The sequence below is a fragment of the Aureispira sp. CCB-E genome, assembly GCF_031326345.1.
Lineage (GTDB): Bacteria > Bacteroidota > Bacteroidia > Chitinophagales > Saprospiraceae > Aureispira.
This window is the reverse complement of record NZ_CP133671.1, coordinates 6,607,501-6,722,843: the sequence shown is the minus strand read 5'-3', so window position 1 is coordinate 6,722,843 and position 115,343 is coordinate 6,607,501. Positions and strand designations below refer to the sequence as shown.

The following is a 115,343-nucleotide window of genomic DNA, read 5'->3' as shown; positions in this document are numbered from 1 at the left end:
TGCTTATGAACTATTATTAAATCCTTGGGCTAGATCAGCAGGACTAAACGGTCTCGTAGTATCTAGTGTAACAGGCGTAGAAGCGATGCGCTTTAATCCAGCTGGAATTGGTCGTCAATACAGCAATACAGAGGTAATTGTTTCGCACACTCAATATATGGTAGGTACTGGTTTGAGTATGACTGCTGGGGGATTGGGACAGAAAATTGGGAAGAATGGTGCTGTTGGTCTTACATTAATGTCCATGAATTTTGGTGATATTCCTCTAACAACAACGAGTCAACCTCAAGGAATTACTACTTTTAGTCCTTCTTTTTTCAATATTGGTGTTGGTTATAGCCATATTTTTAGAGATAAGGAAGGGAATGAAAAAATATCTGTAGGTTTAGCAGTTCGTGTTGTATCTGAATCATTGACAAATGCTTCTGCAATGGGAGTTGCATTTGATGCAGGAGTTCAATATGTAACTGGTAAAAATAAGCAAATCAAATTCGGTTTAGCACTACGCAATATTGGTACTAAAATGAAGTTTCAAGGAGATGGACTTGCTTTTGTTGGTGTTGCGCCAAATGGTTCTACTCCATTGACAGTAGAAGAACGTGTGGCAGCATTTGAATTACCTTCTTTGTTACACATTGGAGCATCTTATGATTTTTGGTTTCCTGGAGAAACAGACTCAAGACAAGGAAAAACGAATCGTTTATCTGTTAATGCAATGTTCACAGCCAACTCATTTGCTCGTGACCAGTATGGTCTAGGTTTGGAATATGCATTCCGTGAGATGTTGATGCTTAGAGCTGCCTTTAGATACGAAGGATTGATGTTTGATACAGGTAATGCAGGAACTATTAGTAATGGTTTTACAGCAGGACTTTCTGTTCAAATTCCTTTCAAAAAAGGATCTTCAAGAAAAATCGCTTTTGATTATGGCTTTGAGTTAACAAAAGAATTTGCTGGTTCACATGCTGTTAGTGTAAGAATTGGAATCTAAATAAGAAGAGCTTTAGCTCTGGTTATGAAATATATAAAACGCTCTTCCCAAAGTCTAGGGAAAGAGCGTTTTGTGCTTTTATACTGCTATGTTCGCATGTTCTGTATCTAAAAAATTTCCCCTCAATTATTTTATTCTCTCATTACATAAGAATATAACAATGAAAAAAAATATTTTCTGGACTGCTTTTAGCAGCGTTTATATATTGACTTTGAGTACACTCTGTGCACAAAAAGGACCTCATACCAATAGAACGGAACCGAATACCCCTGCTTATCGATCCAGTTGTACGGAGTCTCGTGCCCAAACTGATTTAGCTATTAATAATGTTCGTGCTCGACTAAGAGCGGGAGGAGATATGTGGTGGGATGGAACGCAACCTCAATATGTAGTTCCCAATGTAGATCCTACATCAGGAGAACCTGAAATTGTATCGCTCTATTCTGGAGCAATTTGGTTAGGAGCTTATGATGATGGTGGCAACTTAATTTTGGCAGCTCAAACCTATCGAGGTAGTGGAAATGACTATTGGACAGGACCTTTGAACCCTGATTTGGGAACCATCGAAAAAATAGACTGTGAGCGCTGGGATTTGCATTTTACGGTGTTGGGCGACGATATTACTGCTTTAAGGGCGGATAACTTAGATCCATTAAATCCAGGTGTACAAAACACCCCTTCAAGAGGACTATTAGGATGGCCTGCAAAAGGGAACCCACATTTCTTGACAATACATGGGTTTGATATTCGTGATTACAATCAAGAATTGGCGCCATTTGTGGATTATGATGGTGATGGTATCTATGATCCTTATCAAGGAGACCATCCCATTATTGAAGTGTCAGGTTGTGAAAGTGCTGACTACAACAATCCAGTTTATGCGGATCAAATGACTTGGTGGGTGTATAATGATAATGGTAACTTGCATACACAGACAAGTGGACAAGCCATGAAAATGGAAATTCAAGCAATGGCTTTTGCCTATCGGACAACAGATGCAATCAACAACCAAACTTTTTATCGTTATAAGCTACTAAATAGAAACAAACTGTCTTTGAATGATACGTACTTCTCTCTATGGACTGACCCTGACTTGGGTTGTCGATCAGATGATTATATTGGTTGTGATACTTTAACAGGAATGGGCTATGTTTATAATGCAGATGCCAATGATGATAATCCTTGTGCAGGTTTGGCTGGGTATGGTACCGATATTCCTGCGTTGGGAGTAGATTATTTTAGAGGACCTTTAGATTCTGCTGGAAATCAACTTGGGTTGTCTTCTTTTCAGTATCATATCATTAGTACAACAGATCCCAAAGGAATTCCATCTAGTGCTGTAGGGTACTATCGTTTGATTTCAGGCTACTGGCCCAATGGAACTCCAATTACAGCAGGAGGGGATGGGTACAACCCCAATAATATAGGAGCAGCGCCAACACGTTATGTGTTTCCATCATTTCCAAATGAAAGCGGTGCTGGAGTATGGTCGATGTGTAGCGAAAGCTTATCAGGGTTAGATCAAGCTTTTTTACATACCTCAGGACCATTTGTCTTGAAACCAGGAGCTACCAATGAAATGATTTCAGGAGTAGTATGGGTGCCAAGTATCCCAGATTATCCCTGTCCTGCCTTAGAATCTTTAGTGAGCGCAGATGTATTGGCACAGAACTTATTTGACAACTGTTTTAAAATTACAGATGGTCCTGATGCTCCACATATTGATGTCATCGAAATGAACGAAGAGTTGGTCTTGAATTTATACTACTCAGCAGAGCAAAATAACTATAAGTTGGGCTACGAAGAGTCTCCTGCAGAACTTAGACCTTTTGCACCATTGGATACAACGTATACTTTCCAAGGATATAAAGTATACCAAGTAAATGATCCGAACCTTTCTGTAACAGAGTTGGACGATGAGACAAAAGCACGTTTAATTTTCCAAACGGATGTAAATGATAATGTTTCTAAAATCGCGAATTGGGAAGAATTTACCGATAATGATTTAGGCTTAGTAGTCCAAGTGCCTAGAATAATGGTGGAGGGTACGAACCAAGGTATCAAACATACATTTAAAGTAGTAGAAGACCAATTTGCAGAGGGAGAAAAAGATTTGATCAATCACAAGCCCTATTATTTCTGTGTGGTTGCTTATGCTCATAACGAGTATCAAAAGTACAATTCTGTTACCAATACAGGACAGGCAACACCTTACTTACAAGGTCGTAGAAACTTTAAAATATACACAGGAATACCAAGAATCAACGATTCAGAATATTCAGGAATTAGCCTACAGTCAGCTTATGGTGACCGTCCAGGGATTACAAGAATAGATGGTTCCGGAACAGGGTCCAAGCAGTTTTTGGAGATTACGAACCTAAGCAGTATAGAAAATGCGATTGTAAATGGAGAAAATGTAGGAAGAATAGATTATGCATCAGGACGAGCGCCAGTAGATGTAAAAGTAGTGGATCCCTTGCGCGTGCCTCAAGGTACTTACCAGTTGTATGTTTGTGATGAAAACTATACTTGGACACGAGATAGTGCTACTCAAGTATATGTAGCGAACAAAGATACATTCCCTGTGTTGGGTGATTCAATTTATTGGGTGTTAAAAGATGTGAATGATCCTACAGTATTGTGGTCTTCATTCCAAACAATGGATTGGGATTACGAGCAATATGTACCAGATTTGGGAATATCTGTAAGTTTACAACAAGTAGTGGGACCAAGTGGACAAGGGGAGCAAAATATAGCGAACAACACAGGTTGGGTAGGTTCAGAAATTATTTACTCTGATAGTGTGACCTATGGTAAATGGTATACAGGAGTAGAGGATAATGAAGGCGTCTTTAACATGATCAAGAATGGACCAGGGGAAGACGATGAGTTGTTTGATCCGAACAAAGAATATTCAACTAGTGTAGGAGGATGGTATCCCTTTATGTTGTGTGATGGAGAATTACGAACAACAGATTACTACTTTTCTTTGATGAACATCGGCTCATCAGGAGCACGATTTAGAAACAAGAATTCGAACATAGCATCAAAAGTACGAGATACGATGTTGGTAGCCTTGAATAATGTAAATGTAGTATTGACTCCCGATCAAAGCAAGTGGAGTAGGTGTATTGTAACCGAGACCTTTAACCGTTATCATGGTAGTGGATATTTGGGACAAACAGCCCCCTCAGGACGTCGTCAGATGGAATGGAAAGGAAGTACTCCAAGTGGAACGAAGCCGACGTATTATTCAAGAAACAAGGATATGTCGATTGACTTGACGAGTACCGGAATGTCATGGTTCCCCGGTTATGCTTATGATGTAGAAACAGGAGAGCGTTTGAATGTCTTCTTTGGAGAGAATTCATTGTACAATGGAGTGATCTTGGAGGAGAATATTGCCGAAGGAGTAAGTACAGGAGATGATATGATCTTTAACCCAACAGCAACGGCATTTGCAGGACCGAACTCTATCGATGAGGATGTTCAGTTCTTACGTTCGGTATTGGGAGGTCAGCACATCATTTATGTAACGAGAACGAAGTATGATTCTTGTAAGAGTATTATCGATCAATACAATGGTATCTTACCTATCTTCACTCCAGATAACAATCTCGTTAGAAACATGGATATAACATGGGCATCAATGGCATTGTTAACACCCGGAGTAGAAATGGGGGGTACATATGGCGAGATCCCACCAACGGATATGACAGTAAAATTACGAGTCAATCGTCCTCATGAAATAGAGCGAGGTACGTATGAGAACTTGGGTTATCCATTGTATGAATTTAGCTTGGATGGTTTGCAACCAACGAAAGAGGATACAGAAAAAGCCACCAGTGCTTTAGATTTGATGCGAGTAGTACCGAATCCATACTATGCTTATTCAGATTACGAGGTAAAAGAGACGGATAATGTAGTTAAGATAACCAACATTCCTGCAAAATGTGACATCCGTATTTACTCATTGGATGGACGATTTGTAAAAGAGTTTAAAATAGCTCAAGAGTATAAAAATACATTAGGCTCAGGAGGTGCAAGAAATGGAATTGCAAGAGTAGGATTGGGAACCAATGGACCAGAATCAGATGAACAAATCACAACATCTATCAATTGGGATTTGAAAAATTATGCAGGAGTTCCTGTAGCTGGAGGTGTTTACTTGATCCATGTCAAAGTGGAAGGAGTAGGATCTAAAGTATTAAAAAGCTTTATCATCAATCGAGCATTTGATGCTCAACGTTTGTAAAAAAATTAAGGCTCAGAGAATTTTCTTTGAGCCTTATTTTTTCTATAAAAATGTAAAATTGTGTGAATTTATTGATCAAATAGCAAGTGCTTTTCTTAGAATACCCTAACTTAGTAAGTAAGAGGTCAGAAAAAGTAATAACAAAAAATAAGGCTGTTTTAGCTGCGCTGCTACTGCGTGGTACTTGTTATTTTTTGAACGATTATTTATATCCCTAATAATAAATGGAAATGTAGATGTCTTGGTTAAACGACGACTGCTAAATACATATTAATCAAATCGATTCTTTCTATAAAGAAATAAAAGCATTGGTGTGTATAGTGGTCATTGTTAAAGATATAGAATCATTCATTTTGATGATTGCCTTGTTTGGGCGAATTGTTTATCAATCTTGTAACTAATTATTACCTCCTGCCTAAAAACAGTAAAAAATGACAAAAATTAACAATTGGCTTAGTATAATCATTTACTTAGCATGGTTTCCTTTTGCTTATGCTCAAGAGTTAGGGCACACCGAAAATAGCCCGCTACCTGCGAATACAAATACAACCAAAACATTTCGTTCATCTTGTATTGGTTCTAGAGCGCAAACCGATTTAAATATCAATAATGTACGGGCAAGATTACGAGCAGGAGGGGATATATGGTGGGATGGCGTAGAATCTCATTATGTTGTTCCTAATATAGATCCAGCTTCTGGCGAACCTGAGGTATCGGCATTGTTTGCAGGAGCGATTTGGTTAGGGGCTTATGATGATGGTGGAAATCTAATTCTTGCCGCTCAAACTTATCGAAGTAGAGGGAATGACTATTGGACAGGACCACTAGATCCTGACTTGGGAACTATTGAAAAAATAGATTGTGAGCGTTGGGACTTACATTTTACGGTATTAGGGAGTGATATTGATGCTTTAAGGGCTGACCATTTAGATCCACTGAACCCTGGTGTACAAAATACTCCTTCGAAAGGATTATTGGGATGGCCTGCAAAAGGGAATCCACATTTCCTAACAATACATGGATTTGATATTCGTGATTACAATCAAGAATTGGCACCGTTTATAGATTATGATGGTAATGGTATCTACGATCCTTATCAAGGAGATCATCCAATTATAGAAGTGTCAGGTTGTGAAAGTTCAAATTATAACAATCCAGTTTATGCGGATCAAATGACTTGGTGGGTGTATAATGATAATGGTAATTTACATGGACATTCGTCAGGACAAGCTATGAAAATGGAGATTCAGGCAATGGCTTTTGGGTATACAACTACGAATTCTATTAACGATATGTCTTTCTATCGGTACAAGTTATTAAATAGAAATAAATTGGCATTAAACAGCACCTATTTCTCCCTGTGGACGGATCCCGCTTTAGGTTGCCCAACAGATGATTATATTGGTTGCGATACAGTGACAGGAATGGGCTATGTTTACAATCAAGATGTTTTGGATGAAAGTAACTGTTTGGGAGGTGCTTTTCCAGGGTACGGAACGGAAGTACCAGCTTTGGGAGTAGATTACTTTAGAGGGCCATTGGATTCTTCGGGTAAACAAATTGGATTATCTTCTTTCCAATACCATATCAATAGCAACTCTGATCCGAAGGGAGATCCTACGAGTACATTAGGCTTCTATCGGCTGATTTCAGGCTACTGGCCCAATGGAACTCCAATTACAGCAGGAGGGGATGGATACGACCCCGGTAATCAAACAGCAACCCCGACTCCTTATGTGTTCCCATCATTTCCAAATGAAAGCGGTGCTGGAACATGGTCGATGTGTAGCGAAGGTTTATCAGGGCTAGATCAGCGTTTCTTACATACCTCAGGGCCATTTGTCTTGAAACCAGGAGCTACCAATGAAATGATTTCAGGAGTAGTATGGGTGCCAAGTATCCCAGATTATCCATGCCCATCGTTGCGTCCATTGGTAGAGGCAGATGTATTAGCACAGAACTTATTTGATAACTGTTTTAAAATAATAGATGGTCCCGATGCTCCATATATCGATGTCATCGAAATGAACGAAGAGCTGGTCTTGAATTTAACATATAATGAGAATCAAAATAATTTTGGATTAAGTTATTCTGAAACTCCAGGTGAGTTGAAGCCTTTTGCACCATTGGATACAACCTATACTTTTCAGGGATATAAAGTATACCAAGTACAAAATGCTAATATCTCTGTAACAGAGTTGGAGGACGAGACAAAAGCACGTTTAATTTTCCAAACAGATGTAAATGATAATGTTTCTAAGATTGCGAATTGGGAAAAATTTTATGACGAGGATTTAGGAATTGATGTTTCTGTTCCAACGATTCAAGTAGAAGGTACGAACCAAGGTATCAAACATACATTTAGAGTAGTAGAAGACCAATTTGCAGAGGGAGAAAAAGATTTGATCAATCACAAGCCTTATTATTTCTGTGTGGTTGCTTATGCTCATAACGAGTATGAAAAATTCAATCCTGTTACCAATACAGGACAGGCAACACCTTACTTACAAGGTCGAAAAAATTTCAGAATATACACAGGAATACCAAGAATCAACGATTCAGAATATTCAGGAATTAGCCTACAGTCAGCTTATGGTGACCGTCCAGGGATTACAAGAATAGATGGTTCCGGAACAGGGTCCAAGCAGTTTTTGGAGATTACGAACCTAAGCAGTATAGAAAATGCGATTGTAAATGGAGAAAATGTAGGAAGAATAGATTATGCATCAGGACGAGCGCCAGTAGATGTAAAAGTAGTAGACCCCTTGCGCGTGCCTCAAGGTACTTACCAGTTGTATGTTTGTGATGAAAATTATACTTGGACACGAGATAGTGCTACTCAAGTATATGTAGCGAACAAAGATACATTCCCTGTGTTGGGTGATTCAATTTATTGGGTGTTAAAAGATGTGAATGATCCTACGGTATTGTGGTCTTCATTCCAAACAATGGATTGGGATTACGAACAATATGTACCAGATTTGGGAATATCTGTAAGTTTACAACAAGTAGTGGGACCAAGTGGACAAGGGGAGCAAAATATAGCGAACAACACCGGTTGGGTAGGTTCAGAGATTGTTTACTCTGATAGTGTGACCTATGGTAAATGGTATACAGGAGTAGAGGATAATGAAGGCGTCTTTAACATGATCAAGAATGGACCAGGAGAAGACGATGAGTTGTTTGATCCAAACAAAGAATATTCAACTAGTGTAGGAGGATGGTATCCCTTTATGTTGTGTGATGGAGAATTACGAACAACAGATTACTACTTTTCTTTGATGAACATCGGCTCATCAGGAGCACGATTTAGAAACAAGAATTCGAACATAGCAGCGAAAGTACGAGATACGATGTTGGTTGCCTTGAATAATGTAAATGTAGTATTGACTCCCGATCAAAGTAAGTGGAGTAGATGTATTGTAACCGAGACCTTTAACCGTTATCATGGTAGTGGATATTTGGGACAAACAGCCCCCTCAGGACGTCGTCAGATGGAATGGAAGGGAAGTACTCCAAGTGGAACGAAGCCTACTTACTATTCAAGAAACAAGGATATGTCGATTGACTTGACGAGTACAGGAATGTCATGGTTCCCCGGTTATGCTTATGATGTAGAAACAGGAGAGCGTTTGAATGTCTTCTTTGGAGAGAATTCATTGTACAATGGAGTGATCTTGGAGGAGAATATTGCCGAAGGAGTAAGTACAGGAGATGATATGATCTTTAACCCAACAGCAACGGCATTTGCAGGACCGAACTCTATCGATGAGGATGTTCAGTTCTTACGTTCGGTATTGGGAGGTCAGCACATCATTTATGTAACGAGAACGAAGTATGATTCTTGTAAGAGTATTATCGATCAATACAATGGTATCTTACCTATCTTCACTCCAGATAACAATCTCGTTAGAAACATGGATATAACATGGGCATCAATGGCATTGTTAACACCCGGAGTAGAAATGGGGGGTACATATGGCGAGATCCCACCAACGGATATGACAGTAAAATTACGAGTCAATCGTCCTCATGAAATAGAGCGAGGTACGTATGAGAACTTGGGTTATCCATTGTATGAATTTAGCTTGGATGGTTTGCAACCAACGAAAGAGGATACAGAAAAAGCCACCAGTGCTTTAGATTTGATGCGAGTAGTACCAAATCCATACTATGCTTATTCAGATTATGAGGTAATCGAGACAGATAATGTAGTGAAAGTCATCAACATTCCTGCAAAATGTGACATCCGTATTTACTCATTGGATGGACGATTGGTAAGAGAGTTTAAAGTAGGACAAATTTATGGAGATGTCGTTAGAAATGGAAAAGCTCGTTTGGGGCAATTTGGAAACCCTGATATTGAAAATCAAATCACAACATCCGTGAAATGGGATTTGAAGAACTATTCAGGAGTTCCTGTAGCTGGGGGCGTTTATTTGATCCATGTCAAAGTCGATGGAGTAGGAGCTAAAGTATTGAAAAGCTTTATCATTAATCGTGCTTTGGATGCTCAAAAACTCTAGGGAGTATATTAGTTGACTTATTGGTAATAAAATTATATTTAATGCGCTTGTTTCTTATGAGATTGAGCGCATTTTTTATTAACGATGGTTTGAGGTAACAAAGTAAATAACTGGCTCTATTAGCTTTGAATTGATAGTTTTTTATTGGGAAAATAGTGCTGAATAGTTTGTTAGAAAAGATAAGTAGGAATTTAAAATGTTGAGGAATATTGAAATCTGTTATTTACTTTACATAAATAACCAACGATATTTATAATGTGCAAAAAGAGTCAAATGGGCAAAAATACCTCTTTTGTATGATAATGGCAATTATTAGAAATAGGTAGCTCCTCAAGCCATTATCCTTATTTACTACATTAGGACATAGATGATTGCTGAACTTCAGAAAAGACATTTTCTGGAGGTAGGACTTCCTATGCCTTTATTAAAATTCTCAATCAAAATTATTACTATGAACAAACTATCTTTTATAACCATTCTCATAGTCTATTTTTGGACTATACCGATAGAAGGAGAAGCACGGGATTTTGTAGGCGATAAAAACAAACCTTCCACACCGAAGAATATAGGATTCAGAAGCAATTGTACAGAATCTAGAGCAGAAACAGATTTGAATATCAATAATGTTCGGGCAAGACTGCGTGGAGGAGGTGATATGTGGTGGGATGGACAACAAGCTAGATATATTGTTCCCAATGTTGACCCAGCATCAGGAGAACCCGAAATTTCTTCTTTGTATGCAGGAGGGATTTGGATAGGTGCTTATGATGGCGGCGGAAATTTGATTCTTGCTGCTCAAACTTATAGAAATAGAGGAAACGACTATTGGCCAGGACCTCTCAATACCCAAACGGCTACAATTGATAAAAACGAATGTGCTCGTTGGGACAAGCATTTTACAGTATATGGTAGAGATATAGATGCATTGAGGGCAGATTTTTTAGATCCACTATCGCCAGGGATAGACGATACCCCATCAAAAGCGTTATTGGGGTGGCCAGCACGAGGCAACGTACATTTTGCAGCCATTCATGGTTTTGATATTTTAGGTTATGATCAAGATTTAGCCCCTTTTGTAGATAAGAATGGGGATAATCGGTATAATCCTTATGATGGAGATCATCCAATTGTAGAAGTTGTGGGTTGCGATAGAACAGATTATTCCAATCCCGTTTATGCAGATCAGATGACATGGTGGGTCTATAATGACAAAGGAAACCTGCATACTCAGACACAAGGGAAATCAATGGATATGGAGGTACAAGCTTTGGCTTTTGGATATTCTACGACAGATGCTGTCAACAATATGACCTTTTACCGTTATAAGTTATTAAATAGAAACCAACTCCGATACAATGATACGTATTTTTCTTTGTGGACGGATCCTGATTTAGGATGTTCAGAGGATGATTATATTGGTTGTGATACTTCGACAGGAATGGGGTATGTCTATAATGCTTATCCTTATGATGATAATCCTTGTGGACAAGCAGGAACACCTGGGTATGGGGCACAAGTTCCTGCCTTGGGAGTCGATTATTTTAAAGGCCCTTTGGATTCTACTAAAAAAGAAATTGGTTTATCTGGTTTTCAATACTACAGAAGAGGTGGTGGTGGTATTGGTGACCCGCAAACAGCAATTCAACATTATCGGTTGATGTCTGGTCTTTGGATAGATGCTACTCCTGTTACTCAAGGAGGAAATGGCTATGATCCCAATAATCCTAATGCTGTTCCAACAAGATATGTATTTCCTAGTTTTCCGACTGACGACAGCCCCGGTGCTTGGTCTATGTGCCAAGAGAACTTAAATGGCTTGGATCAACGCTTTTTGCACACCTCAGGACCCTTTACTTTATTGCCTGGGGCTACCAATGAAATGATATCGGGGGTTGTATGGGTTCCTGAAGTGCCTTATTCTGGTTGTGCTTCTTTGGAATCTCTGGTTACTGCTGATGAATTAGCACAAAATCTATTTGATGGCTGTTTTAAAATAACAAATGGTCCAGATGCTCCTAATATGGATGTTATTGAAATGGATAAGGAATTAGTATTGAATTTAAGTTATGGTGCCAATAGTCCTTTTGATTATGAAGAGTCTCCAGCTATATTGGCACAGCATGCACCTTTGGATACGAGCTACAATTTTCAGGGGTATAAAATTTACCAAGTAGTAGGACCAAATGTTTCTGTTACAGAATTAGATGATGAAAGCAAAGCAAGTTTAATCTACCAGTGTGATGTGGAGGATGATGTAACTACCATTGCCAATTGGGAGGAATTTAGAAATGATGCGGCTCAAATTGATTTACTGACACCTGTGATTAAGGTAGAAGGAGCAAATAGTGGCTTGAAGCATACTTTTAAGGTCGTTGAAGATCAATTCGCAACAGGAGAAAAAAACTTAATCAATCATAAACCCTATTATTTCTGTGTGGTTGCTTATGCACATAATGAGTATCAAAAGTATGATCCTGTAACGAGAAAAGGGCAAGATAAAGCTTATTTGCAAGGGCGTCGCAATTTTAGAATTTATACAGGTATTCCAAGAATTAATGCGCCCGAATATTCTGGTATTCAATTAAAATCAGAATATGGTGATCAACCACAGATAACTCGATTAGATGGTCAAGGTGTAGGATCAGGAGAGTTTTTAAATATTGCGAATATAGAAGAAGTAGAGTCTGCTATTTTAGCCGGTAATAATGTTGGAAGAATCACTTATAAGGAGGGGCAAGCGCCTATCAAAGTAAAAATTGTAGATCCCTTGCGTGTTCCTGCGGGAACGTTCCAAGTTCGTGTATGTGATCAATTGTATGGTTGGCTTTATGATGCTAATTTAGATGCTTATATTCCACAACCAGCCAATGTGACAACCTTGTCTGATTCTGTTTATTGGATGTTGTCTGACCCACAAGATCCGAGCATCGTATGGTCGTCTTATCAAACTATGGACTGGAACTACGAGCAGTATATTCCAGATTTAGGAATCTCTCTTGAATTGGAGCAGAAAGATAAGCCAAGTCATAATGGAAATGTAGGATTTATCGGTTCTCAAATTGCATATGAAGATACTACTTATGGTGAATGGTATCATGGACTAAACGATGGGGACGGCATTCTAAATATGTTAAAAACAGGAAATAATGAGGCTGATCAAAGGTTTGATCCAGAGCAGTTGTATTCTGAATCAGAAGGAGGTTGGTACCCATTTATGTTGTGTGATGCACAACGAGATTTTGATGGCCCTTATTTGTCACTAGGGAATATTGCCTCGGATGGCTCCAAATTAAGAAATGATACAGTGCCAGGAGCACCAATAATACCTAATAAAGTACGGGATACATTATTATCTAACTTAAATAACGTCAATATAGTAATGTCTCCTAATCAAGATGAGTGGAGTCGCTGTATTGTTGTTGAAACGGCTAATTTTTATCATGGTAACTCTTTCTTAGGAAGTGTAAGCTCCAATTGGCAAATACCTTCTAAGCGAGATCAAATGGAATGGAGAGGAAGTGTTGGACCAAGTTTTGGAGTTCCCAAACCAGTGTATCCTTCTCGAAACAAAGATATGTCTATTGATAACAGTACTGTTGGTATGTCTTGGTTTCCTGGATATGCTTATAATGTGGAAACAGGAGAACGATTGAATATTTTCTTTGGAGAAAATTCTTTATACAATGGTAGTGTTTTAGAGGAGGGTTTGAACCCTGGTAGTAGTACTGGAAACGATATGATTTTTAACCCAACTAATGTACAAACGACAGGTCCTTTTTCAACGGATGAAAAAGTACAATTACTAAGAAATGTACAAGGCGGACAGCATATTATTTATGTAACCAATCAGCCTTATGACTCTTGCAAAAGCGTTATTGCAGAGTTTGATAAAGTGAATCCTAACATTCCTCTTGATAAGGATATTCATATTTACAAAAATCTAGTTGTGACGTGGGCATCAATGGCAGTACCGACAACTATGCAGGGAACGTATGGTGAAGTTCCTCCAACCAAAGCGAGAATTAAGTTAAGAGTTGATCGCCCGTTTGAAATAGAAGAAGGAACGAATGAGAATTTAGGATATCCATTGTATGAATTTTCATTAGACAAATTTGTTCCTACAAAAGAAGAACAAGAGACGGCTGTTTCTGCTTTAGATTTAATGCGTGTGGTTCCAAACCCTTACTATGCTTATTCTGATTATGAGATACTAGAAACGGATAATGTTGTCAAAATTACAAATATTCCTGCTAAATGTCATATTAGGATTTACTCGTTGGATGGTCGATTTATAAAAGAATTTAAAATAGCACAAGAGTACAAGAATTCAGCTAAAAATGGTATTGCGAGAATTGGACAAGGATATGAAGGACCTCTGGCTGATGCACAAATCAAAACATCAGTTGAATGGGATGTGAAAAACTATGCTGATGTACCTGTTGCTTCAGGAGTTTATCTAATTCACGTCAAAGTAGAAGGAGTAGGAACCAAGGTGTTAAAAAGTTTTGTTATTAATCGAGCTTTTGATGCGCAGCGCTTGTAAGAAGCTCTCAATTGCTATTGAATATCCTTATAAACTGTATCAAAAGGTATAGGGATGGAATCCTACTTGACTGATAATCAGAGTGCTAATGTTTTTGATTTTCCTTTTAAAACTTTGATAATCAGTTTTGTGTGTCGCTGCTGAGTTTTTTTAAGAATTTTAAACTAAAAAAATAGCAGACTATTAGGCTAATAACTGGCATTTATCTTAATAATTTTATATATTTGCCTTTATACGGAATAAAGAACGTTCCTCCCAAAAACTGGGAGGAACGTTCTTTTTATTGCTTTTATGCGATAGAATTGCTAATCGGGCATCAGTTTTTTTCTTCAAGATAGCCTATCCATTACCAAATAAGTAAGTGTAAATAGAAAGGATTATTTTTAAGAATATGGGAACTTTTGAGCAACCTCTTCGTTAGGAATGGAGTTTTATAAATGAATTGAATTTTCTAGCAAATTCAAATTTTAAAAAGAAATATTTAATTGCAGGTTACGAATAGCACGAAACGTAACCGTTTTACAGCAAATTTATAAGGTAAGTAAGTTTTGATAGTAGATGATGGGTAAAATTATTAGAAATTTTGATGAGAAACAAGGTGAAAAAAAGTAGTGATAGCAGCGTTATCACGAGACTTTTTAATGAAGTTGATCTCAAAATTGCTTCTTAAGTTTATGATCATTAATTATGAATGACTACTTAATTATAATTAAAAAGAAATTATTATGTCTAAATACTCATATATGACCCAAGATGGGTTTGATAAATTGAAAAGTGAATTAGAAGTTTTGAAAACTCAAGGTCGTCAAGACGCAGCAAAAGCAATCGCAGAAGCTCGTGAAAAAGGTGATTTGTCAGAAAATGCAGAATACGATGCTGCTAAAGAAGCGCAGGGATTATTGGAGTTGAAAATTTCTGAAATGGAAAAAACGTTGTCGACAGCAAGAGTAATTAAGCAAGAAGACCTAGATGCTTCTTCAGTGGTTATTCTAAGCACCATTAAAATTAAACAGGTGAAGACCAAAAAGGAATTTGAATATACCTTAGTTTCTCAATCGGAAGCAAATTTGCGTGCAGGTAAAATTTCTGTTGATTCACCAATTGGAAAAGGGTTGCTAGGCAAAAAAGTAGGAGAAATTGCAGAGGTACAGACTCCTGGAGGAATTATGGAGTTTGAAATTTTAGATATTGCTATTAATCTTTAAAATACGCTCATTATGCCAAGTATATTCACACGTATCGTAAATGGAGAAATCCCTTGTCACAAAATTGCAGAAGATGAACAATTTTTGGCTTTTCTAGATATTGCTCCTGTTGTCAAAGGACATACACTGGTTATTCCTAAGAAAGAAGTAGATTATATTTTTGATTTGGAGGAGTCTTTGTTTTTGGGATTGCATCTGTTCTCTAAACGAGTAGCAGCAGCTATAGAAAAAACAGTCCATTGTGAGCGAATAGGGCAGACCGTTTTGGGGTTAGAAGTACCTCATGCGCACATTCACTTGGTGCCGCTCTTAAACATCCAGTTTATTGATTTTAACAAACGACAATCAATGGAACAGGAAGAATTTGTCGCTTTGGCAGAAAAAATTCGAGCTAATTTTGTTTAGATAAGAAAAAAGTATTTTTGCTTTTTGATAAAACACCTAATTCGTAGAGCGAATTAGGTGTTTTTTTATATAAAAAAAAGGTCGTTCTGAAAATATCAGAACGACCTTTTTGTAAGACTTTTTACTGCTGTTATTTGATTCCATGCATCCATTTTGTAATAACAACCGATGCCAATATCAAAAAGCCACCAGCACAAACGGCAATTAGACCTAGATTGTTAAATACGGATAAACATAAGCTTAGAGATTCTTCAGCAGGTGTTCCTTCTGGAACTACAGTAAACTGGGCAATTGTTTTACCAGCTTGATGGGCAAACGAAGAAGCCATTAACCAGAATCCCATTACAAAACCTACAACCTGTGCAGGGGCTAATTTGGTAACCATTGATAACCCTACTGGAGACAATGTTAATTCACCTAGTGTGTGCAATAAGTATAAAAACACCATAAACATAGGTGCAATTAGACCATCAACAGCACCACCTTTGGAAAAGTTTAAAATTAAAAAACCGGAACCTAACAAGATTAAACCGATTCCAAATTTTACAGGCGCAGCAGGTTCCATGTTAGCATTTGATAGCTTCACCCACAACCAAGAAAAAATAGGAGCAAATAGCATGATGAAAAACGGATTTAATGAATTGAACATTGCCGCGTTCAAATAATCGTTTGGACGCACGTTGTTCATTGTAAATACTGTCAATGCACTACCTGCTAGTTCGAAGAAGGTCCAGAAAATAATAGTAAAGAAGAAGAGCGTTACAATAACCCATATACGTTGACGTTGTACTTTTTCATACTGAAAAGAACTGTATAATAAATAAGTTACCATTATAATTCCAATACCTCCAATACCATAATCTAAAATGTCATTGTGTTGGATTAGTAATAAAAAGAACGGAATAGCAATAATAGAACCTATATAAATCAATAAATTAAGTGGAAGACCAAATAACTTAGGTTCAACGGGATTTTCTACTAATGTAAATCGTTCAACTTGATCATCGCTAGCTTCTGATTGATCTGTAGGAGTCTTTGTTGTATTATCAAGAGTAGGATCATTGTTTAAAATTTCTCCCCCATTGTTTTGGTCTAACATAATACCTGGTCCACCTGCTGTAACTTGATATGGAGCATAACCTTTGTCTTCAAGTATTCCATTGCGTTCTGCATACCAAAATATCAATAAACCTAATAACATTCCTACTCCAGCAAGTCCAAAACCAAAGTGCCAACCTAAGTTAGGATCTAAACCAACGGCACCACAAGTTAAACCAGAAAGAAACGCACCAATATTGATTCCCATATAAAAAATCGTGAAGGCTCCGTCACGTCTAGGGTCCGTTTTTGCATAAAATTTACCAATCATAGAGGATATATTAGGTTTGAAGAAACCATTACCCATGATTAATAATGCTAAAGCAGTAAGGAAGATAAGTTCGTTTTCTATAGCCATTAAGAAATGACCACACATCATTAGAAATGCTCCCCACATGATTGCTTTTCGGTATCCCATAAACTTTTCAGCCAATAAACCACCAATAAGAGGTGTTGCATATACTAATGCTCCATAGGCTCCATAAATACCATAAGCGTCACTAGTACTATAATTCATTACTTCACTAGTCATATATAATACTAATAAAGCTCGCATACCATAGTAAGAGAAACGTTCCCACATTTCTACAAAAAATAAGAAGAAGAGTACTTTAGGATGTACCTTTCTGTTTGTCGAGATAACAAAGACAATCCAAATGGCACAGAAGACCCATGCAAGAGCCATCGTAGTATATGTTCCCATAATATCCGAAGATTTTTTTTTGAGGATTAATTAATTATTAGCAAAATTTGAACTTGAAGGTAACAAATTACTAACGAAATGCGAATTAAGGGCAAAGGAAATAGATTGTTGTAGGCAAAAAATAGACTAAAACATATAAAAAAGTACAAAAAGAAGGAACTAAGAACTACTATTTTGTTGTTGTTAACTGTTCTTTTCTTTTATAGGGGTTAATTTTTTTTTTGCCGTACTTCTTGTGCTTCTATAACCAATATCTTTTTGGCATTTTCTTTTTTTATATGACGGTATTTTCCTGCCCCCATTTCACTAAGATTTTCGAGCAATTCTTTGTGATGGGTATACTCCTTTTTGGAGAAATAAAAAATGCTCAAACGGATAGGATCTTTTTCTTTAGTTCCTCGTTTGATAATTTTTTTGACCCTAGAATTAATGTTAAAGGCACCGTCTGTTGCCATGATAACCCGATTGTTACCGTTTTTAATAATACTCTCTTCGATGGTCTTGTAAGCCAATCGAATTCCTTTGTTTGCATCACTACTACCATCAGACGATAGTTGACTAATGATATCAATCACCCGTTTTTTGTTGGCCTCTGAAGTCATAGAAGTAGGTGGCAGGACGACTTCAGCTTTGCCAGAATATGTAATTAGAGTAATATTATCTTCTTCTCGCATCAAATCAAGTAATTGAACAAGAGCCTCCTTGAGCAGCGGCAGCTTATTGGTATCTTTCATTGAGGCAGAAATATCTAACAAAAACACGAGGTTATTTGTCGCAAATCCATTGAGATTCATGTCCCCAACTTGAGGATTATTTTTTCTATATTCTATGCTATCCAAAATTTGTTGGGCATAAATAGCGCTGTCTTTTTTAGCTTGAGCAATACTATCCGATTTAATTTGAGCTATGCTATCTGCTACATATTTTTCGCGCAATTTTTTGCGAATGAGTTCTTCTATATCAATGTCAGGAGCCTTGTATTGCTCGTATTCTGGAATGTCAGGGTAAAGGACTTCAAATAAGTGTGGCATTTCGTGTTCGTACAACCAATAAACGTCATTATCATTAATAAATTTGTTGAACAAGGTAGCAGCACCATCTCCCGAGCGATTGTAACTATTTAGCAAATCTATGTTATAGTAATAATAACTGGTCTTAAAGTTTAAATTTTGATACTTAGGATTACGCTGATATTCTTTTGCTATTTTTAATATATTTTGAGTCCTGTTAAGAATTTCTGCAAATCTTTTTTCAGGTGAACGCAGGGAATTGGGAATTTTTTTTAATCCTTTTAGAATGCTTTCTTGGCGACCTTCTAAACTGATCAGAAACTCATTTAATTTTAAAAAATTGTATTCTAATGAACTACTTGTGTCTCCTGCTCGAACGGCTTTTATTACTAGCTTACTTTGTTTGAGGAGTGGTTGAAGCTCTTGTGTTGCCCTTAATGCATTGCTGTCTATTTGAGGTGAGTTGTAAGTTTGGATAATTGCTGTAAGGTTCCAATGTAGTTTTTCTTGTAGGGTAAACATGTCATAGTAAAGTACTTCTACTCTACGGAGCCATTTAAACCCCTGAACGAGGTTGGTGTCTTTTTTGTAATCTCCTGTTTCGACATATTGAGCCAATAAAGAACGAGTGTCTTCTATTTCTTTAAGAACATTAACAACCTTACCAATTAACTGAAGTGGAGCACCTCGTTTATCATAAGGGATATAAATATTATCATTAAGAATTGCAGGATAAAGATCACGTGGATAAATGGGAAAGTAATCGGGGTTGGTAAGGATATTATCTTTTTCGTAAACAACTTGATCGATGCTATCTTCTACAAATTGATAAAACTGATCATTGATATGCAAGAAATCAAAATACATTAAGTTTAGTGCATGCGATACTTCATTAGAATAAACAATATAGTTATTTAATGCTTGATAGGTTGATTTCGATAAGCGTTGATTTTGAGCCTGTAAGTTAGTCAAACAGAAACAAAATACCAGAAAATGAAATGTTATTTTTTTATATAAAAATTTTCCCGTCATAGTTAATAGCTACCGACTCATCCTTACAATCAGTAGAAACAGCAATCTCTATTAGGTCTTAAGACTATAGTTTGTTAAATAATCATTGGTTTCCTTTGTTGCTCAAATTTTATCATTGGCGAATGATTTGATTTTCAATAGAAAAGCAGTTAAGATTATAGTTTGCAAAATTGTTGCCAAGCTTTTTCTGCCAATGCAACTGTTAAATTTTCGATGTAATAAGCACCAGAAGCAGGATCAACGACTCTATTCAGGTAACTTTCAGACTGCAATAAGTGTTGTACATTTCGTGCAATTCTACGAGTAAAAGCATCTGCCTTATCTAGACTGTTGCAAGGACGAACATATATAGAATCTACACCACCTATAGCAGCAGCCATCGCTTGCGTTGTGGCCGTAATCATGTTCCAATATTGATTGTCATGCTGATCACTTAGTGTTGTTGCATGCAAAAAGGGGAAAATAGCTGTAGGAGCTTCGTAGGCTTCTAACAAACCCAACCAAAGTCTTTTGAAAGCTCTAATTGATGCTAGTTCTACAAAGTAACGTTCTCCTATATTAAAATCAAAACGCAAAAAGTTTGTAATTTGTTCGATATTTTTCTCTTCTTCTTTTAAAATAGCAATCCATTGATTGGCTGTAAAAATTGCATTACTAAGACTTTGGGTAGAAGCGTCTTCTATTAAAATATTTAAAAATCTGAGTTGAGGTAAATGAACGGCACAAAAGTCAAAGCAATCACAAATTAAATCTTTGTTAAGAGATCCTAAGTTGCAACTACTACTTAATGTCTGAATATTAGGAATATGGGAGAGGGTTTCCAAAAAAGTTTTGGGAGCATCAGGAAGAGCAACCCCTTGAAAATGGATGTGAATCAACTCTAATAAAACACCTTTTAATAAACGTTGCAAATCGTCTACAGAAGGGGTGAATGAGAAATCAAATATCAAAGCATTTGCCCCTTTGTTTAAGGCTTCTAAGACTTGTAGGTTGATGGTTGTACAATCAGCAGGGTGTTTTACTAAAAAAGCTTCACAAATACGCCAGTGATTGTTAGGGCTTAAGTTAGCGCTACCAAGGTACTGAGAAGTTGTTGTCTCTTTTCGGTGCAAAGGAGATACAATAAGCCCCTCTTCAATTTCCCAATTTAAACTATCAACGGGTTTCCCTTTTAAGAATTTCTCAATGGCATCAACCCATTCTTTGGTAGTTACTTTGTCAAACTCTTGGAATAAATTCTGTGTCTGCTCCATACTTATGATTTCCTTGTCGTAATATATTGGAATACTTTATTGTCAAACAACATTGAAAAGCTCCAAAAGATCTTTTTTATATCTTTATTTTTATTTTTTAGATTTGGTTAGCACAATCACATGGTATTAGCTTTTGTCAATTGCTAAATCACAAATAAAAGTTCTGTGCATTGTCAAATATCTAGTATTCTAAAGTTGAGTAATTGGGCAGCAAAAAAACTAAAAAATATAGAGTGATTGTTAGTGCTAATTGAACAAAAATAAAACCTTAGCGAACTAATCAACAAACTACTATAGTTAAAGCATACTATCTAAAAGAACTTCTATGGGATAGATCATTTTTACCGAACCATTACTTCGTTGGTCTTTTTAGTTTGACGGATTTTTTTCACTTGGATGTTTGTTAAGAATGCAACCATAAAAAAACTCAATAGAGAGTAGTAAATATGCATTACTTCTTTATGTAAAAAAAAATGATTTAATGAATCATTACCAAGCGATTTTCATCTATTAAAACTAAGAAACAAAAATACAAATTCTTATGAAATCATGAAAGTTTTTGGGATTAGTTTGCAATCGTTTTATGGTTTTTGTTTTAAGTAGTTATAGAATAACAAATTGAAAACTTTTTTGTCAAAGTTGAAAAATATGATAGCTTGTTGAAGCAATTAAAGGGCTTTCGTTTGAAAAGAGAGCGATCAATTCTACTAGAAAAAAAATAGTTAGATTCTTTTGTCCATGACAAAAGCGGTAACTTTGTTTTCGATGGTGTTAAAGTAAGAGCTCACATACTAGTGATGAATACTTCGTCGATTATGATTTATTATGCTTATGGGATCGCAGGGCTAGTTCTCTACGGTCAATGACCTTTGGTTTTTGTACGACTAACACCAGCCTACTCAGCAATTAAAAAAATGCGACTACAAAGTAGTAATGTAGTTAAGTATTAACACTAAATAGTTGTACATTTAATCAGAAGTTGATAGAGTAGTAGTCCGTTAATAACTTCCTTTGGTTATGAAGGGAGAACTTAGTTGTTTAGAGGACTAAAATCTTAAAAATAAATTTGTCTTGTATTGGCTCTTCTGTTATATAAAAAAAGGACTTAAAAGAACAAAAAGAAACTACCTTACCTTGTTTGATAGCCATATAGTCCATCTTTCTGAGACAGTACTTGCCGATTACAAAGACTTGTTTGAGTATCTGAATGAAAAAATCAAAATAAATAATGAAAGCAGTCATTCCAGTTGCAGGAGTAGGAACTCGTTTAAGACCACACACATATACGCAGCCCAAACCACTAATTCCAGTGGCAGGAAAACCTTTAATTGCTTCAATTATAGATCAGTTAGTTGCCGATGGAGGCATTACAGAATTTATACTGGTCATTGGGTATTTAGGGGATAAGATGAGGAACTATATCGAAAACCGGTATCCTCATTTAGACATAACTTTTGTATATCAAGAAGCCAGATTGGGTTTAGGACATGCTATGTATATGGCAATCAATGCTTTTGAGGACTCCGAAGAAATTTTGATCGTATTGGGAGATACCATTTTTGAGGGAGATTTAAAAGTTTTGTTGAAGCAGCCGAATTCTTGCTTGGGAGTGAAAAAAGTAGATGACCCCAGAGAATTTGGAGTAGTAGAAATCGGAGACAACGGTTATATCAACAAGGTGGTAGAAAAACCTAGAATTCCAAAGTCAAACATGGCTTTGGTAGGACTGTACAAAATATCAGATGTCAAGAGTTTGGTTGAGGCACTGCAATATATTGTAACCAATAATGTTCTAACAATTGATGAGTATCAATTGAGTGATGCTTTGATGAGAATGGTTGAAATGGGGGTGCAGTTTACGGTATTTGAAGTAGATAATTGGTACGATTGCGGAAAGAAAGATATTTTGCTAGATACCAATGCCATGTTGTTGAGGCGGCAAGGAAATGCTTCAGAAGACATTCCTGCCTTCGAAAATACCATTATTGTTCATCCCGTGAGCATTGGCGAAAATTGTCAAATTAAAAATTCAATCATAGGTCCTAATGTGTGTATTGGGGATAATTCTATCTTGAATTATGCTATTGTAAGCAATTCTATCATTGGTAGTTATGCTATGATTGAAGAGGCTGTACTACAAAAATCAATTATAGGTAGTGATGCAGCTATCAAGGGATTGAGTTTGAGTTTAAATATAGGAGATAATACAGAAATTGATTTTTCATAATAGCCTTTGTTTATAAGTAATAGCTTGTTGAAGCCACGTAGTATAGGAAATAACTAAGTGTTCGCAATGGTTGGATAAAGGAATCAACGACCACGAAGTGGCAGCGTAGTGCTAACTATTATTATTAGATTAAGGCAATAAAAAAACATCAAGAAAAAAATGGAACAGTTGAAAAGTTACCAAGAAGCGAATAAAGAACGTTACTTGGAGGAGTTAATGGATTTGTTGCGCATTCCTTCTGTGAGCGCAGATTCGAGCTATGAAGCGGATGTTTTGAGAACAGCAAATTTTATTAAAGATAAGTTGATAGAAGCAGGTGCCGACAATGTTGAGGTTTGCGAAACGGATGGTTTTCCAATTGTTTATGCAGACAAAATTATAGATCCCAAATTGCCAACAGTGTGTGTGTATGGGCATTATGATGTTCAACCTGCCGATCCTATCGAATTGTGGAACTCTGGTCCCTTTGATCCTGTCATCAAAAAAACTGCCATCCATCCTGATGGAGCAATTTTTGCCCGTGGAGCTTGTGACGATAAAGGACAAATGTATATGCATGTTAAGGCATTTGAGAATATGATGAAAAATGATGCCTTGCCTTGTAATGTGAAGTTTATGATAGAAGGAGAAGAAGAAATTGGCTCTCCAAGCTTGGGACCTTTTATTCGTAAAAATGCAGAAAAATTTGCTTGTGATGTCATCCTAGTTTCGGATACAGGTATGATAGCCAATGATGTCCCTTCCATTTGTACAGGATTGAGAGGATTGAGTTATGTAGAAGTTGAGGTGGTTGGTCCCAACCGAGACTTACATTCGGGAATTTATGGAGGTGCCGTTGCGAACCCTGCCAATGTGTTGGCAAAAATGATTGCTTCTTTGCACGATGAAAATGGGCATATTACGGTAGATGGTTTTTATGATGATGTAGCAACGGTTTCAGACGAAGAGCGTGCGGCTATGAATAAGGCTCCTTTTTCTTTGGAAGAGTACAAAAAACATTTGGATATAGATGCTGTTCAAGGAGAAGCAGGATATACAACTTTAGAGCGTGGTTCGATTCGCCCAACCTTGGATGTGAATGGAATTTGGAGTGGCTACATCGGAGAAGGTGCTAAAACCGTTTTGCCTTCGAAGGCTAATGCTAAAATTTCGATGCGTTTGGTTCCCAACCAAGACTCGGAAACGATTACTAAATTATTTAAAGCACATTTTGAAAAAATAGCTCCTCCTTCTGTGAAAGTAACGGTAACGCCACATCATGGCGGTGAGCCAGTGGTAACGCCAACAACAGGAATTGCTTATCAAGCAGCAGACAAAGCGTATCAAAAAACATTTGGTAAATCGGCTATTCCTCAACGTTCGGGAGGATCTATTCCAATTGTGGCTATGTTTGAGGAGGTGTTGGGTGTAAAAACTATCTTGATGGGATTTGGCTTGAACTCAGATGCAATTCATTCTCCGAACGAGCATTATGGCTTATTCAATTATTATAAAGGAATTGAAACCATCCCATATTTTTATCAATACTTCACAGAATTATCTACCCAATAATTCTTTATCAATACAATCAATAGTCCGCTAAAACGACTGCTGAACCTTGTGATAATAATAATTTAGAGTAGGTTAGGCGGACTATTGGTTGTTTGAAGATAAATCAAAACTTCCCCTTTTAGCACCAAAACTCATTGTACAATGAAAAATCTTGTCCTATCCTTCCTATTTACTATACTTACGTTTCAACTACATGCTCAACAAGAAAAAATTTTGCACGACGGGCATGAACAGTATCGATCAGCTATAGATGAAGGTCGCTATGAAGAGGCTTACCAACATGCTTACGTTTGTTGGAAAACTCTAAAAGGAATGTCACCTCAGAGAGATAGTTTGTTAGGCTTAGCAGCCTATTATTTATCCTATACTTTGTATTTGAATGATAATCCAGAAGAAGCCTTGACGTATGCGTTGGAGGCTAAAAAAATGATAGAAAGAAGTTATGGAGAAGAGAGTGTTAATTATGCGTTGGTTGTCAATACAACCTCTATGATTTACTCTGATTTGGATGAGTATGATCTTGCAGAAACGTATTCTTTAGAGGCGATTAGAGTCTACGAGATGCATTTGCCAAGAAAAGAATATGATTATTTTGCTGCAAAATCAAATTTGGCAAGCTTGTACGATATATTAGGACAGCCTCAAGAAGCAAAAGTATTGTATCGATCGATCTTAGATCAATATACATTGGACAAGAGTGCAGAATTGTATACCGCTGTATTGATGAATTGGGCTTTGCTGCACGAAAGTTTAGGAGAGTATGCTGTGGCAGAAGCGGCTTATTTAGAAGCGCAACAGATTTTTAAAGAGAATAACCAAGTAACGCACCCTAATTATGCAATTTTGTTAACAAACATGGGAATTCTCTACCATTCATTAGAGCAGTTTGAGCAAACCGAAAACTTATTCTTGCAAGCGATAGAAATTTTTTCTAATGAATCCTTAGGTAATTTTTATGACATCTCTAGCGCTTACTCTGGTTTGGCGATTCTTTATAGTGACATGGAGCAGTACAAAAAGGCAGAAGAATACTATCTTAAGACAGTTGCTTTGACCAAAGAATTTATGGGGAGTAATAGCTATGATTATGCTTGGTCAATTAGCAATTTAGGGGTTTATTATGAAGAGATAGGAAATTTTGAAAAAGCCAAAGAGAAATATTTAGAAGCACAGCAAATATTTCTAAAAATATTTGATGATCAGCATATTAGCTATGCTACAAATTTGTCGCACTTATCTTCTGTTTATTTGGGGATCGAAGACTGGGATCAATCGTTGTTGCTTGCCAATCAATCCCTTATTTTATTAGAAAATATTCGAGGAAAACAACATGTTGGTTATCTAATTTTGATGAATCGGATTGCTGAGATTTATTGTAATAAGGGGAATTATTCTAAGGCATTGGATTATGCTTTTCAAACGCTAGAAATCAATGGAGATTTTCTGTTTTCAAACGACAAAATTGATAAGGCGTGGTGTGCTACAATTCTAAAACATTCTTTCTTATCGTTTGTAGATTTAAACACTTCTTTAGAAATCATTTGGCGTATTTTAGATGAACAATCAACCGAAGATGCACTTCAAAAGCAGCTCATGCTAGTAGAAATGGTCATGACTATTTTTGAACGGCACCGAAATGAATACAGTACAGAAGAAGATAAATTGTATACCTTGACTCAAAGTACAGCTTGGGCTGAGCAAGGAATTATGACTATTGGAAAACATCGAGCACATCCAAATTGGAATCAATACAAAAAACAAGCATTTGATTTTGCAGAAAAAAACAAATCGGTTTTGTTAACTGGAGACTTGCAAGCCGAAAAGGCGTATAGTTTTGGCGATTTGCCCGATTCTCTAGCTCAAAAAGAACAATTATTACAAAAAGAATACGATGATTACAAGGCTTACTTGTCGGATGATATTACCGAAGAGGAGCGACAAGAAATTTATACTTATTTGAGCGACTTATTTCTCGAGAAAAATGCTTTTAAAGAATATATAGAAGCCAATTATCCCAAATATAACCAACTTAAATATGCAGCTACCACTGTTTCAATTGAGGAGGTGCAGGCAAATTTAGATGCAACAACTGCCTTGTTAGAATACAGTGTTTCGGATTCAATGATCACGGTATTTTATATCGATCAACAACAATTTGAACTGTATACACTTCCTGTATCTTATAAAACGTTATCTTCTAAAATCGGATTATTGCACCATACTTTGAGTGATTACCAAATTTTATTAAAAGCCCCAGAACGAGCTTTCCGAAGATATACCGATGTAGCGTATTGGTTTTATGAAAACTTGTTGAAAGCAGTATTAAGTGGAAAGGATAAGATTGACCAATTGGTATTGGTTACAGATAGAGAATTAGGACACCTCCCTTTTGAAACTTTTTTGGTAGAAAATAGTGCAAACCAACAAGGTTATAAATCATTGCATTATTTAATGAACGATTATGCAATTAGCTACGACTATTCCGCAACGTTGTGGAAAGAAAACTTGAGTAAATCAGAGCGCTCCAACAACGATAAATTATTGGCAATGGCTGCTGTTTATAAGCAGTCCTTGACATCGAAAGGACATCGATCGCCTTTTTATCAACAGCAAAGAAGCATGCTTAGTCCTTTGCCCGCTGCAATCAATGAAGTGAATACCTTGGCGAAGATTTTTGAAAGTGATGTCGTGACAGGGGTAGACGCAAATGAGCGTTTTTTCAAAGAAAAAGCTTCCGAATATGGTATTATTCACTTAGCTATGCATGGTGTGCTGAATCGAAAAGCACCTATTTTGTCTAGTCTAGTTTTAACCGAAAACAACGATACCTTAGAGAATAATTTTTTGCAGGCTTATGAAATTTCTAAGATGAACTTGAATGCCAATCTTGTTGTTTTATCAGCTTGTGAAACGGGATATGGTAAGTTTGAGCGTGGCAATGGTATTGCTTCTTTGGCTAGATCGTTTATGTATGCAGGAGTACCCGCAATGGTTGTTTCATTATGGCAAGTTAATGATCAGTCAACGGCAATTGTGATGCACTATTTTTATGAAAACTTAAAACAAGGCAGCAGCAAATCAATCGCACTTCGAGCCGCAAAACAACGTTATCTGTCGGAAGTAGAAGGTATTTATGCTCATCCCGCTTTTTGGTCTTCTTTTATACAGTTAGGAAACAATCAAGCCATCGAATTAAGCAAAAAAAATACTGTTACGAAATATTGGTGGATATTGATAACAGTATTTTTGATAATGATTGTTGGAATAGGTTTTAAAGTATGGAAAAAAGAATGATTTATTGAAGTAGTAGTACAACTGGCTATTGTTAAGGCTTAATGAACAGCCAAATCAATCAGTTGGATTTGAGTCTTGTTCTACAGAAATAGCGTCTATGAAAAATTGATTCCAAGCTTTACCTGCTTCATAGTGTTTTAAGACCCAATCCATCAAATCTTCTTGGAGTAAAATACTTTCATCATCTTCGTATTGAGCCATAAAATAGAATTGCTTGTTCGCAATTAATGGCTCTTTTGTTAGAGCTTCTTTAAATTCTTTAGGAATACGCTTGTTTTGCTCTCCTTGAATGGCACCATAAATTTCCTTGAATCTTTTATCTTCTTTGAGTTGGCGCACCTTTTCTGGATGTCGAGCAATATGCTCTCGGATTAATTGCAAGTTTTCCTTATCTGGACGATACATCCCACCACCAAGCCAAAGTTCTCCTACGCTAAACTGGAGGTACATACCTGGGATTTGCATATTTTTGCGTCCGCCATTAGAGATGATAGCACTGACATGTAGCTTATAGGGTGTTTTGTCTTTTGAAAAACGAATGTCTCTGTTGATTCTAAAAGTAGCATTTTTAACCTCTAGGTCTAATTCAGGGTCATATCGTTCCTTAATTGTTTGAATTAGATCGGTTAAAAATTTAGCAAAGGCTTTTTTTACTTCTTTCTCGTACGTTTTTTTATTCTCATGAAACCAATCTTTATTATTATTAGGGGCTAACCCCTTAAAGAAATTGTTGAATCCTTCGGTAAAGTATTGCATATATGGTTTGTTTATGGTGTGGTAATATCTAGTGTAAATATTAGTAATTATCTAATGATTTTTAAGCGCTCCTTTGATCTGTTCTGCTCGTTTTGTTCTCGTTTGGATAGAGCTATTATCTAATGCGAACGACCTCCACAACAAATAAAACCCTCTTTAAAACGAAAGCAATGTAAGGAACACAGTCCTAGGTAGTCGATAGAATATTTCATTTGGCAGATTATACTAAGGGGTAGCGCATTAAAATGTTATTTTTAAATAGCAATAGTTCGTTGAAAAACTTTATTAGTTTACTTCGTGAGTGCTGCGCAGTTGATAATTAATAAGTTGTAAGTTTACTGTGTTTTGTGTTAAAGCTTTGATTATTAAACTAATATAAATGTGTTTTTTTATCTTTTTGGTAAAAAAGTAAAAAATCAACGAACTACTAAAATAGTAGACATGATTACGAATGAAATGGTATGCCTACAAAAATATCTTTTTCTGATTGACTTCGTCAAATGCTCTACTTCAGTCTAGTAAAAATTATTGCTATAAATATAATATAACGAATGGATTTTCTATGAAAGATAATACTTTACCAGCTCCATTAATCATTTTTTTGCCGCTTTTAGTGCTTTTAAGCAGTATCTTGATTGCGAAGTACTTTCCTTTAGACTCATCTTTATCAATAGGAATCACTGCTGATTTGGTTCTTACATTTCCTTTGCTTTATTTGGTGTTAATCTGGAATCGAAAAATTCCTAAAACAACGGCTATACCTATATTGTTTATTGGTGTCGTAGTCGGAAATTACATCTTGCCCGATGATCAACAGGTTTACTTGAATGCTATTAAATGGTATGTTTTACCTATTGTAGAATTAGCCGTTTTAATTTATATTCTATACGGAATCTATAAGGTGTCGCAAGCCTATAAGGCAAGCGATGCGGCTGATTTTTATACCAAGTTACTGTATGTCAGTCAACAGCTATTTCCTAAAAAAGTGAGCTATTTCATCGCTAGTGAATTGAGTATTCCTTACTATTGTTTTTTTTGTTGGCAAGCCCCAATATTAAAACAAAATCAATTTTTTTATCATAAAAAAAGTGGTAGCATAGCCTTGTTGTGGGCGTTGATAATGATTTTAATCGTGGAAACGATTGCCTTACATTTTATAGTAGGCTTATGGAGCACAACAGCAGCTTGGGTCTTAACGATATTGAGTATTTACACTTGCTTTCAGGTGTTAAGTTTGATTAAAAGTATGCCTCAACGTCCTTTTGAGGTAAAAGAAACCGTACTTTGGTTAGCTTATGGAACCTTGTGTGAGGCTAAAATACCTTTGGAGCAAATCGAACAGGTTCTGGATTATGATAGAACAAAAGATACAACCAATGCTGTTCGTTTTTCGCCTCTAGGAGAATTAGAAACTCCCAATTTATGGCTCAAATTTAAGCATCCAATCAAAATAACTACTACATTTGGAAAACAAAAAGAATGCAGTGATTTACTGTTGTTTGTAGACGACAAAGAAGGGTTTCAACAATATCTTGCGAACAGCTTAATATGAAACAACAAACTATTATTTTAATCCATATCATTTTATGGTTGCTATTTGTCTTGCCAATAAGTTGCACGTCTATTGTCCTATTTAAGTTATATCCAGAATTAATATGGTCATTTTATCCTGAAGCAACGATGCATTACGTATTGACAGATGCGTTGTATAATACCCTTTCTTTTGGCATTTCTTTTTACCTTTTTTATTTTTTTGTGTTTAAATGGCTGTTTCGTTCCTCTAATTTATTACAAGGAATTGCAAAAACACTCGTATTATTTGTGATGCTATTTCTAAGCGAACTATTGATCATTCAGCTTTTTTATCCGACTAGTTTTACAGAAAAAGATTTTTTGTTAGGAGCAGAAATTACATTGTTCATATGGTTGTTGTTTCGATTAGGTTTGTCAATGGGAGCAAAAGGATTTGTGGAATATATTCAGGAAAGAACGAAAAGAAAGGAATTGGAACATTTTAATTTTCAAAGTGAGTTATCGTTATTTAGAGCGCAGATCAATCCTCATTTTTTATTCAATACCTTGAATAATATTGATGCTTTGATTTATACTAACCCCGACAAAGCTTCTGAAACTCTAATTCAGTTGTCCAAGCAAATGCGCTATTTGTTGCACGATTCCAATGTTGAAAAAATTGCTCTGACAGAAGAAATTCAATTTATTAGAAATTATATAGATTTGGAAACCATCCGAATTAAAAATAAACACTTTGTCCATTTTGCAGTAGTAGGAAAACCTCAAGGCATTCGAATCGCACCAATGCTATTCATTGCTTTTGTTGAGAATGCATTTAAACATAGCAGTGACCGATCTTGTGATGCTGGTTTGCAAGTATCTTTTTCGATAACAGAAGATGCCTTATTATTTCAGTGTAAGAACAGATATAAGAAACGCCCTACAGTAGAAAAAATGGAATACAGTGGCATTGGTTTGGATTTGGTCAAAAAACGATTGAACTTGATTTATAATTCGAATTACAATTTGAGCATTCATTCAACTGATGATTGGTATGTGGTGCAATTGGAGTTCCCTTTAACTTGTTTACGTTAATTTAAGACAAGATGAATTGTATTATTATAGAAGATGAACCTTTGGCAACCGAAAAGCTGAGTGCTTTTGTTAATCGAATGCCTGGGTTAAATTTGTTAAAAACATTTGACAATGCCTTATTGGCAATGGATTATATTGCTAGAAATAGCATTGATCTGATCTTTTTAGACATTCAGATGGAGGCATTAACAGGCATTGAATTTTTAGAAAGTACCCAAACGAATGCGCAGGTGATTATCACGACAGCTTACAGTGATTATGCCTTAAAAGGATATGAATTGAATGTTGCCGATTATTTATTAAAGCCATATGCGTTTCGTCGTTTTGTTCAAGCCATAGACAAAGTAAAGACTCAGTATCAATTGATGCAACAATCGAATAGTACAAAAGACTTTATCTTTGTTAAAACAGAGTACCGTGTTGAGAAGGTAAATTTAGCAGACATTCTCTATATTGAAGGAATGAAAGATTATTTGCGCTTGGTAACTCAACTAGGCAACATAATGACATTACAACGTTTCAAAACCTATGAGGATTACTTGCCTGCACAGCAATTTGTTCGTGTACACAAATCCTATATCGTTGCTTTGGATAAGATAGAAAGCATTGAGCGAAATCGAATTAAGATAGGGGAGAAGAGAATTCCCATTAGTGAAACTTACAAGGATGCTTTTAATCAATTGTTAGATGGAAGACGTTTTTGATAGATGGTAGACATATCAATGTGGTCGTTTCGTGCTTGCAATAGTTGCTAGAAAATTGTATCTTGTAAGGAGTTTTGAGTCGCTATTAAATTCATCACCAATAATACTAAATGGATATGCAACAACGGTTTATTCCCTTATTTAAACAAATTGAAGGAGTGTTTTTCTTCTTAATAATGATAGGATTTAGTGCCTGTGAAAAAACAACCGTAGCAGAGTGTTCCGAAGCTTGTGCCAATGATAATCTTCAGCATATCAAAAGGGTTTTGGTAATAGGAATAGATGGTTGTCGTTCGGATGCCTTGCAAGCAGCTAATACCCCAAATTTAGATCAACTAATTGCTGCTAGCCGATATAGCTGGACCCTAAATAGAGGTGTAGATTACCCTTCAAGTGGTTCAGGGTGGTCTAGTTTGTTAACAGGAGTTTGGCCTGCGAAACATGGCGTGTTGGATAATTTTTATCAAGGAAAGAAATATGGACAGTATCCTTCCTTTTTATGCCGAATCAAAGAGGCGAATACTTGCTTTAAAACGGCTTCAATTGTTCATTATGCTGCTATTAATGATGAAATTATTAGTCCATGTAATGCTGTATTAAGAGATTATGACGAAGATCAACAGGTAAGAGATGCGGTGACCAACTATCTTAATGATTGTAATATGGATGTTGTTTTTACGCATTTTGATGGTGTAGACCATGCTGGTCATAGCCGAGGATTTCATCCTAGTATTCCTCAATACATAGAGGCAATAGAGCAAGTGGATGCGCATCTAAAACCTATCTTAGAAGCTATTTACCAACGAGAGCGAGATAATAACGAAGATTGGTTGGTTGTAGTCAGCACCGACCACGGAGGAACTATAGAGGGAACTCACGATGATAATGCGACAGAGGTAACACAAGTCTTTGGTATTTTTAGAACTAAAAATACTGCAAATCCTGGCGTTTTGCCAACTTCACCAGAACTAGTTGATATTGCCCCTACTATTTACAGTCACCTGGGAATTCCCATTGATGCAGCATGGAATTTAGATGGGAGTGCTATTGCATTGTGATTGTAAGAAGTTCGTAACCATTCAGAAAAAAATATTGTTACAATTAGAAATGCAAAACTAGTGGAGGCTAGTTTTGCATTTGTTGTTCAGCGGCATACATTCCTAGAAAAATTTGGAAAAGAAAGATATTAGGGAAAGAATAGTAGTACAACTAAACTATTTTGGGTTGAAATGAAATAGGACTATCAAATATTTAATTGTTTGAATGTTTAGTTATTTAAAGCAAAGCTCATGCCAAAATAAGAAAATTGACCTCCCTTTATTCGACCCAATAACAAATAGAAAAACTCTTACCCCTTTTTGATAAGGAATAAGAGTTATCTATATTAAAGATAATCAGATAGCCACATTGGTTCCCACTAAGGTGGCGAAGCTACCTAATACTAATCTTCTACTTCTACGTCGTCGATTGTGTTTTCAACGTCCTCTACAACAGGTTCTGTTTTGTTAAGGATTGTACGACCACGGTAAGAACCGCAAGCTTCACAGATACGGTGTCTCAATGTAGGAGCACCACAGTTACTACAACTAACAACATGAGGAGCTGTAATCTTGTAGTGAGTACGACGTTTGCGTTTACGCTGCTTTGATATTCTACTCTTCGGATGTGCCATCTTCTTATTTTATTTAAACGTTATTATTTTAATTTTTTTAACTCGTCCCATATTGGGTTTATGCTGTCACCCTCATTGGCTTCTTCGTCAGAAGCTTCGGTGTCTTCATTCGATTCTAAATATTTTAGAACAGCTGGATCACAAGTATAGTTTCCATCATTATCAACTGGATGTACTGTGCGCATAGGGATACTCAACATTAATAATTCGTAAAGCATCTCTGCAATATTAATAGAACTTGTTCCTTCTTTTAGATAGATGATATTAAACTCATCTTCTTGTTCTGGAATTTCGTGAACTATTTTGACAAGTACTTGATCTGTTCCTTCAATTGGAAAATCAAATGTTTCTGCACAGACATCGCAAGCCGTAAGGACAGTACCCTGAATTTCGAAGTTAAATTCCAAACTATCCAAAAATTTAGTTAAGGATAATTTCACATCAACATCTCCTTCTTGTACCAAGGCTGCTTCAAAATGTTTTAAGAACTTGTTATTTATTTGATAATCAAATAAATGCTCACCATCAGCTAAACTAGCAAAATTTATGGTGAATGATTTAAGAGCTTTCATTGATATAGTTTTTTCTGAAAACGCCGTGCAAAGGTAGAAAAAAAAATAGAACCTAACAATTAAAATACAGTTACTTTTATAAAAATCTATAAACTAATAGCTTCGAAAGCTCTAAGAACGCCTTTTGAAGCTGCCAATTATTAGATGTAGTAGCATGTTTTTAATAAGTAGGTATATATTATAATCATAATAGAAAACTTACCTACCATATTAATCCACGAATTATGCTATGTCTTCTTAAGATCAATTTTAAAGGGGAATCTTAAAAGTAGTAGCAATAACAACTGTAAAAAAAGTTAACCAACTATTCTTTAATATACGTTATGAGCAATTTCAGATTTGTTTTGGAATGAAGTTGTTTTAAATAAAGACTCCATTTAAAACAACTTCAGGGGCAAAAACCTATAAACAAAACCGATTAGTAAGGAGGCTGTTTTAGGCAGTTATTTTTCTGCAAGCAATGTTTTGATGGCATCTTCTAAAGCCTGTCCACGAAGGTTTTGATAACGAATAACACCTTTTCTATCAATTAAGAAAGTTTTAGGAATAGAATTGACACCATAAGTCGCAGCAATAGGACTACTCCAGCTTCTTAGCTCCGAAACATGATTTTTCCAAGTTAACTTATCCGCCTTAATTGCAGCTTTCCATTTCTCTTTTTCAAGTTCCATGGCTTTAGCAACCATATCAGGATTGTTTTGATATGCAGCAAGGCGTTTATCATCCAAACCATCTAGAGAAACATTAAAAATATCAAATCCTTTTTTGTGGTACTTTTTGTACAGTTCTACCACATGAGGATTCGTCATTCTACAAGGGCGGCACCAACTTGCCCAGAAATCAAGCAAGACCACATCACCTTTTAGAGCAGATAAAGACATTTTTTTGCCATCAGGATTGGGAAGGTTGATTTCAGGAGCCTCAAGACCTACAGCAACAGGTTGAGCCTTTAGTTTCGCTTCCATAGACAATACCTTTGAGTTAAATTGCTTGGTATATAGGTCATTAGGATAAGTGTTTTGCAATGATGCCAATACCTTTTTATAAGCTTTTATATTGGCGGCCAAATCTAGTTTTTCTACAAGATAAAGATGCAACAAAGGTTTGTCTTCTTCTGTTGTTTCTATGTATTGCTTGATTTTGCCATTATCTAAATCAGCAGACCATGTTGCCATATCTTCGACATACAATCCACCAGTTACATCATATGTTTCGATATTTCTACCATTCATAGTGGCATTGAGTGTTACATTTTCCCCTCCGTTTAACAACATATAGACGGGTTTTGCCCCCAAGCGTATGCGATAAATGCCTGGATTTTGAAGACCGGTATTGATTTCAAAATTACCGCTAGCATCTATTTTGGTAGAACTAACCACATCGGTAGCATCTAGTGTTTTTTTATCAAAAAATATTTTTGTACCCTCTTCCAAACCTTGAACAGATCCTTTTATAGTGGTTGGCGTACCCACAATTTTAGGCGGTGCTTTTTTAGTTGTAGTAGATGTTGAAACCGAAGTAGCGGCTTGATCTGTTGTTTCTGTAGTATGATTTGTTGTGTCAGAGCAACTAGCTAATAAAGTCGCTGCCAAAAGCGGAATAAAGTATTTTTTCATAATGAATTTTCAATTGTATTTCAATCGTTTGCTATATAATATAATGGTGTTATTGGTTATCTGCTACCAATACGTACTGATGTTGCTTTTCTATTTTGCTCATTTGGAATATGATGAAAAGTCCACGAAGTACTATTCTAATAGTAGTTCGTTGATTAGCTCCCTGCGGTCGTGAGATCGCTATCGCTTAGTTGTTTACTTTTTTACTAAAAAGATAAAAAAGCACATTTATATTAGTTTGATAATCAAAATTTTAACACAAACACAATGAAAGCATAACTTGTTAATTATCAACTGCGCAGCACTCACGAAGTAAACTAATAAAGTTTTTCAACGAACTATTGATTCTAAATAACAACGAATAAATATAGATAATTAGCGGGTGACTACCACAAAATACAAACTTATTGTGATAGATACTTTGAAATTATTGCGTTTTAAGATTTTGATAAGTATTTAATTGCTTAAGAATGACGCCTTATTTTGAATAATTTTTAAATTCCAGAACTTTCTTTAGTGGGGGTGATGCTCACTAATGTTATAATGCACCATAGACTGACGGTCTAATATAAATTCATCGCCATTCCAAACTAGAGCAACTTTATAAGCTTCTTTGCTAGCCACTTCATTTTTATTCGGGTACTTTTCATGAATCAAAATAGCTTGTAGGTAGTTGATGTCTAAAGGATTGGGTTCGAAATAAAAATAATCCTCTGGACTGAACGTTTTGGCATCGTTTTCCAAAAAAGTTTTTGTTGTAATTAAGGGCAATTGTTGGTTAATATCTTCCCAACGTTGATGTTTGAATTGGTAAAAGTCTTGTTGCATAACATGTAAGTTTTGACGACTTTCATCAATTAGCTCTTGCGAAACAAAGAGGACATTGCGTTGTTTTAAGGAATTGAAAATGGCTAAACGGATTTGTTCCACTTGCTCAAAGACATCATCGGGATTACTAGGTTTTTCGGTTATTTGCAGATAATTACCAATCCAATTGACTGTATAATTGGCTGTTTCTTTTGATTGGAGCAATGTTTTTCGTTCAGCGATAGACATATTTTGCAAACCATCTAGTAGCAACTCATCTGAGGATAATTTAAGGAATGCCTCTTTTACTGAAAAGCGCTTTTGAGGCAAATCACGTGTTTGAATGGTATCTGTAAACGAAACGCCAGAATCATTAATAGTATCTAGAGAGGCATCGTTAGGTTGGCAACCTCCTAAAATAATACTACTAACTACTAAGAGCATTATTAATTTTAAGAACGTATCTTTCATCTTTTAGTTATTTAGAAGAATGCGCTGTTAATGATAGATTTATGTAGTTGCCTCTTTGGGAATTTATGCCCTGCAACTACGTTATTTATAAACAATACTTCGTCGAAACCACGCAGTAGCAGCGTAGCTAAATCGTATTAATCAAATTACTTTGAGAATGCTTTGCAGTTGATGCAAAGATGCTGCTTTTTTTTTATAAAAAACGAAAAAAATCACGAAGTATTATGTAAAATTAAGTGGAGATTAATTGGGCTCAATTGTTTGTTGATGAATTTTCTTAAATTACTTTGCGTGTGCTACGTGTTTGATAATCAGTAAATTGTTGTTTTATTGTGTTTTTAATAAAAAATTGATCGCCAATCCAATATAAATGTGATTTTTTGTCTTTTTGTTAACTAAGCTTGCAATCTCACGAGCATAGCAAGCTAAAAAAGTAAAGAACTAAGCGAACCGAGCTCACGACCGCAGGGAGTAACAAAACCAGCTTGTTGGTTCACGACCACAGGGAGTAACAAAGCTAACTAAAAGCGCAGCGCTCACGAAGTACCACGTAGTAGCAGCGCAGCTAACTAAAAGCGCAGCGCTCACGAAGTAATCAGCAAACTACTATTGTCTAAGATACAGTTTTAAAATGAAAGAAGAAAGAGCTTCTAGGCAAATATAAAAATGTAAGGAGCTATTTTTGTCTAATTTCATATTCTCTATTACCTTTACCGCTAGAAACACTTAACGAAAGTATTTGACCTACAATTTTAAATCAATATTTCATGTAATAAAATTATAATTATGAAGGGAATAAGTAAAATTGTATTGTTGTTGGTTGCTGGAGTGTCGGGTGTTTTTGTTTTGATAATGGGAAACAATCCCTTTGGCAATGATGCAAAAATCGAACCACCAACTTATGGACCAGAAGACGACTATAAGGAAGTAGTAGACGTTCGAGAAATTGAAGATGATTTGCCTGTCGGGACGCTTAATTACTTGCCAACACAAGAACTAGGTGATCAATTGGTTCATTATCAATATTACACGATTTCATATTCTAATCAGCACAAAAATGCTGAATGGGTCGCTTATGAATTGTTGGGCGCTCGATTGGATTTGAGCGACCGAGAGGAACGACAAAGTTTTAGATCTGATCCTAATGTAAGAGCAGAAGCAAGCCATTCAGATTATAGTAATTCTGGATATGACAGAGGGCATTTAGTTCCCGCGCATGACATGGATTTCAACGAACGAGCTATGTCAGAAAGCTTCTATATGACAAATGTATCTCCTCAAGTTCCAGAGTTTAATAGAGGTATTTGGAAAGAATTAGAAGGAAAAGTGCGAAAATGGGCAAAAAAGGAAAAACGTCTTTATGTTATTACTGGACCTTTGTTAAAAAAAACAATAGAGCGAGCTGATCGTATTAGTGCAACTGGACCAACAATTCCTAGAGGTTTTTTTAAGATAATAATGGATTATGAAGGACCAGAAAAAAAGGCAATTGCCTTTATGTTTAAGAATAAAACAATAAATCAACCCCTAGAACGATTTGTGACAACAATAGATTTAGTAGAAACGTATACCAATTTAGATTTTTTTCCTGACCTAACTAGAGAAGAAGCAATTGCGTTGGAATCTGTTTCGGATTATAGTCTTTGGAATATAAAATAAGCATCAACCGATTATTACTGATATAAATTTATGGAATATCCCATCCGCCAAAAAGGCAAGTTTAAGTATATTGAAGAAGGTCAAGGAACCGAAGTGATTGTTTTATTGCATGGTTTGTTTGGTTCAATGGGGAATTATGGCGCATTGATTACTGGATTAAAATCAACGTACAAATTAATTGTTCCTTTATTGCCCATTTTTGAACTCCCTAGACGAGAAATTTCTATGAATGCTTTGATGGAGCATGTGCATGAGTTTATTTTGGAAGAAGGGCATACATCTATTCACCTTGTTGGCAATTCATTGGGAGGGCATATTGGTTTGTTAATGACCTTAAAAGATCCTGACTTGGTAAAAACACTTACGTTGACAGGAAGTTCTGGGCTTTTTGAAAATGCACTAGGAGATTCGTTTCCTCGTCGTCAAAGCTACGAATTTGTCAAAGATGTGGCACAACGAACATTTTATGATCCGCAGGTTGCAACCAAGGCGTTGATTGACGATATTTTTGAAATTGTCAATACACCCACCAAAGGCTTAAACATTGTTTTGACAGCTAAATCTGCTATGCGTCACAACTTGGAGCATGAGTTACACAAGATTAAAACACCAACTTTGCTAATCTGGGGCAAAAACGATACCATTACCCCTGCTTTTGTTGGAGAGGATTTTAATCAAAAAATCGAAGGATCTGAACTACATATTTTGGATCAGTGTGGGCATGCTCCAATGATGGAAAAACCAGAGGCTTTTATTCACTTACTAAGTACATTTTTGGCTAGGCACCCAATTGTTTAAATTATACAAAAGAAGTTCCTAGCCATCCAATAAAGAGGTAGACGCAGACCATTGGAAGAACCAAATTGGGAGGAAGTGTTGTATTGTTGTCCAAAAAACTTTGCATTTCTACGTCCAAACTTTTTACATTGGTTTTGAATTTTTGTGCTAGTTTTAAACCAATCGTTGCCTCAAATAGCCCAATCAATCCAACTATGGTAATCCCTGCCATTGGCGTTAATAAATTTGCAGCCCAATAGCCTGTTGCTAAATAAATACCAACCGAAAGAAAAGAAATAAAACTTACAGAAAGTAAACTGAGTTCCCATTTTCTGGAAGCAATAGCACCACCAATAATTATAACGATAATAAAACTGAGACTAAGTGCTAGTATCGAAAAATAAGTAACAATCATATATGGTTTGAATTAAAATTAAAATTTATTGACCAAGGAGGGAATAAATAAGGTGTCAATCTTTTTTGTTGCTTGTTGGTAAGCTGTTGAGGTGATTGGTAATAACAATTATACGCTATTTTAGCTAATTTCTTACAACAAGGAAAGTTAAAGAGTCGTTAATTGACAACATTAGTGATGGAAGGGGTGAACAAAAGGCTGTTAAATTTGTTTAAGCGTTCCATTTTTATAATAACTTTCCTGCTACTAATGAGTTAAAAGGAAGAAAATTCAGAAGGAATAAAAGTTAATATTTCTTCCAAATATTGGCGCTGATTAGACAATCTAGGTACTTTATTTTGACCACCATATTTGCCTTTTGAGCGCAGCCAATTATGAAAAGTTCCTTTGGGGGCTACTTTTAATTCTAATTCTTGAAGGGCAATATTCTTGTAGCGTTTGGCTTCGTAATCGGAATTAAGTTGTTGTAAATTCTGATCTAAAAGCTGTTTGAACTGAAGGATGTTATTAGGTAGCTTTTCAAATTCAATAAGCCATTCGTGTCCCCCCTTATTGTCATCCGACAAAAAAATTGGAGCAACTGTATACTCTGCAATTTGAGCTTGTGTTTGTTGGCAAGTGCGAGCAAGTGCTTTTTCTGCATTCCAGACCATTACCTCTTCACCAAATACATTGATGAATTGCTTTGTTCGTCCTGTAATTTGAATATGGTGAGGGTAAATAGAGGTAAATTGAACCGTGTCGCCAATCAAATAGCGCCAAAGTCCTGCATTAGTACTGATTAATAGGGCATAGTTGATGCCTGTTTGAACTTCTGCTATGGTATAGGTTTTGGGGCATTCTTGATGTAATTCTTGAAGGGGGACAAATTCATAAAAAACGCCATTGTCTAAAAGCACTTGCATTCCATTGTCTTTTTCAGAAAATTGGGTAGCAAAAAAACCTTCAGAAGCATTGTACGTATTTCTATACTGCACGTTATTGCCAGGAAAAAGGGCTTCAAATTGAGAACGATAAGGGGCAAAATCAACGCCTCCATGTGCATACAATTCAAAGTTTGGAAAAACTTCTGTTAGATGACTTTTTCCAGATAACTCTAAGATGCGTCTTAATAAGACGAGTGTCCAAGTCGGTACACCACTTAAATTGGTGATGTTTTGATGAACCGCAACTTGAGCAATTCGTTCAATTTTTTCTTCCCAATCGGGGAGTAGGGCAGTAGGAATATTGGGGGTTAAAAAGTAAGCGGCATAAAATGGTAAATGCTTCAACATAATAGCAGAAACATCTCCTACATAGGTCGATGCTTGGGAATTAAAAAGTCCTATTTCTCCTCCCATAATGATTGCTCGACTGGCATCGAATAATTTTGATTGAGGATAGTTGTGAAACCAAATGGAGACAGCATCATGGGCTCCTTTTAGATGGCAATGTTTTAGGTTGTTGTAAGGGACAGGAATGTATTTGCTTTTGTGACTCGTTGTTCCTGACGACCTTGAAAAGTAGCTTACTTTACCAGGAACTAAGATATTGGGCGTTCCTGCCATCATTTGCTGAATATAAGGCTTGATCTCCTCGTAACTCTGTATAGGAACCCGTTCTTGAAGTTGCTGAATAGAAGCAATTGAGGCAAAATCATGTTGCCGACCAAATTCTGTTTTAGAACTCTGGCGAATTAATTGCTCAAAGACCTTTTGTTGCGTAGTTTCGGGATGTTCTATGCTTTTTTGCACATGACGCAAGTTCAGGTTGAATCCAGTTTTTATAACAGCATTAAGCCACTTCATAAGATTGTATTCTAATTCAACAATAGTTCGTTGCTTTTATAAGAGTAGTAGTTAGCTTCGCTGCTACTGCGTGGTTTCAACGAACTATTGATAAGAGAGCAGTGAACTACTCATTCAAAACAAGACAACAAAAATACAAAAAACAATACACTCTATTCTATCATTTTATTTATTTCCTCGTTCTGCAATAATTTTTAATTTTTGATTGTGATATTGATAACTAGCTTTCAGCTTGGATAACATCAGACTAGGAATGAAACGACTCATACTACCCGTAAATTCTTCTCCATGCTGCAATAGCGTTTGTTCCTTGTCGAGTGCTTGAAGTCGATAATAATGCGCTCCTTTTATAATTGATGGGCTAAGAAGAGTGCCTTTCCAGATCAATTCTTTTTCCTTTTTTAGACTCGTAATTTGTATGGGAACAATTGCTTGGAGTGGGGCTACATGAGCAAATATCAATCGCCCTTCTTTTAATGTGCCCCACGTTTTGAGAATAGATGGATTCCAGATTGGGTAACGTTCTACATCCAACAAAATGTCCCAAACTTTGGAGACAGGAGCATTGATGATAACTTCTGTATGGCAAGATTTCATAGTAGTAAGGTATGTAAAAGAGTGAATGGAATGGATATTTAGCAATAAGTTATTGTTTAAAAATAAAAAAAGCCGAACAATTCAACTTTATTATGATTATCTCTAATATTTCTAAGGCATAAATTTCATTTTTATCAAAAAAAAGATAGCTTTAGTAGTCAACACGATGACAAAACGTAGGTCGTGTCATAATTAATTTGTATGCTTAAGAACGTTGTTTGTTTTATGATTATCAATTTCTGAAAAATTTAGAAGTGAAAGGTATCTTTTTGATAGTCAGTTGCGAAGAATTAGCATAGTAGCAGCATAGTTAACTAAGAGAACCAAACACATAAAACAAGTAAACGATCTTAGGGAGTGAACGGATGCGATTTTCCCACGAAGTAATGTAATAAAATAATCAAATGAAAATACACTTTATAGCCATAGGAGGTGCATTGATGCACAATTTAGCTTTGGCTTTAAAACAAAAAGGATATCAAATAACAGGTTCCGATGACGAAATATATGACCCGTCTCGCTCAAGACTACAAAAAGCTGGATTATTGCCTTCTAAAATGGGGTGGGATATTGCGCGTATCCAACCCGACTTAGATGCTGTCATTGTAGGCATGCATGCTAGATCTAATAACCCTGAATTGTTAAAAGCACAAGAGTTAGGATTGACAATTTACTCCTATCCTGAGTATATTTACTTACAAAGTCAACAAAAAAAACGGGTAGTTGTTGGTGGAAGTCATGGAAAAACGACGACCACATCTATGATTATGCATATCCTCAAGTATCACCAAATTGATTTTGATTATGCCGTTGGTGCTCAATTGGATGGTTTTGAACTGATGGTGCGGTTATCTGATGCACCTTTGATTGTTATAGAAGGAGATGAATATTTGTCGTCTCCGATTGATACTCTACCAAAGTTTTTACATTACTATCCACACATTGCGGTTTTAACAGGAATTGCATGGGATCATATCAATGTATTTCCAACATTTAGAAAGTACAAAAAGCAATTTAAAAAGTTTGTTAAAACGATTTTGCAGCATGGTACTTTAATCTATTATAAGGAAGATAAACAGCTTCAAAAGATTGCGGGATATGCTCCTGCACAGGTAATTGCTTATGATACACCAGCACATCATATCGAAAATCATCAAACTTATTTAGATGTCGATTATAATTATCAATTGGCTAAAGAAGGTGTTGTAGGAATCCCCTTGCAAATATTTGGAAAGCACAATTTGCAAAACTTTCAAGCAGCCCGCATGGTTTGCCGAGAGTTGGGACTCAATGACGGGCAAATATTAGAAGCGATTCAGGCATTTTCAGGAGCAGCTAAGCGTTTAGAAATTTTGTCTAAAAAAGAAAAACAAGTTATCTTTAAAGATTTTGCACACGCTCCCTCTAAAGTTAAAGCAACGATTAATGCAGTTAAGCAGCAATATAAAAATCGTTCATTGGTTGCCGTGTTAGAGTTGCACACCTTTAGCTCTCTAAATGTTGATTTTTTAGATGAATATTTGGGTAGCATGGGAGCCGCAGATGTAGCCTATGTGTATTATAACCCGCATACTATTCGTATGAAAAAGTTAAAGAATATTGAACCTGCACAAGTCGAAGAGGCTTTTTTTCATCCTAATTTGATTGTTTTTACAGATGAACAAGCTCTCAAACATCAATTGGAAAAAGACATTGCTGCTCAAGAGTCGAACTTGTTACTGATGAGTTCTGGAAATTGGGGTGGAATAGATATATTAAAATTGGTCAATGACTAAACAGCAATGGTCTATGAATTCTTAAAACCACATCGTTTTTAATTTTTAAGTATGTCGCACTACTAATCAATTGGATATGATTTTATGGCGAAGTAAGGCAAAATTACATATATGGCAAAAAGAAAGGTAGCCCCCAAAAACCGACTGGAAGAAATCACCGTCCAAAAAAGAGCCCAATCTTATTTGGAACAATACTATAAAATAAAACATGGTAAAAGGCATTTGTTTTCTAATATAGAAGAACGAACAAAGAAGCAATATGGAATGAAACGTGCCGATGGCTTGCTGGCTTACAAACTCAACAAAAGACGGGCTTATGTGGTCTCTATGGAAGCCAAATCGCACAAAACGTTGCCCGCTCTGAGACCGTATAGAGTCAACAAGGTTTGGATAAAAGACAGCATCTGGAAAAGCTTTTTGTTTACCTTGGCATCTGGTGTGCTGTTCTTTGCTTGGAGACAAGATGGTTGGTTGGTCTTAATGCCATTTGGGGTTTGGTTTTTGGCAATGTTAGTTCATTTATTGCTGTTTAAAAACAGCTACAAATACCAAGAGATGGAGGTGATACACCAAGTATTTCAGTATCCTGCTAATGAACAGTGGTTATCTCTTTCGGAAGACTCCTTTGATATGATTAAAGAGCATCTTAGGATGAATTTAATCAAAATTTGCAAGGCTAGGGATATTGGTGTGTTGATGGTTGATCAAGATTTGAATGTTAATATGATTCATCCACCCAAAGCTAGAAAACGATTTTGGTTTTATGGATATTTGACTTATTACCATAATGAAGAAGCGATCCGCAAGCACTTAGGAATTAATCCTCGGTTGAAAAAGAAAACAAAGAAGAAGAAAACCAAGAAAACTAGAAAAAGAAAAAAGTAATGCCTACCCATATTTTGATGGTGGATTGCTATAGAACCATTTAAACTAGATATAGATTATGCTAATTCGTTATAAAATGCCTTTGAGGTATATTTTGCAAGCTGCAATGCCTGATTTTTTGATTGTTCTAACTATTGCAAGTGTCGTCTATTTTGTGGAGTGGAAATTAGGGCTTTTGTTAATGGAATTATCGTTTAGTATTCCAGCTTTTTTGGGGACAGCGATCTCTATTTTGTTGTCTTTTAAAATCAGTCAATCCTATGATCGTTGGTGGGAAGCACGCAAAATATGGGGGGCTATTGTAAACGATTCGAGAAGTTTGGTAATGCAGTTGCAGGCTTTTGTAGGAATGGATAATAGTCAAGTAAAAACCATTGCCTACCGACAAATGGCTTGGTGTTATGTCTTGGGTAGAAGTTTGCGTGGTTTAGAACCTTTAAAGGGGATGGAAGTATTTCTAAATGCTGACGATAGAAGACATGCCGCTAAGCAAAGCAACAAACCTTTGGCAATTTTACAATTGAATACCTTAGATTTAGAACAACTCAAATCTATGTATGGTTTGACAGAGTACAAACAAGTTCAATTGGATAATACTTTGGTCCGCTTGTGTGCGTCTATGGGCAAAGCAGAACGAATCAAAAGCACCGTTTTTCCAACCAAATATAGAATGTTCTTGCATTTGAGCATTTATTTGTTTGTTATTTGCTTGACTATGGCGACAAGTGCACTGCCTATTTATTTTGGTTTGCCGTTAATTATGAGTATTGCTACTATTTTCTTTTTGTTAGAAGGAACCGCTTACAATTTACAAGACCCTTTTGAAAATAGACCAAGTGACACGCCAATTACTGCAATTGCCAGAACAATTGAAATTAATATTCGACAATTGTTGCAAGAAGAGGAGCAAAGCATTCCAACTCCTTTGCCAATAGAAGAAGGTTTTTATTTGATGTAAGCCAATCAATTCAATACAATGCTCTAAGAAGGATCTTTTTTCTTTTCTGTTTTAATCAATTTAAAACTACCAAAAAAAACGGTAGAATCTTGAGCTTCAATTGGTCCCACAGAAGAATACATACTCAATTGATAAACTCGATTCTTAACTAAAAATATCTTGTAAGAAATATTTAAATCTCTCTTTTTGGCTTTTGCTACAAAGGACAAGCCATCGTATTTGTCTTCTAACTTTACTTTTTCTTCTATAGATGTTTTGGCACGAAGATCTTCTAAGATTCTATATTTAATCCCTTTTAGAAGCTGCTCCTTATTACCTAACTGAATCATTCGTTCGGGATAATCAGAGAAGCTTGCAACCCAAGCATGGGTGTCATTTTTTCCATAAATGTATTGGGTCAATTCAATTTGTCCTATTTCAGAAGTAGTGACATGTTTGTTTTCTTTGGGAGTATCAGGAAAAACGATGCTAAAGCCACCTTTTTCAGAGTAAAAAGGCAATTTTGCTTTAGGGACAGGTTTTTTCTTCTTTTTGCTAATTTTCGTTCGAGTAGACTCTTTTATGTCAGGTACTGTCGTATCCGAATTGCAACTAAAAAGCAGACCTGTCCAGACCAGCAAAAATATAATTTGTCTCATTGTATTTGAGTTTAGTAACTAAAAAAGCAATTCCATCGAGTGACAGAATTGCTTTTATATACGTCTTATTCAGGAATTTGTTTTCCCAAAAAATATAGATTTATCTAGCGAATGCCACAGAACGTTTTTCACGAATAACCGTTACTTTAATTTGTCCTGGGTATTGCATTTCATTTTGAATCTGTTGTGAGATTAAGAACGACAATTCTTCCGCTTTGTTGTCAGATACTTTATCGGCTTCTACGATGACACGAAGTTCACGCCCCGCTTGCATCGCATATACCTTCTGAACACCATCGTGTGCCATTGCTACTTGCTCCAATTCTTTGATTCGTTCGATATAACTTTCTAGAATTTCACGTCTAGCCCCTGGTCTAGCCCCCGAAATAGCATCACAAACTTGTACAATAGGAGAGATGATAAACTTCATTTCAACCTCATCGTGATGCGCTCCAACGGCATTAGATACAGCAGCTTTTTCACCATGACGCTCACACATTTTTATACCCAATAGAGCATGAGAAAGTTCCGTTTCTTCTTCTCCTACCTTTCCAATATCGTGTAACAGACCAGCACGTTTTGCCAATTTAATTTCTCTAGAACTCAAGCCCAATTCTGCCGACATAATGGCACATAATTTAGCCGTTTCTATAGAGTGTTTTAATAGGTTTTGTCCATAAGACGAACGGAAACGCATACGACCAACCATACGAATCAAAGGCGCTTGTAAGCCGTGGATATTTAGGTCAATTACAGTACGTTGACCAATTTCCATGATTTGCTCTTCGATTTGCTTTTTCGTTTTGGCAACAATCTCCTCAATACGAGCAGGGTGGATACGCCCATCGGCTACCAAACGTTGCAAAGACAGACGACAAACTTCTCGGCGAATAGGGTCAAAGCTAGAAATGATAACTGCTTCAGGCGTATCATCCACGATGATTTCAACACCAGTAGCAGCTTCCAAAGCACGAATGTTACGACCTTCACGACCAATAATTTGACCTTTCAAATCATCTGAATCCAAGCGGAATACAGAAACCGTATTTTCGATGGTATGCTCAGCAGCCATTCTTTGGATAGATTGAATAACAATCTTTTTGGCTTCTTTGTTGGCACTCATTTTAGCTTCCTCAAAGCGATCTTTGACATAAGCCATTGCTTCTGCATCTGCTTTGTCTTTGATGTTTTTAAGCAACTCATCTTTAGCTTGTTGAGCTGTTAATTTGGCAATTTTTTCAAGCTGAGACAAATACTCACTTTCTTTATTATTTAAGGTTTCGAGTTTTACTTCTACTAATTCAAGTTGTTGATTTAAGTTCTCACGAATTTTTTGAACCGCAGTTTCTTTTTTTAGAATTTCTCTTTCTCTAGTTAAAGAGATTTTGTCGCGTTCTAGAGCTTTGTCTTCACTAGATTTTAGTTTTAGTTCGCGTTTTTTACAGTTATTTTCAAATTCTTTTCTCTTATTAATAAAGTGTTTTTTTGCTTCTGCTATTTTGTTGCTTTTAATTTGTTCACTTTCTTTTTTGGCTTTTTCAACCATTTGACCAGCTTTTCGTTCAGCCTCTTGTACTTTTGTATCAGCATTTTCTCTAGCTGATTTTAATATTTCGTCCGCTTTTCTGTCTAATTCCAATTGACGTTCTTTATTGATTTTTTCAAGTAGAAATCTACCAATCAAAACACCAACTAGAATACCAATGACAGCTCCAATCGCGAGTGATGTTGCATCCATGATTTGTTCAAGTTTGTATATAAATAAAAGGGAAGTTCTCCCCAAATTAGTTTCCAAATGACTAATTAGAGTAGAATACAGAGAAAAGGAAAAGGAAAAGAATGCTTTTTTTAGTGCAAGTGTTTAGTTTTCAAAAACTTGTTCTAAGATGTCTTCGATAGATTCAATGCGTTCTTTGATTGGAGCCAAGTCTTTTTTTTGGCGCTCCTCGTGCAAATCTTTAGCATAGGTTAATAAAAGCATCGATAAGATATCTTGTTTGTTTAGCTTATTGGCATAGCGACGTTGCAAATCCAAGAACTCCTTATTAAGTTGTTGGTTGATAAGCGTTACACCTTCAACTTCATCTTGTGTTACCATAACAGGGTATGTACGTCCTGCTAACACAACTGGTATAGTCAATAAGTTATCTTCGTCCATTGGCTACAATTTAGAGCTGCTGAAGCCACTCAATACTTGTATCTATATCTTGAATATATTGATCGATTTTTTTCTTTATTCCTTCCGTGTCCTCTTTGTAAGTTAGTTCTAGTTTTTGTGTTTTGTTTGCGAGTTCTTTAACTTCGTCTGCTTGTCCAGCAAGCTGTTGCCTCAATGCTTCATTCTCTTTTTCTAGCCTACGGCGCACGATTAACAAATCTTCACAAATTTCTTTGAATTGAAGATTTTGTTCTACTAGTTTTATTACTTTTCTCTCTATCTCCTCTAACTTTACCTCTAAGGTACTCATTTTTGGTAATTCTAAAAAAATTATGAATTATTAAAGTAAAATTGATGGTTGGGGAAATTAAATGAATAGATACCCAAACCATCAATTTTGAATGCTTTACTTACGAATGAGGGCGTTTAATTTTTTCTCATAAGTAGCAATTAGTTTTGACATAACTTTGTCAATATCTTTATCTTTTAATGTTTTATTGTCGTCTTGAAAGATAAAACTAACCGAGCAAGATTTTTTGCCTGCTCCAATTTGCGCTTCATTTTCATAAACATCAAATAAATTCGTTGCTTGCAATTGTTTGCCACCAGTTTTAACCGCAATGCCCAAAATTTCGTTGTAGCCAACTGTTTGATCCAAGACCAAAGCCAAGTCACGACGAACAGCAGGGTATTTTGACATTGCTTGATACTTCATTTTGTGTTTTTTCAAAATTTGAAGTATGGTGTCAAAATCAAAATCAGCATAAAACACCTCTTGTTTGATGCCCATGCCTAAGGCAATGTTCCCATCTAAACGCCCAAAAGATACAATTTCTTGTTTCCCTCTATGATATTTCAAACCATAGGTGAATACTTCGTTGTCCTCTTTAAGAGGCGTACATTGAATCGAACTAGGCAATATACCTAAACGAGTCATAAGATGTTCAACATAAGCTTTTAACGTATAAAAGCTAACTTTGTTTTCCTTTTGATGCCAATTTTCTGGATTGCGTTGACCAGTTAGGAACAAACTGATGTGTTGTTGTTCAAAATAATCTCTATTTCCTTGTCCATCAATTACTTTTTTGAAGTAAGTTTTGCCAAATTCATACAACTTTAAATCTTGATTTTGGCGGTTTTGGTTGTGAACAATGGCTTCTAGACCACTAAAAAGCATACTTGGACGCATCAAGTCTAGGTGTTGGTTGGATGTATTGTTAACATACACCAAACTATCTTCATCCTGAGGCAAATGCTTTTTGTAATAATCAGAACGCGTCATAGAGGTTGCCATCATCTCATTAAAACCAGAACTTGTTAACAAATCAGCAATTAAGTTCTTTACTTTGAAAGGGTTAGGAGTTGGAGCAAACGACAACACAGAGTGTACGGTTGTAGGCGTTTCTACTTTGTTGTAGCCATAAATTCTCAAGATTTCCTCAATAACGTCCGCATCTCTAGTAACATCAACTTTGTTGGTGGGAACATCTACTGTAAACGCTTCTGCATTTTCTTCTAGGATGTTCATGTCTAAATAACCCAAGATTTTCTTAATATCTTCTTTGGGGATATCTGCACCAATTAAGTCAGTTACTTTCTCAAAACGAACCGTTACTTGTGCTCTTTGAACAGGCTTTGGATAAATATCAATGACTTCTGAAGCAATTGTACCACCAGCATACTCTTTGATTAGCAATGCCGCTCGTTTCAAAGCGTATAGAGTTCCATTTGGATCTACTCCCTTTTCAAAACGAGTAGCAGCATCTGTACGCAACAAATGGCGCATGCTTGAACGGCGAATAGAAATTGCATCAAAAAAAGCAGATTCTAAGAAAATATTAGTAGTTGTTTGGGTAACGCCAGATTGGATACCTCCAAATACACCTGCAATGCACATGCCATTGCCATTCCCATCGCAAATCATCAAATCCTCGTGACTTAGTTTGCGTTCTACCTCATCTAGTGTTGTGAATTTTGTTTGATCTGCTAGGTTTTTAACAACTACTTTTTTGCCTTCAATTTGGTCATAGTCAAACGCATGTAGGGGCTGACCAAGCTCATGAAGCACATAGTTGGTAATATCGACAACATTGTTTTTAGGTTCAATGCCGATGGCTTTTAGGTGGTTTTGCATCCATAGAGGAGCGTCTTGAATGGTTACCCCTTCAATGCAAACCCCAGTATACCTTGGACACGCATCTTGATTTTCAACATTGACATCAATGTTTAAATTGTGATTGTCAATAGAGAAATTGGAGACATCAGGTTGTTCAAATGTTCCTTGGTTGGTATAATTTGTTTTGAGAGCGGCAGCCAAATCAAAAGCAACTCCTAAATGCCCTGTTGCATCTGAACGGTTGGGGGTTAAGCCAATTTCATAAACCACATCGCTGACAACACGATCGGAAAAATAAGTAGCAGCAGGCATACCAGCACTTGCTTTTTCATCGTCTAGTATCATAATGCCATCGTGTGAAGTGCCTAAGCCAATCTCATCTTCTGCGCAAATCATTCCAATAGATTCCTCACCACGTATTTTTCCCTTTTTGATTTTAAAAGATTTGCCATCTTCAGCATACAAGGTCGTTCCAACAGTCGCCACAACAACTTTTTTGCCAACTGCCTGTGGGGCATTAGGTGCTCCACAAACAATTTGTAACGGTGCTTCTGCACCAATATTAACCGTTGTGATAGACAATTTATCTGCATCAGGGTGTTTCTGGCAAGTCAATACTTCGCCAATGACCAATCCTGCTAGGCTACCTTTGATGTTCTCAAAAATGTCCATTCCCTCTACTTCTAAACCTATATTCGTTAGAATGTCACTGACTTCCTCTTTGGATTCGTTTACGTTAACGTATTGTTTTAACCAATTTAGTGAAACTTTCATGGTTTGTATTTATGTTATGAATAGTAGTTGTTAAAATCAATAGTTCGCTCGACTATTAGCAAGCTATTATAAAATAAAACACAAAGATATAAATTTTCCTAGATTTTAGTATTAAAATATTTAAGAGACTCTTGTAGTTCTCAATAGGATGAGTAGAAGCTATTTAGTAATGTTCAGAACAAATTAATAGCATAGAATAAAAAGCTTGTGTTTCGTGCTTTGAGTATGGTCTTTATATTAGAAGGTAAGTAATTGTTCAAAAAAAATAACAAGTACCACGCAGTAGCAGCGTAGCTAAAACAGCCTTCTTTTTGCGCTACTCTTCATCAGAAAAACTTGTCTTAGCTCGCTAAGTCTTCCTTTTTCTTCTTGGATTAGCAAAAAAATAATCCCATTTTTTGTTCTTATTTTTTCTGACCACTTACTTACTGTTAAAAAAAAGTATAAAAAATGAATATGGTAGAAAATAATTCTGTTAATGTTTGGGTTCGTCAATTTGCCTCCAAAATCACTGTAATAGGAAGTTTGGCACTACTTATTGTGCTTCTTAATACCATTCGTTCCATTCCTTATGTAGAATACGTGGTTTTATTTTCTATTCTATTATTTGTGCTCACAATTGGAATAGGTGGGTATTCTCCTAGTGCATTTAAATTGTTAAGAGAGCCTGCGCATGCAGAGAAACCTTCTTTATTGATTTTGTTACTTCCTAGCTTATCACCTTTGATTTATTGGTTGTCTTCTGATTGGGAGATTAAAGAAATTTTGATGCTGTTTTTCTATACTATTGTTGTTGCTTTATTACTTTGTTGGTTGGTGATGAGGACTTCTAAGAAGCATCACCCTAAGGAGGTTAGCGAGATGATGATGGGAGGAATGGTATTTGTCTTTTTACTGGGCGTTGCGTATGGCATTTTAGTTTTCATCAACTGCATTGATGATTTCTCAAGCGATGAGCATCAAGTTTTGGTTGTTGATAAAGTGATTAATTCAGACAGTGATCAAGAGATGTATTATTTGATTTTAAAATCTATGAAAAAGGATTTTAATCAAACTCAAATAGCTGTGGATGAGGATTTTTTTGATCAAACAGAAAAAGGAGCATTATTAGATATCAAAAGTAGAGAAGGTAATTTAGGAATTGAATGGTTTAGTATTGTGAGGTAACAACCAGTCAATTGATGGTGTTGCAGCTTTGAAAGGTGAATGTGAAATTATTAAAATACATAAAATGCAGGCAATTATATTTATAGGAATACCTGGTAGCGGCAAGTCAACTTTTTATAAAAAGCACTTTTTTGATACTCATATGAGAATCAGTATGGATTTGTTGAATACACGGAATAAGGAACTAAAGCTAATGGCGTATGCTCGAGCTGTGCAGCAAAAAGTAGTTATCGACAATACAAACCCAACAATAAGTGAACGAAAACGCTACATAGATTGGTTTAAAGAAAAAAAATATGACGTCATTGCCTATTTTTTTGAACCAGATTTTGAGCGTTCTCTACATTGGAATAACCAACGAATGGGAAAGAAAAGAGTAACTGAAGTTGGGATCAAATCGGTTTTTAAAAAATTAGAGCGACCTACATTAACAGAAGGATTTGATCGATTATATACAGTTATTTTTAATGCTAAAACAGGATTTAAAATTATAGAAAACTCATGAAAGATGCTTTAGGAGATAGAATGAAATCTCAATATGAAAATAGAACACGTTACTTTTTGCCTAGACGAACGTATACAATTATTCGGCTAGATGGCAAAGCTTTTCACACTTATACCAAAGGGTGTGCGCGACCTTTTGATGCCGATTTTGTACATGCAATGGATGAAACAGCTAATTTTTTGTGTCAAGAAATACAAGGAGCTAAGATGGCGTTTGTTCAGTCGGATGAAATTTCTATTCTCTTAACAGATTTTGAAAAGTCTACTACTACCGCTTGGTATGATGGAAACATACAAAAGATGACTTCTATCTCTGCGGCGTTAGCTTCTGCTTATTTTAATCAAATTAGAAAAGAGCAAGGAATTGATAAGTTAGCTTTTTTTGATAGCCGAGTATTTACTATTCCTGATCGAATAGAAGTTGAGAACTACTTCATTTGGCGACAGAATGACTGTGTTCGAAATTCAATCTCTATGCTCGCACAATCACTTTACAGTCACAAAGATTTGTTGGGCAAGTCAAGTAATGATTTGCAAGAATTGATTTTTAAAAAGGGAAAAAATTGGAATGATTATCCAATTCGTCTTAAGCGGGGAGGTTTGTCTTTAAAAAAAGCGTATCCCAAAGGCAATGTTGTGCGTTATCGTTGGATTAATCAAGGTGCTATTTGGTTTTCAAAAGAGAGAGAAAGGCTTAAAGATATTCTGCCTAATAGAGACGGTGTCCACTATAAAAAATCCATTCATTAGGTGAAATGTATCTTTCATTAGATAGAATGTTCCTTTCATTAGTTGGACTTGTTTGATGTAGTTAGATGGTGTATATTTGTAACAACAAAGAAGGATACATCTTTCTTTGTGTCAAACGTTTTAGAATGTAGTTAAACCAAGTAATTGTAAACTGCTCTTTATCCATGAAATCAGGAAAGTTACCTTTGCATAGCCAAAACTAAACCTTAAAATTCAGCTAAACGTTAAACCCATGCTGAACCTTAAAGTGAATACCATGATCCCCAACCCTAATTCATGTTAATGGTTATAAAAAGGTAAGCCAATCGCAAAGCGGTTGGCTTTTTCTTTTTAAGGAACTGCTCAAGATTCAAAAAGTTAATAATCAATTGTAAGGCACTCTTAATCTGATCGAGTGGAAGATCGTAAATAAGTGATAAAATTAGGTATGGTAGGGGGCGAAAAATATGTTTTTAAGGTTAAACGAAAGTAAAGGAAAAGAATACAAAATCCATTCGTTGGGTGAAATGTACCTTTCATTAGTTCAAATGTTCCTTTCGTTAGTTCGGCTTGTTCTGAAACTATAAAAGGACTATATTTGTAACAACAAAAGGAGCTAACCCTTCCTCATGAAAATTAAAAAACTAAACTTTAAAATTTACCTAAACCTAAACCTTCAACTAAATTTTAAAATCCATGAGAAACTTCTTTATACTTTAAGAATATAAAGAAAATAGCTTGAGAAAAACTAATACCTAAAATTCAACTAAACAAACCTAAAACTTTCAACTAAATTTTTAACCTATGAACAACTCTTTGCCCATGAAACAAAGAGATTGCCTTTGAAATAATCAGAACTAAACTTTAGACCAATGCTTTACTAAGTCTTAACAAACCATGACAACCTAATCCATGTTAATGATTATGCAAAGGCAAGCCAATCGTACTGCGATTGGCTTTTTCTTTTTGATTTAGAAAAAGTCCACTCAAGATAAGTTGCTTCATCCTAATCTAAGAATCCTCTTTTGCCGCACTCTTAGGAGGAACTTTGGCTTTTACAATTTCACAATTTCCTTCTAATTCTTTGTAGGCATACATATAGGTTGTAATTGCCTTTTTGGCATCTCGTTCAGAACCGTAAATTTTTGCTTGCTTTTTTGTGCCCAAAATGGCGTCAATGGTGTCAATCCTCCGATTGCGTGTTCGCTTGATGAAGCGATGGCCATACTTTACATAATACCCCATGTTATATTAATTGATTGATTGTTAATTATAGATAAGGTAGCACTGGGTGCATTGTTTGCCAAACTATATAATTTGAAGCGAACATTGTACCTAGGTTTGTGGATTGAGTTACGGCTTAAAATACGCATTTTTGGGAAAAATGGAGAGTTTTAGTTATAAATAAGCCCCTTGTAATGTAGTAGAATTGTTAGTTTTGTTGCTATAAAAGCAGAAAAAAAACACTTATATTTTTAGTTAGTATTAATTTTATTTTCATGTTTCAAGTGCATAATATATTAATGCCACGAAATTATTCATTAAAAGCAATTAAATGAACTGCACACCGTATTATGGTTGTCATTAAGAGCAAATTTTTTCTTTTATTGCTGTTGTTACAATAACCATACAGTTTCATTTTAATAGGTGTCAAGTTTTATTGAAATGTCTTATAAAAAGAAACATAACTTGATAAACAGCGTACTAAAAACGAAGGGGAATACTCCATTGTATTTATTTAGTGGTAACTTCTATATTCAAAAACCAATAACAATCCTAAATATGTTGCGATATATAATTATTTTCAGTTTGTTTCTTTTTGTAACAAGTGCATTTGCACAAAAATCCTTTGAAAGTCTATCAAAAGAAAGAGTCTTGCTGTTAGAAACTTATGAAGCAAAACCCAAAAAGGCAATCCGTGCAAAAATTGATCGCTTGGAAGATGAAATCCTTGAATATATCCAAACCAATGGCTATCCTATCATTATAAACACCATAACTACCCTAGATGTTCAAGATAAAACGTATCCTTTGCAAGGAAATGTAATTGCAACATTGGAAGACAAACAAGAGGTTTTGTTACTAGACAAGGATAAATATGGTTATTATAAGATAAAAGTAAACGATCAAATCGGCTATGTGTATGATCTCAAGATGACACCTAGTATGGAGACATATCCACTTAATTTGATAGAGGAGGGATTGGTGCAAAAAAAGGCTGTAGATGACTTAACAGATTCTCCTTCTGCCTTTCGTATTCGATACGAATGCCCTTCTGTCGTGTGTGGGGCCAATACTCCTGCTGGTGAATCATGTAAGGTTCAAACACGAAATTGTAATGGTCGTTGCCATTTGCATTAAATAGATTTACCTATTTTTGAACGAATTCTAGATTTAGCTCCTAATATTCTTAGAGGAGTTGAATCTTCTTGTGTATTTACTTAATGCGATTTTGAGTAAGCAAAGTACCATTTTGATGAACAAAGTCACCCCAATCTGCAATAGATTGAATTAATGGAATTAGTGTTTTTCCAAATTCTGTGAGCGAATACTCTACTTTTAAAGGGGGCTTTGAAGTATAAACTTGTCGCTTAAGCAATCCATCTTCTACCAAAGCCTTTAGCTGCAAACTTAAAGTTCTTTCGGTAACTGTTGGCATCAGTTTCCGCAACTCATTGTATCTCAATTTTTCATTCATCAAGTGAAAAAGTATCACAGCTTTCCATTTACCTCCAATAATACCCATTGTTAAGCTGGTACAACAGGGATATTGTACGCCTTTAAATTCAATCATTTTAGTCTCCTTTTTTCATAAACTTTATACTATCCTTTTTGACCGTTATTGCAAAGGTAGAAAACTATACATAAATTTGCAACTATAAAAAATATAGTTTAACTAAAAATAAAAAGTATGAGTTTTATAGAATCAATGCAAAAGCGGTATACAACCAAAAAGTATGATGCTTCTAAAAAAATAGAAGCGGAGAAAATTCAGGAATTGAAACAAATTTTACAATTAAGTCCTTCTTCTATTAACAGTCAGCCATGGAAATTTACGTTTGTAAATGATGCGGAGACCAAGGAAAAATTATCTCAAGTTTCTTGGTTGAATACTAATAAAGTTCTTGATAGCGATTGGGTTGTCGTATTCAGCCGTATTAATGATATTAACTTATTTGAAAATGTCATTGAAAGTGAATTGCCAAAGGGAGCAGTGGATTATTACAAAGAATTTATCAAAAATAAACCTGAAGAAGAAATAATGGCTTGGTTTGATAAACAAGTCTACTTAGCTTTGGGGGTGTTTTTAAGTGCCTGTGCAGAAATGGGGATTGATGCGACACCAATGGAAGGGATTGAACCTCAAAATTACGATAGAATACTAAAAAACAACGATTATGCAACAATTGTAGCTGTTGCTATTGGATACAGAGACAACGATGATTTTAATCAACCTAGCAAAAAGCCCAAATCAAGAAGGGCAATAGATCTGGTGACAGAAACAATCTAAGTAGATGTTTAAAATTAAGTAATCATCAAATATGGAATCACTTTTTGCGCTCCTTTGCGTTGGATTTTCGTCCAATAGTTACGACTATTAGCTTCATTGTTCCTTCAAGGTGTACTCCTATTTAAAAAAGATGCCATTTTAAACAACTTCTAAACAAAACTAAAAAAAAATGACGAATCAAAAATTAACAATTGTAGCCAGAATAGTGGCAAAAGAGGAGAAAAGAGATTTGGTGAAAGCGGAATTATTAAAACTCATTGAGGTGACAAGAGCAGAAGAAGGTTGCCTTAATTATGATTTGCATCAAGATAACAACAATAAAAACTTGTTTTTGTTTTATGAAAATTGGGAAAGTAGAGCATTGTGGGAGCAGCATATTAATAACAGCCATTTAGAAGCGTACAAGAAAGCAACAGAGGGTGCTTTAGAGGAGTTTGCAGTGCATGAAATGACACAAATTGGATAAGGTAATATTATTAGAGTTTCCCTCAAAGTGATTTGATTACTCAATGTATAATCAAATCACTTTGGGGATACCATAACGTTGTTATTCACCAATATCTTCGTTCCAAAGCTTTGGGTATTGCTCAATAAAAGTTGTCATTAGGTCAATGCATTCTTGGTTTTGCAGGTTAATGATTTCCACCCCATGTTCTTTCATAAAAGCCTCTGCTCCAGGAAATGTTGTGTTTTCTCCTACGACAACACGCTTAATCCCAAATTGTACTACTGCACCTGCACATAAATAACAAGGCATTAAGGTAGAATAAAGCACCATATCTTTGTAGGAACCTACTCGCCCAGCTTGTTTGAGGCAGTCAATTTCAGCATGTGCCATTGGATCATTTTGCTGAACACGTTGGTTGTGTCCTGCTCCAATAACAGTATCTCCTTTAACTAAGACGGAACCAATGGGAATTCCACCCGTATCACGTCCTTTTTTTGCCTCATCAATAGCCGCTTGCATAAATTTATCCATCGTTCCGATTTATTTGTATTAACTATTTTTATACTTAAACTTGTGTCTTTAGAGCTTTAAGCTGTTGGTAAACACTAGGAATATCTAGAGTTTTAATATCTTCTACCTCTTTACATAAGTTCATCAATAGGGCATCCTGTTGGTTGCCTAAATTCCTTGCGACAGAATAAGGCACATCAGGTTGGAAGGTAACTAAGGAATATTTTGAATGATAATCATCATAGGTGTTTTCTAGGATATGCTCTAGGGCACGTTTTTTTCGAAAGGTCGGATCGGCAACATGGTCACGCATTTCATAAAAGTTTTCTACAGCCAAATCGCCAATAGCATCTCCATTAACTTTGCGCAAATCTTGATAGGCGCTATAAGCTGCTGCCCAGTTGCCTACACCATGCGTTTCAATACAAGCATTTAGTACTCGACAATCTTCAAAAGAAGCATTCATACCTTGCCCATAAAAAGGAACAATGGCGTGTGCCGCATCTCCAATCAATGCCGCCTTATCGTTATGTATCCAAGGGTAGCATTTTAAGGTACCTAGCTTGCCAACAGGGTTGTTGGCGAATTCTTCTTGGAGGTGCACCAAATGTGGTACAGCATCGCCAAATTGGGCTTCAAAAAATGTTTGAATCTTTTCAGGGGTATCCAAACTTTCAAAACTAGGATTACCTTTATAAGGAAAGAATAAGGTACAGGTAAAACTGCCATCTGCATTGGGCAGCGCAATCAGCATATAATTGCCTCTAGGCCAAATGTGCAAAGCATTTTTTTCTAAGGCAAAACCTGCGTCTTGCATCGGAGGAATAGAAAGTTCTTTGTAACCATGATCCAACCAATCTACATGAGCTTGATAGTCTTCGATTTCTTGTTCCATAGCATTGCGTACTGCTGAGTTAGCTCCATCTCCGCCAATAATAGTACAACCTTGAACAGTTGTTTGTTGTTGGGTAGCTTGATCTTCTACGGTAACAATGCTGTTCTCAAAATCAACATCGATACATTTTTGATTAAAATGAATGTTTACATCAGGGTAGGATTCTGCCTCAGTCATTAGCAACTGATTCAATCCTCCACGAGAAATAGAATTGATGTATTGAGAACTATCTTTGCCATAAGGAGCGAACTGAAGTTGCCCTTCTACAGAATGCAGCATTCTACCAGGCATTTTAACAGCTTCAGCCATTACTTTGTCTAGAATGCCAACTTCTTTTAATGGTAAAATTCCTCGATCAGACAAGGCTAAGTTAATAGAGCGTCCAGCGCTAATAGCTGTCGTTCGCATATCTGGACGACTTTCAAAAACTTCAACTGCCAAGCCTTTTTGAGCCAAGTAGATAGCCATTAATGAACCAGCTAGTCCTGCTCCAACAATAATTACGGGTGCTTTTTCCATGTTTTATTCGATTATAGTCTCAATTTGATACAGTTCTGTTGCAAATTATGTGATCTCAATAATTATAAAATAGATGAATCGCCTTGCAGCTATGGATAGGAGCAAGGGCTAAGCATGATTCAATGGATTTGTTCCAATTGTATTGAGAGTATGCTTAGATGATAATTTAGTGATTAATGTGATTGATCACATAAGGAGTTAAAGAACAATACTGAATTTTTGACGAATATCGACAAATAAATTGTAAAAAAGGCTAATTGGAGCAAATTTCAAGATGATATTCTGAAGCTTTGGGGTGCTTTAGGTCAATGGCTTTTTGAAGTTGCAAACAAGCTTTTTCTTTTTCGGCAAGGGCAGTATATGCAACTGCCATTTGGTAATAAGCGTCTGCATATTGTGGGTTTAATTGAATGGCTTTTTGATAATCTTTTAGAGCACTTTTATAATAATCCGTTGTATTGATACTTTCTCCTTCAGGCAACAAAAATTTACCACAATCTCCACAAAGCTCTGGCTTTTTTATACTATGAATCGCCAGATTGTATTTCAAATAACCCAATTCGAACCAATAGCTAGCCTCTGTAGGTTCTAAGTTGCAAGCTGTATGAATCGCCTGATATGCAGCAGAATATTCCTCAAATTCTTGCAAACACTTACCTTTCCAGACGTATACTGCGGCATAACTAGGTTCTTCTTTTAGTAATTTATCAAACAAGCGCTCTGCTTTGGCATAATTGCCTTTTTCAAAAGCTGCAATACCTTTTTCAAACTGTTCTACTAGTTTATCTTGAGCTGTAATAGAGGTAGTGTAATAACAAATGGATAAAAAGAAGAGAAGGTAGCGCATGAGAAAAAGTTATAAAAATATACGAGAAGGTATTAAACAATAGTAGTTCGTTGATTAGCTCCCTGCGGTCGTGAGATCGCTATCGCTTAGTTGTTTACTTTTTCACCAAAAAAGATAAAAAAGCACATTTATATTAGTTTAGCTGCGCTGCTACTTCGTGGTACTTCGTGAGTGCTGCGCAGTTGATAATCAAAATTTTAACACAAAATGCAGTAAATCTACAACTTGTTGATTATCAAGCTAATAAAGTTTAGCTTCGCTGCTGCTACGTGGTTTTAACGAACTATTGAAATAAAAAATCTTGAATAAAATAAATCTCATACATTACAAATCAAAATGCATGCTAAAGTATTCTATTCAAGATCAAAATATAGGTTCCGTATGAGTTAAAGCTTGTTGGTAGAAGCTTTAAAAAGGATATTTATTTGTTGGTTTCTAGCAAATCCAAGATGCGATTCAAATCGTCGGTATTACTAAAATTGATCACAATTTGTCCTTTTCCTTTGGCGTCAGCTTTGAGATTAACTCTTGTGCTTAACATAGAAGTTAGTTCCGATTGAACTTTTTGATAAGCTTGAGGGAGCGTTTTTTTGCCTTTAGCCTTTGAGCCCGTACCAGCACTTTTTTTCAACTTTACCAAATCTTCTGTTTGGCGAACGGAAAGTTCCTTTTCTATAATACTTTTGTAGGTTGCCATTTGAAAAGCATAATCATCAACTCCTAATAAAGCTTTGGCATGCCCCATTGTAATGTCGTGCTCTTTTAATCCTTTTTGGATGGCTTCGGGGAGAGAAAGTAGGCGTGTGAAATTGGTGATTGTTGTACGAGCTTTGCCGACACGTTCAGCCAATTGCAAATGCGTCAAGTTACATTCCTTCATCAAACGACCATAGGTGATGGCGACCTCAATAGGGTTTAGTTGTTGGCGTTGAATATTTTCAATCAAAGCCATTTCAATCATCTCTTGGTCATTTGCCAAACGGATAAAAGCAGGAATTTCTTCCAAGTTAGCCATTTTTGACGCTCTCAAACGACGTTCTCCTGAAATCAATTGAAACTTGTCGTTACCAAGGTGACGTACCGTAATTGGTTGGATAAGACCATGTACAGCAATCGAATCAGACAGCTCTTTCAAAGCAGTTTGGTCAAAATCTACCCTTGGTTGAAAAGGATTTACCTCAATGCTAGTCAAAGGAATGAAAGCGACCGTATTGGATAAGTCATTTACAATAGCTTGCTTCTTTTTTGAAGATTCTATATCTGCATCAATATTACCTAATAAGGCACTAATTCCTAATCCTTTGTTTTTGCGTTTTGCCATTACAATATCTTATATTTATATATGTGGTACTAGTATAATATTTTGTAGGTTTTTGGAGTGTATTAGGTCAATTATCAATACTTTAGTGTTGCAGTAAATAAGCATAGGTATTGTGCTAAACACGTATAACGTTGTCAGTAGATTTTGAATCAACCTAATGCACTTTTTTAGTAGACTATTGTCTCTTACCTCGTGGAGCTGCATAGTTGATTATCAATTGAATGTGATTTTATTGTTTGGGTTTTTTAAGATTTGATAATCAGGCTGATGCAAAGGCGTTTTTTGACTTTTTTATAAAAAAACTAAAAAACTAAGCTTGTGCCTTCATGAAACAAAGTTCATGAAATAAACAATCCACGACGTATTATTGTCTGATCGTAAAACTTATTGTAAAGATACAATTTATGTATTATAACTAAAAATTAGTACTAGCCAGATTTATCGTTGAACTATTTATTTTTGTCGAATTATTAAACTCAAAGTTAAAATCTGGAACCTTTTTTGACTTTAAATATGTATTTTTACAGTAACTTACGAAGAATCTTTGCTTAAATTTTTGGGAATATCCTGTAGTTTTGTCAAAGCAGCTTTTTAATAACTTGATAAAGTTTGTTCAGAACAGTTGGTTAAGGATTAGTCAGGTTTGATAGAGTTCACTTTGTTTTGAAAAAGCAACTGTAGTCCCTAAATCAAGCATTTGTAGCTTGAAGATATAATTTCAATATACTCTAAGTACTATGTGGGTCGTCTCAAACTAACTTATTACAACAACAGGGAAAATAGGTTGACTCCTTAGCATTCTTTATCAAAATACCATAAACTTAAATTAAAATTCATTATGAAAAAAAATTGTTTCCTAATTGTTCTTTTATTGAGTCTGTCCTATGGATACCTATCGGCTCAAAGTTTTGGCGACCATGTCTGGAAAGAGGAAATGGCACCTGTGCCAGAAATTCCAAGCGAATATGCAGATGCAGATGCTGTTATTATCAATAATGAAACGTATAGTCGTGGGACATTCTCTGGAACGTTTCCATACATAGAGCAGTTAGCGACCTATCGAACACAAATGCATGTTAAAATACAAAAAGAAGATGCTTTAGAAAATTATGATCGACTAATTATACAACGGTTCAAAGGGCGTATTGCAGACTATGTACAATACAAAACCGTTGATGTCCGTATTCGCAAAGCGAATGGAGAAGTTAAAAACTACAATGTTCGCGATTTACCTTTTGCAAAATTGACAGAAGAAGACAACTTGTATGCAAGTAAAGATGATTTGTTTATTTACGAATTGGAGGACTTAGAAGTAGGAGATGAGTTAGAAACAATTACGATTATTGAGTCTAAGTTTTTGGATCAAGGTCGTACGGTGAACTTGTACAGCCAGTATCCAACATTAAGAGCTTCTTTTGGTATTTCGGTGCCACTTAAAGTAAAAATTGATGGTCGTATTTATAATAATATGCCCAAACCAGATACTCGTACAACGTCAACCAACAAAATTTTGAGTTGGGAGATGAAAAACCTAAAAGGAGTACCAGAGGCTAATTCGCAAGGAACAATTTATCAGAATGACTTGGAGTACTTTATCTATGAATTGAACTTTGATGCTTTCCGCCAAGATCAACTGTCTTTTCAAGTTAAAAACTATGCCGATCAAATTTTGCAATACTCAGAAGATTTCTTAAAAGTACGTGTTCGTAAGAAAAAGAAATTAGAAGAGTTTTATGAGCAAATGTTTGCAGAAGGTGCCAAAACGTTTGGCAAAAAACAAGAAGATTTACAAGCCATTGAAAAGGTATATTTATTAAATGAGTATGTGGCTAAAAAAATGCAAATTATCAATGAAGAATTGGAGGATTTTGAAAAAAGTGAGGGGATTGATTATTTCTTGTTGAATGGCAAAACAGATAGAAGAAACTTAGTGCGTATTTATAGAGATTTCTTTGAGCGTTTTAATATTCCTTATTATGTGGCAATTGCCAAAAGTCGTTTTAGTGGACCAATTGATTTGGGCTTTGTTTCTAATACTCAAATTGGAGATTATTTCTTTGTATTCAAAAACGGTGACGGCTTTTTGTCTATCAACGGCATGGGTGGTTTGAATGAATTGCCATGGAATTTCTACGATACCAAATGTTATATGAGAGATATTACGGATAGAAATGCTAAACTTCAAGAAATTAACTTTGGCAATGGACCGTTAATGGATGCCGAAAATAATAAACGTTTGATTCGTGCTCAAGTACAAGTCAATCTTAAAAATAATAGCATTACTCAAAAAGTTTCTAGTTCATATTCTGGATTGTATGCAAGAGGTGCAAGAGGTGGAATTATGAATGGACACAAAGCAGATACTTTAGATAAAACGCTACAAGAATCTTACGATTATAGCTTCCGTGCTTATGATAAGATTAAAACAAAAGTGTCTAATGCAAAGGTTGAAAAAATGGAAACATCGCCTTTGGCAAATTTTGCATTCAAATATGGTTATGATGTCAAAATTGACAATTTATTAAAGGAAGAAAAAGGAACGTTTAAGGTCAATGCAGATGAATTTTTAGGACATTCTATTCGAAATGTCGTGAACGCTGAAAAACGTACTTTAGATTATCATGTTCCTTATTTGGGAACAGATAAGGAGGAGTACTACTTGGTTTTTGATGAAGAAGTAGAGTTAGAAAATATTAGTGATCTAGAGAAAAAAGTGGACAATGAATATGCTTCTTATGAAATGAAGGTAACTCAAATGAAGCCAAATATGATTCGCATCCAATCTACTTATCAAGTGAAAAAACTATTTATTCCTAAAGATGAGGTGATGAAGCTGGATGAAGTTAACCAAGCGTATAAGGATGTTAGAAACGCTAAATTTTCGTTTAAAACTAAACGAGCATAAAACAAAACAATACCCGTAACAACCAGTATACAGTGTTGCATAATGAATCCTCTTTCTAGTTGCTAGGAAGAGGATTTTTTTGATGGTTGGAGTATTAGAAACTGGTTGTTCTAATCATTTGTCTAGATTTTTGTTGGATGCTGTAAATAGTTTATTTTTATTTTGAAACCCTACATAAAAAGAAAAGAAGAAGTTTTTTGAAAATTAGGTAGAGAAAAGAAAAAGACAGGTCATATTTGTAATGCGAATATCAAACAAAACCTGTCAATATGAAAAAAAACGATTTTTTCACAAGTCAAAGATAGTTTAAAAAGTCTATATCAGCAAGAGCCATCGGGGCATGCACTAAGCCGTTTGAACACTTTGTGTGGCTTAGTGACAGGAATGATTAAACGAAAAAGTAGCCATTTGCCAGATATAGGTAGTGGTTTACCTCAAGATATAGATGCCGCAAGTCGAGTTGTTCATGCCAAACGATTTCTGTCAAATAAGTGGACAGATTACAAGGTACATTATCTTCCCTTTCTAATTGCATTTTTACGTTTTGCTTTATCCAAAAAGAATAATAATCAAGACATTAGTTTAGTAATAGATGGGAGTCAAATGGGAAGTAAACATGTCGCTCTTGTTGTCAGTCTAGCTTGGAAAAAACGTAGTATTCCTATTTGTTGGGTAATCAGAAAAGGGCGTAAAGGACATTTCCCCCAACAAATGCATTTAGACATTATTCAACAAGCAGCCGAAATCTTAAAACCGATTCTTTTTACTCAAACTAAAGTGACTTTATTAGGAGATGGAGAGTTTGATGGAGCATCTATACAGCAATTATGTCGCCTAAAGTTAGGCTGGAAATATGCTGTAAGAACAGCCAAGAATACAATTTTACATGAGCAAGGAGACTGTTTTAAACCTCGATTTACAAAAGTACCAGATGGAGAAACATTTTTGTTTATCCCATCTGTTGAGTTTTCTAAAGAGAAAATTCAAGATGTAAATTTTCTGCATTGGCATGATCCTAAATATGATGAGCCAATATTTTTGATTAGTAATCTAGATGACCCCTTTGAAATTATAAGGCAATATGAACTGCGTTTTTCAATTGAAACCATGTTCAAAGATTTCAAATCAAGAGGATTTAATATGCATAAAACAAGATTAAAGGAAGCTTATGACATATTTAATCTGTTGATTGTTGGTGCATTAGCTTTTTGTTTTATTATGGGATTTGGTGCTTTACATCAAAACAGTCCAGTAAAAAAGAAAGTTCAAGAAAAACAAAATCAACAGTTTTCAATTTTTACATTGGGCTTAAAATTAGTTCATTATTTTATTGAAAGGGAAATCCCTTTCGTCTTTTCTCTCATATTTTCAAAGAACTCGTCTTAGTTTTTTCTAAGTTTTTATGTAGGGTTTCAAAATTTTTATAAAAAAAAATTATGAATCGCAGAGACTTTATTAAATTTTCCTCCTCTTTGTTGGGAGCTACTTATTTATCCCATCCTTTTAATGTGTTGGCTATTTCTAACCCTACTTTAACCAAAGAAGATTTTGGAGAAAACTTTAAGTGGGGTGTGGCGACTGCCGCTTATCAAATCGAAGGGGCGTGGAACGAAGATGGAAAAGGACCGTCTGTTTGGGATCATATGACACATCAAAAGCCGAAGAAAGTTAAAAATAGAGAGAATGGAGATGTTGCTTGCGACTTTTATCATCGTTATTACGATGATCTTTTGCTCGTTAAGGAGATGAATTTTGATGTTTTTAGATTTTCAATTGCTTGGACTCGTATTTTCCCAGAAGGAACAGGAAAACCAAATCCCAAAGGAGTAGATTTTTATCACCGAGTCATTGATCGTTGTTTGGAATTGGGCATCGAACCATGGATAACGATCTATCATTGGGATTTGCCTCAAGCACTAGAGGATAAGGGCGGCTGGGCAAATCGCTCTATTGTGGGGTGGTTCAAAGAGTATACGAATTTTATTACCAAAGAATATGGAAGTAAGGTTAAAAATTGGATGGTATTGAACGAACCCATGGCTTTTACGGCGGTAGGATACTTTGCAGGGGTACACGCACCAGGCTATATTGCTCCCAAAAAGTTTTTACGAGCAGCACACCATACAACCATGGTGCAAGCCGAAGGAGGTCGAATTATACGGCAAAATGTTCCCAATGCGAACGTTGGAACCACACTTTCTTGTTCGCCTATACGCCCTAAGGGGAATAAAAAAGCACATGCTAAAGCAGCACATCGAGCTAATATCTTACTCAATCGACTTTTTATAGAGCCTCTTTTAGGAATGGGTTATCCTACAGAGGGGTTTCAATTTATGAAAGGGATTGAAAAATATGTTGAGGCTGGAGATATGGATGTAGTTGCCTTTGATTTTGATTTTATTGGTTTGCAAAATTATACACAAACTGTTGTGAAAAAATACATCTTGCCTTATGTTTGGCTTTTGGAGGAAAAAGCTAAGCATAGAGGCGTAGCGCCTAGCCAAATTACTGAAATGGGTTGGGAAGTTTATCCACAAGGTATTTATCAAATACTCAAACAGTTTGCGGCTTATAAAAACTTACCACCAATTATTATTACTGAAAATGGTGCTGCTTTTAAAGATGTTAAAGAAAACAACCGCATACACGATGTGCAACGCGTGAAATTTTATCAAAACTATTTAAAAAATGTGTATCAAGCCCAACAAGAAGGTATTGATATTAGAGGCTATTTTGCATGGAGTTTTATGGATAATTTTGAATGGGCAGAAGGGTACGATCCTCGTTTTGGATTGGTACACGTAGATTATAAGACTCAAGAACGAACTATTAAAGACTCTGGGCTTTGGTTTCAAGAATTTTTAAAATAAAAAAAAGCCTCACTAGGAAGGAGTGAGACTTTCTTTGCGAAAAAGCTAAAACGAATGATCGTTAAAAATAATAATTAGCAGCGTAGCTAACTACTATAAAAATGTATGCTCTCTTTATTATCGAGCAATTTGTATTTTTTGAGTAGTAATATTTTGTTGGGTTTGAACTTGGAGAACATAGACCCCTGTAGCTAAGTTTTGAATGTTTATAGTTGTATGCAAGTCTTGTAAGGACATTGATTTAATTTCTTGCCCATTCAAATTATACAATCGAACCCATTGAATTTCATGGTTAGATTGAATGTTGAGATTTGTTTTCGCAGGGTTAGGAAAAACATTGACATAAGAATTTAGAGGCAATTGGGGAGTAGAAGAAATAATGCTAACCAAAACATCTGTAGGAGGTGTACTAGCTAACCGTTCTGTTTCTATATTGGTAATTATTCTGACATCAGAAATGGACAAATCTAATCGCTGGTTGTTTGCTTTTTTTAGGATATCATCTTTGATGGTCAGATTTAAAGTGCCAATTTGTCCCATTCCATCTCTGTTGGTGTGGTCGATACGCACAACAGCCACCTCTATTTTTCCTTGGTAATAAAAATCTTTTTGAACAGAAATCATGTCCGTATTGTGAGTGCCTAGCCACGATGTATTAAAGTCGACAAAAACAGAGTTGGTATCTGTCATTGTTTCATCGTAATTAATAGTGAAAGCAACACCATAAATACTATCGGCTGGTACAGTGGTATCGCCTAGGATAATTGGAATTTGCAGCATTTGTCCTGGCAAGCCCGTGGTAGGTTCGGCATAAAAAGGAATCGCATTTAGAGGAGCAACAGGATTGTTTTTGAGGTGTATTTGTCCCCAATTTAATAAAATGGCTGTTGTATCATCGGCATTAACAATGCCATCTCCATTGGTGTCAGAATGTTTGTAGTTAATTCCAGTAATAGGGGTACTATTAAGAAAGTTTAGAGCAGGCTCACAATCATAATCTATTCCTGCATTGGGGCGGGCAGCACCAGTTTCGCCATATCCCAAACCAATCGGTAGCAAATCAAAGTTGTTGACGATGTTATTGGTATCCGTATCGCCTGCCCAAACACAAGACGTTGTTGTTATATCTACCCAAATAGAATCCGACTGAAGACCTCCATTCATTTCAAAGTGTACCCAAAAGCTTTCTTGTACTTCGTAGCTAGAACCAGCTTGATATAGCAAGCGATCTTGGTTAGGGTGAATGCTTAAGCTGCCATAAGTGGTGGTGGTAGGAGAGGTAATGGCTGTAATTGGAAATCCGTTGTTATTGTGACAATTTCCTCCAATTTCAAAAATAGAGTCAGGGGCAACAATGCCAAGAACAGAGTCAGGGACACAATGATTTAGCAACACAATAGCAAATCCAAAGAGTTGTTGCCCTGCAACAGGAGTTGGAAAACAGGCATTGTCTACTATTTCTACCATAAAGTTTTGTGGAGTGGGGCTTGAAGTTGGCCAAACAAAGTTGGCTGTAACAGGATTTACTCCAGTACTAGTAAATGTTCCTCCAATGGAGCTGATATTGCTATAAAAGGTAAGGGTATCGTTGACATCAGCAGTGTCGATGGTCGTGATATCAAAACTTAATTGACTAGGATTGGTAACGTAAAAAATATTATCATCTAAATAACCACCTTGTACATTAGAAATACTATAGTTAGGGGCACTATTAGAACAATTAAACGCTACGATGGAAACGTCTTTGTTGGAAGTAGAGATTAACGTTCCATTACGATATTCGTTAATTTGAATACCTACGATATAGCCTCCTATTGTATTGGCTGTAAATGTAAATGTTCCTGTATTACTGTCAAAACTAAAAGGAGAACTATTGCCTAGTGGTGTGTTAACACTATATCCTGTAGCATAGGGCTCAGGAGAACCATTGCTTCCTAATGGATTGGTTAGTGAAAAGGTCAAAGAATCTCCATCCAAGTCATAAGCTTGAAGGCTATGCGTGTGGACTTGTCCAATGCATACATGGATATAGGCTGGTGTTGTTACCAAGGCAGCATTATTACAAGTGGTGCTATTGTCTAAGCTTACTTCTGTATGAATTGTCGTGTTCGAATTGGCTAAGTTAACGATACTAGCCGGGCGACAACAGTTGGTATAGGATAAGATCCAATCGGTACAACTCGAAAGACTGACCGTATCTGAATAAATAACGTGGTAAGTCCCATAGTTGCCAGACAAACAAGGGCTTGTTCCGTTGGGGCAAACTGGCGAAATGTCTGTTAGTGAAATTTGAGGTAAGTTGAATGTTAAATTCCCAGTGCAAGAAGAACTAGCTGCAATCGATACAGAAGTAGGAGGGGCAATTGCTGCACAATCTTGAAAAGTTTCTAATTGAACAACATATTGATTGTTGTTGATACAGCGATAGGTGATTTCGCCAGCATAGAAGTGGCTTGCATGAGCGTGACTACTTAATAAAAATAGTAGTATAGAGATAAATGAGTGTATGTTGTAACGTTTCATAAAATGTTTATTTAAAGTTGGAGGATTAAGCGTCTGCGTTAGAATTATTACTCCGTTGAAATAAACTAATGGAAGATGCTTTTTATGTTTTTACTTCAGGAGTTTTTGTTACTTGCTTTGCTTGTAATCTCATGAGCATAGCGAATAATAATCAACAGAGTATTAAAAATCTAAATACATAGGGAAGCGATAACCCAACCCTATTTTTTCATTGTTACAAACATACTTCATCTATATTTATAAAAAAAGTACTTTTTTGAACTAAAATAACATAAAAAATAATTTTAATTGTTATTTTTATGTTGATAATCAGGTTTTTATTTTGTTGTAATTTTTATAAAATAACTATTTTGTTTTGAATAATAGCAAATTATTAGAAGTTTTAAGAAATTTATCTACCCGAGCACAACATCGATTTAGTGAATATGTACACGCCCCTTTTTTTAATAAGCATAAGCCTACCATTTTGTTGTTAGATTTTTTGATGCAGTATGCTCCTGTATTTGATTTGAGTTCGGTTGGCAAAGAGCAGGTATTTTATGCGATATATCCCCACAAAAAGTTTAGTGATACCCAATTCAATTATGTTGTTTCTAAATTGTTGGAGTTACTGAGTGGCTTTTTAGCTTATCAAGAATATGAAACACAGGCATTTCAACAAAAATCCAATGCGTTGAAGGCGGTACATGAATTGGGAGTGCCCAAACAAGCTGCAAGCCATAGCAGGCAACATCAGTTGTTGCAAAAGCAATATCCCTTTCAAACGGTTGATTTTTATTATCAAAAATATCATTATCACACTTTACTCAATCAAATTCACTTAGATAAGAAGCAGCGGTTGTACGATGTACATTTGCAAGAACAAAACAATCAACTAGATTATTTTTACATCGCTCAAAAATTAAAAATAGCTTGTGATATGCTGAGTCGGAATATTGTAATTCAGGCAAATTATGAAGCGCATTATATCAAAGATTTGTTGTCTTGGTTGGAAGCAGCGGATTTTGATAAAAAGCAACATCCTTTAATTCATGTGTATTATCAAGTGTTAAAAACGCTTCAGAACAGTGATGATAAGGCTTACCAACAGTTAAAAGTGTTGATAGAGGACTACGGCAAGCTTTTTTTGCGAGAAGAGTTGATTTTACTTTACGATTATGCAGAGAATTTTTGTATTCGGAAAATTAACAATGGTATTACGAGCTATTACAAGGAGTTTTTGACGATTTATAAACAAAAGTTAGAAAAGCACTTATTGTTAGAAGATGGTTATTTGCCAGAAAGTGATTACAAGAATATTGTAACAGCAGGGGTAAGAACGAAAGATTATCAGTGGACAGAAATTTTTATTCACAAAAACAAAAAGAAACTTCGACCAGAAGTTCAAGAAAATGCCTTTAACTACAATTTGGCTGTTTTTTATTATGCAACTCAACAATACTCAAAAGCTTTAAAGTTGTTGATGACGATCTTATTTACAGATATATCTTATGGTGTTGGAGCCAAAACAATACAACTACAAATTTATTATGAATTGCAAGAAATGGAACCTTTGATTAATTTGGTTGATACATTCCGATTGTATGTCATGCGTCACAAAACCCAATCCGACTACCGAAAAAAAGCCAACCTGAATATGTTAAGAATTGTCAAAAAAGTGGCAAAATTAAAAGAAAAGTCAACTTTTATGGCAGAGAAGCAGTTTGAAAAAGAACGAACAAAATTGCAGCTGTTGTATGCAGAGTTGAGTCCTTTGTCTAATTCTGATTGGATCAAAGAAATCATCGAGGAGTTAGCTCAAAACGCTTCTAAATATTAGAAATATGAAATATGTATTTAATCTGTCTCTACTTTTTTACTTGTTGAGTTATTTATTACCTTTTGTAGACCGACTATCAGGGTATGAGGTAGAGTTTGAGATGTGGCACTCTATTTTTGCAGATAACATTCCAGATACCGATTTGGCTACGATATGGAGTATTAGATGGATGGTAACTACTTTTTTGTTGGTTTTGTATTGGTCGCGAGTACCAGAAATACATCGTTGGTTGAGCCTTTATACAGACAAAAGTTTGTTAAACAGGGGCTTGGTACTTGTCTTGACTTTTTTAGTGACTTACCCCTTTTTATTTGAGCAAATGAATTGGCAGTGGGGAAGTATAGCTTGGGCGAGTTTAGCTATTGTTACAGGAATAATTTATCTAATAACAGAGTATCCTCCTGCGCCAACCCAAACATTTCATAGTTTAGAACAGCATTTGGTAGAGTTAGAAGAGGATTAATGTTCTTATAAATGAAGCACAGCAACGCTATCATTAACACGTTGAATGTTTTCTGGAACATAGATAACATAGCTTATTTGTTCTTCAATCTCTTCTCCTTTGATTGTAATAATATTTTTGTTTTTCTTAGAACTTAAAGTTAATGTTTGTGTGTTGTCATCATACGATTTCTCTAAGTCATAACGTCCTCCTTTGGCTATAAATTCTAGTAAACGAGTATTGGGTGAGGAAACGTTAATCAACATTTCAATTACTATACGAGAGCCCTTAATTGTTTTAACTAAGATTTCACTATCGTCTACATCCATGGTTATGTTGGTCGCATTCATCGATGAAAATGTTTGATTGAATTTGAAATTGGCTTGTCCATAACTGTAGTTTAGACTAAGCGCAATAAAAAGAATTAGGGAACAAAGTTTCATTGTCATAGTATTCGTATTTTATTGATTAGTCCGATTAAAACAAGGAGTAGCAGCCAAGCTAAGTAATGGACTATTATTATTGCAATTGAGTGTGATTGGGCAGTGTAATCTGCTTTTGGGAATCTATAATTCTAGAATGATGCCAAAAAAATATTAGAGAAGCTATTTAAACTTAAAATTGCGCTTAATGGTAGTTTTTGGTGTTTCAACTTAGGCTAATTTTAAGAACACGATTTGTTTTTATGTATTTGATTAGTAATTGTTTAGGTTGTTTTTGAGCCTTGATAAGCAAGCTGTGAACGGCTTGTTCAATGAAAAGTTCAATAAAATGCTTAATTTTGCAGTAACAAAAGGAATAGATAACATTTCTGAATTTAATTAGCAGAAACATGAGATTTAGACGACTGACAAATGAAGAATTGGAAACATTGGAAGAAGATTTCGTCCAGTTTTTAGCTTCCAATCAAATTACAGCCAAAGAGTGGGTTAGCCTAAAAGAGAATCATCCAGCCAAAGTAGAGGAGTTAATCACTTTGTTTAGCGATATTGTATTAGAAAAGGTGTTTTCTAAAATTGATTGCTTGCAACATAGAACCAAAGATACTATTCGAGTGTTCTATTGCCAAGAAGATAAAATTACAATGACAGGCTTACAAATTAACGATCCTACCAAAGATTTGACCAATCCAGAGGATTTGAATGTTTTGGCAAATCCCAATAATCTAAATGGAAGTGTAAAAGTCTTTCAAATGGATAAGGCTTATGCTCAGGATCGCGCTGACGAAGTATTCAGTATGTTGTACAAAGATGGTTGCCAACCTGCAAGTAAATCTATGTTTGATGCATTGGTAAAAATGTATGAAACAACCACCTAATCGTGCCGACGATATTCTTGTCCCTTTTATTTTATCATTCATATACCCCAAAATGAAATAAACCAAGACCTTTAATACCTCCTTATGCAAAATTTTGAACAATTAAAAGACCTGTTATCAAGCCCCAAACGTATTGTAATTACTTCCCATGCTAATCCAGATGGTGATGCCTTGGGGTCGTCTTTGGGCTTGTATCATTATCTAAAAAAACAAGGTCACAGAATCACTGTCATTATGCCAACCGAAATGCCACAATTTCTAAATTGGATGAAGGATTTTGACAATGTGTTGGTTTATGAAAATACACGTACGTTTTCTACCCAAATACTAAAAGAAGCAGAATTGATTTTTGCATTAGATTATAATGGTTTGGGAAGAATAGAAGGCATGGGGTCGTTGGTTGGTAATAGCAAAGCCTACAAAGCTATGATTGACCACCATATAGATCCAGAAGATTTTTGTCATGCTATGTTGTCCGATGTTACAGCAAGCTCAACTTGTCAGTTGATTTACGAATTTATCGAAATGATGGGAGATTTGGATCAATTGGATGCGGATATTTTAAATGCTTTGTATGTTGGTATTTTGACGGATACAGGAGGGTTTCGCTATGCAACTTCTGCGAGGTTGTTTCGGATTGTTGCCAATATGTTAGAAAAAGGGGTCGATAATAATAAATTGACAGACTTAGTGTTCAATTCGTATACTGTTAAGAGTTTTAATTTATTGGCCTATTGTATTTCTGAGTGTTTAGAAATTATGGACGAATACAATACTGGAATTATAACCCTTTCTCATGCCGATCATAGAAAATACAACATTCAACGCGGCGATTTAGAAGGCGTGGTCAATTTTATTCTAAAAATAAGAAAGATGCGTTGTGCAGCTCTGATTACAGAACGCCGTGACATTGTCAAACTGTCTTTACGCTCTAAAGGCGACTTTTCTGTTCAAAAAATTTGTTCGGAACATTTTAATGGTGGGGGACACAAAAATGCCTCAGGAGGTGCCAGCAAAAAATCTTTCCAAGAAGTAATTGAGCAGTTCAAACATGTTATTCAAAATGAATACAAAGAGGAATTAACCAAAGAACTGGTGGTAGAATTATAAAGCTTCGAAAACTAAAACCTATGTTCTCTCTTTTTAGAAAAAATAAAAAAATACAGCATCCTTTGTTTGGTGAGTTGGTTTATAGAGCCAATCGGGCGACGAACAAAACCGTACTTCCTGGCTTTTGGCAAGGGCGTTTGCAATTGATGGGAGATAGCCCAACTACGCTAATTATATGGGGCGACAAGAACGAGGCACCACATCCTAAACAAACAACACTTTTTAATCAAATTGTAGGTAATATAGAGGCGTATGTGCTTGAATCGAAAAAAGGCATCGCTGCTCAACTACAAGAAGAACAACCACAGACTTCCAAAGCGATGCTTGCTTTAGAGCAACTCTACATCCAAGCTTATCCGATGACCGATCGGTTGAAACAAGACTTGACCGCAAATTTGGAAGGGGTTGCTTGGGGCTTTCAATTTTCCATTGATTTTAAGGGAACAGAAACTCCTATGACGGGCTATTCTGCTTATGTCGATTTGGAGTTGCATCCTACTTTTCCATTTACTTGCTGTTGATAGATGAATTATATATATATATGGTAATGCAGTGATGAAAGAAATTTTTAGTAGTTTTATGCAATACTAGCTTTCAAAAAAAGCTTTTTATAAAACTAAAAACTAAATATTATGAAAAAGATCATTTTTATTTCTGCACTTCTGTTATTTTCTGTAGCAATTTTTGCTCAAACTTCTCCCAAAATGGGAGCACCATATACTGATGTTGGCGGTAAATTTAAGTTTTACATAGCGGATGAAGATTATATTTATACGGCGAAGGTAAAAGACAAAACGGAGTTGTTGGTTCAGAAATTGGACAAAACGTCTCTCAAAGAACTTAGTCAAAAAATCTATAAAGATGCTTTGACTAAAAATGCGGTTCCTATTAAATTGATTGAAGTAAACGGTTTGATTTATCTTTTTTATACTAATGAAAGTAAAAGAAGCATCGTAGAGGTTTATGTCACAGTAATTGATTACAAAAATCTTGCGTTAAAAGAAGAGAAAAAACTCCTATTTGCTATAGAGGAAGGGCTTTATAAAGTGCCTTATTCTACTTTATGCAAAGTATTTGTGTCTGAAGACAAATCTAAGTTTTTAATCCAATACCAAAAGGCATTACCAAAAGATCAAATGTCTGAACAAACTTTTGGTCTTCAAGTTTTTGATAATGAGTTAGAGAGAGTTGGTGGTGGAGAAGTTTTAATGCCTTTCCGTTGGGATGTTATGGATGATATGCAGTATAGTGTTCAGAACAACGGGGACATTATGATGGCAGGTTATCATAAAATAAAAGAAGAATATCATTTAGTTACTATCAATAAAGATGACAAATCATTGGATATAAAAGCCACAAAGGATAAAAACTCTAGTTATTTTTATGAATATGCTTTTAACAAGAATGCGCAAAAATACGTGGCAGGATTTTACCGTACTGGTGAAAGTGATATGAACATGTTTGTCATCAATTTACAAGATTCAAAAAAATATGAAGTTGAGATTCCTAAAGAGTTGATTCCATATTATCAAGGTAAAAAAGTCAATGCAATTATGGCACTTGATGCCATTGGTCAAGACGATGGAGGAGTCTTAGTTATCGGTCAAGAATTGTATGGTATAGAAGTCTACGAAAAATGGAATAATGGAGTACTAAAATCACGTCCAACTTCTACTGTATACAACTTTAATGATTACTATTTAATTAGAGTGAATCAAGATGGTACATTAAGGTGGGTAAAGAGGATAAATAAAGAAAATAAAAACGTCACTAATTCACTGGGCGAATATGATGGGCCTATGCTCAAAGTTTTGAAGTTTCATCCAAGATTGCAATATAATTATATTTATGACGAAGAAAACCATTATCTCTTTTTTACCGATAATTTGAGCGAATATAAAGGAAGGATGCTTTGTGCTTATAGAGTGGATGATTCATCTGGAGAAGGAAAGTATACCGTTGGTTTTAATACAGGCAAGATTGATAAACAAAAAATTTATCATATAAAACCAGCAAAAATAGTTGCACTAGGCAATCAAGAATTTGGTGTAGAAGCCTACAAGAAAAAAGAAGGCGATTTTATAATACAAATGCATGTGGATTAGAGAAACTGATATTAAAAAAATAACAAAAGGCTGTCTGATGGTTCTCTAGACAGCCTTTTGTTATTTTTTTAAGTAAGTTTACATAGCCCCCTGCACCTTGATTTTAGTACTAGTATCAACGCCTTCTAAGATTTCAATATTAATTCCATCCGACAAACCGACTTGAATGTATTTCTTTTCAAATTCTTGATCGCCCACTTCTGTTTCTACATAAACTCGACCATCGTCCTCAAACATCAAATCACGCTCTAGAATGGCCATGACATTGGTTCGTTTGTCTAAGATAATATCGGCACTAGCACTGTAACCAGCGCGAAGGAAAATACCTTCTTTTTGAATGACATCGGCAATGATTTCAAATTTTACAGAACCAGATTCTTCTACTCCTTTAGGAGAAATATAATCCAAGACCGCTTCAAATTTCTCTTTTTCAATTGCTCCAACGGTTAATTCCAAGCGCATTCCTTTTTTGAGTTGTCCTACATCCGACTCATCTATATTCCCTTCAAAAACTAAATCTTGCATATTGGCAACCTCAGCGATTTCTGTACCATCGTTGAACGTATTTCGTTCGATAACAGCATCCCCAACTTCAACACTAACATCCAAAACCATCCCATCAACCGTAGCACGAACCATATTGGCAATTTGTCCAGACTTACTAGCGACCCCTTTTTGTAACAATTGAACATTACTAATAGCCGATTCTAGTTCTTGCGTAAGCACTTCTACATTTGATTTTAACTCAATAACCGAGCTATTGGCACCAATTTTTGTGTTTTCTAAGGTTGTTTGCGCAACATCCAAAGCCGTTTTAAATTGTAGATATTCTAATTCAGGAACAACGCCTTCTTCAAACAGTTTTCGATATTTTTCCTCCTGAATTTTAGCATTCTCAAACTGTGTTGTTGCTTGTTGAATATCGTATTTTTTAGCACTAATATTTTTTTGTTGTTGGTAACGACGTTTCGCTTCTTCCAAACGAATGCGAGCCAGTTCTACATTAGCTTTAGCATTGTTAAGTGCGGTAGGGCTAGGCACCAATTGCAAGCGAGCAATAGGATCTCCTTTTTTGACAATGTCACCTCCTTTTACAAAAATCTCGTCTACAATACCAGAGACTTGTGAGGTAATCATAATCTCTATTCTTGGTTTTACAGTACCTGTCGCAACTGACTTTAAAGTGATAGAAGTTTGATAAGGAGTTGTGATTTCATGAACCGTACTTCCTGATCCAGAACCATTATAAAAGTAGGAAACCAGCCAAATTGTTAGAAATAAAAATAAGGTTAGTACAACTCCAAGTATGATGTTTTTCATTTTAAACTATATGTGTGAACAAACTAGTAGGTTAGTAAATAGTATGGAATATTATAAATAATAAATCACTCCGAACGTAAAGCTTCCACAGGGTTGATTCTAGCCGCATGCAGCGAGGGCAGCAACCCAGCCAACAAGCCAGATAAAACTAGAACAACTAAAGAGCCAATACTGACACCTAAATTAACTTCAGGATTCATGAACATTTGCCCTGACATATCCATTGCAGAAATAGAGTAATTGATAAAAGAAATAATGCCCGTTCCCAAAAGTAATCCAATATACCCTGATAGGGTCGTAATAAACACAGATTCCAACAGAATTAAGCTAATAATAGACCAAGGAGTTGCTCCAATAGCTTTGCGGACACCAATTTCTCTAGTTCGGTCTTTGACCGTAATCAGCATGACGTTGCTAACACTAACAACACCAGCCATTAGCGTACCAATTCCTACAATCCACAAAAACCAACGAACGCCACTGAATAATCCTGTAATTTTTCGATACTCTTTCTCCAAATTAAAACAACCAATAGCTTGCTGATCTTCTGGAGAAATTCTATGCCTTGCTTTTAAAAATTGAATGATATTATCTTCTACATCACTGATTTTGGTTTCACCAGTAATCGTACATACAAACCAAGAAATATCTTTTCCATTGCCAAACAAGCGTAAAGAGGTGCTCAATGGAATAAAAATTGTTTCCTCAGCTTCTTGCAATCGCCTTGATTCTCCCTCAAATTTGACAACGCCAATGACCTGAAATGGAATTCCTTTGACAATCATGTATTTGCCAATTGGGTTCTCATTGCCAAAAACTTCTTCTTGCACGGTTCGACCAATCACAGCTACTTTTCGTGCTTCTTTTTCGTCTTTTGGGTTCAAAACACGCCCTTGAGTAGGAAGCAACGATTCTACTTTAAAGATACCTTCCCATTCCCCTCGAACATCAAAATTATTAGATTGCGTTTTGTAGGAAGCGACAATATTACGAGTAACATGGCGAGGTGCTAAAATGTCAATATAAGGCGCATGCTCTTTCAAGGCATTGATGTCTTCTATATTAAACGATTCCCAGCGACCAACAGGCATGCCTTTGTAAGCAAGACTTGTCTCTTGGGGCCAGATGTACAAACTATTGGTAGAACGCCCTCCAAACTCATTCAAAATACCTTTTTCGAGGCCATCTCCCATACCTAGCATAAAAATAAGCATAAAAATGCCCCAAAACACGCCAGCTGCTGTTAAACCAGTGCGTAGTTTGTTTTGTCGGATGGTTCCGAATATTTCTTGCCATTTATCTCTATCAAACACTTTGATGTAATTTTTATTATGGTAGCCTTTTAAACAGCAGGGTATTATTGTATTAGGAGGTAGCTGTTTTTCTAGGAAAAACTAAATTTTAAACAATATTTAAGCCAAGTTGGGTATAAATGAATTGAAGCTACAAAAGTAAGAGAAAATTTAAAAGTGCAAAAATTAAAAAGACGAATAGACTTATTTTAACGATTCATTTTGATAAGCGCCTAAACAACAACTTTTTTTTATGTTAGAAATATAGGGCTAGCTTTAATGTCACTCATTTATAGGAGAACAAGTGAAGGATGGATTTGTACATTTCTAAATCAAAAACTTGGATTATTAAGTTATTTCTATTATTATTGTTGATAAATCAATAATTGATATTCTATGAGCAAAGATTTACTATTAGATGATGTTTATGTTTTTTTGTTGGAACGAGTTTCTAGAAGGTTTAAAAAGTACGCTAAAAAGGAATTATCAAACATTGGAGTCAATTTGTCTAGCGAACAGTGGGTCGTCTTAAAACGAATCAGTGAGTATCCAGGAACCACTCAACGAGAAATTGCAACTTCTACTTACAAAGACCCAGCGTCGATTACTAGAATTTTGGACTTGTTACAAAAGCAAATGCTAATAAAAAGAGAAGGTGGAGCCGATCGCCGCTCTTTTGGTATTTATCTGACAGAAAAAGGGGCAGGAGTGGTCGAAAAAGTCTTGCCAGTAGCCGTTGAAATGAGAGCTAAAGGATTGGATGGAATTAGTGATGAAGAGAAAGTTACTTTGAATCGATTGCTCAAGAAAATTCATGATAATTTTGACAAACTTTAGCAAAACAAAAGGCAAAGAGTACTGCCCTTCCAGAGGAATAGCGAGATGCAATAACTAGTGCTATTTTTTTATACTGATCATTGATAAATCAATAATTGTTTAGTCAATAGTTAGGTGCATTTTACCGAATTTAAAAACACAGAAATCATTGATTTTAATTACTATAAAAAAGATTATTATGAAAACATTATTATTAGGAACGATTTTATGTTTATCGCTTACCGATAACTATGGGCAATCCAATTCTGCTAAAGGAATTGTAGACGTTGTAGAGATGTTTGCCAAGAGTGCCGACCAACAGAACGTTACCAAAATGAAGAAAGTTTTACACAAAGATTTTCGTGCTTTGGTCAATCGGATGTTTGGAAGTAAAGATTTGAGTGTAACGGATAAAGAAACGTACCTGTCGTTGTTAGAGGCAAAAAAGATAGGAGGCGATGATAGGGCTGTTCGTATAAATAGCATCAGCATTCAAGGTGCTAATGCTTATGTTCACGCAACATTTGTTGGCAAAAAGCTGATTTTTAATACTTATTTATTGTTGGTAGAACAAGAGGATGGCACTTGGCAGATTGTCAACGATATGCCTGTAATCGAAAAGGTGGAGTCATAATTATAAAAAACAACCGAGTTCCTATTTTAGTTGGAATTCGGTTGTCTAATATAGAGCAAAACTATTGAGACAAATGCGCTTGAGCGACTTTTTTCTGTACTGCCCTATCAAATTTCGTTTTCCAATCTTCCCCATAAAGCTTTTCTAAGGTTTTGAAATAGCGAGCGTTTGATTTTTCTACTTTAGCCATTTCTTTTTCCATTTTGGGCGTGAGTTCACAACCTTGGAATTTTACTTCGTAAGCAATTCCCCAATCTTTGGCTACTATTTTTTTAGCCTCAAAATAAGTCATATAAGGCTTGCCAACCACATAATCCACCCAAGTAGCTGTATTATTGGCTAAATGTTGCTGCTTGGCTACTTCAAACTCTACTTCTTGATCGAGTATTTTTTGCCAACCTTTACCAAAGGTATTTTCTAGTTGTTGTACGTAATCGTTATTAGCGAGAAAAAGCTCTGTTAAGGCAGCTTTTTCGGTTGCACTCATGTCTTTTGTCAAAAATTGAGGTTTGTAGATAATGCCCCACGTTTGAGCAACAACTTGTTTGGCAGCGTAAAAGGATTTGTCTTTATTGTTATCAACTAGTTCGTACCAAATCCCTTTTTCTTGGCTTGTATTACGATGTATTTCTTTTTTTACTTCCAATTCAAATTCCTCCATCCAATTATCCCCATATTTAATGGCCAAGGTTTTGAAGTAGGCTTTATTGGTAGCTTGGTACTGCTTGGATTTATCAGACATCTCATCAGATAAAACACAGCCAGCAAAAGTAGCTTGATAATTGATGCCCCAAGCTTTGGCAACCGTTTGTTTGGCTTCAAAATAACCAGGCATTGGACGCCCAATTACATAATCATTCCAAGTACCTTGAGCGTGAATAGACAAGGAAATAAATAAAGTACTTAAAAGCAATAATAAAATTCTCATGTGTGTATTTTTCTAAGAATGGTTGGGACAATAGACCGCTAGGTTTTGGCAAGGTACTATTGATCCAACCTTAAAAGTATACTTATTATGAATCCAAAACATATGCCAAGATAAGGCGGAAGATATGCCTTGAACCTTAAAAATTACCTACAATATTCATTGAAAGCATCAACAGCAGTTGTTTCTTCTCCCAACTCGATAGCTGTTTTGAAATCCATACAGGCTTTTTGCCGCTCATTTTCCTTGATGTAAAGCATTCCCCTAGCTAAATAATCCTCTCCGTAGGTAGAATCTATAGCTATTATTTGGTGATAACGCTCAATGGCAGCCGAATAATTGTTGGTTGCTTCGTAGACATCTGCTAGCGAACTCAAGGCCGCAAATGACACGGGATTAATATCCAAAACTTTTTGGTAAAGTTGAATTGCTTCATCGTATTGTAGGGTAGCTAGTTTGGCATCTCCCTTATTTAAATAAGCCAATTCATAATCAACATCTAATTCAATTGCTTTGTCAAAATCTTGACAAGCTGCCTCATACTTTCCCATTTTATTAAACGTATATCCTCTATTGTTATAACCTAGTGGATCATCGCTTTGCAGTTCAATAAAGCGATTGTAGTCCTCAATTGCCGCTTCATAATCAGCTTTCATCTCGTAGGCATCGCCACGTTTGATAAATGCATCTGCATAATTAGGGACTGACTCAATAATTCTATCCAATTCATCAATGGCCATATCATAAGCCTCCATATCATAAAAACAGGCTGCTTTTTGGTAAAAACAATCGGTATTATCTTCTTCTAACTCAATCGCCGCATCAAAGTCGGCCAATGCTGCTTCATAATTGGCTATCGTATTATAAGAAATACCACGATTGTAATACAAGGTAGCAGAATTAGCTTGCAATTGAATCGCAGTGGAATAACTTTCAATGGCTTTTTCCTCTTGCCCCAAAGCAGAAAAAAGAATGCCTTGACAATTGTGTGCTCTAAAGGAGTTTGGAACTAACTCTAGTGCTTTGTCTAAGTCACTTTGTGCTGCTGGGTAATTTTCCAATTCACAATGTGCAAAAGCTCTCTCGGTATACGCTGTCGCATTTTCAGGATTCGCCTCGATGACCTTGGTAAAATCTTCAATAGCCCCTTTGTAGTTTTGTTGCTCGACTTTTTCAATGCCTTGATTTAGAATTTCGTCAGCTGTTACAAAATTAGAACAAGCAAAGAGTCCTGTTAGGATAAAAAATAATAGAATGATTTTCATAAGAATGGTTTTAGGAAACTTAATAGTTTGCCCTCAGTCGTTTAAAGTGTTCTTCCAAAATAGTATTAATTTGTGAGACTTCAATTAAAAATCCATCATGACCAAATTTTGAGTCGATTTCATAATAAACACTTTTGGGCAAATGTCGCGTTAAAAACTGCTGCTCAGACACAGGAATTAACAAGTCACTCGTAATCCCAATAACAGACACAGGAATATTGAGATTTGCCAAAACAGTTTCGACTGGAGCTCTATCTCGACCAATATGATGCGTATCTAGACATTTAGACAAATGCCAATAACAATGTGCGTGAAAGCGTTGGGCTAGTTTTTCGCCTTGATAACGGACATACGAAGCGGCACGATGTTGATCGAGTTTGGGCGTATCATCTGTTTGGGTTTGGATATAGGCATTGATGGTTCGGTAAGAAATAAGCCCTAAGGCTCTCGCTGTTTTTAAGCCCATGGAGCCAGCTGATGGACTGTCCTCTTGCCAAGTAGCATCTGTTTCTAATGCCATTCGTTGCGCTTCGTGAATGGCAATACTCCAAGCCGTTTCTCGTGCACTAGTTGCCAACAAGACCAAACTTTTGAGCACATTAGGAGCCGCAAGCGCAAATTCTAAAGCTTGATGTCCTCCAAAAGAGCCTCCAAGCCCCATCATTACGGTAGAAATACCTAAATGTTGACGTAGTAAATGGTGTACTTGTACGACATCTCGAACCGTAAATGAAGGAAATTCAATGCCATAAGCTAAGCCAGTTGTAGGATTAATAGAGCGAGGGTTCGTTGTGCCATAAAAAGAACCCAAGACATTGGCACAAACAATAAAATGTTTGTCAGGATTGACAAGTGTATTGTCTCCTACCACACCTTGCCACCAATCCGTAGGATCAGAGTTTGCTGTTAAAGCATGAAAAACCCAAACAACATTATCTTTGGCTGCATTGAGTGTCCCAAAAGTATGATAGGCAATCTCTAGTTCGACTAAATGCCCGCCTTGTTCTAGGTTAAAACCTTGTTGATATTTGTAAATTTGTACGTTTTTTGGATAAATCATACTGGTTATTTAGATTTTTCTAAAGCTTGATTAATATCATTAATAAGGTCATCTAAATGTTCTAAGCCTACAGAAAAGCGAATCAAACCATCTAAAATGCCAACGGCTTCTCGATCAGTTGTACTGAGCTTAGAATGTGTGGTAGACGCAGGATGTGTGGCAATGGTTCTAGTATCCCCTAGGTTGGCTGTTAAAGACAACAGTTCTAAAGCGTCCAAGAATCGGCGACCACGTTCTAAGCCTCCTTTTACAATACAAGTAAATAGACCTCCTCCTAACTTCATTTGGCGTTTGGCTAAATCAAACTGAGGATGTGAAGGGAGATGAGGATATTTAACCGATTCTATTTCTGGGTGATGTTCTAGATAACTAGCCAGCGCATAGGCATTGTCACAATGGCGTTCCATGCGAACAGCTAGTGTCTCTAAACTTTTGGATAATATCCAAGCATTAAATGGTGAGATAGAAGGTCCTGTCCGACGAGCAAAGGCATAAACTTTGGCAACCAGTTCTTTTTTGCCCAATACCAAACCACCTAAAACCCTTCCTTGTCCATCGATCCATTTGGTAGCAGAGTGAACGACTAAATCTGCCCCATAGTCACTAGGTCGCTGCAAGTAAGGAGTAGCAAAGCAGTTATCGATATTAAGCAATATGTTGTGTTTTTTTGTTAATTTCCCTAACCATTCTAAATCAATAAAATCTAAGGCGGGATTAGAGGGTGTTTCGGCAAACAACATCTTCGTGTTGGGCTGTATTGCGGCTTCCCATGTTTCGAGCTGGTCAATGTCTACATAAGTATAGTCCACGCCCCATTCGGGTAAAATTTCTGTGATAATACGGTGTGTATTTCCAAAAACAGAGCGGCAAGCAATTAAGTGATCTCCTTTTTTGAGAAAAGGAGCGAGTGAGGCAAAGATAGAAGACATTCCCGAAGCAGTTGCAAACCCATCTTCAGTACCTTCTAACAAACACATTTTTTGAATGAATTCACTAGCATTTGGATTGGAAAAACGAGAATAAATGTGTGCTTCTTCTTCTCCTGCAAAGACGGCTCTAGCTTGTTCGGCATTTTCAAAGGTAAAGCTAGAAGTCAAGTACAATGGAGCCGAGTGTTCTCTGTTGTGCGTTGGTGCTGTTTGTGTTCGAATTGCCAACGTTTCTGCTTTATAAGTTGTTGATGTTACTTTTTTAGGGGAGGCAGGAACCAATTCATAGCTGTAATTGATAGCAGCCGTTTCTTTTAAAATATGATAGACAGAGCAATATTTATCTACGGTTAAATCAATTGCCTTTTGAAGCTTTTTCTCATCAACTGTTCCTGTTATGATAATTTTTACCTCAATATCTTTAAAAATGGCAGGAACAGCTTCGGTGTCTCTATTGGCTTCAATTTCTATTTGGAAGTCTATGATTTCTTGACGTTGCTTTTTTAAGATACTAATAATATCAATGGCAGAGCAACCACCGAGCCCTGCTAGTAAAGATTCCATAGGGCGGAATCCCTTATTTTGACCACCAATAGAAGGCGCTGCATCTAATTCTAAGCGAGCACCCGATTCGTTTTGTGCTAAAAAATGATAAAAATCATTTTGTCGATTTAATGTGATTTTCATAAAAAAAAGTTTACATTACTTCGTGGGAAAATCGCATCAGTTTGATTATCAATAGAGTATGCTTTTTGTTGCTTAATTTCTTAAAGGTTTGAGAATCAAACTGATGCAAAGATGCTTTTTTAGGTTTTTACAAAAAAGCTAAAAAATCCACGAAGTACTAAGTTTAGTAACGATAGAAATATCATCATTATCGAGAAAATGAAAAACGCTTCTAACAGATAAAGTTAGAAGCGTTTGGTATAGTAGATTATCAGTAGATATCAAGCTTTCTAACTTATCTGTCTTGAGTTAGCACCTTACTAAAGCAGGTTGCCAAGGCTTCTAAGGGCAAGTCCCTCCACCTTTCTCGATAAGTAATAAATGCGAAGCTAAGGAGTAGTTGTGACACTACCAAGTTATTGGAGTGAAAATAGCAAATCTCCCAACGGATAATAGGTATAGGTTATGGTTAATTGTCATGCCAATGAAGGCAAATAGGTTTAACCTAATATAGAATTGTAATAGGACTTATAATCCTAAGACTAGCTTAAAGAAGGCTAAAGAGCCTGCAATTAGCATCATAAAAAGTAGAAACAAAATTCCTACAAAAAATACATTTTTTATAGTTCTAACAGGGTTGAATTTAGCAATGCAATAGATAGCTCGAACGCCATCTTTCCAATTGATTTTTTTGCCTTCTGCAAAGGTTCTCCCATAATAAGAAATGCCAACTTCATACACTCTAATATCTGGAATACGCGCCATTTTAGCCGTTACCTCTGGCTCAAAACCAAATCGTTTTTCTTTCAGATCCAAACTTTGAACCATTTTAGTATTAAACATTTTGTAACACGTTTCCATGTCTGTTAGATTCAAATTGGTATTCATATTTGATAAAAAGGTCAATAGTTTGTTGCCGATACTATGCCAAAAGAATAGAATGCGGTGTGGGTTGCCTCCCATGAATCTAGAGCCATAAACGACATCTGCATTTCCATTTAAAATAGGCTTGAGCAGAATATTGTACTCTTCAGGATCATATTCCAAGTCGGCATCTTGAATGACAAGATATTCTCCTGTAGCTTTAGATATTCCCGTATGCAAGGCAGCCCCTTTCCCTTTGTTTTTTTGATGTTTGAAATATTGAATGTCGAGTGTTGGATTTTCGTTTATATATTGTTGAATAGCTGCTTCTGTATTATCGGTAGAACAATCGTTGATAATCAAAATTTCTTTCTGAATGCCTTGGGCTAAATGTACTGCTTTTACTTTGTTTAGAATCAAATGAATGGTTGCCCCTTCATTGTAAGCAGGAATGACAATGGATAGCGTACTGATGGTTGGTAGTTGCATTATGATTGAGTAAAACGATTTGTAAATAAATACTTTAAGTGCTTAAATACCTAAATAACGATTGTCATGTACTAATCGTGCAGTGATTTATGGTTGAAAATAGGAATTAATGTCCATATTTCAAAAGACAGTTATCTCATTCATAGATATGACAAGGATGAGTTGGATATGTTACACACAAACAGCCCAATAGGATTAAAAAATGCAATTGCTATATTTGGCAATTGCATTTTGTATGATTTATAAACTTATTCTTATTCAGGCGAATAAGAGTCGTTCCTTTGTGGTTTTTTATTTATTCAAAATAGCAGGATTCATTCCCATATTAGAGAAACCGCCATCGTGATATAAATTTTGCATCGTGACATAACGAGTATAGTCAGAGAATAACGAAACACAGTATTGAGCACAAGCTTCGGCAGGAGCATTTCCAATCGGAGACATGTTTTCAGAGTAATCCAAAAATTCTTTAAATCCGTCAATTCCTGTACCTGCTGTTGTCATAGTAGGCGATTGAGAAATTGTATTGACACGAATATTGTTGCGTTCTCCAAAGTGATAACCAAAAGAACGAGCAAATGATTCTAACAATGATTTTGCTTCTGCCATTTCGCTATAATGTGGAAATACACGCTGTGCACCGATATAAGTCAAGGCAACAACAGAACCCCAATCCTTAATCGCTTCTTTTTTCCATAGTGATTGCATCAACTTATGGAACGAAATAGAGGAGATGTCAAAAGATTTTTGCATAAAGTCATGATTTAAATCTGTGTATGACTTCCCTTTGCGAATATTGATGGACATACCAATAGAGTGCAAAACAAAGTCAAATTGACCACCAAAATGCTCCATGCTTTTGTCAATCAATTTCTCTAAATCATCTAAACGAGTGGCATCCGCTGGAATGGCTGGACAGTTTAATTTTTCAGCTAAAACTTTTATGTTGGAATCACCTGGCATACGAAAAGCAACAGGTGCATTGGTTAAGACGATTTCTGCACCTTCCGCAACACAAGCTTCGGCAACTTTCCATGCAATAGACATATCATCTAATGCTCCAAAGATAATTCCTTTTTTTCCTTTTAAAATCATAACGTTATGCTTCTATTTTTACTTTAATTGGATATTAAGTGTCTGGTTATGTATGCATTACTTCGCGATGAAATTGCATCCATTTGATTATCAATAGGATGTAAAGATGTTTTTTTAGCGTTTTACAAAAAAACTAAAAAAGTCACGAAGTCTTATTATAATAACCATTCGCCTAAGTCTTTTTATTGCTGCAATATTACTAAGAATCTATTTAGGAACAAGCTATTTGTATGAAAAAATAAATAGAAGGGGCGTATTTTGGTAAGCAAAGAAGACTTTTTAAAGCTATTGTACCCAATTTTCTTTATCCAAGCTTCTAAATTGGATCGCTTCCGCAATATGTTGAGCATGGACGTTTTCTTGACCATCTAGATCGGCAATGGTTCGGGCTACCTTTAGGATTCTATCATAAGCACGAGCGGATAATTGAAAGTGTTCCATGGCTCGTTTTAGCAATAACTTGCTGGCTTTGTTGAGTTGACAAAACAGTTGGAGATGCTTCGACTCCATTTGTGCATTGCAATAAGTATGCTGATCCTCTTTATAACGTTCTGTTTGTAGCTGCCTTGCAGCAATCACCCTATTTAATATCTCTTCGCTACTTTCTTGTGCCGTTTCATCTGACAGTTCATCATAATTGACAGGCTTTACCTCAATGTGTAAATCAATTCTATCCATCAATGGACCCGATATTTTGTTAAGATAGTTTTGAACTGCATTAGGAGAACAAACACACTCTTTTTCAGGATGTGTATAATAACCACAAGGGCAGGGGTTCATGGATGCTACTAACATAAAACTGGCGGGATAATCGACCGTGAATTTCGAGCGGGAAATAGTTATTTTTCTAGATTCCATGGGCTGTCGCAACACTTCTAGTACCGAGCGTTTAAATTCTGGAAGTTCGTCCAAAAATAGGACACCATTGTGTGCTAAGGAAATTTCACCAGGTCTAGGATAATTGCCGCCACCTACCAGAGCCACGTCACTAATGGTATGATGAGGATTTCGAAATGGGCGTTGATGAATTAAAGAGCAATCTTCGGGAAGTAGCCCTACTACAGAGTGAATTTTGGTTGTTTCTAATGCCTCGCCTAGATTGAGAGGAGGCAAAATACTTGGAAAGCGTTTCGCCAGCATGGTTTTGCCCGCACCAGGGGGACCAATTAAAATCAAGTTGTGACCACCCGCTGCGGCAATTTCCATGGCTCGTTTGATGCTGCGTTGCCCTTTTACATCTGAAAAATTAACAGAGAAAATAGTTTGATTGTAAGCAAATTCTTCACGAGTATCGACAACTGTTTTAGAAAGTTCTTTGCTTCCTTGAAAAAATTCGATCACATCTCGCAGGTGTTCTACCCCAAAAACCTCAATTTTGTTAACAATAGCAGCTTCTCTTGCATTCGCCTTTGGCAAAATAATTCCTTTAAAGCCTTCTTTTCTAGCTTGAATGGCAATCGGCAAGGCACCTTTAATTGGTCGAAGTGTTCCATCCAAAGAGAGTTCACCCATCAAAATATAATCCTTTAATTGTTCGTGGGGCAATTGCTTATTGGCAGCCATAACCCCAATGGCAATCGGCAAATCGTAATAAGACCCCTCTTTCTTTAGGTCGGCTGGCGCCATATTGATAATAATCTTAATGCGAGGGATTCTATAGCCAATTTCTTTGAGTGCTGTTTCGATTCGCCAATAACCTTCTTTGACGGCATTGTCTGGAAGCCCTACTAAAGAGTACCCTGGTTTTCCTTGAACAATTTGACCTCCTGCACTCACTTCTATGGTAATGGTTTGCGCATCAATTCCTTCTACTGCACTGGCAAATGTTTTTACTAGCATAATTATATTAACGGTTATTATAAAGATGAGAGAAATAAGTATGAAATCACAATTAGTTAATAACGTCATACTTAGGATTGTTGGCTTTGAGAGAACAACAAGGGCTTTTTACGCCGAAAGATTTTGTTTTGTTACAGACGAATGCTTAAAAAAGGACTTCCTTTGAGTAGGGCAAATCAGAAGACCTAAAGGTCTTAAATTTTAAAAAAAATACAGTTAAGTGGGTATTAAAGAGTTTTAGTAGCTGTTTTTTCAAGAAGCTACCCTGCATAATGCTAGAATTTAGAAAAGTAGTAGTTCGTTGATTATTATCCGCTACGCTCATGAGAGCGCAAGGCTAGTTCCCTGCGGTCATGAGATCGCAAGCTTAGTTACCAAAAAGATAAAAAAGCACCTTTATATTAGTTTACTTCGTGAGCGCTGCGCTTTTAGTTAGCTGCGCTGCTACTTCGTGGTACTTCATGAGTGCTGCGCAGTTGATAATCAAGATTTTAATGTAAAATGCAATAAGAGTGTAACTTGTTGATTATTAAGCTAATATTTTTTTTAACGAACTGTTGTCAAAAATACCCCAAAAAGAAAAAAGGAGCTATAAGCCCCAGCGAAATGATTACTTCTTATAAGCAACTCTTGACAAAATCGAACGACCTAGTGTTAACTCATCGGCATATTCTAACTCTCCTCCAAAAGAAACGCCTCTAGCAATCGTAGAGATTTTGACAGCACTTTCTTTTAACTGTTTGGAAATATAAAAGATGGTCGTTTCTCCTTCTATTGTGGGACTGATGGCCATAATCAATTCTTTGGTTTGTTCTCTTTCTATACGATCCAATAAGCTATCAATGTTAAGTTGGTTGGGACCAATGCCTTCAATAGGAGAGATGACACCACCCAATACATGATAAACACCATTAAATTGTTGTGTGTTTTCAATTGCCATGACCTCTTTTATGCTTTCAACAACACAAATCGTCGTTTTGTCTCGTTTTGGAGACAAGCAAATACTACAAGTTTCGTCATCGGCAATATTATGACAAGAAGAACAAAACTGAATGTGTTTTTTCATATTTAGAATGGCTTCACAAAACTGCGTCACTTCCGTGCTTTCTGTTTGAAGTAAATGCAAAGCTAAACGCAAAGCTGTTTTTTTTCCAATACCTGGAAGAGTGGCAAAAACTTCAACAGTGTTTTCGAGTAATTTGGAAGATAGATTCATAATGAATGGTATTTTGGATTATTCGAAATTCTAAGTATGAAAACAAGTGGTAAGGTAATTTACTTTTATTAATAATAATGGCGAAGATCACAAGGTCTAATGTACATGATGTACGTGGTGAGAATGATGTCCAACCAATAAAGCAAGACTAACTGCCATTGCAAACATTCCTAAAACAACTCCATAAATAGATAAACGATGATCGTCGTATTCATGGGCAGCAGGGAGCAATTGATCTAAAGAAATAAAGACCATAATTCCTGCTACAGCAGCAATAAGCATTCCCATGACGAATGGTGTAAGATAAGTCATGAATAGAAAATAACCCAATATTGCGCCAAGAGGTTCCACCAAACCTGAGAAAAAAGAATATAAAAAGGCTTTTTTTCTACTACCTGTTGCATAATAAATAGGCATAGAGACACCAATTCCTTCTGGAATATTATGCAGCGCAATGGCAATGGCAATGGTTATTCCCAAGTGTGGATCTTCTAAGGCAGAAATAAAAGTAGCCAAACCTTCAGGGAAATTGTGGATGGCTAGAGCAATGGCGGTCATCACTCCTACCCGCATTAACTTTTTGTTATTAATAACAATATCTCCATCATCCAAGGAGGTATCTGATTCGTGAGGACCATGGTGATGCGGGGTGAGCCGATCAATAGCCCCTACCAGTAACATGCCGCTGAAAAATGCAATGATGGCATACCAAGTTCCATTGTGAGCATGCTCTAAGGTAGCACCAATGGAATGTACAGCATGTGGCAACATTTCCATAAACGAAAGATAGAGCATAACCCCAGCTGCTAAGCCCATGGAGAATGCCAAAAACTTAATGCTCTTGTCTTTGATAAAGAATGCAATTAGGCTACCGATTCCTGTAGATAACCCCGCAAGAATAGTGAGCATAAAGGCAGTTTGTACGTTTTCTTCCATGATTAGAATCCTTGGCTTATTTTTTTGAATCTGCGAAGGTAATAAAAAATCATACGTTGTACAATTAATAAGCAAAATTAAAGCAACAAAGTTGCATTTAAAGTACTGCTCAAAGAGAAAGAAGCTTTTTGGGGGATAAATTGTTGTAATTTTACAGCTGTTCTTCTGTGTCTAGCAAAACCATTCCAATGCCTACTTCAATCCCCAAACGTTGTTTGCTGTATAAATAACGCAATCCTATTTTAGGACGCAAAGCCAAGCCATTGCCCAATTTGTAATGCATTTTTAAGCCAACTTCTCCTGCACATCGAACCCGTGGATAGTCACTAGCCAAATACTGTGCTTCAAAAGGTATTAAGTAAGGCATAAAGACCAAGTCATCATAAGGATTGGCAGCAAATGTTACCCCTTCAGGAATTAATAAGGCTAAAATAGAGACTGTTCCTAAAAAATCTCCTGTAAAAGTACCACCTAATTCTGAGTACAAAAAACCAGCCGCTACTTGTCCCCAGCCACTATTCATCGTAAAGCCATATCGTTTGTCGTAGCCTATTTGAAATTCGTAGTTAATCGCAAAATGATCTGTAAACCAATAGTTAAAACCAAAACCAGTAGTGACCGACCAATCAAACTGTTGCCAATAATAATTGCCCTCGGTCATAGCTTCTAGTTGAAAACTACTCTCTGTTTGTGCAACAGCTTGATTAAAGTTATTGCCCCAAATGATAATTATGAGCATCAAGTTGTAGAAGTAATGCATGTATTTGTTTGATGGTGTTAATAATAAGGCATCTAAGTTGCTTTGCTTTACATTTCGTAAAGATTTGTTATTTTTTGAACGATTGCTTATTATAGATTTATAATGATAACAAAATACAAACATTTCACAAGGAACAAACTATCTTAGGTTACGGTTATAAATAATAATACTCCGTTGCTTTTTAGTTTTTCCACGAACCTATAGGCTCACAAAGTAAAAAATATAAAAAAGTTTTTTTGTTGTAAACAATCAAACACTCACAATAAATATACAAAATGGCATTTGAAAATCCTAAGGATAATTTAGTCGTACTCGAAAAGTACGCGACTCAAAATACAACTTCTTTCACATTAGAAGATGCAGTTTCTGTTACTGGAATGCCTATCATCGAAACCGATGAAGCCATCAAAAATATGATGGAAAAATACGATTGTAAACTAAAAGTGACAGAGAATGGGGATTTAATTTATGATTTTGGTCCTCATTTGGAGCGTCGAGACAAAAAGCCTTTTTCTGAATATGTCGCCGACTTGATGCGTTTGCTTTGGAAAGGGTTTCAAATAGGGTATAAACTATTGACGTCTATTTTTTTAGTCGTTTATTTTGTTGTGTTTATTGTGCTGCTAATCGGTGCGGCTATTGCTTCTGAAGATGGAGATGGTGTTGGTGATTTGATAGCGGTTATGCTACGTTTGTTTATTTCCATTTTTGAATGGAATACAATTATGGGGTATAACAATCGTTATTATCAGCGAGACGATTATGGCTATAATTATCAACATTATAAAGAAAAACAACGCATTTTAGGAAAAAAGAAGAAACCTAAAAACCCTAAAGATGAAAAAAGTTATGTGGCTTCCATCTATGATTTTATCTTTGGTCCGCCAAGAGTTGAGTTGGATCCCTTGGCAAACAATCAAGAAGTAGCGACTTTTTTGAGAGAACAAAAAGGACTGATTACAACTTCAGAGATTCAGGCTTTGGCTGGTTGGAGAAGAGAAGAAGCCGAGAATTTTATGACCGAATGTCTAGGAATGTTTGATGGAGAAGGGCATGTTTCTGACAATGGAACTTTGTATGGCGATTTTTCTCAATTGATTCGATCCAAAGACCGAACAGGGGAAGAACCTGTTGTTTGGTATTGGGATGAGTATGAGCCAGAATATGAGTTGACGGGAAACTCTGGTGGTCGTAATGCAGGAATTATTGCTATGAATACCTTTAACCTTATCATGTCCTTAATGCTCGTTTTTGGTGGTTGGTTGGGACCAATGGGCTTAAATTTGGGTTTTTGGGGACAGTTCTTCTTAGGAGGTTTTCCATTGGTGTATTCTAGCTTATTCTTTTTAATTCCTATGATTAGATGGATTCGTTTGCGCCCGCTACGCAAAAAACAACGCGAATTGAATATTCGAAAGCGATTGATGCGGATTGTCTTTCAAACTTATGACCAAGGGGAGCAACACGTACACGAAATTCCATTGTCTACATTGACGGAAGTAGCTAATCGCCAGCGGAAAACAGAAGAAAAACTAGATCCCGCTACGGTTGAGCGTGTCATGAAAGATACTTTGGCTGATTTGGGAGGAGAAGCATATGTGAATGACCATGCTGAAATTGTCTATAAATTTGACTTAATTGCACAGGAATTAAATGCAATTGATAAATTAAGATTAGAAAAAAAGGACGATAGTAGCTTGGGAGATATTATCTTTGATACTTCGAAGGACTAAAATAGACGATTTATGAAGATTAGTGGTTTTACAATGGTAAGAAATGCGGATTTGTATTATTTTCCTATTAAGGAATCTATTGAATCTATTTTACCAATTGTAGACGAATTTATTGTGGCCTTGGGTAATTGTGATCCAGAAGATAAAACCAGAGCTTTAATTGAGTCTATTAACTCTGATAAAATTGTGATAATAGATCGCGTTTGGGATGAAGAAGAGTTCCTAGATGGAAAAATTTTTGCCACTGAAACCAATTTTGCTCTTTCTCAATGTACGGGAGATTGGTGTTTTTACTTACAGGCTGATGAGGTGGTTCACGAAAAAGATTTGAAATCAATCACCACTTATTGCAAACAATATTTGACGGAGGATAGTGTAGATGGTTTTTTATTTAACTACTATCATTTTTGGGGCGATTACAAGCATCATTTGCCAGTACATTGTTGGTACAAAAATGAGATACGAATTGTAAGAAATAAAAAACACATCTATTCGTACAAAGATGCCCAATCATTCAGAAAAAATAAGGATGAAAAGTTAACTGTCATCGAAATAGAACCGTACATTTATCATTATGGTTGGGTGCGTCCTCCGCAAGTAATGCAATCCAAAAGGAAAGAACAAGAGTCAATGCATCATGATTCCGATCAAATTCAGAACGAATATGAATTAAAAGCCCATGAGTTTGATTACGGCTATTTGGGAGCAATCCCTACTTTTGAAGGCAAACACCCTTCGGTTATGAGCCATTTGATTTCGAAGATGTTTTGGAAATCTAAACTCAATTATACTCAAAAAGGCAAGCTCAATCGCCCTAAAATGAAGCACGAGAAATTCAAATATAAAATGCTGACTTGGATAGAGAATGTATTTTATGGAAGAAAAACTATTTTTGGTTATTCTAATTGGAAAAAGCTAAATTAATAAAAGAGTATAAAATCAGATTCGTATTGTAAATAATAAGAAACACCTTCACAAGATAGCTTATAAAACTCTCGCCTCTGTACGGCGGTTTTCTCTTCTGCCTTCTTGTGTATTATTATCGGCAATGGGGTTTGATTCACCATATCCTTTGGCCGTTAGCTGATTAGCAGGTACCCCTTTTTGTATCAAATATTTGACAACAGCGTCTGCTCTTTTTTGAGAAAGCAAGAGATTGCTAGATGAATCACCAACGTTATCGGTATGCCCTGCTATTTCTACATACAAATCCTTTTTTAATAATAATACTTCAGCAAGCTCATCAAGTGAAGCGAAGGATGGGGGGAGCAATGTTGCTTTGTTTGTTTCAAAATGTACATCATCCAAATTGAATGTGCGAGCAGGACGATATCGGATGGCAATCTCACCACTTATTTTACCCTTTTGCTTAGGGATAGACAGTTCGTCAAAATCAACACTATTGCCCAAGCCTTGAATTTTGATGAAATAAGTATCTCCTTCTGGTAATAAAATAGAGAAGGCGCCATGAAGGTCGGCGATGCCTTCAAAGGTTAATTGAGAATGCTTACCTTGAAAGATAATTTTATCTTTAGGTCTTGGGTTTTCTTCCATGTCCAGAACAATCACGGATAATAAGGCCTGATCTTCTGTAGGAACTAAACTGTCTACGGTTTGCGCTACAACTCTACACATAGAGAAGAGGCAAAGAATACTAAATACATATTTCATACAAAGGATTTTTATGTTATGATCCTCTGCATAATGCGCTTATTCTATTTTAGTTACAGTTTCTTTTGTTTTTTGTTCTACGAATTTTAGATAGCGTTTTAAGTCCGCGGTATTTTTAATCTTATCCGACAAATCTTCCATTTGAAAAGAATAATCTCCTGTATTCATTTTTACAGTAGCTCGTTTGACAAAAGCATAAAGTTTGCCTTCTTTAGACCATAACAAAAAGACATTATTTGCCTTACTATTACAAATAAATTGTTCAGGTTTAAAACTATAAGCGGCGTTATAATTTATATCAATAATAGACAAGGTGTGCGCATTGTCAATAGCAATTTGTTCTAAGTCGGTATAATCTGCTGAGACGGCAATTTGGTTTTTAATTTTATATTTTTTACCACAATTATAAACGCCAAAAGAGTTTAGGCGCAAATCCTCGACCAGCCTTGGATTTTTGTAGTGTTTAACAATGTATTTGTTAGGATCGGGACGTTCCTCTTTTTCTAATTTTTTCATTCCTTCAGGGATCAAGGTAGTTTGTAGGTTAAACGCATCTTTGTCACGTTCCACACCATCTTTTAGTCCCATATTCTTAAATTTTTCATTGTGTGCAATTACCGCAGCTTTGTAAGCAATGCTATCAAATTCTTCTGTATAAGCACCACGTTTGGGAAGGTCTACAACCTCAGAGGTAGATTCCCATGTTTGATTGGTCTCATCCAAATAATACAAATCCAAATTTTTAGCTCGTTTGTTGACTTCATAGTCTAAACTTAAAGCTTTGCCAGGTGCTATTTGAAGCTCTTCACCATCTTTAAAAGCACGAACTTCTAAGATGCCAAAAGAGTTAACGCCCTCGGCAGTAGCTCGGTTCTTGTAGTTCATAGGCAATCCAGAAAAAGCCATGTCAGCGCGATCTCTTAGTTCTCGGTATTGCACTTCATAAGCACCTTTGACAGGCACTCCATTCTTATCTACCACCGCATTTTTAGGGATGTACAAGGTCGATTTGGATGCTTTTAGCTGAATGGTAGCACCTTTTCGGGCACTTATTTTTTTGGTAACAAAAGCAGTTTGAAAAGCTTTAAGTTGAGCAGGAGCAGCCTCCGCCTTAGTTGCTTTGATTGGTGTGTTTTTAACTTCTTTTACAATAGCCACCGATTTTGTTTCTTGCGGAGGCAAATTATACCAAACAATAGGAATACTAATTAAGCAAAGGATTGGCAGTATGATCCACCAAGGCGAAAAGCGTTTTGGCTTGGTATGATGTTGAATAAACTCTTGGTGATAATTCGCGACATCAGAGAGAAAAGCCTCTTCTTTTAGCTGATTAATGATTTGACGTTGCAGATTGACAGCTTGCTTGAACCCCTCGTCCTCATTCATATGCTGTTCAAACTTACGTTTTTCTATACTAGAAAGACCATTTTCTAGGTAGCGTTCAATATATTCTATGTTTTGTAACTCTTGGCGCATCGCTTTTTACAGTTTAGATGTTGATGGAAGCTGGTTGCTAGCAATTTTTTTTGCTCGCTCAATGCATTTGTACTTTTGTGTTTTGGCACTATTAACACTGCTGTACTCAAAGGTTTGAGCAATTTCCTTCATCGACATTTTTTTGTAATAATAGGCTTGTAATAATAACTTGCATTTATCGCCAAGTTGTCGCAATACAGAAGCCAGTTGGGATGATTTATTATTTTGTTCTTGGTAAAGTTCTAAATCGGATTCTAAGGCAGCTTGGTCTCGTGTATCGTATTCCAACGAAACTTCTTTATTTCGTTTTTTGAGCAAATCTTTCCACAGAAAACGCGCAACACTATATAAATACGTGCTAGGAGCACAAGTTAATTCAAACTCTGGTTTTTGAGCATTTCGATAAAGCACGAGCAAGGCATCTTGAAAGACATCTTGTGCATCGGCATCATTGCCTCCATTATTGCAAATTAATTTGCGTATCATCGGAAAGGATTGATACAAAACAGCAATTGCCTTTTTGTTGTCTCCAGACCTAAGTTGCGTCAGTATATTAGAATATTTGGACATAAAGTACCCAAGTTGTTTGTTCGAATTCGGTTTAGATATTTACTTCTTTAATGGGCTTAAATTTTAAAAGTAACCTTATTAAGATAACGATTATTTTAAAATTTGCTTAGAAAATATTTTGAAAAGGATGTTCTATCCCGCTTTTTATAAATTATCAACCAATTAATAAATCGATTTTGAGCAGTATTGTAAATTCTAAAAGCTTGATGTATCTTTGAGCCACTCTTACTAAAATAGTTTTTTTATTTTCAATTACAAAACGTGTCCCTACTTAAAAAATTAGCAGGTGAAACAGCTTTATATGGGCTTAGTAGCATTCTAGGACGTTTGCTTACATTTGTTTTTTTGACTCCATTTTTGACGCATATTTTCAATGATGATCGTGCTCAAATGGGCATTCAAACAGATGTATACGCTTGGGCAGCTTTCTTAATGATTGTGTTTACCTATCGAATGGAAACAGCTTTTTTTCGATTTGGTTCTAAAAAGGAAGATCGGGCGACAGCTTACAAAACAGCTACATCTACGGTAGTTGGCACAACCAGTATCTTTGTATTGTTGTTGGTGGCACTATCTAACCCCATTGCTACTCAATTAGGGTATCCAGGCCATAGCAACTACATTGTATGGTTTGCTTTTATCTTAGGGTTTGATGCATTGGTTGCCATTCCATTTGCGATGCTTCGACTAGAAGGAAAAGCATTAAAATTTGCCCTTGTTAAGTTGACCAACTTGTTGATACATTTAGGATTTGTATTTTTCTTTTTGTATCTCTTGCCCAATTATTTTCCACAATATTTTGACCCAACTATGGGGATAGGATACGTATTTTTAGCTAATTTGTTAGCGAGTGGAGCTACTTTTTTACTCTTATTGCCTACCTATTGGTACAAAACTAAAACAGAAGAAGGAAAAGAAGCCACAGCAGTATTTGACGCTGCTTTATTAAGAAGGATGCTTATCTACTCAATGCCATTAGTTTTGGCAGGATTTGCAGGTATTATCAATGAAGTATTGGATCGCATTTTACTCAAAGCGCTTTTGGTGGGAGATAGTAAGGACGTCTTGGAACAACTCGGAGTTTATGGAGCCTGTTATAAAATTGCTATTTTCATGAACCTGTTTACCCAAGCTTTTAATTATGCTGCTGAACCATTCTTTTTCCGAAATGCAGATAAAGCCTATTCTAAATTATTATATGCCAATATCGCTTTCCTTTTTACCTTAATCGGAACGATTGGCTTTTTGGGAATCATGCTTTTTATGGATATTGTACAATTTTTCGTTGCCTCCAATTATCGAGAAGGCTTGATGATTGTTCCTGTTCTTTTATTAGCTAATTTATGCTTGGGTTTGTATTACAATCTGGCAATTTGGTTCAAGTTGAGTGACCAAACTCGTTATGGAGGAATGATAGCTGTTATTGGAGCTAGTGTTACTATTTTGGGCAATATTTTATTGATTCCTTTTATGATGCAATTGGGACATCCTGGATACTTAGGATCTGCTTGGGCAACCCTATTTTGCTATGCGACAATGGTTGTGTTAGCTTATACGTTGGGGCAAAAACACTATCCAATTCCCTATCCAATTTTTCGTATGCTAGGATACATTGTCACCGTAGTCGTCATTTATATGCTGTATGCATGGACAATTGCACCATATCTAGTTCCCAATAGCTTGGTCTCTTATCTTGTAAGTAGTACTTTAATGTTGGTTTATTTAGGAGTAATATGGCTTGTTGATGGAACGAGAATCAAACTTATGTTGAAACAAGTTCCCTCAGAATAAAATTATCATGATAGCTTTTAAGTGTTGGGAATCTTGAAAGGCTGATTATCAACTATGGAGTACTCATGTAGTTTATGTTTTTACCAACTTAGCTTGCATTTTTACAAGTGTAGCGGGCTAAAAAACTAAAAAATAAGCGACCTATTAACTTGTATAACCTTCGCGAAAATGATACCTTCGAGCTTCTAATAACAAAGAAAATATAATGCGTCAATTATTAGCTCTTTTATTTATAATAATAATAGGTGTACAAACTGTACATCAAGGGCTGATTTATACCTACTTTACCTTAAATAAAGATTATATTATTCAGCATCTCTGCGAGAATAGAAATACGCCTGTTTTAGAGTGTAATGGAAAATGCCATCTCAAAGAAGTGTTATCCATTGCTCAAAAAGAAAACCATACCGACCAACAGCATCCTATGCCTAATTTAGAAGAGCTGAAAGTCCCTGTTTTATTCTTTCAAGTAATGCAAGAACCTTTTTTTATACCTAAAAAATACCTCTCCATTCAGATAGAAGGAGCACCTACTTTTAATTATTCCTTTCATTATACACACCAAATGATAAGGGCGCTCTTTCATCCACCACAATTTTAGACACAAACCATAATTTCATGCGATGTAGCTTATGTGAGTATACCTAGGTTAGCGTGTAGTTTATTTTTTCTTTCATAGAAAAAGTAGCTAATGCTATAATCTATAAAGGAACTTCTATGTCGTATGTCTAGTTGACTATAATTTATAAAAATTGATAGTTCGCCAGTTTCTGCAAGTTATATCAAGCCTATTTTTTATTTAGGATTTCTAGCGTAATCATCTATTAGGTTGACCTAATAGGGTAGAAGTGTTGTTGTCTATGAGCAACACGTCTTGTCATCACTAGAAGTTAATGTGATATACAATAGAAGCGAACTATTGCAAAGATTATATTATGAAGAATATTTTAATACTATTCAGCTTGTGGATGGGGCTTAGCGTTTCAGTCCTAGCTTGCGATATTTGTGGTTGTGGTGTTGGTGGATATTATAGTGGAATGTTGCCTCAATATCATAAGAATTTTATAGGACTTCGATGGCGTTTGAGCTCTTTTAGTTCAGATTTAGGACATGAAGGAGAAGGCATCAATGCTTTTTCGAGAGAACACTTTCATTCATTGGAATTAATGGGGCGTTTTTATCCGCATAGACGCGTACAAATTCTAGCTTTTGTTCCTTTGAGTTATAATGTCCGAATTGCTCCAGAGGAAGCAAATCATTTAATCGGTTTGGGAGACATATCCGTTATTGCATTGTACAATATTTATAATACAAGCTTTGTCGCGGAAAAGGACCTTAAACACAATCTATTAGTAGGAGGAGGAGTCAAAGTACCAACAGGGAGTTTTCAACGAACCGATATGCAAGGAGAATTGCTAACCCCAAGCTTACAATTAGGAACTGGATCGGTTGATTTTCTGACAATGGCAGTATATACCATGCGCTACAAACGTTGGGGAGTAAATGTAAACGCTACCTATAAAATTAATTTGCCCAATGCCCATACATACAAGTTTGGAAACCAACTAATGACAGCAGCAACAGCTTTTTTCTTGCACAAGGTGAAAAATACAGAGTGGGGAATTATGCCCCAACTAGGACTTGCCTTTGAGCATGCGAATTATAATCTAAAAAATGGCTATAAGCGAATTAATACGGGAGGCAATCAATTAATTGCTACTGTTGGAATAGAGGTATATTATAAAAAAATTCAAGTGGGAATCAATTATCAGCAACCTACTTGGCAAAACTTATCAGATGGTTTGGTGCAAGCGAAGCCTAGATTTTCAGCCAATATCAATTATTTATTTTAATACTCTGTTGCTTTTTTAGTTTTTACTGCGCGAGCGCTTTGCTTTTAGTTAGCTGTGCTGCTACTGCGTGGTTTCAATGGAGTAATTTTATTTAAAAAAACAAAACAATGAAAAGCGTACTAATTTTATTTACTTTAGTTACAATGGGAATCACTTTTAGCTCTTGTGAGAAAGAACCTGAAATCCAAGAAACAGTAACTGCAACAATCAACAATCCTTTAGAAGGGACTGTAATGAATAATGGAGATGACTTAAATGTTAAGGTGACTTTTACAGACCCGACAGAATTACATACTTACTCGGTTGAGGTATGGGACAAGAATAAAAATACAGCCGTTTTGAATTTGAGTGGGCATACGCATGAGACTTCTTACACGGTTGATAGCACGATTACTTTGTCTGTGGGAACACACAGTTTGTTTACAATCACAGCAACGGCATCCAATCATTCGGGAGAATCAGCTACCCACGCAGTTAATTTTGAAGTAAACCCTTAATCTAGCAGATTATTCAAACAAAAACAGGGGCTCTCTTTTATGGAAAGCCCCTGTTTTTTAGCAAGAATTATTTAATTTCTAATGACAAAACGTTTGCATTGACGAATCCCCTTAGGAGTAGTAAAAATAACGATATAAATCCCTGCGGCTAAATCGCTGTCCATATAAAAATCTCCTTGAGGATCTAGGTTAGAACGTTGAATAAAATAGGTGCCATTGACATTAGTAATTGTCATATCCAGTTGTTCTAAGGTATAAAAATCGTAGTAAATGGTAGGAGCAGTTGAAAGCCTAGAGTCAATATTAATTTGATTTTGAGGAGAAACTAAGGTTGTAACACTGGTCGTAGCAACATTGTAGAAAACCTTATGATCGTCTGTGTTATCACATAATTTTTCATTGTCGGTATGTCCATTTTCTTGATTGCCCACCAACTCTAGATCAATTTCCTTTAGCCAGTTAGAAATATTGGCAACTAAATTTATCTTTAGGCTATTGCCATTTCGACTCGTAGATGCTTGTATGGATAAGTCACGAAACAATGGATCACCGGTCGCTCGAAAGCTAAATGGCTTGTCTGGAATTTGATCGCCATCAGAGTCAATCATACCTTCTATTGCAACAAAAATATAACTTTGTTGATCATTCGAATACATAGCATTGTCTGCCAAAGGATGTCCAACGGGATGGTGGATAGGTCTTGTATTGTTTAGTGCAGGATCAACACCCAAATTAAGGTGCATTGCTTCTAGCTGTTGTATTTCAGGAGTAACGGTTCCTAGGTTGTATATACTCGTTTCACCATCCATTAACAAATGTTGCCGATTGATAAGCGTGGATTGTCCGCCATCGAATACTAATTCTATATTAGATAAATAGTACTGAATTCTATTGATTAAAATAACTCGGTTTTCATCATCAACATAAGGTTGATTAGGAATATAGTTTGATTTTCCGAATTTATGTTGAATTTGTAATTCTACATCGGTTTGAGCCTGCAAACTCCAATAAGAACAGAGAAAAAAGAGGAAGAGTAGTTTGTTGAGCATCGTGAATAAAATTTTGCAAGTTTTTTGTACTATTTTAAAGATACAAAAAATAATACGGTCATGCCAAACTTTAACTTTTTTATCCGTGAAAATCAAGAAACTACCCATTTTGAATTGTCTCAATCCGAAAGAGAATTAAGTGACAATTGCTTATCGACCTACTATTGTTTTTCCATTTATAACAACACTACTGGTATTGTCAGCACCAACCCACTTATTGTTGTAACCCACATAGACAACTTCTAAATTAGGGATTTTCCAAAGATCTTCAGGTTTTTTGTGAATCTCATGCAATCCTCTAATGTACAAATGTGTCAATTCTTGACACTTAAATAGTTGGGGGGGGATTTCCGTGAATTTGTTATACGAAATATCCAAATGCGTCAACCCTTTAATTGCCCCTAAGTCATCGGGTAATTGTGTCAGTTCCAAACTAGACAAGGATAAATGACCATCTTGCAAAGCTTGTTCAAAATAAGCCATTTTGTCCTCGGTATCCAAATTAAATAAGGCAAACAAATGACCATAACCGCCTTTTTTGAGTAAATAAAAAGCAATATATTTTTTATCTAAGGCACCTGTCTTGCAATAGTATTCCAAGTTCGTTGATCGAGCTGTTTCGGAAATTAATGGACCAATTGGTTTGCGACTTTTGATGGCTGTTACAAAAGACAATGGAGCATATTGACCAACGATTTGATAAATGACACGTTTAATTTTTTGAACTCTAGTCAATTTATAAATCAAAAATAGTTCTGTTAACAGTTCTTCAGGAACGCCACCACTTTTCAACATTTCTAATGCCAACAAAATATTTTCGGTCTGATCACTGTGCAGCAGTTGCCGAATATTGTCAAGATCCGTAACTTCTGTAGAGGCCAATAAATAAGGTTGCTCAAGTTGATTGAGGTATTTTACTAAACTTTGTTCTGTGATTAGAGCAATATTGTAGGCTTCTATTTGGTCATAAATATCACCAGGCATACTTCCAATAAGAAGGTGCGTCGTAGATCGATTAATCTTGACACCTGTTTGAATAGCGTGTTGTGCCACCCTAGATTTTAATTCAGATACTTTTCCTTTTGTTTTGCCCTTGATAACCAATCGGTCGTTAGCCGTAGGGAACGAAAAGGAACTAAATTGGTTGTTATTGATGCGGATGTCAATTTCTTCTAAAGCCTGATTGGTATATTCAGGAATAGCACAATTCAGTAAGGTTAGTAATTGTTTGTTGTCAAGATCTTTGATAAGAAGACTACCTCGAATGACATCCAAAAAGAATCGTTGCAATTCAGGGCTAAATTGGTAGTTTTTAATGTTCTTAAGTAATCGCTCAAATGGAAAAATATAGGCTGTTTTTGTATTGCTTTTAGCCGTAAATTTAAGGGACGTAATGTGTTGTAGTTGTAGAACTTCTTGTGGCAACCCTTCTAAGGACTTAGCAGAAATTTGAAGCTCCTTTAGTTGAGGAAGCTCCACTAATACACTTGGAAAAGACTCAAAATCATTTAGTTCGCAGTGCAGCTTTTCTAACTTAGTCAGGTTTTTTAGGCTGCTAGGTAGCTCTTTCAATTTGTTGCCTGAAATATTCAATTCCCTTAAATTATGTAAATTACCAATTTCGGGAGGTAAGATAGATAAATTTTGTAAGGAGTAGCTCAGGTCCAACACTTCTAAGGCCTGCATATTGGACAAATAATCCCATTGGGTAGAAGCCAAGAAGCGATTGTTGGACAGTACCAAAGTTTCTAATTGGTTTAGTTCCCTAAAAACGGTTGGAATTTGTTTTAGATTATTAAATCTTAAAGAGATGTGCTTTAGGTTGGGCAAATCTGCCAATTCCGCAGGATATTTCTTGATAGACTTGTTTCTGTAAATGCTTAAAGTTTCTAATTGTTGTAATAAGTTGATTTCACTTGGGATTTCTCTTAGTTTCTCCCAGTAATTGATTGAAAAATGTTTAGTGCTTAGGTCACTATATATTTTATTCTTTAGACGCAAATATTGTTCTGTTTCGATACTCATATCAGTAATTTTATTGAGGTCATAGATCAACAAAAAAAGCGTGTATCATACTATTTTGCAAAGCCAATCTAGTTGATAACATTATTATACATTGAAGAGACCATTCTTTTTACGATGTGATTGTGCCTAAAAAAGGGAGTTGACACAATTGTTGCAAAAAGTGGGGGTATGGGATTCAAATAATATTATCTTTTTTTATTAAATGAATTTAGAATGTTTGGTCATATTTCTAATGGAGTGTGTAATAAATGCGGTTTTATGGAGAGAGCACAACCATCTGAGAAAACTTATTTTGGAATTTTTGTATTGTTTGATAAATGTCCATACGATAAAAACTATTTTTTTTTTCTTTGGTTTATAATTTTTTTTAAAAAGAACTTAAAAAGGTGAAAAAATCGACACAAAATAAGTAAATTTATTGCTTATGTGATGCCAAAATGTATTGCGAAAAATGAAACCTATTGAGTGTTTGGTATTTAGCAATTAAAAAATAAAAATCAAACTATTTATGGTATAAATTTATGCTCAAATTATATACCACCCTTAAAAGTAAGTCATGTCTAATTTAGACTATAAAGCAATTATTGCTTTGTTAAAAAGTGAGGATGAAACGAATCATGAACTCGGATTCCAATTGTTAGAAAGTTTAGGTGTTATATCTAGCTATGAGTTAGCAGAAGTGATCAGTGCACAACCACAATATTTATTACGCAGCTTAAAAAATAACTGGACGGAATTGCTGGAATTAATAAAAAGAATAGAGTTCCGTTATCAACCAATTGCTAATTTACCAGAAAACTTAAATCTGCTCAAAAACTTAGAAGTACTATCTATAAGTCACTGTACCTTATCAGATTTGCCCAAGGCAATAGGTGATTTAACCCAACTAGAACGGTTAATTATCAACTATAATACACTAAACCATATCCCCAAAGAAGTCAGTAATTTAAAAAATATAATAGAACTATCCTTAGTTGGAAGTGGTTTGAATGAATTTCCAATCTGTATTCTAGAATTACCAAAGTTAGAAATACTTTCCTTAATTGACAATCAAATTGACAATTTGCCCAATGGATTGATTCGTTTAGACAAGCTCAAAAAACTGATTTTGCGTGGCAATGCTTTAAGTGAAGTTCCCATGGAGTTATGTATGTTAGAAAACTTGGAGATTCTTGATCTCTCCGAGAATAATATCAAACGTTTACCTGGTGCTTTGAGCGTCTTGCAAAACTTGAAAATTCTATATTTAAGCCAGAACCCTTTAAACAAATCTGAACAAGAGAAAGTTCGAAACATTCTTCCCAATACCGTCATTCATATTTAAGCGAGTAAGCACAAAAGAGTAAGGCTATTTTCTTAGAACGACCACTTGGGCTACTAACTTTTTTATATTGAGCAAGTTATATGCTGTTGGAGTACAAGTCTTGTGCAAAAGTTATTTCCGTATGTTAGAAAAATGACAGATTAATGTCAATAAAGGCATAAAAAGTACTGGAATGCTATTAGATAAATGTACAAATTTGCACTTGTTATTCTGAGTAGTAGAACAAAGTAAGTCGTAAAAGACCATCCATGAAAACTTTGTTTTTGTACTCCATTATTCTGACTGACAAAAACTTAGGTATGTATGCAATACTTTTAGGAGTACACTCTGCCACTCGTTATTTTGTTGTTGTATCTCTAGTCATAGCAATTTTGATGGCGACTTATGGATATACGCAAAAAAAAGCATTTTCAGAAAGTTACAATTCTATTCGTCATTGGACAGCGACGATTGCCCATATACAACTTATTGTTGGGATGTTGTTGTATTTTAAAAGTCCAATTGCACTGCATTTTATGAAAAATACAGGAGAAGCATTAAAAAGTGTAGAGTGCTTATTCTTTGGGTTGTATCACGCTGTCGCTATGTTTGTAGCGATTGTATTGATAACAATTGGTTCTGCTTTAACCAAACGAAAAAAAGTAGATCGAGAAAAGTTCAAAACCATGCTTGTTTGGTTTACAATTGCCCTTATTATTTTATTTTTAGCAATTCCTTGGCCGTTTTCCCCCTTTGCAAATCGACCATATTTCAGACCATTTTAATTATGAATAAATATTTATCTAGTCCTATCGGACGATTGAGATTATTGGCACTTTTAGAAGGAAGTTCCTTACTTTTTTTAGTTTTTATTGCTGTTCCTTTAAAATATCTATGGGATATTCCAGAAGGTTCTCAATTTATAGGACCTATTCACGGAGCTTTATTTTTGCTATTTGTCATGAGTACCCTAAATGTAGCAATAGAACAAAGTTGGAAGTTTACCCAAATAACATGGAAAGTACTCATTGCTTGTATTATTCCTTTTGGAACATTTTACATCGATCATAAGATTTTGAAAAAAATTCAAAAAGAAGAAAGTAAAGTTTGATGTTGGTTAGCTCTCAATAAAGTGTTACAAAGATTGTTTAAAAATAAGGACACTTCTTTCTATTAAAAATCAAAAAAACAGGGTAACTATCTTCCTGATTTTTTATATGCATTACCCTTTATTGCTTTTAGATACAGGCATTAAAAAAAGGTTATCCTTTTAGAAGTTTTTTTCAAAACGGTTCTTATTTTAACAAGAATTGGTATCATTTGAAATAGTTTTTGATCTAAAAAACAAGATTATTAATGGAATTTAGAAACTAAATGCATGAGATTGTAGTTAGAACTTTTACATTTGTAATTAAATAAGATAGATTGAATGAAGATTTATCTACTATTGAATTTATAATCGAACAACAACTTTCTCAGTGAACGTTTTAGAACTAAAAGATGTCCGAAAAACGTATCAAGAGCATGTCGCTTGCAACAATATTTCTTTTGAAATCCCTGAAGGCAAAATTTTTGGCTTGTTAGGACCTAATGGTGCAGGAAAAACCTCTTTGATTCGTATTATTACTACAATAACCAGAGCAGATTCTGGAACCATTTTATTTAGAGGAGAACCCTTAAACAATACACACCCCGCCCAAATTGGCTATATGGCTGAAGAAAGAGGTCTGTACAAAAAAATGAAAGTAGAAGAGCAGATTACCTATCTTGCTCGTCTCAAGGGATTGACCAAGAAAGAAGCTAAAAACCAATTGGATTACTGGTTAGAAAAATTCAATATTCAGGACTGGCGCAACAAAAAGGTTGAAGAGCTTTCGAAAGGAATGCAACAAAAAATTCAATTTATTACGACCGTCATTCACAAGCCTAAATTATTGATTTTGGATGAGCCTTTTTCTGGTTTGGATCCTGTGAATGCCAACTTAATTCGGGATGAAATTGACGAATTGCATAAAAATGGCACGACTATTTTGTTTTCAACCCACCGAATGGAGCAAGTCGAGCAAATTTGCGAACATATCGTTTTGATTAATAAAGGTACCAATGTACTGAGCGGTTCTGTTGCATCTATCAAAGAACAGTTCAAAGAGTTCTTGTTCCAAGTAAACTATCGAGGTGCTTTGCCCGAACAAATAGAAGAACATGTGACCATTATATCCAAAGACATGGGGCAAGTTGTTGTGAAACTAAGAGATGTGGAACATGCCAATAATTTCTTAAAATACTTGTTGCATCACGGAACAGTTGTAACGGCTTTTAATGAAATATTACCAACCTTAAACGAAATCTTTATCAAAATAGTAGGAGGGAAGTCAGATGAGTAAGCTTTGGTTAATTATAGGAAGAGAGTATTTGTCAAGAGTAAAGAAAAAGACCTTTATATTGACAACTATATTTGCTCCCATTGGATTTGTTATTTCTTGGGTGGCATTAATATTTATCATGTCTTCTGGACAAGATACGCAGAAAGTGGCTCTACTAGATCCTAGCAATATCTTAGAAATTAAAGAAAAAGGAAAGCTAAGAGATGGTCTGGTTATGTACAAGTATCCACAAAAGAAATTAGAAATACTTAAAGAAAGTTTTGAAAAGGATGGTTATAAAGGAATTGTTTTTGTTCCTGAACAATCATTAGATAGTATGACAACAAACTTCAAAGTTGAATATTATTCTAATGAAAGCTTAGGAATTAATGTAGAAAAAAACATTAAAGAAGGGATTGAACAAAGGATCAAAAAGCTCAAAATGCGTCAGTTGGAAGTCGATGAGCTGACTTTGAAGCGATTGAAAACAGATATTAATGTAATTCCAACAAATATGAAATCTTCTGATGAAGAGGTTTCTATTTATAGAGCAAGAATCGCAACTGTACTTGGGGGAATTATGATGATATTGATTTACTCAGTTATTTTTATCTATGGTAATATGGTGATGCGTTCTGTAATGGAAGAAAAAACTAATCGAATTGTAGAGGTTCTAATTTCTTCAGTTAAGCCATTCCAGTTAATGTTAGGTAAAATTATAGGGGTTGGAGCAGTGGGATTAACTCAATTTGCAATATGGGCAATCACATTACCACTTTTATATCTTGGTGTGGGACTCTTGTTTGCAGGAAAATTGCAAGAACTTCAAGAAAGCATGACTACATCAACAGCAAGTCCCGTTGGTGATACAACAGAAATAATGGCTATTTGGCAAGAGTTACAAAACTTTGATTATGCTTATATAATTGTAGTTTTCTTGGTTTTCTTTCTAGCTGGGTACCTTTTGTATGCGTCGTTATTTGCTGCGGTAGGAGCTGCAATGGGCGATGATTGGGGAGAAGGGCAGTCATTGATGCTTGTAATTTCAGTTCCAATTATTATTGCATTATACATTGGTTCTGCTGTAGTTCAAAACCCAACTAGTTCACTTGGAGTATGGGCTTCTATGTTTCCATTTTTTGCTCCTGTAGTGATGCCTGTGCGAGTTGTTTTTGATCCTCCAATATATCAAGTTGTTATATCCGCAGTCATATTAGTATTAACAGGAATCTTTTTTACTTGGGTATCAGGGCGTATTTATCGGATTGGTATTTTAATGTATGGAAAGAAAACGACGGTAAAGGACTTTATGAAGTGGATGTTTCGTAAAGATTAACAATAGAACATTAATTATAATGACCAAAGCATTCCCCAACTGGAGAATGCTTTGGTTGTATTAGAGCAATTGTAATGTTTTAAACGAATGAAAATGTTGCTTTACTGCTTCCCAATTTCGAGTAACTCCCAACATAAAACCACCTCCGCCAGCACCACAAATTTTTAAATAAAATTCATTCGATGCTAATCCTTTTTTCCAAAGTGCGTGCATGCTTTCTGGAATCATTGGTGGTAGGTAGGCGAACTGTAATTTAGAAATCAAATGAATTGCCTGCATTAAGGAGCTAGAATTATTGGTCATTAGGGCGTGAATCGCATCATCAACAGCACGACTGGTAGGCTGTACAAATGCATTTTCAAAAGAAGCATTTTTACAAGATTCGACAAAAAAATGAATGAGTGGTGTAGAAACTCTTGGTAGTTGAGTATCGATTAAGAAAAAAGTTAGTTTCTGCAAAGACGGTAATTCGACAGATTCAATGGAGGCATCAGAATGCACCCACAAGGGGCGTTTGTTGTATGCAATTAAGGGATCTATTCCAGAGCTCTTGCCATGAAAACTATGTTCTAAGCAAGCTAATTCTTGTTTTAGTAATTGCAAATTTGTGGTTTTGTGGATAGCGTAGCGGTCATAAATAGCAGCACAAACAGCTCCCGAACTTCCGAGCCCATATCCCATCGGAGAATTTGTACAGAGCCAAAGCCCATTTTTTAAATCTTCTTTGAATTGTTTTAAGTTCAACAACGGATATTGAAGAGATTGAAGATCTATGGCTATTTTTTGCAAACTTTGTTTTGAAAAAGCAGGTTTAATTGTATTCTCCCAATCTTTAGACAAAGGGTGATCACTCCAGTAGCTTTGGTAGTGAGCATAGGGAATAGCCAATGCAGCAGAGTTTTGAATAATAGTATATTCACCGAATAAAAGTACTTTAGATGGATAACTAAGGTTGGGCATATAGTGAAAATATTTGATTGTTTTGAGTAATAATGATTTAATGATCAAAAGAAAATTTAGAACCTAAAGCACAAGTGCTTTTAATTTGCAATAGTTCGTTGAAACCACGCAGTAGCAGTGAAGCTAAACTTTATTAGTTTGATAATTAATGAGTTGTGCACTTGTTGTGTTTTGTGTTAAAAATTTGATTTTTTATCTTTTTTGTGAAAAAGTAAAAAAGCAACGACCACGAAGTAGCAGCGTAGCTAACTACTAAATTTAAGTAAATCAGCAAAACTAAAAATGATGCTTCGTGCCATACTGTTTGTTACTTGCCTAACAACGTTTGGTCAATCATTTCGGAAACAGGTTTGGAAGTTCTAATCTCGATGGCAATATTGGATGCTTTATTAATAGTAGTATCTCCATTTATATCTTTAAAGTATCGGGTAGCAAACTGGGTGTTTTCTGGATGAACTTCATAGTTTTCTTGTCTATAGGTCAAGTTTTGATTTTGGTGATCTTTATAAATGTTAGAAAAGCCTTTAAAAAAGGTGATTTTTTCTCTATAATAAGTAACAACCTCATCAATAGGTGTTAGCTGTTCTAAATCAATAGATTGCTCTACCGTTTTTAAATCTTTAATCATTTTAGTTAATTTAATCTCTGCTGGCGAGTCAAAAAAATCAGATAAAAATGTATCTCGATCTACAGGAGTAATTTTTTGTACAGCACAATATATAGGCTCATCAGGCAAACTAGTTATAAATTGGTAACAAATTAACCAATATCCATCTTTTGCAGGCTCTTTTATTGGAACCGAATAAGTAATAACACTATCTTGCTGATTGTTTACTTTCCAAGGAATCAACTTAGCTTCTTTCTCTGTCGATTGAGAGTAACAGATAAATGTTCCTTGAAGCATATGATACAAGCGATCAATATTTCGTTGATATTTTTGATAATAGGCAGCAGTTCCAAAATCGCTAGCTTCCGATGGCGTATTTTGAGTATTGGTAGAGTTTGTTTTGCATGCTGCGTTGAATAGGACGATTAAAATAAATATAAAACCAAAGTTTTTCATCATTAGTATTTTTTAATTGTGAACAATAGAATACTTATAGACGGGGGATAGATAGATATGATAAGAACTCAATTGGCGAATAAAGTTGCTTTAACTGTTTTATAGTTTAATATTTGTAGAGAGGTTAATGAATAAGATGGAAGTAGGTGGTCATACTATATTAAAGTAGCCCCAAGAAGAATAAGATAAGAATGATAATGGTGGTGATTGCTACAATAGATATAAGCAGAATTACTGTAATCATTAAGTTATCTTCTTGGCACATCCATTCGCAACAATCACCACAACAGTTACTACAAGAATCACTACAACATTGATTGCAACAATTGCTACAGCAGTCCGACCAACAATCCTTTTTACGAAATAGATTTTTTATTTTTCTTTTTAGACGCTTAATCCTTTTTTCTTTACGTTTTTGATCCTTTTGTTTTTTTCTATCTCTTCTAACAACTCCTGCGATACCAATACTTGCTAAGATAGTTGTCATCAACAAGGTCCAGCCCACAATCTGTAATTTACCCTCTTGAGGCAAATATGTTTTTGTTTGTGGATTCGCAAACACAGCCAAGACAATCACATAGTAGTTTAGTTGGCGCAACCAAGTTTTGGGTTGACATGTAATTTGGTTAGCAAAAATCTTTGCCTCATTCCACCTTAAAGCAATTTGGTCATTAATCGTTTTAGGAATACGTCGTTCTTGATACAACCGAAGCGCAAGGTTAGATGCTAATCTATCTTTATAAATAGATATTGCCTCTGCTGTTATACTGAGTTGTTGAAGATGTGTGTCTATTTCTGCTTGGATATCTAATAAAATAGATCGGACAGACTCTAAATTTGATTCGTCTAACTGATTGAAAGACCCAAAGTATTTTATCAAAGGATTAAACTGGTCTTTAAAAACATCTTTTTCATAATCTTCAAAGGCATCTAAGATGTAGATGAGTTGACCAAAAGAATAACCTAATTGATATAAGTCTGTTTTTTGTTGCAGTCGAAGTCCTCCTTGTTGAAAAAGGTAAGCTGTTATTTTAGCAGTAGCCTCTGCATAATAGTTTAAACAAGAATGCAAATGTTTAAATTGTATTTTTTTGCGCTCTCTTTGGTATTGCTGTTGAATTATGCTTTGTATATATATAGTATCAATACCCCAGTGCTCAAATTGTAAAAGAGCTTTCTTTTGCGAAGAAGTATAAAGGTATTGAGCAAATTTCCACTTTAGAGCTGGCTCATCTTGATTATTGTCATTAATCTTTAACGTTCCTAATAAAACAGAAACAGTTGCGGCATACTCTAAAGAAAAAGGGAGTTTTTCTTTTGGTATAGAAAAACAAGTATTCACTGTTTTTAAACGATCGCTCCATGATTTAAAATTTTCATGTTCTAATTGTGATAATAACTCAGATAAAAAAACAGTATCCCAATTCAGCATTAACCGACTTTGTTGATTATAATTTTTGCCAATAGCTTTACAAGTACCACAATAATGCCTGCGATGGTACAAATAATTGGAATTATTTTTTTTCGTTGAACACGTATTTTGGGGATGCATGAGTCCAAACATAGCAAATCGGTATTAGTATATTAAGCAAATAGGAGATAATGAAAATACTAAATATTGTGTTAGCACTGTGTATATAGAGGCCACTTTCAATTTTTTTTATTGTAATAGAGCGTATTTTTGCTTTATATTCTATCGTCTAACCCAACTTGGAGATGATTTTTTTGAAAAAAAATAAATGTCCCAGAAAAAGGAATGATTTTATAAGATATTGATTGTGTTTGTGTTTTAATTGGTGGTTAATTAGAGAGAGTTGGGAGAAAGAAAAAAGTTTAAAAAAAACGCTAAAAAAAACACCTAAAATTTGGAAGTAAAGGAAAAACATTGCACCTTTGCAACCGCTTCGAAAGAGAGGCATTGGCAATTGAAAACAATGAAAACCTACAGAAAAATAATTTTTAAAAAAGTTTAAAAAACATTTGGTGGTTTGGAAATAAAGTTAGAGATTTGCAACCGCTTCAAAAGAGAAGCACAGCAAAATTGAAAACGCTAAGAAAAACCTACAGAAAAATAATTTTTAAAAAAGTTTAAAAAATATTTGGTGGTTTGGAAATAAAGTTAGAGATTTGCAACCGCTTAGCGAAAGAGCGGGTAAAAAAGTTTCGA

The 115,343-nt window shown here is 35.7% G+C and carries 90 protein-coding genes, 1 pseudogene and 1 riboswitch (1 of these 92 running past the window's edge); of the genes and pseudogenes, 46 read left to right on the top strand and 45 right to left on the bottom strand.

The window, feature by feature from the left end:
- The 6 genes from QP953_RS26080 to QP953_RS26055 form a co-directional block, all read left to right on the top strand.
- On the top strand, positions 1-991 hold the 3' portion of the coding sequence (locus tag QP953_RS26080) for a PorV/PorQ family protein (RefSeq protein WP_052600366.1). 101 nt of this gene lie to the left of the window's left edge; the window shows 991 of its 1,092 coding nt (coding positions 102-1,092); its start codon lies off the left edge, out of view; the stop codon is at positions 989-991.
- Positions 992-1,151: 160 nt separating this feature from the next.
- Entirely contained in the window at positions 1,152-5,246 is a 4,095-nt protein-coding gene (locus QP953_RS26075; RefSeq protein ID WP_309553389.1) for a hypothetical protein, read from the top strand.
- A gap of 431 nt (positions 5,247-5,677) precedes the next feature.
- Positions 5,678-9,772 (top strand): hypothetical protein, encoded by a 4,095-nt coding sequence (locus QP953_RS26070; RefSeq protein WP_309553388.1) that lies wholly within the window; start codon positions 5,678-5,680, stop codon positions 9,770-9,772.
- 451 nt (positions 9,773-10,223) lie between these two features.
- Positions 10,224-14,315: a hypothetical protein gene (locus QP953_RS26065; RefSeq protein WP_309553387.1), complete on the top strand. Its 4,092-nt coding sequence runs from the start codon at positions 10,224-10,226 to the stop codon at positions 14,313-14,315.
- A gap of 725 nt (positions 14,316-15,040) precedes the next feature.
- Complete coding sequence (gene greA, locus QP953_RS26060; protein ID WP_052598247.1) at positions 15,041-15,520, top strand: transcription elongation factor GreA; 480 nt, start codon at positions 15,041-15,043, stop codon at positions 15,518-15,520.
- Between the two features lie 12 nt (positions 15,521-15,532).
- A complete protein-coding gene (locus QP953_RS26055; RefSeq protein ID WP_052598246.1) occupies positions 15,533-15,925 on the top strand; it encodes an HIT family protein in 393 nt (130 codons plus the stop codon).
- 130 nt (positions 15,926-16,055) lie between these two features.
- Here the strand turns inward: QP953_RS26055 and QP953_RS26050 are convergent, their stop codons facing one another.
- From QP953_RS26050 to QP953_RS26040, 3 genes are all read right to left on the bottom strand, one after another.
- Positions 16,056-17,726, bottom strand: a complete 1,671-nt coding sequence (locus QP953_RS26050; RefSeq protein WP_052598245.1) for a peptide MFS transporter — start codon at positions 17,724-17,726, stop codon at positions 16,056-16,058.
- A 209-nt stretch (positions 17,727-17,935) separates the two neighbouring features.
- Positions 17,936-19,708 (bottom strand): VWA domain-containing protein, encoded by a 1,773-nt coding sequence (locus QP953_RS26045; RefSeq protein ID WP_309553386.1) that lies wholly within the window; start codon positions 19,706-19,708, stop codon positions 17,936-17,938.
- 215 nt (positions 19,709-19,923) lie between these two features.
- Entirely contained in the window at positions 19,924-21,021 is a 1,098-nt protein-coding gene (locus tag QP953_RS26040) for a methylmalonyl-CoA mutase family protein (RefSeq protein ID WP_309553385.1), read from the bottom strand.
- 1,228 nt (positions 21,022-22,249) lie between these two features.
- Between QP953_RS26040 and QP953_RS26035 the strand changes: the two genes are divergently transcribed.
- From QP953_RS26035 to QP953_RS26025, 3 genes are all read left to right on the top strand, one after another.
- Positions 22,250-23,248, top strand: a complete 999-nt coding sequence (locus QP953_RS26035; protein ID WP_052598242.1) for a sugar phosphate nucleotidyltransferase — start codon at positions 22,250-22,252, stop codon at positions 23,246-23,248.
- 159 nt (positions 23,249-23,407) lie between these two features.
- Complete coding sequence (locus QP953_RS26030; RefSeq protein WP_052598241.1) at positions 23,408-24,799, top strand: dipeptidase; 1,392 nt, start codon at positions 23,408-23,410, stop codon at positions 24,797-24,799.
- Positions 24,800-24,940: 141 nt separating this feature from the next.
- Positions 24,941-28,093 (top strand): CHAT domain-containing tetratricopeptide repeat protein, encoded by a 3,153-nt coding sequence (locus QP953_RS26025; RefSeq protein WP_309553384.1) that lies wholly within the window; start codon positions 24,941-24,943, stop codon positions 28,091-28,093.
- Between the two features lie 54 nt (positions 28,094-28,147).
- Here the strand turns inward: QP953_RS26025 and QP953_RS26020 are convergent, their stop codons facing one another.
- The gene (locus QP953_RS26020) at positions 28,148-28,849 is read right to left on the bottom strand and encodes a DUF2461 domain-containing protein (protein ID WP_052598239.1); all 702 of its coding nucleotides are present in this window, start codon (positions 28,847-28,849) and stop codon (positions 28,148-28,150) included.
- A 562-nt stretch (positions 28,850-29,411) separates the two neighbouring features.
- Here QP953_RS26020 and QP953_RS26015 point away from each other — a divergent pair.
- The 4 genes from QP953_RS26015 (at position 29,412) to QP953_RS26000 (ending at position 33,218) form a co-directional block, all read left to right on the top strand.
- Positions 29,412-30,401 carry a hypothetical protein gene (locus tag QP953_RS26015; protein ID WP_309553383.1) on the top strand — a complete coding sequence of 330 codons (990 nt, stop codon included), beginning with the start codon at positions 29,412-29,414 and terminating at the stop codon, positions 30,399-30,401.
- Positions 30,398-31,456 carry a sensor histidine kinase gene (locus tag QP953_RS26010; protein ID WP_052598237.1) on the top strand — a complete coding sequence of 353 codons (1,059 nt, stop codon included), beginning with the start codon at positions 30,398-30,400 and terminating at the stop codon, positions 31,454-31,456. Before QP953_RS26015 ends, QP953_RS26010 begins: the two co-directional genes overlap by 4 nt.
- Positions 31,457-31,467: 11 nt before the next feature.
- The gene (locus QP953_RS26005) at positions 31,468-32,160 is read left to right on the top strand and encodes a LytTR family DNA-binding domain-containing protein (RefSeq protein ID WP_052598236.1); all 693 of its coding nucleotides are present in this window, start codon (positions 31,468-31,470) and stop codon (positions 32,158-32,160) included.
- A gap of 116 nt (positions 32,161-32,276) precedes the next feature.
- Positions 32,277-33,218, top strand: a complete 942-nt coding sequence (locus QP953_RS26000) for an alkaline phosphatase family protein (protein ID WP_309553382.1) — start codon at positions 32,277-32,279, stop codon at positions 33,216-33,218.
- A 383-nt stretch (positions 33,219-33,601) separates the two neighbouring features.
- On the opposite strand, the gene rpmF is transcribed toward QP953_RS26000, so the two are convergent.
- The 4 genes from rpmF to QP953_RS25980 form a co-directional block, all read right to left on the bottom strand.
- The gene (gene rpmF / locus QP953_RS25995; protein WP_052598234.1) at positions 33,602-33,832 is read right to left on the bottom strand and encodes a 50S ribosomal protein L32; all 231 of its coding nucleotides are present in this window, start codon (positions 33,830-33,832) and stop codon (positions 33,602-33,604) included.
- Between the two features lie 23 nt (positions 33,833-33,855).
- Complete coding sequence (locus QP953_RS25990; protein ID WP_052598233.1) at positions 33,856-34,404, bottom strand: DUF177 domain-containing protein; 549 nt, start codon at positions 34,402-34,404, stop codon at positions 33,856-33,858.
- 443 nt (positions 34,405-34,847) lie between these two features.
- Entirely contained in the window at positions 34,848-36,020 is a 1,173-nt protein-coding gene (locus QP953_RS25985) for a TlpA disulfide reductase family protein (protein ID WP_052598232.1), read from the bottom strand.
- Between the two features lie 513 nt (positions 36,021-36,533).
- A complete protein-coding gene (locus QP953_RS25980; RefSeq protein WP_052598231.1) occupies positions 36,534-37,298 on the bottom strand; it encodes a hypothetical protein in 765 nt (254 codons plus the stop codon).
- Between the two features lie 786 nt (positions 37,299-38,084).
- Here QP953_RS25980 and QP953_RS25975 point away from each other — a divergent pair.
- Entirely contained in the window at positions 38,085-38,957 is an 873-nt protein-coding gene (locus QP953_RS25975) for a DNA/RNA non-specific endonuclease (RefSeq protein WP_052598230.1), read from the top strand.
- A gap of 30 nt (positions 38,958-38,987) precedes the next feature.
- Positions 38,988-39,755: an alpha/beta fold hydrolase gene (locus tag QP953_RS25970; RefSeq protein WP_052598229.1), complete on the top strand. Its 768-nt coding sequence runs from the start codon at positions 38,988-38,990 to the stop codon at positions 39,753-39,755.
- Between the two features lies 1 nt (position 39,756).
- On the opposite strand, the gene QP953_RS25965 is transcribed toward QP953_RS25970, so the two are convergent.
- From QP953_RS25965 to QP953_RS25955, 3 genes are all read right to left on the bottom strand, one after another.
- Positions 39,757-40,149 (bottom strand): hypothetical protein, encoded by a 393-nt coding sequence (locus tag QP953_RS25965; RefSeq protein WP_309553381.1) that lies wholly within the window; start codon positions 40,147-40,149, stop codon positions 39,757-39,759.
- Between the two features lie 254 nt (positions 40,150-40,403).
- Positions 40,404-41,936 carry a GH3 auxin-responsive promoter family protein gene (locus QP953_RS25960; RefSeq protein ID WP_309553380.1) on the bottom strand — a complete coding sequence of 511 codons (1,533 nt, stop codon included), beginning with the start codon at positions 41,934-41,936 and terminating at the stop codon, positions 40,404-40,406.
- A gap of 165 nt (positions 41,937-42,101) precedes the next feature.
- A complete protein-coding gene (locus QP953_RS25955; RefSeq protein ID WP_309553379.1) occupies positions 42,102-42,533 on the bottom strand; it encodes an SRPBCC domain-containing protein in 432 nt (143 codons plus the stop codon).
- 404 nt (positions 42,534-42,937) lie between these two features.
- Between QP953_RS25955 and murC the strand changes: the two genes are divergently transcribed.
- The 3 genes from murC (at position 42,938) to QP953_RS25940 (ending at position 46,151) form a co-directional block, all read left to right on the top strand.
- The gene (murC, locus tag QP953_RS25950) at positions 42,938-44,308 is read left to right on the top strand and encodes a Mur ligase family protein (RefSeq protein WP_309553378.1); all 1,371 of its coding nucleotides are present in this window, start codon (positions 42,938-42,940) and stop codon (positions 44,306-44,308) included.
- Positions 44,309-44,419: 111 nt separating this feature from the next.
- On the top strand, positions 44,420-45,193 hold the full coding sequence (locus QP953_RS25945; RefSeq protein ID WP_052598224.1) for a hypothetical protein: 774 nt from the start codon (positions 44,420-44,422) through the stop codon (positions 45,191-45,193).
- A gap of 58 nt (positions 45,194-45,251) precedes the next feature.
- Positions 45,252-46,151, top strand: coding sequence for a bestrophin family ion channel (locus tag QP953_RS25940; protein ID WP_309553377.1), 900 nt, complete (start codon positions 45,252-45,254; stop codon positions 46,149-46,151).
- A gap of 23 nt (positions 46,152-46,174) precedes the next feature.
- Here QP953_RS25940 and QP953_RS25935 read toward each other — a convergent pair whose 3' ends face one another.
- From QP953_RS25935 to pheT, 5 genes are all read right to left on the bottom strand, one after another.
- Positions 46,175-46,789, bottom strand: coding sequence for a hypothetical protein (locus QP953_RS25935; protein WP_309553376.1), 615 nt, complete (start codon positions 46,787-46,789; stop codon positions 46,175-46,177).
- Positions 46,790-46,889: 100 nt separating this feature from the next.
- The gene (gene rny, locus QP953_RS25930; protein WP_309553375.1) at positions 46,890-48,527 is read right to left on the bottom strand and encodes a ribonuclease Y; all 1,638 of its coding nucleotides are present in this window, start codon (positions 48,525-48,527) and stop codon (positions 46,890-46,892) included.
- A 123-nt stretch (positions 48,528-48,650) separates the two neighbouring features.
- Complete coding sequence (locus QP953_RS25925) at positions 48,651-48,947, bottom strand: cell division protein ZapA (RefSeq protein ID WP_052598220.1); 297 nt, start codon at positions 48,945-48,947, stop codon at positions 48,651-48,653.
- A 10-nt stretch (positions 48,948-48,957) separates the two neighbouring features.
- Positions 48,958-49,257 (bottom strand): hypothetical protein, encoded by a 300-nt coding sequence (locus tag QP953_RS25920; protein ID WP_052598219.1) that lies wholly within the window; start codon positions 49,255-49,257, stop codon positions 48,958-48,960.
- 96 nt (positions 49,258-49,353) lie between these two features.
- The gene (gene pheT / locus QP953_RS25915; protein ID WP_052598218.1) at positions 49,354-51,837 is read right to left on the bottom strand and encodes a phenylalanine--tRNA ligase subunit beta; all 2,484 of its coding nucleotides are present in this window, start codon (positions 51,835-51,837) and stop codon (positions 49,354-49,356) included.
- Positions 51,838-52,287: 450 nt separating this feature from the next.
- Between pheT and QP953_RS25910 the strand changes: the two genes are divergently transcribed.
- The 3 genes from QP953_RS25910 (at position 52,288) to QP953_RS25900 (ending at position 54,258) form a co-directional block, all read left to right on the top strand.
- Positions 52,288-53,004, top strand: a complete 717-nt coding sequence (locus QP953_RS25910) for a DUF6498-containing protein (protein ID WP_309553374.1) — start codon at positions 52,288-52,290, stop codon at positions 53,002-53,004.
- Positions 53,005-53,068: 64 nt separating this feature from the next.
- A complete protein-coding gene (locus QP953_RS25905) occupies positions 53,069-53,509 on the top strand; it encodes an AAA family ATPase (RefSeq protein WP_309553373.1) in 441 nt (146 codons plus the stop codon).
- Positions 53,506-54,258 carry a tRNA(His) guanylyltransferase Thg1 family protein gene (locus tag QP953_RS25900; protein WP_309553372.1) on the top strand — a complete coding sequence of 251 codons (753 nt, stop codon included), beginning with the start codon at positions 53,506-53,508 and terminating at the stop codon, positions 54,256-54,258. Before QP953_RS25905 ends, QP953_RS25900 begins: the two co-directional genes overlap by 4 nt.
- Positions 54,259-55,248: 990 nt before the next feature.
- Here the strand turns inward: QP953_RS25900 and QP953_RS25895 are convergent.
- Positions 55,249-55,482 (bottom strand): hypothetical protein, encoded by a 234-nt coding sequence (locus QP953_RS25895; RefSeq protein WP_052598216.1) that lies wholly within the window; start codon positions 55,480-55,482, stop codon positions 55,249-55,251.
- A gap of 537 nt (positions 55,483-56,019) precedes the next feature.
- On the opposite strand from QP953_RS25895, the gene QP953_RS25890 reads away from it, so the two are divergent.
- Positions 56,020-56,598 (top strand): hypothetical protein, encoded by a 579-nt coding sequence (locus QP953_RS25890; RefSeq protein ID WP_309553371.1) that lies wholly within the window; start codon positions 56,020-56,022, stop codon positions 56,596-56,598.
- A gap of 76 nt (positions 56,599-56,674) precedes the next feature.
- Here the strand turns inward: QP953_RS25890 and QP953_RS25885 are convergent, their stop codons facing one another.
- Positions 56,675-57,031: a helix-turn-helix domain-containing protein gene (locus tag QP953_RS25885; RefSeq protein ID WP_052598214.1), complete on the bottom strand. Its 357-nt coding sequence runs from the start codon at positions 57,029-57,031 to the stop codon at positions 56,675-56,677.
- A 117-nt stretch (positions 57,032-57,148) separates the two neighbouring features.
- Here QP953_RS25885 and QP953_RS25880 point away from each other — a divergent pair, with 117 nt between their 5' ends.
- Both QP953_RS25880 and QP953_RS25875 read left to right on the top strand, forming a co-directional pair.
- Entirely contained in the window at positions 57,149-57,748 is a 600-nt protein-coding gene (locus QP953_RS25880; protein WP_309553370.1) for a nitroreductase family protein, read from the top strand.
- 169 nt (positions 57,749-57,917) lie between these two features.
- Positions 57,918-58,214 (top strand): putative quinol monooxygenase, encoded by a 297-nt coding sequence (locus QP953_RS25875; protein WP_052598212.1) that lies wholly within the window; start codon positions 57,918-57,920, stop codon positions 58,212-58,214.
- Between the two features lie 81 nt (positions 58,215-58,295).
- On the opposite strand, the gene QP953_RS25870 is transcribed toward QP953_RS25875, so the two are convergent.
- From QP953_RS25870 to QP953_RS25855, 4 genes are all read right to left on the bottom strand, one after another.
- A complete protein-coding gene (locus QP953_RS25870) occupies positions 58,296-58,727 on the bottom strand; it encodes a nucleoside deaminase (protein ID WP_309553369.1) in 432 nt (143 codons plus the stop codon).
- A 34-nt stretch (positions 58,728-58,761) separates the two neighbouring features.
- The gene (locus QP953_RS25865; RefSeq protein ID WP_309553368.1) at positions 58,762-60,120 is read right to left on the bottom strand and encodes an NAD(P)/FAD-dependent oxidoreductase; all 1,359 of its coding nucleotides are present in this window, start codon (positions 60,118-60,120) and stop codon (positions 58,762-58,764) included.
- A gap of 253 nt (positions 60,121-60,373) precedes the next feature.
- Complete coding sequence (locus QP953_RS25860; RefSeq protein WP_052598209.1) at positions 60,374-60,967, bottom strand: M48 family metallopeptidase; 594 nt, start codon at positions 60,965-60,967, stop codon at positions 60,374-60,376.
- Positions 60,968-61,388: 421 nt separating this feature from the next.
- A complete protein-coding gene (locus tag QP953_RS25855) occupies positions 61,389-62,288 on the bottom strand; it encodes a ParB/RepB/Spo0J family partition protein (protein WP_052598208.1) in 900 nt (299 codons plus the stop codon).
- Between the two features lie 838 nt (positions 62,289-63,126).
- On the opposite strand from QP953_RS25855, the gene QP953_RS25850 reads away from it, so the two are divergent.
- From QP953_RS25850 to QP953_RS25840, 3 genes are all read left to right on the top strand, one after another.
- On the top strand, positions 63,127-65,193 hold the full coding sequence (locus QP953_RS25850; RefSeq protein WP_052598207.1) for a DUF3857 domain-containing protein: 2,067 nt from the start codon (positions 63,127-63,129) through the stop codon (positions 65,191-65,193).
- Positions 65,194-65,577: 384 nt separating this feature from the next.
- A complete protein-coding gene (locus QP953_RS25845; RefSeq protein ID WP_309552816.1) occupies positions 65,578-66,579 on the top strand; it encodes a transposase in 1,002 nt (333 codons plus the stop codon).
- A 50-nt stretch (positions 66,580-66,629) separates the two neighbouring features.
- Positions 66,630-68,063, top strand: a complete 1,434-nt coding sequence (locus tag QP953_RS25840) for a GH1 family beta-glucosidase (RefSeq protein ID WP_309553367.1) — start codon at positions 66,630-66,632, stop codon at positions 68,061-68,063.
- Positions 68,064-68,180: 117 nt separating this feature from the next.
- Here the strand turns inward: QP953_RS25840 and QP953_RS25835 are convergent, their stop codons facing one another.
- Positions 68,181-70,586: a T9SS type A sorting domain-containing protein gene (locus tag QP953_RS25835; protein ID WP_309553366.1), complete on the bottom strand. Its 2,406-nt coding sequence runs from the start codon at positions 70,584-70,586 to the stop codon at positions 68,181-68,183.
- 355 nt (positions 70,587-70,941) lie between these two features.
- On the opposite strand from QP953_RS25835, the gene QP953_RS25830 reads away from it, so the two are divergent.
- Positions 70,942-72,405 (top strand): hypothetical protein, encoded by a 1,464-nt coding sequence (locus QP953_RS25830; RefSeq protein WP_309553365.1) that lies wholly within the window; start codon positions 70,942-70,944, stop codon positions 72,403-72,405.
- A gap of 4 nt (positions 72,406-72,409) precedes the next feature.
- Entirely contained in the window at positions 72,410-72,868 is a 459-nt protein-coding gene (locus tag QP953_RS25825) for a hypothetical protein (RefSeq protein ID WP_052598204.1), read from the top strand.
- 5 nt (positions 72,869-72,873) lie between these two features.
- Here QP953_RS25825 and QP953_RS25820 read toward each other — a convergent pair whose 3' ends face one another.
- Positions 72,874-73,296 carry a hypothetical protein gene (locus QP953_RS25820; RefSeq protein ID WP_052598203.1) on the bottom strand — a complete coding sequence of 141 codons (423 nt, stop codon included), beginning with the start codon at positions 73,294-73,296 and terminating at the stop codon, positions 72,874-72,876.
- Positions 73,297-73,679: 383 nt separating this feature from the next.
- Here QP953_RS25820 and QP953_RS25815 point away from each other — a divergent pair, with 383 nt between their 5' ends.
- The 4 genes from QP953_RS25815 to QP953_RS25800 all read left to right on the top strand — a co-directional run bounded on the left by QP953_RS25815 (position 73,680) and on the right by QP953_RS25800 (position 77,380).
- A complete protein-coding gene (locus tag QP953_RS25815; protein WP_052598202.1) occupies positions 73,680-74,165 on the top strand; it encodes a DUF6495 family protein in 486 nt (161 codons plus the stop codon).
- An 84-nt stretch (positions 74,166-74,249) separates the two neighbouring features.
- Positions 74,250-75,275: a bifunctional oligoribonuclease/PAP phosphatase NrnA gene (locus QP953_RS25810; protein WP_052598201.1), complete on the top strand. Its 1,026-nt coding sequence runs from the start codon at positions 74,250-74,252 to the stop codon at positions 75,273-75,275.
- A gap of 20 nt (positions 75,276-75,295) precedes the next feature.
- On the top strand, positions 75,296-75,796 hold the full coding sequence (locus QP953_RS25805; RefSeq protein ID WP_309553364.1) for a hypothetical protein: 501 nt from the start codon (positions 75,296-75,298) through the stop codon (positions 75,794-75,796).
- Positions 75,797-75,907: 111 nt separating this feature from the next.
- Positions 75,908-77,380, top strand: coding sequence for a hypothetical protein (locus QP953_RS25800; protein ID WP_309553363.1), 1,473 nt, complete (start codon positions 75,908-75,910; stop codon positions 77,378-77,380).
- A gap of 78 nt (positions 77,381-77,458) precedes the next feature.
- Here QP953_RS25800 and QP953_RS25795 read toward each other — a convergent pair whose 3' ends face one another.
- Positions 77,459-78,700, bottom strand: coding sequence for an HlyD family secretion protein (locus QP953_RS25795; RefSeq protein WP_052598199.1), 1,242 nt, complete (start codon positions 78,698-78,700; stop codon positions 77,459-77,461).
- 65 nt (positions 78,701-78,765) lie between these two features.
- Entirely contained in the window at positions 78,766-80,013 is a 1,248-nt protein-coding gene (locus QP953_RS25790; protein WP_052598198.1) for an ABC transporter permease, read from the bottom strand.
- 375 nt (positions 80,014-80,388) lie between these two features.
- Between QP953_RS25790 and QP953_RS25785 the strand changes: the two genes are divergently transcribed.
- Together QP953_RS25785 and QP953_RS25780 are read left to right on the top strand one after the other, a co-directional pair.
- A complete protein-coding gene (locus QP953_RS25785; protein WP_052598197.1) occupies positions 80,389-80,829 on the top strand; it encodes a MarR family winged helix-turn-helix transcriptional regulator in 441 nt (146 codons plus the stop codon).
- 178 nt (positions 80,830-81,007) lie between these two features.
- On the top strand, positions 81,008-81,442 hold the full coding sequence (locus QP953_RS25780) for a nuclear transport factor 2 family protein (RefSeq protein ID WP_309553362.1): 435 nt from the start codon (positions 81,008-81,010) through the stop codon (positions 81,440-81,442).
- Between the two features lie 61 nt (positions 81,443-81,503).
- On the opposite strand, the gene QP953_RS25775 is transcribed toward QP953_RS25780, so the two are convergent.
- From QP953_RS25775 to QP953_RS25730, 11 genes and pseudogenes are all read right to left on the bottom strand, one after another.
- Positions 81,504-82,370, bottom strand: a complete 867-nt coding sequence (locus tag QP953_RS25775) for a hypothetical protein (RefSeq protein ID WP_309553361.1) — start codon at positions 82,368-82,370, stop codon at positions 81,504-81,506.
- Between the two features lie 143 nt (positions 82,371-82,513).
- Complete coding sequence (locus QP953_RS25770; protein WP_309553360.1) at positions 82,514-83,632, bottom strand: tetratricopeptide repeat protein; 1,119 nt, start codon at positions 83,630-83,632, stop codon at positions 82,514-82,516.
- A gap of 19 nt (positions 83,633-83,651) precedes the next feature.
- The gene (gene metX / locus QP953_RS25765; RefSeq protein WP_309553359.1) at positions 83,652-84,692 is read right to left on the bottom strand and encodes a homoserine O-acetyltransferase; all 1,041 of its coding nucleotides are present in this window, start codon (positions 84,690-84,692) and stop codon (positions 83,652-83,654) included.
- Positions 84,693-84,697: 5 nt separating this feature from the next.
- Complete coding sequence (locus QP953_RS25760; RefSeq protein WP_408913554.1) at positions 84,698-85,903, bottom strand: trans-sulfuration enzyme family protein; 1,206 nt, start codon at positions 85,901-85,903, stop codon at positions 84,698-84,700.
- Positions 85,904-85,975: 72 nt separating this feature from the next.
- Positions 85,976-86,185 (bottom strand): annotated as a pseudogene (locus QP953_RS28655) (OsmC family protein); the annotation flags it as partial.
- 394 nt (positions 86,186-86,579) lie between these two features.
- Positions 86,580-86,664: riboswitch (SAM riboswitch) on the bottom strand.
- Positions 86,665-86,815: 151 nt separating this feature from the next.
- A complete protein-coding gene (locus tag QP953_RS25755) occupies positions 86,816-87,640 on the bottom strand; it encodes a glycosyltransferase family 2 protein (RefSeq protein ID WP_309553357.1) in 825 nt (274 codons plus the stop codon).
- Positions 87,641-87,931: 291 nt separating this feature from the next.
- Entirely contained in the window at positions 87,932-88,735 is an 804-nt protein-coding gene (locus QP953_RS25750; protein WP_052598190.1) for an enoyl-ACP reductase, read from the bottom strand.
- Between the two features lie 285 nt (positions 88,736-89,020).
- On the bottom strand, positions 89,021-90,574 hold the full coding sequence (locus tag QP953_RS25745) for a YifB family Mg chelatase-like AAA ATPase (RefSeq protein ID WP_309553356.1): 1,554 nt from the start codon (positions 90,572-90,574) through the stop codon (positions 89,021-89,023).
- Between the two features lie 610 nt (positions 90,575-91,184).
- Positions 91,185-91,790 carry a recombination mediator RecR gene (recR, locus tag QP953_RS25740; RefSeq protein WP_052598188.1) on the bottom strand — a complete coding sequence of 202 codons (606 nt, stop codon included), beginning with the start codon at positions 91,788-91,790 and terminating at the stop codon, positions 91,185-91,187.
- A 96-nt stretch (positions 91,791-91,886) separates the two neighbouring features.
- Positions 91,887-92,726, bottom strand: a complete 840-nt coding sequence (gene zupT / locus QP953_RS25735; protein WP_052598187.1) for a zinc transporter ZupT — start codon at positions 92,724-92,726, stop codon at positions 91,887-91,889.
- Positions 92,727-92,877: 151 nt separating this feature from the next.
- Complete coding sequence (locus QP953_RS25730) at positions 92,878-93,486, bottom strand: hypothetical protein (RefSeq protein ID WP_156039821.1); 609 nt, start codon at positions 93,484-93,486, stop codon at positions 92,878-92,880.
- 275 nt (positions 93,487-93,761) lie between these two features.
- On the opposite strand from QP953_RS25730, the gene QP953_RS25725 reads away from it, so the two are divergent.
- The gene (locus QP953_RS25725) at positions 93,762-95,219 is read left to right on the top strand and encodes a hypothetical protein (RefSeq protein ID WP_052598185.1); all 1,458 of its coding nucleotides are present in this window, start codon (positions 93,762-93,764) and stop codon (positions 95,217-95,219) included.
- Between the two features lie 12 nt (positions 95,220-95,231).
- Complete coding sequence (locus QP953_RS25720; protein ID WP_052598184.1) at positions 95,232-96,143, top strand: hypothetical protein; 912 nt, start codon at positions 95,232-95,234, stop codon at positions 96,141-96,143.
- A gap of 60 nt (positions 96,144-96,203) precedes the next feature.
- Here the strand turns inward: QP953_RS25720 and QP953_RS25715 are convergent, their stop codons facing one another.
- The 3 genes from QP953_RS25715 to QP953_RS25705 form a co-directional block, all read right to left on the bottom strand.
- Positions 96,204-96,854 carry an OmpA family protein gene (locus QP953_RS25715; RefSeq protein ID WP_052598183.1) on the bottom strand — a complete coding sequence of 217 codons (651 nt, stop codon included), beginning with the start codon at positions 96,852-96,854 and terminating at the stop codon, positions 96,204-96,206.
- A 75-nt stretch (positions 96,855-96,929) separates the two neighbouring features.
- Positions 96,930-98,366, bottom strand: a complete 1,437-nt coding sequence (locus QP953_RS25710) for a hypothetical protein (RefSeq protein WP_309553355.1) — start codon at positions 98,364-98,366, stop codon at positions 96,930-96,932.
- A 6-nt stretch (positions 98,367-98,372) separates the two neighbouring features.
- A complete protein-coding gene (locus QP953_RS25705; protein ID WP_052598181.1) occupies positions 98,373-98,936 on the bottom strand; it encodes an RNA polymerase sigma factor in 564 nt (187 codons plus the stop codon).
- Between the two features lie 261 nt (positions 98,937-99,197).
- Between QP953_RS25705 and QP953_RS25700 the strand changes: the two genes are divergently transcribed.
- The 4 genes from QP953_RS25700 (at position 99,198) to QP953_RS25685 (ending at position 103,077) form a co-directional block, all read left to right on the top strand.
- Positions 99,198-100,727, top strand: a complete 1,530-nt coding sequence (locus tag QP953_RS25700; RefSeq protein WP_309553354.1) for an oligosaccharide flippase family protein — start codon at positions 99,198-99,200, stop codon at positions 100,725-100,727.
- A gap of 205 nt (positions 100,728-100,932) precedes the next feature.
- Positions 100,933-101,328: a hypothetical protein gene (locus tag QP953_RS25695; protein ID WP_309553353.1), complete on the top strand. Its 396-nt coding sequence runs from the start codon at positions 100,933-100,935 to the stop codon at positions 101,326-101,328.
- A 334-nt stretch (positions 101,329-101,662) separates the two neighbouring features.
- The gene (locus tag QP953_RS25690) at positions 101,663-102,580 is read left to right on the top strand and encodes a hypothetical protein (protein ID WP_309553352.1); all 918 of its coding nucleotides are present in this window, start codon (positions 101,663-101,665) and stop codon (positions 102,578-102,580) included.
- A 107-nt stretch (positions 102,581-102,687) separates the two neighbouring features.
- A complete protein-coding gene (locus tag QP953_RS25685) occupies positions 102,688-103,077 on the top strand; it encodes a hypothetical protein (protein ID WP_052598177.1) in 390 nt (129 codons plus the stop codon).
- A gap of 71 nt (positions 103,078-103,148) precedes the next feature.
- On the opposite strand, the gene QP953_RS25680 is transcribed toward QP953_RS25685, so the two are convergent.
- Positions 103,149-104,126, bottom strand: a complete 978-nt coding sequence (locus QP953_RS25680; RefSeq protein ID WP_156039820.1) for an MbnP family protein — start codon at positions 104,124-104,126, stop codon at positions 103,149-103,151.
- Between the two features lie 150 nt (positions 104,127-104,276).
- Positions 104,277-106,151, bottom strand: a complete 1,875-nt coding sequence (locus QP953_RS25675) for a leucine-rich repeat domain-containing protein (RefSeq protein WP_052598175.1) — start codon at positions 106,149-106,151, stop codon at positions 104,277-104,279.
- Between the two features lie 556 nt (positions 106,152-106,707).
- On the opposite strand from QP953_RS25675, the gene QP953_RS25670 reads away from it, so the two are divergent.
- The 5 genes from QP953_RS25670 (at position 106,708) to QP953_RS25650 (ending at position 111,153) form a co-directional block, all read left to right on the top strand.
- The gene (locus tag QP953_RS25670; RefSeq protein WP_052598174.1) at positions 106,708-107,475 is read left to right on the top strand and encodes a leucine-rich repeat domain-containing protein; all 768 of its coding nucleotides are present in this window, start codon (positions 106,708-106,710) and stop codon (positions 107,473-107,475) included.
- Positions 107,476-107,774: 299 nt separating this feature from the next.
- Positions 107,775-108,239 carry a hypothetical protein gene (locus QP953_RS25665; RefSeq protein ID WP_052598250.1) on the top strand — a complete coding sequence of 155 codons (465 nt, stop codon included), beginning with the start codon at positions 107,775-107,777 and terminating at the stop codon, positions 108,237-108,239.
- Between the two features lie 2 nt (positions 108,240-108,241).
- Positions 108,242-108,565, top strand: a complete 324-nt coding sequence (locus tag QP953_RS25660) for a DUF3817 domain-containing protein (RefSeq protein ID WP_309553351.1) — start codon at positions 108,242-108,244, stop codon at positions 108,563-108,565.
- Between the two features lie 367 nt (positions 108,566-108,932).
- Positions 108,933-109,838 (top strand): ABC transporter ATP-binding protein, encoded by a 906-nt coding sequence (locus QP953_RS25655; protein WP_052598172.1) that lies wholly within the window; start codon positions 108,933-108,935, stop codon positions 109,836-109,838.
- Positions 109,831-111,153, top strand: a complete 1,323-nt coding sequence (locus QP953_RS25650) for an ABC transporter permease (protein ID WP_309553350.1) — start codon at positions 109,831-109,833, stop codon at positions 111,151-111,153. Before QP953_RS25655 ends, QP953_RS25650 begins: the two co-directional genes overlap by 8 nt.
- A 60-nt stretch (positions 111,154-111,213) precedes the next feature.
- On the opposite strand, the gene QP953_RS25645 is transcribed toward QP953_RS25650, so the two are convergent.
- The 3 genes from QP953_RS25645 to QP953_RS25635 form a co-directional block, all read right to left on the bottom strand.
- Positions 111,214-112,113: a hypothetical protein gene (locus QP953_RS25645; RefSeq protein ID WP_309553349.1), complete on the bottom strand. Its 900-nt coding sequence runs from the start codon at positions 112,111-112,113 to the stop codon at positions 111,214-111,216.
- A 307-nt stretch (positions 112,114-112,420) separates the two neighbouring features.
- Positions 112,421-113,179, bottom strand: coding sequence for a hypothetical protein (locus tag QP953_RS25640; RefSeq protein ID WP_309553348.1), 759 nt, complete (start codon positions 113,177-113,179; stop codon positions 112,421-112,423).
- 157 nt (positions 113,180-113,336) lie between these two features.
- A complete protein-coding gene (locus QP953_RS25635) occupies positions 113,337-114,740 on the bottom strand; it encodes a DUF5685 family protein (RefSeq protein WP_309553347.1) in 1,404 nt (467 codons plus the stop codon).
- Positions 114,741-115,343: the final 603 nt, after the last annotated feature.

What these genes read in the sequence shown, in the direction of transcription:
- QP953_RS26075 (WP_309553389.1), top strand. Translation starts at nt 1,152, where the DNA reads ATGAAAAAAAATATTTTCTGGACTGCTTTTAGCAGCGTTTATATATTG.
- QP953_RS26070 (WP_309553388.1), top strand. Translation starts at nt 5,678, where the DNA reads ATGACAAAAATTAACAATTGGCTTAGTATAATCATTTACTTAGCATGG.
- QP953_RS26065 (WP_309553387.1), top strand. Translation starts at nt 10,224, where the DNA reads ATGAACAAACTATCTTTTATAACCATTCTCATAGTCTATTTTTGGACT.
- greA (WP_052598247.1), top strand. Translation starts at nt 15,041, where the DNA reads ATGTCTAAATACTCATATATGACCCAAGATGGGTTTGATAAATTGAAA.
- QP953_RS26055 (WP_052598246.1), top strand. Translation starts at nt 15,533, where the DNA reads ATGCCAAGTATATTCACACGTATCGTAAATGGAGAAATCCCTTGTCAC.
- QP953_RS26050 (WP_052598245.1), bottom strand. Translation starts at nt 17,726, where the DNA reads ATGGGAACATATACTACGATGGCTCTTGCATGGGTCTTCTGTGCCATT.
- QP953_RS26040 (WP_309553385.1), bottom strand. Translation starts at nt 21,021, where the DNA reads ATGGAGCAGACACAGAATTTATTCCAAGAGTTTGACAAAGTAACTACC.
- QP953_RS26035 (WP_052598242.1), top strand. Translation starts at nt 22,250, where the DNA reads ATGAAAGCAGTCATTCCAGTTGCAGGAGTAGGAACTCGTTTAAGACCA.
- QP953_RS26030 (WP_052598241.1), top strand. Translation starts at nt 23,408, where the DNA reads ATGGAACAGTTGAAAAGTTACCAAGAAGCGAATAAAGAACGTTACTTG.
- QP953_RS26025 (WP_309553384.1), top strand. Translation starts at nt 24,941, where the DNA reads ATGAAAAATCTTGTCCTATCCTTCCTATTTACTATACTTACGTTTCAA.
- QP953_RS26020 (WP_052598239.1), bottom strand. Translation starts at nt 28,849, where the DNA reads ATGCAATACTTTACCGAAGGATTCAACAATTTCTTTAAGGGGTTAGCC.
- QP953_RS26015 (WP_309553383.1), top strand. Translation starts at nt 29,412, where the DNA reads ATGAAAGATAATACTTTACCAGCTCCATTAATCATTTTTTTGCCGCTT.
- QP953_RS26010 (WP_052598237.1), top strand. Translation starts at nt 30,398, where the DNA reads ATGAAACAACAAACTATTATTTTAATCCATATCATTTTATGGTTGCTA.
- QP953_RS26005 (WP_052598236.1), top strand. Translation starts at nt 31,468, where the DNA reads ATGAATTGTATTATTATAGAAGATGAACCTTTGGCAACCGAAAAGCTG.
- QP953_RS26000 (WP_309553382.1), top strand. Translation starts at nt 32,277, where the DNA reads ATGCAACAACGGTTTATTCCCTTATTTAAACAAATTGAAGGAGTGTTT.
- rpmF (WP_052598234.1), bottom strand. Translation starts at nt 33,832, where the DNA reads ATGGCACATCCGAAGAGTAGAATATCAAAGCAGCGTAAACGCAAACGT.
- QP953_RS25990 (WP_052598233.1), bottom strand. Translation starts at nt 34,404, where the DNA reads ATGAAAGCTCTTAAATCATTCACCATAAATTTTGCTAGTTTAGCTGAT.
- QP953_RS25985 (WP_052598232.1), bottom strand. Translation starts at nt 36,020, where the DNA reads ATGAAAAAATACTTTATTCCGCTTTTGGCAGCGACTTTATTAGCTAGT.
- QP953_RS25980 (WP_052598231.1), bottom strand. Translation starts at nt 37,298, where the DNA reads ATGAAAGATACGTTCTTAAAATTAATAATGCTCTTAGTAGTTAGTAGT.
- QP953_RS25975 (WP_052598230.1), top strand. Translation starts at nt 38,085, where the DNA reads ATGAAGGGAATAAGTAAAATTGTATTGTTGTTGGTTGCTGGAGTGTCG.
- QP953_RS25970 (WP_052598229.1), top strand. Translation starts at nt 38,988, where the DNA reads ATGGAATATCCCATCCGCCAAAAAGGCAAGTTTAAGTATATTGAAGAA.
- QP953_RS25965 (WP_309553381.1), bottom strand. Translation starts at nt 40,149, where the DNA reads ATGATTGTTACTTATTTTTCGATACTAGCACTTAGTCTCAGTTTTATT.
- QP953_RS25960 (WP_309553380.1), bottom strand. Translation starts at nt 41,936, where the DNA reads ATGAAGTGGCTTAATGCTGTTATAAAAACTGGATTCAACCTGAACTTG.
- QP953_RS25955 (WP_309553379.1), bottom strand. Translation starts at nt 42,533, where the DNA reads ATGAAATCTTGCCATACAGAAGTTATCATCAATGCTCCTGTCTCCAAA.
- murC (WP_309553378.1), top strand. Translation starts at nt 42,938, where the DNA reads ATGAAAATACACTTTATAGCCATAGGAGGTGCATTGATGCACAATTTA.
- QP953_RS25945 (WP_052598224.1), top strand. Translation starts at nt 44,420, where the DNA reads ATGGCAAAAAGAAAGGTAGCCCCCAAAAACCGACTGGAAGAAATCACC.
- QP953_RS25940 (WP_309553377.1), top strand. Translation starts at nt 45,252, where the DNA reads ATGCTAATTCGTTATAAAATGCCTTTGAGGTATATTTTGCAAGCTGCA.
- QP953_RS25935 (WP_309553376.1), bottom strand. Translation starts at nt 46,789, where the DNA reads ATGAGACAAATTATATTTTTGCTGGTCTGGACAGGTCTGCTTTTTAGT.
- rny (WP_309553375.1), bottom strand. Translation starts at nt 48,527, where the DNA reads ATGGATGCAACATCACTCGCGATTGGAGCTGTCATTGGTATTCTAGTT.
- QP953_RS25925 (WP_052598220.1), bottom strand. Translation starts at nt 48,947, where the DNA reads ATGGACGAAGATAACTTATTGACTATACCAGTTGTGTTAGCAGGACGT.
- QP953_RS25920 (WP_052598219.1), bottom strand. Translation starts at nt 49,257, where the DNA reads ATGAGTACCTTAGAGGTAAAGTTAGAGGAGATAGAGAGAAAAGTAATA.
- pheT (WP_052598218.1), bottom strand. Translation starts at nt 51,837, where the DNA reads ATGAAAGTTTCACTAAATTGGTTAAAACAATACGTTAACGTAAACGAA.
- QP953_RS25910 (WP_309553374.1), top strand. Translation starts at nt 52,288, where the DNA reads ATGAATATGGTAGAAAATAATTCTGTTAATGTTTGGGTTCGTCAATTT.
- QP953_RS25905 (WP_309553373.1), top strand. Translation starts at nt 53,069, where the DNA reads ATGCAGGCAATTATATTTATAGGAATACCTGGTAGCGGCAAGTCAACT.
- QP953_RS25900 (WP_309553372.1), top strand. Translation starts at nt 53,506, where the DNA reads ATGAAAGATGCTTTAGGAGATAGAATGAAATCTCAATATGAAAATAGA.
- QP953_RS25895 (WP_052598216.1), bottom strand. Translation starts at nt 55,482, where the DNA reads ATGGGGTATTATGTAAAGTATGGCCATCGCTTCATCAAGCGAACACGC.
- QP953_RS25890 (WP_309553371.1), top strand. Translation starts at nt 56,020, where the DNA reads ATGTTGCGATATATAATTATTTTCAGTTTGTTTCTTTTTGTAACAAGT.
- QP953_RS25885 (WP_052598214.1), bottom strand. Translation starts at nt 57,031, where the DNA reads ATGATTGAATTTAAAGGCGTACAATATCCCTGTTGTACCAGCTTAACA.
- QP953_RS25880 (WP_309553370.1), top strand. Translation starts at nt 57,149, where the DNA reads ATGAGTTTTATAGAATCAATGCAAAAGCGGTATACAACCAAAAAGTAT.
- QP953_RS25875 (WP_052598212.1), top strand. Translation starts at nt 57,918, where the DNA reads ATGACGAATCAAAAATTAACAATTGTAGCCAGAATAGTGGCAAAAGAG.
- QP953_RS25870 (WP_309553369.1), bottom strand. Translation starts at nt 58,727, where the DNA reads ATGGATAAATTTATGCAAGCGGCTATTGATGAGGCAAAAAAAGGACGT.
- QP953_RS25865 (WP_309553368.1), bottom strand. Translation starts at nt 60,120, where the DNA reads ATGGAAAAAGCACCCGTAATTATTGTTGGAGCAGGACTAGCTGGTTCA.
- QP953_RS25860 (WP_052598209.1), bottom strand. Translation starts at nt 60,967, where the DNA reads ATGCGCTACCTTCTCTTCTTTTTATCCATTTGTTATTACACTACCTCT.
- QP953_RS25855 (WP_052598208.1), bottom strand. Translation starts at nt 62,288, where the DNA reads ATGGCAAAACGCAAAAACAAAGGATTAGGAATTAGTGCCTTATTAGGT.
- QP953_RS25850 (WP_052598207.1), top strand. Translation starts at nt 63,127, where the DNA reads ATGAAAAAAAATTGTTTCCTAATTGTTCTTTTATTGAGTCTGTCCTAT.
- QP953_RS25845 (WP_309552816.1), top strand. Translation starts at nt 65,578, where the DNA reads ATGATTAAACGAAAAAGTAGCCATTTGCCAGATATAGGTAGTGGTTTA.
- QP953_RS25840 (WP_309553367.1), top strand. Translation starts at nt 66,630, where the DNA reads ATGAATCGCAGAGACTTTATTAAATTTTCCTCCTCTTTGTTGGGAGCT.
- QP953_RS25835 (WP_309553366.1), bottom strand. Translation starts at nt 70,586, where the DNA reads ATGAAACGTTACAACATACACTCATTTATCTCTATACTACTATTTTTA.
- QP953_RS25825 (WP_052598204.1), top strand. Translation starts at nt 72,410, where the DNA reads ATGAAATATGTATTTAATCTGTCTCTACTTTTTTACTTGTTGAGTTAT.
- QP953_RS25820 (WP_052598203.1), bottom strand. Translation starts at nt 73,296, where the DNA reads ATGACAATGAAACTTTGTTCCCTAATTCTTTTTATTGCGCTTAGTCTA.
- QP953_RS25815 (WP_052598202.1), top strand. Translation starts at nt 73,680, where the DNA reads ATGAGATTTAGACGACTGACAAATGAAGAATTGGAAACATTGGAAGAA.
- QP953_RS25810 (WP_052598201.1), top strand. Translation starts at nt 74,250, where the DNA reads ATGCAAAATTTTGAACAATTAAAAGACCTGTTATCAAGCCCCAAACGT.
- QP953_RS25805 (WP_309553364.1), top strand. Translation starts at nt 75,296, where the DNA reads ATGTTCTCTCTTTTTAGAAAAAATAAAAAAATACAGCATCCTTTGTTT.
- QP953_RS25800 (WP_309553363.1), top strand. Translation starts at nt 75,908, where the DNA reads ATGAAAAAGATCATTTTTATTTCTGCACTTCTGTTATTTTCTGTAGCA.
- QP953_RS25795 (WP_052598199.1), bottom strand. Translation starts at nt 78,700, where the DNA reads ATGAAAAACATCATACTTGGAGTTGTACTAACCTTATTTTTATTTCTA.
- QP953_RS25785 (WP_052598197.1), top strand. Translation starts at nt 80,389, where the DNA reads ATGAGCAAAGATTTACTATTAGATGATGTTTATGTTTTTTTGTTGGAA.
- QP953_RS25780 (WP_309553362.1), top strand. Translation starts at nt 81,008, where the DNA reads ATGAAAACATTATTATTAGGAACGATTTTATGTTTATCGCTTACCGAT.
- QP953_RS25775 (WP_309553361.1), bottom strand. Translation starts at nt 82,370, where the DNA reads ATGAGAATTTTATTATTGCTTTTAAGTACTTTATTTATTTCCTTGTCT.
- QP953_RS25770 (WP_309553360.1), bottom strand. Translation starts at nt 83,632, where the DNA reads ATGAAAATCATTCTATTATTTTTTATCCTAACAGGACTCTTTGCTTGT.
- metX (WP_309553359.1), bottom strand. Translation starts at nt 84,692, where the DNA reads ATGATTTATCCAAAAAACGTACAAATTTACAAATATCAACAAGGTTTT.
- QP953_RS25755 (WP_309553357.1), bottom strand. Translation starts at nt 87,640, where the DNA reads ATGCAACTACCAACCATCAGTACGCTATCCATTGTCATTCCTGCTTAC.
- QP953_RS25750 (WP_052598190.1), bottom strand. Translation starts at nt 88,735, where the DNA reads ATGATTTTAAAAGGAAAAAAAGGAATTATCTTTGGAGCATTAGATGAT.
- QP953_RS25745 (WP_309553356.1), bottom strand. Translation starts at nt 90,574, where the DNA reads ATGCTAGTAAAAACATTTGCCAGTGCAGTAGAAGGAATTGATGCGCAA.
- recR (WP_052598188.1), bottom strand. Translation starts at nt 91,790, where the DNA reads ATGAATCTATCTTCCAAATTACTCGAAAACACTGTTGAAGTTTTTGCC.
- zupT (WP_052598187.1), bottom strand. Translation starts at nt 92,726, where the DNA reads ATGGAAGAAAACGTACAAACTGCCTTTATGCTCACTATTCTTGCGGGG.
- QP953_RS25730 (WP_156039821.1), bottom strand. Translation starts at nt 93,486, where the DNA reads ATGCATTACTTCTACAACTTGATGCTCATAATTATCATTTGGGGCAAT.
- QP953_RS25725 (WP_052598185.1), top strand. Translation starts at nt 93,762, where the DNA reads ATGGCATTTGAAAATCCTAAGGATAATTTAGTCGTACTCGAAAAGTAC.
- QP953_RS25720 (WP_052598184.1), top strand. Translation starts at nt 95,232, where the DNA reads ATGAAGATTAGTGGTTTTACAATGGTAAGAAATGCGGATTTGTATTAT.
- QP953_RS25715 (WP_052598183.1), bottom strand. Translation starts at nt 96,854, where the DNA reads ATGTGTAGAGTTGTAGCGCAAACCGTAGACAGTTTAGTTCCTACAGAA.
- QP953_RS25710 (WP_309553355.1), bottom strand. Translation starts at nt 98,366, where the DNA reads ATGCGCCAAGAGTTACAAAACATAGAATATATTGAACGCTACCTAGAA.
- QP953_RS25705 (WP_052598181.1), bottom strand. Translation starts at nt 98,936, where the DNA reads ATGTCCAAATATTCTAATATACTGACGCAACTTAGGTCTGGAGACAAC.
- QP953_RS25695 (WP_309553353.1), top strand. Translation starts at nt 100,933, where the DNA reads ATGCGTCAATTATTAGCTCTTTTATTTATAATAATAATAGGTGTACAA.
- QP953_RS25690 (WP_309553352.1), top strand. Translation starts at nt 101,663, where the DNA reads ATGAAGAATATTTTAATACTATTCAGCTTGTGGATGGGGCTTAGCGTT.
- QP953_RS25685 (WP_052598177.1), top strand. Translation starts at nt 102,688, where the DNA reads ATGAAAAGCGTACTAATTTTATTTACTTTAGTTACAATGGGAATCACT.
- QP953_RS25680 (WP_156039820.1), bottom strand. Translation starts at nt 104,126, where the DNA reads ATGCTCAACAAACTACTCTTCCTCTTTTTTCTCTGTTCTTATTGGAGT.
- QP953_RS25675 (WP_052598175.1), bottom strand. Translation starts at nt 106,151, where the DNA reads ATGAGTATCGAAACAGAACAATATTTGCGTCTAAAGAATAAAATATAT.
- QP953_RS25670 (WP_052598174.1), top strand. Translation starts at nt 106,708, where the DNA reads ATGTCTAATTTAGACTATAAAGCAATTATTGCTTTGTTAAAAAGTGAG.
- QP953_RS25665 (WP_052598250.1), top strand. Translation starts at nt 107,775, where the DNA reads ATGTATGCAATACTTTTAGGAGTACACTCTGCCACTCGTTATTTTGTT.
- QP953_RS25660 (WP_309553351.1), top strand. Translation starts at nt 108,242, where the DNA reads ATGAATAAATATTTATCTAGTCCTATCGGACGATTGAGATTATTGGCA.
- QP953_RS25650 (WP_309553350.1), top strand. Translation starts at nt 109,831, where the DNA reads ATGAGTAAGCTTTGGTTAATTATAGGAAGAGAGTATTTGTCAAGAGTA.
- QP953_RS25645 (WP_309553349.1), bottom strand. Translation starts at nt 112,113, where the DNA reads ATGCCCAACCTTAGTTATCCATCTAAAGTACTTTTATTCGGTGAATAT.
- QP953_RS25640 (WP_309553348.1), bottom strand. Translation starts at nt 113,179, where the DNA reads ATGATGAAAAACTTTGGTTTTATATTTATTTTAATCGTCCTATTCAAC.
- QP953_RS25635 (WP_309553347.1), bottom strand. Translation starts at nt 114,740, where the DNA reads ATGTTTGGACTCATGCATCCCCAAAATACGTGTTCAACGAAAAAAAAT.